The sequence below is a fragment of the Enterobacter sp. E14S genome (assembly GCF_055666685.1).
Genome location: NZ_JBVODQ010000011.1, coordinates 1 through 113938, shown reverse-complemented (window position 1 = coordinate 113938; position 113938 = coordinate 1). Strand labels below are relative to the sequence as shown.

Here is a 113938-nt window from a genome sequence, read left to right as displayed (position 1 = left end):
GCGGTCATGATCAGCTGATGCGGGTGGAAGCCCTGCTGCAGGCCTTTCTCCCATAATGCCAGACGCTGATGTACGCCGAAGCGGTGCTGCTCGTCGATAATCACCAGCGCAAGACCGTTAAACTGCACCTGCTCCTGGAAGATGGCGTGCGTGCCGACAATCATCTGCACCTGCCCGCTGGCAATAGCCTCCTGTTGCGCAAGGCGCGCTTTGCCTTTTTGCTTCCCGGCAAGCCAGCCCACTTCAATTCCGAGTGGCGCAAACCAGGCGCGGAAATTGTTGGCGTGCTGTTCAGCCAGCAGCTCGGTCGGCGCCATCAGCGCCACCTGTTTACCGTTAGCAATCGCGCGCAGGGCCGCCAGGGCGGCAACCAGCGTTTTACCGGAGCCCACGTCGCCCTGAACCAGGCGCATCATCGGCACGTCGAGCGCCATATCGCGTTCAATCTCGGCGGTGACGCGCGCCTGCGCGCCAGTGGGCTTAAACGGCAGCGAGGCCAGCAGCTTATCTTTGAGCGCATCATTCTGGCTTAACGGCTGAGCGTGGAAACGCTGCGCGCCCGCGCGAAGCGCCAGCATGCTCAGGTTATGGGCCAGCAATTCCTCAAGGATAAGACGCTGTTGGGCGGGGTGTTTGCCGCTTTCTAAATCGCTGAGCTGCAGCGTTGGCGGCGGTCGATGCAGGGTGCGCAGCGCCTCGGGTAGGCTCATCATGCCCTGCGCCAGTTCGGGCGGCAGCAGCTCGGTAATGGCGCAGGTATCCAGCAGCTCCAGCGCCTGATCGGTGAGCTTGCGCAGCGTCGCCTGCTTGATGCCTTCGGTCGTCGGGTAAACCGGAGTGAGCGTCTCCTGTATTTCCGGCGTGCTGAGATCGCCCTGCACGCGGTACTCCGGGTGGATCATCTCTGCGCCGTATTTCCCGCGTTTGGCTTCACCATAGGCCAGCACCCTGCGGCCCGTCGCCAGACTGTTTTTCATCGCCGCGCTGAAGTTGAAAAAACGCATGGTGAGAATGCCGGTGCCGTCGCTGATCTGACAGGTCATCATCCGGCGTCCGCCGAAGGTGATGTTGCAGTTCAGGACTTCGCCTTCAACGGTGGCGTAAATGGCGGGAAGAAGATCGCCAATCTTGTAGAGCTGGGTGCGGTCTTCGTAACGCAGGGGGAGGTGAAGCAGGAGATCCTGCACGGTGTGCAGGCCAATTTTTGCCAGCTTATTGCTTTGCGCCGCGCCCACGCCCGTCAGGCTGTTAAGCGGGATAGCATCCAGCAGGCGGCCTTTCATCGCTTACCCAGCGTACTGCATGGTGGCCCACCACTCGGCATCGGCTTCAATTTCGCCCTGCGCGTTGACGTGGGGGTAAGGCAATTTTTTCTGCTTCGCAACGCGAGCCAGCACCGGATAACCACCTTCAAACAGCAGGCGCTGCTGTTCCTCTTCCGGCAGCATGCTGTTGCTGCGCTCGTACATCCCGGCGTTCTGACGCTGGCGCTGCGCTTCATACAGAATGAGCGCGGACGCCACGGAGACGTTGAGAGACTGGACCATGCCGATCATCGGAATGATGATGTCCCGATCCGCCAGATCCAGCGCTTCCCGGGTGATCCCGGTTTTCTCCTGACCCATCAAAATGCAGGTCGGGCGGGTGTAGTCGATCTCGCGAAAATCTACGGCTTTAGCGGACAGGTTAGTGGCCAGGATCTGCATCCCGCGCCCTTTCAGGTGCGATACGGCTTCGCCAATGGTGTGATGGTTTTTGACAGACACCCAGCTGTTGCTGCCTGCCGCCGCCGAGACCGTATTGCGCATACGGCCGTCCGGCCAGACGGCGTGCACTTCATGCACACCGACGGCATCTGCGGTACGGACGATAGCAGAGACGTTATGAGGTTTATGCACCTGCTCCATGCAGACCGTCAGGTCAGGCTGACGCCTGGCGAGCATTTCGCAGATACGTGCATAACGTTGTGAATTCATAAACCTAGTTTCGGTTTCGGGTGACTTTAATCACGTCCGGCATGACGCGGATCTTGCGCATAATATTCGCCAGATGCACGCGGTCGCGGGCGGTCAGACGAATAAAGGCGCTATACACGCGGCCATCTTTTTCTTCCGTATTCAGGCTCTGAATGTTGGAAGAAGCCGTGTTGATCGCTGCCGTCAGATTCGCCAGGGCACCCTGGTGGTTGAACATATCCACCTTAATTTCGGTGATAAATTCCTGCGCGGTCTCTTTATCCCACTCAACCGCCATAAATTTCTCGGCTTCTTTCTGGTAGCCGCGAATGTTACGACAGGATTCGTGGTGAATAACCAGCCCTTTACCCGGGCTGACGTGCGCAATAATCGGGTCGCCAGGAATTGGACGACAGCATTTTGCGAAGGTGATCAGTACCCCGTCTGCGCCTTTAATCGGCAGGTGTCCGTGGCTTTGTGTGGTTGCAGGCACCGCTGTCGTGTCGCCTTGCTGCAGGTTCTTCGCCACCACCACGCTCATGGCGTTGCCAAGGCCAATCTCTGCCAGCAGGTCGTCAAGCGACGCAAGCTTCATGCGCTCCAGCTCACGCTGGACGTTCTCCTGCGGAATTTCAGCCAGCTTACGGCTACCGCCCAACGCGTGGTTGAGTAGACGACGCCCCAGGCTGACAGAATCATCACGCTTGAGGTTTTTCAGCAGCTGGCGAATTTTGGCGCGCGCCTTCGAGCTCACGACAAAATTCAGCCAGGCCGCGTTCGGACGTGCGCCCGGTGCGGTAATAATTTCTACCGTCTGGCCGCTGGAGAGCGGCTGAGACAGCGGATAAGGCTGTCTGTCGACACGCGCGCCGACGCAGGCATGCCCGATATCGGTATGCACGGCGTAAGCGAAGTCGACCGGCGTTGCGCCCGCAGGCAGTTCGACAATGCGACCTTCTGGTGTGAAAACGTAAATCTCATCCGGGAAGAGATCGGATTTAACGCTCTCGATAAATTCAAACGAGCTACCCGCACTCTGCTGAAGCTCCAGCAGGCTCTGCATCCAGCGCTGGGCGCGGATTTGTGCGGTCGTGCTGCTTTCGCCACCGTGCTCTTTATACGCCCAGTGTGCGGCAACACCCATCTCTGCCATCTGGTCCATGTCTTCGGTGCGGATCTGCACCTCAACAGGCACGCCGTGTGGCCCGATCATCGAGGTGTGCAAAGATTGATAGCCGTTCGCTTTTGGAATGGCGATGTAGTCTTTCATACGCCCCGGGCGCGGTTTGTAGAGGCTGTGCATCTGCCCCAGCACGCGATAGCAGGTGTCCGAGTCGTGGACAATTACGCGGAAGGCGTAGATATCCATGATCGAGTGAAAACGCTGCTCTTTGAGCACCATTTTGCAATAGATGGAGTACAAATGTTTTTCACGACCGCTGACGCGGCACGGGATTCCCGCTTCCTGTAAGCGCCCTTCAATTTCCGAGAGGATTTTTTGAATCATCTCTTTACGGTTACCGCGTGCGGCTTTCACTACCTCTTTAATCACGCGATAGCGGTTCGGGTACAACGCTTCAAAACCCAGCTCTTCCAGCTCGGTTTTAATGTGGTGAATACCTAAACGGTGCGCCAGCGGACTGTAGATTTCGAGGGTTTCACGGGCAATGCGGCGACGTTTATCCGGGCGAAGTGAGCCCAGCGTGCGCATGTTGTGGGTACGGTCAGCGAGTTTGATGAGAATGACGCGGATATCCTGCACCATCGCCATAATCATCTTGCGGAAGTTTTCGGCTTGCGCCTCTTTCTTGTCGCGGAAATTCAGCTTATCAAGCTTAGAGACCCCTTCCACCAGTTCGGCAACGCTTTTGCCAAACAGCTGTTCCATGTCCTGGTAAGTGGCAGGGGTATCTTCGATCACGTCATGCAGCAGAGCGGCCATCAGCGTTTCGTAGTCGAGTTTCATCTCGGCCAGAATACAGGCCACCGCTACCGGGTGCGTGATATAGGGTTCACCGCTTGAACGTGTCTGGCCCTCGTGAGCGTCACGTGCAACGAGATACGCCTGCTGAAGACGCTTAATCTGGTCTTCAGGCAGGTAGGTTTGAATCAGTTGATTCAGGCTTTCAAACAGATACAAGGGCGACCCGCAGGTTTAATTAACGACGACCTTCAGCAATAGCGGTTACGGCCTGCAGTTCTGCGGCTTCCTGCTCTTGCTGCTCCTGGCGCTCACGCACGTCGAGGATCTGGTTGTTGATCAGACCTTCTTCGATTTCGCGAAGTGCAATAACGGTGGTTTTATCGTTTTCTTCCGGTACCAGCGGATCTTTACCGCCTACCTGCATCTGACGAGCGCGACGCGCGGCGACCAGCACCAGGTCAAAACGGTTACCAATTTTCTCTACAGCGTCCTGAACAGTTACGCGTGCCATACTTAAAATGCTCCACAGGTGAAGAAATGACTGGGCATGATACTGAAAGTGGGTTCAGTCTGCCAACAGTTTGGTGATTAATGCGTCATGTCGCTGCTTCTGGCGGCTCATACGCAGACGTTCTGCACGAAGAATGGTTTTGAGATCGCTCAGTGCGGCATCAAAATCATCATTCACAATAAGGTAATCATATTCCGCGTAATGGCTCATTTCTGCAACCGCCTGTTCCATACGCTTTGCGATCACTTCTTCGCTGTCCTGACCGCGGCCACGCAGGCGGCGATCCAGCTCATCTTTCGATGGCGGTAAAATAAAGATACTGCGCGAATCAGGCATTTTCTTACGAATTTGCTGTGCGCCCTGCCAGTCGATATCCAGGAACACATTCACGCCCGTGGCCAGAACCTGCTCAATGGTTTCACGCGAGGTACCGTAGTAATTACCGAATACTTCAGCGTGTTCAAGAAACGCGTCTCTGCCGATCATCGCTCTGAATTCGTCGTGATCCACAAAGAAATAGTGTTCACCGTGCACTTCACCCGGACGCGGCGCTCGCGTGGTGTGAGAAACAGAAACCTGTGTGTCGTACAACGGTTGGGTTTTTAACAGTGCCTGAATAAGGCTGGATTTACCCGCGCCACTAGGGGCAGAAACAATATAAAGCGTGCCTTGAGCCATGAGAGTCTTTTGTATGTGTTAACGAAGAAGTCCTACATACGGGCTTATTATACACGTCACCGCCGTGTGACGTAGCCTTTGTCACACTTTTTCCCGTGGATTATTGAATTTTGCGTGCCGTTTTCAGGTTTTATCTGTGGTTTTCAGCAACCAAAAGAAACACCGGATAGCGTCTCGCATTGTGAAACGTTGCCGTTAGCGTTGTTTCAGGCATCCGGGTATACCTCCTGCAATGAAAAGGAGGGGTAGCGATGTGGCGATGGATAAGCGGGTTAATGCTGTTGTGGTGTGGCTATGGCGCGGCGGTCTGTCCGGTGTGGTCGCAGGCAAAAGCAGAGAAAGAGATGGCGTCGTTAAGCGCGCAAATCAAACGCTGGGATGAGGCCTACTGGAAGCAGGGCGTGAGTGAGATCAGCGACGAGGTTTACGACCAGCTTCACGGGCGGTTAACGCAGTGGCAGCGCTGTTTTGACAGTGAGCCTTCAGAAGAGAAACTCCCCGCGCTGGCGGGAAGCGTAAAACATCCTGTTGCCCATACGGGCGTACATAAAGTGGCCAGCAAAGAGGAGTTGAGACAGTGGATGCGTGTCCGACAGCATCTGTGGCTGCAGCCAAAAGTTGACGGTGTGGCGGTAACGCTGGTCTATCGCAACGGAAAGTTAACCCAGGCCATCAGTCGCGGGGATGGCCTCAAAGGGGAAGACTGGACCGGGAAGGTACGTTTAATCCCGTCTGTTCCGCAAAATCTCACCGGCGCGCTGGCGAATAGCGTCTTGCAGGGCGAGCTTTACTGGTTATGCGACAACCACATTCAGAGCCAGTTGGGCGGAATGAACGCTCGCGCAAAGGTAGCGGGGGCGATGATGCGGCAAAAGGATAACTCGCTATTGAGCAAGATCGGCGTATTCATCTGGGCCTGGCCGGACGGATCGAAAGATATGCGTGCCTCTTTAGCTGAACTGTCTCAGGCCGGTTTTCCGCTGTCGGCACGGTACACGCTACCCGCCGATTCTGTCGATGCCGTCGAGAAGCAGCGCGCGGCCTGGCACGTGACTGCATTACCTTTTGCCACGGATGGCATTGTGGTGCGTTCGGAGGATGAACCTGCGGGCGAAGAGTGGTTACCGGGAGAAGGCCACTGGGTTGTCGCGTGGAAATATCCTCCCGCAGCCCAGGTCGCTGAGGTGAGCGATATTCATTTTTCCGTGGGGCGCACGGGCAAAATTTCCGTTGTAGCAGCGCTGGAACCCGTACAACTGGATGATAAACAGGTGCAGCGGGTGAGTCTGGGCTCGGTTGGGCGCTGGCAGAATCTGGATATTGCTCCGGGGGATCAGATACAGATCAGCCTGGCCGGGCAGGGTATCCCCCGGTTTGATAAGGTGCTCTGGCGCGGAACGGACAGACGTAAACCAGAGCCTCCGGCCTCGCGCTATCATGCTCTTAGCTGTTTCTATGCTTCGCCGGAGTGTATGGAACAGTTCTTTGCCCGGCTGACCTGGCTCAGTTCAAAGCAGGTATTCGATATTGAAGGAGTAGGCGAGTCAGGCTGGCGGACCCTCTGGCAGGCGCATCATTTTGAACATCTCTTTTCATGGCTGTTATTAACGCAGGCGCAGCTACAGGCTACACCGGGTTTTTCCTCAGCACGCGGGCTGGCGCTCTGGCACCGATTTAATCTGGTGCGCGAGAAGCCCTTTATCCGCTGGCTCATGGCAATGGGTGTGCCATTGACCCAGGCTTCGCTGAAGGCGATGGGAGACATATCGTGGCAGAAGATGAGCGGGCGCAACGCAAAGGACTGGCAGACCCTGCCGGGAACAGGAGAGGAGAAAGCACGACAAATCGTTAACTGGATTCACGCGCCTCAGATTAATGTGCTGGCGAAATGGCTCGCTGAACAGCACATCAACGGGTTCTGAAGCTAGTGGGCGCTGTGTTTGTAATGAAAAACGGGCAGCCCGAGCTTCAGACGCAGCGCCAGCATGCGGGCCGTAAAGCCAAACAGCAGCGTCGAGATGACCACCACATCATGGTTTGAAACGTAATGCTGCAGGGCGATATAGAGCACCGCTGCCGCAAAGGAGATGCCGGCATACAGCTCTTTTTGAAAGACCAGGGGGATGCGTTTGCAGAACATATCGCGCAGCACACCGCCGAATACGCCCGTGACCACGGCGGCGATGGTGGCGATAACCGGTCCTTCGCCCATATCGAGCGCGATTTGCGCACCGATGATCGAAAAGACAATCAGCCCCAGCGCATCAAGCACCAGGAACAGGCGGCGAAGATGGGGCATAACGGGCGCCACTATGGTGGTTAATACGGCGGCCGTTGCCACGATAATCACGTATTCAGGGTGTTTAACCCAGCCGAGCGGGTAATGGCCAAGCAGAATATCGCGCACGGAACCGCCACCCAGCGCGGTCGCCGTAGCAATAATGATCACGCCGAAGGTGTCCATACGGCGACGTCCGGCGGCAAGTGCGCCGGTCATGGCTTCTGCGGTGATGCCAATGAGATAAAGGATGTGAAGCAGCATATACCCTCCGGTGTGAACGCGGGGGAGGTTAGCGATTTGTGCACAAGATCACGATTGAGATTTTCTAAGGCGAGTCAGTTTGCCCTATAAATTTTTATCAAGTTATATTGAGCAGGCTTGATGAAAGGCGGTAAATCGACAAAATTGGCGTTGAGATGGATTAGAAATAGTAATGGGTGGTGCATTCGACACCACCCGAAAGGCATTACTCGATGTTCTGGATCTGCTCGCGCATCTGTTCAATCAGCACTTTCAGCTCAATCGCTGAATTGGTCACTTCTGCATTGATCGACTTAGACGCCAGGGTGTTCGACTCGCGGTTGAACTCCTGCATCATAAAGTCCAGACGGCGGCCCACAGCTTCTTTTTTCTTCAGAATGTTGTAGGTTTCTTTAACGTGCGCTTCCAGACGGTCCAGCTCTTCAGCGACATCGATACGCTGCGCCATCAGCACCAGCTCTTGTTCCAGACGGGTGTTTTCCAGCTGAACTTCCGCTTCTTCCAGTTTGGCGACAAGGCGCTCGCGCTGCCATTGCAGCACTTCTGGCATATGGGTGCGGACTTTCGCTACTTCGGTGCTCACGCCTTCAAGACGCTGCTCAATCATCGCTTTCAGCGCCTGGCCTTCGGTTTCGCGGGCAACGATAAAGTCGTCCAGCGTGCCGTCGAGAGCTGCCAGGATTTCAGCGGCAATGGCGTCCAGATCCTGCTCACCGGCGGCCATGACGCCAGGCCAGCGCAGAATATCAACCGGGTTGATTTCGCCTTCATCGCTCTGCATTTTGACCCAGTTCGCCGCATTCACGAGCTGTTTTGCCAGTTTTTCGTTGAGGATGAGCTCGCCCTGTGCGCTCGCATCAGGCTCAAAGCGCAGGTTACATTCAACTTTTCCGCGCGTCAGACGCGTACGGATACGTTCACGTACGACAGGCTCAAGGCTGCGGAACTGCTCCGGCATACGGAAATACGTTTCCAGGTAACGCTGGTTTACCGAGCGCATTTCCCATGTGGCGCTACCCCAGCTACCCTTGATTTCACGCCGGGCGTAGGCGGTCATACTGCGGATCATAGACATTCCCGTTTTTAAAGGAGAGATGGGGGGATTATAGCTTTCGGGGGCTTCTCAGGATAGGAATAAGCGTCCTTTATCCGTATAATGCGCAGCCACATTCGTTTCAAGCCGGAGAATCCATCATGCGTCCATCAGGCCGTAGCGCCAATCAGGTGCGTCCCGTCACCCTGACCCGTAACTATACAAAACACGCTGAAGGCTCCGTGCTGGTTGAGTTTGGTGACACTAAAGTGCTGTGCACCGCCTCCATCGAAGAAGGCGTTCCGCGCTTCCTGAAAGGTCAGGGCCAGGGTTGGATCACCGCAGAATACGGCATGCTGCCGCGTGCGACCCATACCCGTAATGCCCGTGAAGCGGCAAAGGGTAAGCAGGGCGGCCGTACCATGGAGATTCAGCGTCTGATCGCGCGTGCGCTGCGCGCCGCCGTTGACCTGAAAATCCTCGGCGAATTCACCATCACTCTCGATTGCGACGTCATTCAGGCAGACGGCGGTACGCGTACCGCGTCGATTACCGGCGCCTGCGTGGCGCTGGCGGATGCCCTGAACAAGCTGGTTGCGGCCGGTAAGCTGAAAACCAACCCAATGAAAGGCATGGTTGCGGCGGTTTCAGTTGGTATCGTTAACGGCGAAGCGCTTTGCGATCTGGAATACGTTGAAGATTCCGCAGCCGAAACCGACATGAACGTGGTGATGACCGAAGATGGTCGCATCATTGAGGTGCAGGGCACGGCGGAAGGCGAGCCGTTCACCCACGAAGAGCTTCTCTCCCTGCTGGCGTTGGCCCGAGGGGGAATCGAATCCATTGTAACGACGCAGAAAGCGGCGTTAGAAAATTGATTTTAAAGGCGACCAATGAGTCGCCTTTTTTTTGCCTGTAAGACAGAAAAACCAAAGGAGCAAATCCATGAAATCGTATCAGCGCCAGTTTATTGAGTTTGCGCTTAACAAGCAGGTACTTAAGTTTGGCGAATTTACGCTGAAATCCGGGCGTAAAAGTCCCTATTTCTTCAACGCCGGGCTGTTTAATACCGGGCGCGATCTGGCACTGTTAGGCCGTTTCTATGCCGAAGCGCTGGTGGATTCCGGGATTGATTTTGATCTGCTGTTTGGCCCGGCCTATAAAGGCATTCCGATTGCGACCACCACCGCGGTGGCGCTGGCGGAACACCATGACCGCGACGTGCCGTACTGCTTTAACCGCAAAGAGGCCAAAACCCATGGCGAAGGCGGGAATTTGGTCGGCAGCGCGCTGCAGGGCCGCGTCATGCTGGTCGATGACGTGATTACCGCGGGTACGGCGATCCGCGAATCGATGGAGATTATTCAGGCCAACGGTGCGACGCTTGCTGGCGTGCTGATTTCTCTGGATCGTCAGGAGCGTGGTCGCGGTGAAATTTCCGCTATTCAGGAAGTCGAGCGCGATTACAGCTGCAAAGTGACGTCGATTATCACCCTGAAAGACCTGATTGCGTATCTGGAAGAGAAGCCTGAGATGGCGGACCATCTGGCGGCGGTACGTACGTACCGGGAAGAGTTCGGGGTGTAATTAAATTGCCCGGTGGCGCTACGCTTACCGGGCTTACGGATTACTGCAACTGAGCAGCCACTAACGGCCAGCGGGCGTCAAAATCGTCCGTTGGACGGTATTTGAATTCGCTACGCACAAAGCGGGAGAGCATCCCTTCACAAAACGCCAGGATCTGGCTTGCCAGCAGCGTCTCATCGATGGTGTAACCTTCGCCTTCACGCATTTTCTTTTCGCGCAGTACCTGGCGCAGCTGCGCTTCAATACGTTCGAAAAGCTGGTTAATGCGGCCCTGCAGTCTGTCCTGTTCAAACATCAGCGCGTGGCCGGTGAGAATACGGGTTAAGCCCGGATTGCGTTCACCGAAGCCCAGGATTAGCAGCACAATCAGACGCAGACGCGCGGTGGTGTCTTTTTCGTCTTTCAGAATCAGGTTGATGCGCGTAATCAGGCTGTCTTCAATAAACTCGATCAGACTGTCGAACATCCGGGTCTTGCTCGGGAAATGACGGTACAGCGCCGCCTCAGACACGCCTACAGAGGCGGCCAGTTTAGCGGTGGTGATGCGTTGACTGCCATCGCTGGATTCAAGCATCAGAGCCAGAGATTGAAGTATTTCTTCGCGACGATTCCTTTTCGCGGTTTGTTTTTCTGCCATGTTACAAAATACCCCTGAAAATAAGCACTTGCCAGGCTGGCATCCACACAGCGACCGCAAACGGGCGTTTGCGGTTTGTTATTGCATTATGACGCTGTGAGATACGTGTCTTTCGGGCCGTTATTTGCGCCCGGAATGGCCGAAGCCGCCTTCGCCACGGTCGGTGGCGTCAAAGTCTGCCACCAGGTTAAATTCTGCCTGTACCACCGGTACAAAGACCATCTGGGCGATACGCTCGCCCGGTTCAATGGTGAAGCTGTCCTGACCGCGGTTCCAGACGGAGACCATCAGCTGACCCTGGTAGTCGGAGTCGATCAGACCGACCAGGTTACCCAGCACAACGCCGTGCTTATGGCCCAGGCCAGAACGCGGCAGGATCACCGCTGCCAGAGACGGGTCAGCAATGTGAATCGCCAGGCCAGTTGGAACCAGGGTAGTGGCACCCGGAGCCAGTTCTACGGCGTCATCGAGACAGGCGCGCAGGTCAAGACCGGCAGAGCCGGAGGTGGCATAGGTTGGCAGCGGGAATTGCTCGCCAACACGCGGGTCCAGAATCTTAACGTCGATTTTTTTCATCATAACGGGTAACGATCTCGTCCAGTAATTGTTGGCCCAGGAGTTCCTTGCGCTCAAGCGGTAAGACTTTATCTCCATCCTGCCAGAAAAGGTGCAGTGCGTTGCTGTCGCTGTTAAATCCTTGTGTGGCCAGCGATACGTCGTTCGCGCAAATCAAATCGAGGTTTTTGCGGGTACGTTTTTGCCGGGCATATTCTTCCACATTATTCGTTTCTGCGGCAAACCCAACAACGTATGGACGATGGCTTTTTAGTGCGGCGACACCGGCGACAATGTCCGGGTTTTTCACCATTTTTAGTGTTAATTCATCGCCTTGCTTTTTAATTTTAGCCTCGGCGATCGTCTCGGCACGATAGTCTGCGACGGCCGCACAGCCGATAAAAATTTGCTGGCTTTGCGCATGTGCCTGCACGGCGGCTTCCATCTCCAGCGCGGTGGTGACGTCAATTCGCTTCACAAACGCAGGGGTAGGCAGCGATACCGGGCCGCTCACCAGCGTGACGTTCGCGCCACGCCTTGCGGCGGCGGCGGCAATCGCAAAGCCCATTTTGCCGGAGCTGTGGTTGGTGATGTAGCGCACCGGATCCAGCGGCTCGCGCGTGGGGCCCGCGGTAATCATGATGTTGAGATGTTGCAGATCGTTGACAGGCGAAAAATGGGCTGCTGCCATATCAACAATCGTCAGCGGATCAAGCATGCGACCCGGGCCAACGTCGCCGCAGGCCTGGCTGCCGCTGTCCGGACCCCAGATAAGCAGGCCGCGTGAGACCAGCGTCTCAAGATTATGCTGGGTGGCCGCGTTACGGTACATCTGCTGGTTCATGGCAGGAACGACGGCAACAGGCGCAGGGGTGGCCAGACAAATAGTGGAGACCAGATCGTTTGCCATACCGGCCGCAACCCGAGCGATTAAATCAGCCGTGGCGGGAGCGAGGATAACCAGGTCTGCCCATTTTCCCAGCTCAATATGGCCCATCGCGGCTTCGGCGGCCGGATCGAGCAGGCTGTCAGATACCGGGTATCCTGAAACGGCCTGCAGGCTCAGGGGAGTGATAAAGGCTTTACCGCCTTCGGTTATCGCGACCCGCACGTCAGCTCCGCGCTCGCGCAGACGACGCACCAGCTCCGGCGCTTTATAAGCAGCAATGCCGCCGCTCACGCCAAGAACGATTTTTTTACCGGCCAGGCTCATCATGATTCTTTCCTGTTGGGTTTCACCAGAGAGCGGGCATTTTATCACAATCCCCAAAGCGGAGTGATTTTGTCCTTCGTCCACTTTGCGAGGCGCTACGCAAGAACGCAATGTGGCCGTCGAGCGACGGATTGGCCTGTGGCAGCATGAGGTTAAAAAGGGGAGAAAGAGCATGGAAGAAGAGGATGAGGAGCTGCTGCCGCGCGAAAAACTGTTGCGCTATGGCGTCACCCTGTTAAAAGACGATGAACTGCTGGCGCTCTTTTTACGTACCGGAACGCCCGGAAAAACGGTATTTACGCTGGCAAAAGAGCTGATCGCACATTTCGGTTCGCTGTACGGTTTATTGACCGCCGATCTGGCGCAGTTTAAGCACGTTGAGGGAATTGGCGTGGCGAAATATGCCCAGCTGAGGGGCATTGCTGAACTTGCCCGCCGTTTTTACAATGTCCGCATGGAGAAGGAAGATCCGATCCTGACGCCCGCGATGACGCGTGAATTCCTGCAAAGCCAGTTAACTGATATTGAACGCGAGATCTTTATGGTGATCTTTGTCGATAACAGAAATCGGGTGCTGAAACATAGCTGTCTCTTTGCGGGCACGTTGAGCCACGTTGAGGTGCATCCGCGTGAAATTGTGCGGGAAGCGATAAAAGTGAATGCAGCGGGCGTGATCCTCGCGCATAATCACCCCTCTGGCTGTGCAGAACCGAGCAGAGCGGACAAAGAAATCACCGAACGCATTATCAAATGCTGTCAATTCATGGACATTCGTGTGCTGGACCATTTGATAATTGGCCGCGGTGAGTACATTTCTTTCGCAGAACATGGCTGGATTTAGGCTATTTCTCGCGATCCATCGGGATCTTTGTCTGTTCGGGACTTGAGCACACCGCCGAGTCAGCGTATACTACGCCACCTTTGAGAATCTCGGGTTTGGCATTTGGGCCTGGCAATCGAGAGTTCACTTAGAACTATGCGATGACCGGGCTGTAAAGCCTGACGAGGCGCCGATACCCCATACGAAGCTCGAGCTAATTTGATTTTTGGAGAATAGACATGTCCCGAGTCTGCCAAGTTACTGGCAAGCGTCCGGTGACCGGTAACAACCGTTCCCACGCACTGAACGCGACTAAACGCCGTTTCCTGCCGAACCTGCACTCTCACCGTTTCTGGGTTGAGAGCGAGAAGCGTTTTGTCACCCTGCGCGTATCTGCTAAAGGTATGCGTGTAATCGATAAGAAAGGCATCGATACAGTTCTGTCCGAACTGCGTGCCCGTGGCGAAAAGTACTAAGTACTTAAAGAGGAAATAAATCATGGCTAAAGGTATTCGCGAGAAAATCAAGCTGGTTTCTTCTGCTGGTACAGGTCACTTCTACACCACCACGAAGAACAAACGTACTAAGCCGGAAAAACTGGAACTGAAAAAATTCGATCCAGTTGTACGCCAGCACGTACTGTACAAAGAAGCTAAAATCAAATAATTTTAGTCTCCTTGTATCGAAAAACCCCGCAATTGCGGGGTTTTTTGCATTCTGTATCTCAACGGAGGAACCATGCCTGAATTACCTGAGGTAGAAACCAGCCGTCGCGGCATTGAGCCCCATCTGGTCGGCGCAACGATTCTTCACGCGGTGGTCCGCAATGGACGTCTGCGCTGGCCGGTGTCCGATGAGATCCATGCCCTGAGCGATAAACCCGTCCTTAGCGTACAGCGTCGCGCGAAATACCTGCTGCTAGAGCTGCCCGACGGCTGGATTATTATCCACCTGGGAATGTCCGGGAGCCTGCGCATTCTTACCGAAGAACTGCCTGCGGAAAAGCATGACCATGTCGATCTGGTGATGAGCAACGGCAAAGTGCTCCGTTACACCGACCCACGGCGCTTTGGCGCGTGGCTGTGGACGAAGGAGCTGGAAGGGCATAACGTGCTGGCGCATCTGGGCCCGGAGCCGCTCTCAGACGCGTTTAACGCGGAATACCTCAAGGCGAAGTGTGCGAAGAAGAAAAGCCCGATTAAGCCCTGGCTGATGGATAACAAGCTGGTGGTCGGCGTGGGGAATATCTACGCCAGCGAATCGCTGTTTGCGGCCGGGATCCATCCCGATCGGCTGGCCTCTTCGCTGTCTGCGCAGGAGTGCGAGCTGCTGGCCCGGGTGATTAAAGCTGTATTACTTCGCTCGATTGAGCAGGGCGGGACAACGTTGAAGGACTTCCTGCAAAGTGACGGCAAGCCGGGCTATTTTGCCCAGGAGCTGCAGGTATATGGCCGTAAAGGCGAACCGTGCAGAGTCTGCGGCACGCCCGTTATTGCTACGAAGCACGCCCAGCGCGCCACGTTCTACTGCCGTCAGTGCCAGAAATAGGGCTACTTTAGCTTTTCCATCAATGCCTGATGGACGTTAGTCGGCAGGAAATGGGTGACGTCGCCGTGATGACGCGCCACCTCTTTTACCAGCGTGGAAGAGATAAACGACCACTCTTTGGAGGGCATCAGGAACACGCTCTCCAGCTCCGGCATCAGGTGGCGGTTCATGTGCGCCAGCTGCATCTCATACTCGAAGTCTGCCACCGCGCGTAAACCACGGATAAGAATGTTTGCCTGCTGAGCGCGGGCGAAGTTAGCCATCAGGTCGCTAAACCCGACCACCTCAACATTCGGCAGGTGCGAAATGGCATCGGTGGCGAGCTGTACCCGCTCGTTGAGGTCAAACATCGGCTTTTTGCTGGGGCTGGCGGCAATGGCCAGGATCACCTTGTCGAACATGCACGCCGCACGGGTGATGATATCAAGATGACCGTTGGTGATCGGATCGAAGGTACCCGGATAAATCGCTTTTGTGCTCATGGCTCACGTTTTCTCTGAGTAGCCGCGGCAGAGCGCCCACAGCTCGGTGTATTTGTTGAAAGTATACTGGGCATTCACTACCGCGAGTAACCAGCCCTGCTTACCGTCCAGCACGCCACCACGCAGCAGCAGCGTTTTCAGAAACGCGCCCAGCGTGTGGGTGAAGATTCCCGTCAGCGAGGCCTTCTTGCCGCGCTGGTGACGCTCCTGCGCCCATGCGGTGGCATAGTTGAGCTGTTTACGCTGGAAGCTCGCGAAATCACGGCAGGTCAGGTGCAGCAAATCGCCCGTCAGGGGGATGACCTGAGCGCTATCGCAGCTCAGGGATTCATGCACCAGATTGTCGTTGTACTGATACCGCTCGCGCTCGTAGAGGCGCATCACGCGGTCAGGATACCAGCCGCTGTGGCGCATAAAACGGCCAAGGAAGTAGTTGCGGCGGGCAATGCTGTATACGGCGCCAGGCTGGGGCGAGGAAATCACCGCCTGAATGGCCTGCTGAAGCTCAGGCGTGATGCGTTCGTCGGTGTCGAGCATCAGGACATAATCACCTGTGGCATACCCCTGCGCGCGCTGGCGCTGGATGCCGTAGCCTTGCCAGTCAGCGTCGACAAAGACTTTTGCGCCCGCTGCCCGGGCAACGTCCACCGTGTTGTCCGTACTTCCGGAGTCAAGAATGACTATCTCGTCAGCCCAGGCAACCGACGCCAGGCAGTCCGGAAGCAGGTCGGCGGCGTTTTTGGCGATCATGACGACCGACAGACGCGTTGACATCAGTGGCTCCGCTGAGGCAGATAAGGTTGCAGAAGCTGCAGCAGTCGGGTCAGTGCGCCCTGGTTCTGGTGCAGCACTTCGACGGCATGACGCCCGTACCACAGGCGATAATCTTCGTCAGTCAGAAGGGTCGATACCTCTTTAACCACCGAATCCGCATCGGTCACGGTAATTAAACCATCGGCCTGCTGTAATTTCGCGCAGATATCTTTGAAGTTAAACGTGTGCGGCCCCATCAGTACCGGAATGGCGTGGGCTGCCGGCTCCAGCGGGTTATGACCGCCGCGCTCGACCAGGCTGCCACCGACAAACGCGAGATCAGCAATGCCGTACAGCAGCATCAGTTCGCCCATCGTATCGCCAATCACCACCTGGGTGCTGCCGGAAGGGATTTCACCGCTGCTGCGCAGCGTGAAGCTGAAGCCGCCTTTCTGGACCATTTCACGGGCATCCTTAAAACGCTCCGGATGGCGAGGCACGAGGATCAGCAGTAAATCAGGGAATTTTTCCAGCAGCTTGCGGTGAGCCTGCAGGATGATCTCTTCTTCGCCATCATGGGTACTGGTGGCAATCCAGACCTGACGACGCGGGGCCCACTGGCGACGCAGCGTGATCGCACGGGCGGCGAGCTCAGGGGTAACGGAAATATCAAATTTCAGGCTGCCCGTTACCGCAAGCTGGTTGCGTTTCAGGCCCAGCGCGATAAAGCGTGCCGCATCCTCTTCGTTCTGCGCGGCAATCAGCGTAATTTTGCTCAGCAGGCGGCGCATAAACTTACCCAGCTTGCCGTAACCTTTCGCCGAGCGCTCTGACAGGCGCGCGTTGGCAATGACCAGCGGGATTTTACGGGCATGCAGGGCGGAAATCATATTCGGCCACAGTTCGGTTTCCATCACGATCACCAGCTTCGGGCGAACGGTATTCAGGAAACGATTCATGGCGCAGGGCAGATCGTAAGGCAGATAGACGTGCTGCACGTCTTTACCGAAAGCGGATAACGCGCGCTCCGAGCCGGTTGGCGTCATCGTCGTGACGGTGATTGGCAGCGAAGGGTAGCGGTGACGCAGGGCGCGAACCAGCGGGATCGCCGCCAGCGTTTCACCGACAGAAACGGAATGCAGCAAAATACCGTCCGGTACGACTTTATTGCGGCAGAAGCCATAGCGTTCAGCCCAGCGTTTACGATACGCAGGCGCTTTCCGGCTACGAAGCAACAGTCTCAGCCACACCAGTGGCTGAATGATGTAGAGCAGAGCGGTATACAACAATTCCAAGCGATTATCCGTTTTTTTAGTTTCGGCGGGCAAATTCTAAGCATTTAGGCCAGGTAAAGCTATCTCTTATGCCAGATACCGTTTCAAACGGAAATAACGTCGACCCAGCCGCCAGCGCAGACGCGGACTTTTTGCACTTTTCCAGATGAGTTTCCAGATGCCAGTTTCGAAGAACTCTTTAATAATCATTGATTTCTTCTTCTCATCCTTCATGTTGTCGAAGGTGTGAATAATGCCCAGGCCCTCTTTGGCAATTTGCCAGTGGCAGGCAGGGATCCCTTTCACTTTATCCGGGTAGCGCTGATTGATGGCGTCGAGCATCTGCAGGATTTTCATGTAGTGACGCGCGGAGCGAATCAGCGTGTCGTCATTGTCCGGCATATGGGACACCGATGCAGAGTGAATGTAGTAGTCGTAATAACGTTCACTGGTGTACTGAACCCGCTCTGCCGCAAGCAGCACTTCGGTGGTCCACGGGATATCCTGATGGCGCAGGCCGGGTTCGAAATGGAAATTGTGTTTACGGATAAAGTCGTGGCGATAGATATTCAGCCAGGTGACGTGAAGGAATTTACGAGAGTCCAGCGCCATTTTTAACCACGCAGGGCCAGCCATGACCCCAGTCGAAGACAGTTTGTCTTCAGGGAAGATCGGGCGCGAGGGTTTCTTGTTATTCTCCCAGACGTAGTTCCCGTTACAGGTGGCGACATCCAGATCCTGCGTGACGGCCATATCCAGCAGGCGCTGGTACATGCCGGGTTTAAAGACATCATCAATATCCGGGAAAGAGAGATATTGACCCGTCGCAACGGCCAGACCGGTGTTACGCGCGATGGATACGCCCTGGTTTTGCTGTTCTATGACCTGCAGCTGCGGCAGTTTTTCTCGCCAGTTTTCGACGATCTCCATCGAGCGGTCAGTAGAGCCGTCATTGACAATGATGACTTCCATGCTGTCGATGCGTTGATTGACAAGGCAGGTAAAGAACTGATCCAGGAAAGCTTCACCGTTATAAACGGCAACCACCACGCTTAACAATGGGGCTGAATTTTGCATAAGAAACCTGATTATTTTTGATTGTCGACCAGAGCAATATATTGCTGGCAAATGGCACTGATACCGAACGACGCGATGGTTGCATCGCCAACGACCGGCGGGGCGGTATAAATATCCGCCAGCGTTTTTGCCAGTGACTCGTCATTTAACTCTGCCAGCCCGCGCGCTAAAGCCCCGGTAAGGATTTCGGCAGGGCCTCCTGGGCAATTTGTACTGACCGGTGGCGTCTGGCAGATAATGGCTTCGACCAGCACATTACCAAAACCTTCGCAGTCAGAACTTAACACTAAAAGGCGTGCCCCTTTAATCCAGGGATAGGGATTGGACTCGAACGGGCGGAAAACCGTTTTGTTTTCAATACCCAGCTCGGCAGCAAGCTGCTTGAGTTTTTGAATTTGAGCGTCAGACCCATTGCCCATCATGACCAGCGTGGTGTCAATGTTACTCAGGGCGAACGCACGTAAAAGGCGGTCGTGGCGTTTGTGCTCATGGAAGCGGCCAACATGAATAATGTAATCCTTTCCCTGCATCTCGAAGGGCGCATCCGCCAGACGCTGAATTTCAGGAATATCGAAAGGATTATGGATAACCGCTTTGCGTCGAAGATTGAGCGCCAGCGTCTCGGAAAGGTCTGTCAACACGGCGCCTGAGACGGCGACAACGTTGCGGTTTTCGTAGGTATGACGGATTTTAAGATGTTTAAACCAGCGCGAAAGTCCGCTGCGATGGCGAAGATAGGAGAACGAGAACATGCCGTGCACGCAGAACCAGACTTTGTCACGTTCCAGCGCGCGGCAGTGCGCCACAATGCGGTCGGTTTTGTGCAGGTGAGAGAACACCACATCAAATTTGCCGCTGCGCTCAGCTCGCTCAATCGCCTGATCCAGCAGTTGGGCGCGGCGTGGGATCTCCGTCAGCTTTCGCCACGGTTTTTTACATGTGTCCTGAACAACCTGATAATCGATGCCGTCCGGGATGGCGTAGTCGCACACTTTCCGCAGAGAGAATAGAGAGACCTGATGTCCCATTTCTATTAATCCACGGGAGAGTGTAAGAACCGTTTTTTCAGCTCCTCCACCGGGTAAACCATCAATAATCATTAGGATGCGCATTTTTAATCCAGTAATTTTTGATAAAGCGTAATAAGCTGACTTGATAGTTTTTCGGGAGTAGCGTCTTTTACACGTTCACGTGCCGCTCGTCCCATATTGTTATTTTTTTCCAGTAAAGGAATAGCGGCTACCGCTTCCTTCAATGTACTGATATCAAGTGCGTCACAATAAAATCCGTTCTGGCCTTGTTGAATAAACTCTGCACCACCGCAACTCTCTGAAGTAATGACGGGCAAGCCGCAGGCCATCGCTTCAAGAATAACGTTAGGAAAGGGATCATACAGCGTTGGCAACAGTAAACCATCGGATAGCTGATAAAAAGGCAGAGTTTCTTTTTGCACCCCCAGGAAACGGATTTGCCCCTCGCAGCCTAACGAACGGGCGAGGTCGCGATAACGACGCTCTGCTTTATCTTGCCCAACCACAATCAGCCAGGCTGATGTTCCAGCGATAGCGCGTATGGCGCTGGCTAATCCTTTTCGTTCAAACCCTGAGCCAACAAAACAGAACACAACGGCATCGGCTGGCAAACCAACTTGCTGGCGCAGCATCGCACGCTGTGCCTCCTGGGCCGGAACGAAGCGGCTGGAATCAATAGAATTATAAATCACATGAATTTTATTTGCGTCAATATCAAAGTCTTCAACGATTTCGCGTTTGATCATCTCCGCATTGCAGATTACGGCTTTTAACTCAGGCGCCTGATACATTTCCCGTTCCGCACGCATCACGTAGCGGTGATAGCGGTCATACATCAGCATTTGCGCACGCCAGGCAGGTAAAATGCGCGCGCGCTGCAGCAGCCAGCGACGATGCACCCCATCACCCGCGCGATAGATATCACAACCCGGGATGCGCTCATGGCTTTGAACAATATCAAACTGCTGTTGCTGCCACAGCGCGCGCGCGGCCTGTGCAAATCCGCGCTCTCGACTGATCCGGCCCCATTTTTGAGGGTTGCAAATGTGGATATGCCAGTCGTCTTGCTTCTCTCCCTGCCACTCACGCGTGATGACGTTGAGCTCAAGGTTCTGATTGCTCAGCGCGGTGAGAGCGCGCGAAACGAAGCGTTCCGCTCCGCCATCAGGGCGATATTTTTGGCGAACAATGGCCAGACGATGGTGTTTCATGACAGATATCTCCTTGCGGCGGAGACGACAGCATCAACGGGAATGGCGTCGAGATAGCGTTCTTTCGTTTTGGTATCAATGGCATCCGGATCGGGTAGCGGGCCGTAATTGCCGGCCCAGATGACTTCGCCGTTGACTTGCCATGGAGACCAAAACGTGAGTTTAGAAGGACCAAACAGCGCCACGCAGGGCGTTTGCAGCGCGGCGGCCATATGCATTGGAACGGAGTCAACGCCGATAAAAAGACGCGCATGATCGATAAGTGAGGCCAACTGGCGCAACGTTAGCTGGCCCGCCAGCGAGACGACTCCCGTCTTTGGCGAGGCGGCGAGAATGCGATCGATCATCGCCAGCTCTTTTTTATCCGGCCCCGCGGTGAGCACAACCGTATGACCATCCTGCTGCAGTGCGGTAATGGTTTGCGCCATTTTGTCCTCGCTCCAGCATTTAAAGAACCAGCGGGACGTCGGCTGGATCACGATATAGCTGTCGCCCACAGCCGTCTGCATCAGCTTTTGGCGGGCATGATCCCAGTCTTCTGCGGTGTAAGCCATGGTGACGGCAGGCTGCGGCGCGACCGGTAATGGCGCCAGAATGGAAAGATTCTGTTCGACCGTATGCAGGGATTTGTGACCGTCGACAGAGACCAGATCGGTGTGACAAAAACGCCAGAATGCACTGTTGCGTTTGTTAAACGCGAATCCGAGGCGAACGGGTGCACCGGTGAAGCGGGTGACGATCGCGCTACGCCATTGATCGGCAAGGTTAATCACCAGATGATAATGCTGATTTCTTAACGCACTCAGCAACTGCCACTCTTTTTGAAGATGCTTCAGCGTGCCAAGCTGTTTCCATTTACGATCGATTCCATAAATTGTACCGATCGCCGGATGCGCGGCGAGCATATCGCGCGTTTCTTCATACAGCAGGACATCAATCTGCGCCTGCGGCCATTTTTGACGTAGCGAATCAATGACGGGAGTGGTCAGTAACATGTCGCCATGATGGCGGAGTTTGATAAGTAAAATGCGCAAATCAGGTGTGTCAGGTAAGTTATTCATCATCATCTTATCGGCGTTGTACTGATGGCAATTCTAATAGACCTGATAGCGACTTGCACTCTTTCTCCATAATCTCAGTAATTTCCCTGGAAGGGTTTACTCATGCTTTGGAGAGTGCGTAACATAGCGCTAACTTTCCTGTCTTGCGGACTCATTATGAACAAACCAGCGTTTATCATCACAATTGATACTGAGGGCGATAATCTCTGGCAAAATCACCGCGTCATTAAAACGGAAAATGCGCGTTATCTGGCGCGTTTCCAGGCGCTTTGTGAGCGTTTCGGCTTTAAGCCCGTGTGGCTGACCAATTACGAGATGGCGATCGAACCCGTTTTCATCGAATTCGCCAGGGACGCAATCGCCCGCGGTCAGGGTGAGGTGGGGATGCACCTTCACGCATGGAATAGCCCGCCCGAACACGATCTCACGGGAGATGACTGGCGCTGGCAGCCTTATCTGATTGAATTTTCCGATGAGGTGATGCGCGAGAAAGTGCTGTTTATGACCCGCCTGCTGGAAGAGACCTTCCAGACCAAAATGTTAAGCCACCGTGCCGGACGTTGGGCATTTGACAGTCGCTACGCAAAATTGCTTGTTGAACTGGGCTACCAGGTTGATTGCTCCGTGACGCCACGCGTGAACTGGTGCAATGCTAAAGGCGCCCCGCAGGGTAATGGCGGAACGGATTATCAGCATTTCCCCGACCACGCCTATTTCATGGATTTAGATAATATTTCCCGGGCAGGCAATAGCCCATTACTCGAAGTGCCGATGAGCATTCAGTATAAACACCCGGCGTGGTTGAACACGATCAAACAGGGTTACGACAGGCTTCGCGGTAAATACCGCTCCCCTTCTGTGAACTGGCTAAGACCGTCCGGTGGGAATGCGGCGCAAATGATTCAGGTCGCACAGCAATGCCTGTCGCAGGGCAGTGAGTACGTGGAGTTTATGCTTCATTCGTCGGAATTTATGCCTGGCGGAAGCCCAACGTTTAAAGATGAGGCGGCGATTGAAGGGTTGTATCAGGATTTAGAAACGCTCTTTAGCTGGTTGTCTGATAAGACGGTAGGAATGACGCTGGCGGAGTTTTATCAATACAAGAAAAAATAATGCCCGCGACGCGGGCATTATCATTAGCGTTGCCGGGTTTGCGAAAAAGGGGTACTCAGCGCAAACACGGTGACAAAGAAGATTAAGGCTTCTGAACTCAACAGTATGACGTCAGTCAGGCCATAGAGTAATAAAAGAAGCATGGTCGTTAGCAGCAGGCCATTTCTGTTTTTAAGGGCGTAAACGATCATCGATATATAGAAAAACACTAATATCGCCAGCCCTGGGATCCCCTGCAGAGAATATTTCTCAATAAACTCATTGTGCAGATGCACCCTGATAAACTCGAGGGCAGCCGCGAGGTGTGGGTGCCCATTTTTCACATATTGCTGTGTCCATATTTCGCGGTCTTCAACTGACTGCCCTAAAGGATGGGCAAGACCGTTTTGAATACCAACACTCCACATAGAGAAACGAGCGCCGAGCGAGGTTGCATCATTACCTTTTTGATAACTTTCAACTTCAGCTTGTGTTTGTTGTAGCTTGGGTAAGATTAATGGTTTGTAGCTAACGATAACAATACCCGCCACAATACATAAGAAAATCAGCGTAGATTTAAGGTGTATTCTTCTGAAGTGGTAAAGGGTGAGTACAATCGCCAGGATCAAATATAACCCCATTGCGGCACGGGTGCCCGTTAGAAGAATGACGAAATAAGATATTAAGATGATAAGTCCTGCGGCTACATACAGTTTGATATTTTTCTGTAGATAAAGGCTGTATACAAACGCCAGTGACAATACAGAATAAACATAGGCCGACACGGTCGCACGGTTTATGGCCATCTCGATACGCCCCATACCCTGTGAAGCCTGCCATAAGCCATAGCCAGTAGCGAGTATAAACCCTGCACCAGAGGCGTATAAAAAATATTTCTGGAAGGATGCTTTATCAATATAAGACTTAAACCTGTCAAGATAAAAAATGAGAATACTTGCCAGAATTAATTTTTTACTTGCACCGAAATAATCGCTATAAACGTTCAGGCCTTCGCTATGATATTCATACACCAGATACCAGCCAAGATTAAGCAGGCCAATCAATAAAATCGGCAATGCGATAGAAAAAGGACGCACTGTGATTTTTTTATATTCGCACGCTAAGCCGATAATGCTGGCATAAATCGCAATATAGAAAAACTCTCGCTGCTTACCTGAACTCAGCAGCGCCAGCATAAGCGAAATAAGGCTCAAAATCAGCGTCAGCTGATAAAGCCGCAGTTTTACTTTTTCCATAATGCCTCAATGACCCTTTTTTTGTAGCTGAAACGTACATCTCTGGAGAAGAAGAAAGAGAGAGAATAAAGTGCATTGACCCGCTGTTTTACCAGTTTGAGTTGCTGGTCAGTCAGATGCTGCCGGTGGTTTCTGTAGATATCAAACCAGTGACAATTCACAAGATGCTTAAAAGAACGAGGGAATGTTTCTTCCATTTGTAATGTGCAATTAACCAGCGTAGCGATTTTACTGGCGTCGAGACGGCTCGACAAACTGTCGTTACGTTTGATGTAATAATAGTGTCCCTGACGCTGATAGACTATTTTACTCGATTGCATCAGCATGCCGGGAAACACGGCGAAATCTTCATAACAAATCATCGAAGGAATCGGGTTATTTACATACAATTTCCGATGAATGAATTGCCCGATGAGATGTGCCTGAAAATCTTTGTGCTGCAGGAACCGCTTTATTGCCTCATGTTGTGACAAAGCAACAGGAGAGAACCCCTGCCAGTCGGCTGTCATTTTTTTGGTGTCGCGAATTTCCAGCAGGCGCGTCAGGAGCATATCAGGGCGCTCTGATTTGAGAAACGCCACAGCGTCCCTGATGCTGCCCGGTTTCATCCGGTCATCGCTATCCAGCATGGTAATGTATTCACCTGTGGCCAGCGAGAGGGCGCTGTTTCGAACATGGCCTACGTTACGGTACTCGACGTATCGGGATTGCGCATTCGGAAGCATTGGCAGCCACGCTTCAATAATATCCTGCGTTGAGTCATTGGAATTGTCGTTAAAGATAATGATCTCTACATCATCCCCCGCACCCTCAATCGCGTTTTGCAGGCTTTCTAGGGTAGTGTGAAGCGTATCTTTGGCGTTATGCGCGGCAATAATGATGCTTAGAAAAGCCATAATAATTAGTTTCCCTGAGCATCAAAGGAGTATGCGTCTGTATTAATTGTGGGTAACTCGCAAATGAAGTGTTTGAGTTCACGTAGCGCTTCGTCTGTTACAGCGAAGAGTTCTTCCCGGCTCTGTGAGAAGTAATATCGTGTTTCAAAAACATATGAGCAAATGTTGTCATCATTACCAATCAGCAATACGTTGCCCAGCGGACGCTGTTCATAGTGGCAACAAGGCCCGAACAGTAAGATTACCGGCACGCCTACCGCATCGGCAATGTAGACATTCCCCGAGTCAGACGCGATATAGCAATCCATTTTAGAAATGGCCCACGGCAGCTCTTCAAGCGAGATTTTGCCAATCAGGTTAATAAAGTTGGGCAGTTCACCGTAAGCGCGGGTGATATCATCCATCCACGATTGTTCATTCGGGGCGCCAAACACATAAAATTCGCAGGGCAGGTCGGCGAGACGATCGGCAATTTGCTTCCAGATGACCGGCGGAACGGTTTTCGCTTTATTCCCGGCGGCTACGCTGATGCCAATGCGGATCACGCCGGGTTTATCGAGGATTGCCGGATAGGTCGCAGGTTTGAAAAGTGGCTTTGTGGCGTGCTTTGGCGAGTCTTGCCAGGTTAAGGTGCGATCGGCCAGTTTGAGATAGTTCGTGACTGAAAGAGTCTTCTTACCGTGTTCAACAGTACCGTCTGCCGTTGCATAGAAAATACCGTGATACCATCTGCGCGTGTAAGTGCTTAAAAACTTTTTGTTTTTAGCGTTACACACGGAGGCGAAAAAGAGGTTCACGCTATTGGGTTGCAGGAGATAGACATTGTCATAGCGGTTCATGATCCGGCAGGCAAAGACCAGCTTTCGCCACAGGTTACGCTTATGCTGCTCGATAAAAAAAATCTCATCGATCGTCTCATCATGCTTCGCCAGCGCACCTACGCTACGACTGATGAGCACGTCGCTTTTTTGCAGGTATGCCAGAAGGGGCGTTGCATTAACAAAATCGCCGATTTTTGCTGTCTGAATGACCAGGTTTTTACCTGTCTCTTTGCGGAACAGCTTCCGGATAAGCTTCACCGGAAAGAGTAAAATCAGCAGAAATACGTAACTCATGCGTTAGATATCCCTGTTGGAAAGCCAACGGCTGCCCTGTAAAAATGAAAAAATAGCATCTGCGCTGATATCCTTCGTTTGCTGGGTCGGGCTGACCATCTGATGCTGGTTTTTGCCGTAACCCCCGATCAATCCAGGATCGGTCGGACCAAAAATCGTAATATTCGGACGATCCAGCGCTGCGGTTAAATGGCTTAAACCTGTATCAACGGAAACAACAGCATTCGCTCCCGCCAGCTGCGCGGCAACCTGCGCCAGCGTGAGTTTCGGCAATACCTCGACGTGTGAAAAACCTGCTGCCAGACGCTCTGCACGCTGCCGCTCATGTTCAGCGCCCCAGGGCAGTTTAATATGGATGCCGGTAGGTTGCATTAGTTCAATCAGGCTTCGCCAGTGCGTTTCCGGCCAGTGTTTATCGTCGCGCGTTGTGGCATGCAGGAAGACAAGATAAGGCTGAGCACAGGGATCTGTATTACGCAAAAAGTGCTGCGCAATGGCGTAGTCGCCCTGGGTTTCCGGTTTCGCATAGCCCAGGCTTTTTGCAAACAGCTCGCGGGTACGTTCTACCGCATGCTGTTGCTTTGCGATGTGGTGGCGACGGTTATAGAACAGGCTCGCCAGCGGTTCGCGGGCGGTATGCCAGTCCATGCCGTGCTTTACGCCATGTGCCAGACGCGTCACCAGCGCGGCGCTTTTCACCAGCCCCTGGGCGTCGATGATGGCGTCGTAATGCTGTGCCCGCACCGCCTCACGGAAGGCTTTGCGTTCGGCTTTAATCGGGGCGGAGAACCACGCTTTGCGCCAGCGGCGAATCGCCACCGGGATCACGCGGTCAACCGCTTCATGCCAGGTGGGGATCTGCGCGAAGCCTTCTTCCACCACCCAGTCAAAACGAATGTCGGGAATGGCCCGCATGGCGTCCGTCAGTGACGGGAGCGTATGCAGAACATCGCCCATCGAAGAAGTTTTAACGATCAGTACCCGCATTCGTTATCCTTCTTCGCTCAACAGCAGTTCGTTAAGCTCTTCGAGAACGCGCTCTGGCGTAATGTCGATCAGGCTCTGATGGTAGCCTTCTGCGGCATCGCCCTTGCGTACTTTGTGGTAGCCGGTGATCAGGCGGATGACGCGCGCTTTATGAGAAAGCGGGGGCGTGAAGTCCGGGCTACTTGGGCCATACAGCGCCACCAGCGGGCGGTTGAGCGCAGCGGCGACGTGCATCAGGCCCGAATCGTTGCTGACCACGGCCTCACAGGCGGCAATCAGGATAACAGCCTGTTCAAGCTGCGTTTCTCCCGCCAGGTTGCGGCACCAGGCCTGCTGTTCATTACTGAGCGTCGCGAGAATTTCGTTGCCTGCCTCGTGGTCCTTTGCCGAACCGAACAGGACAATCTGGTAGCCTTCGTCAATCAGCTGTTTCGCCAGCTCCGCATAGTGGTAGTGCGGCCAGCGTTTTGCCGGGCCGAATTCGGCGCCGGGGCAGAAGCCAATGATCGGGCGTTCAGACGATAGACCAAACGCGTTACAGGTCTGGGATTTTTCACCGTCGTTAACCTGAAGCTGTGGCCAGAGCAGCGGCTGCGGCAGGTCTTTCGCACTGCGCATCACGCCTTTGTCGTAGGCCAGCGCCACATAGCGCTCCACCATCAGCGGCCAGGCCTCTTTATCCAGCACCCGCGCGTCGTTCAGCAGGCCGTAGCGCATTTCACCGCGCCAGCCGGTGCGATGTGGGATGCCTGCAAAGAAAGGCACCAGAGCGGATTTAAAGGAGTTTGGCAGGACATACGCGCGATCGTAGCGCTTGTCGCGCAGGCTATGGCCGAGCTTGCGGCGTTCGCCGATTTCCAGCGCCCCGTGGCCAAGCGGCATCGGGATCGCCTCGTTCACTTCCGGCATACGCGACAACAGAGGACGGCACCACGCGGGTGCCATCACGTCGATTATCGCCTGGGGATAACGCGCCTTGAGCGTGCGATAGAGACTTTGCGACATCATCATGTCGCCCACCCATGACGGGCCGATCACCAGAATCTTCATACTTATGCGTCGCGGTTCAGCCAGGCCATATATTCCGTTACGCCTTCGGCAACGGTCTTGAACGGCTTGTCGTAGCCTGCGGCGCGCAGGTTGGTCAGGTCAGCCTGGGTGAACGCCTGATAACGGCCTTTCAGCTTGTCAGGGAATGGAATGTACTCGATGCTGCCTTTTTTGTGGTACGCCAGCGTTGCGTCAGCCACCGCCTGGAAGGACTCCGCGCGGCCGGTACCCAGGTTGAAGATGCCGGATACGCCGTTTTCCCAGAACCACAGGTTCACTGCGGCAACGTCGCCCACGTAAACGAAGTCGCGCTTAAAGCCGTCGCTGCCTTCGAACAGTTTCGGGCTTTCGCCGTTATTCAGCTGGGTGTTCAGGTGGAATGCCACGCTCGCCATGCTGCCTTTGTGACCTTCGCGCGGTCCGTACACGTTGAAGTAACGGAAGCCGACGATCTGCGAGTTCGCTTCAGGCAGCACCTGACGCACGTACTCGTCGAACAGGAATTTGGAGTAACCGTAGACGTTTAGCGGCTGCTCATACTCGCGGGATTCGATAAAGTCCGAGGTGCGGCCGCCGTAGGTTGCCGCGGAGGAGGCATACAGGAACGGAATTTCGCGCTCCAGGCAGTAGTGCAGGAGCTCTTTGGAGTACTGATAGTTATTGTCCATCATGTACTTACCGTCCCACTCGGTGGTGGAAGAACACGCACCTTCGTGGAAGATGGCTTCGATCTCGCCGAACTCTTCGCCTGCCATAATCTGGATAAGGAAGTCTTCTTTATCCATGTAGTCAGCGATGTTCAGATCCACCAGGTTGACGAACTTGGTGCCGTCTTTCAGGTTGTCAACCACCAGGATGTCGGTGATGCCTTTGTCATTGAGAGCCTTAACAATATTGCTGCCGATAAAGCCCGCGCCGCCGGTAACGATGATCATAACTGTAACCTTTGAAGTGTGGAGCCCGGGGACAATCCCGGACGCTAATGTCTCTATCATATCATTAGTATGGCTGCCCTTCAGCCATTCACCTTCACAGCGCAGGGGTACGCGTGATTTATGCTGCAAAAACGACAAGAGATGACGTGTCATCTCGTCATGAACTATAGGTTTGGGTAATATGTCCCGAAATTTGCCGAGTCTGGAGAATTGCAATGCGTGGTGATTTTTACAAACAGTTAAACAGCGACCTCGACACCGCACGTGTGGAAGGGTTGTTCAAGGAAGAGCGTATTATCACGTCTGCCCAGCAGGCGGACATCACCGTTGCCGACGGCAGCCATGTGATCAACTTTTGTGCGAACAACTACTTAGGTCTTGCGAATCACCCTGAGCTGATTGCCGCTGCAAAAAACGGCATGGACACCCACGGTTTCGGCATGGCCTCCGTACGCTTTATCTGCGGTACGCAGGACAGCCATAAGCAGCTTGAGCAAAAGCTGGCGAGCTTCCTCGGAATGGAAGACGCGATTCTGTACTCCTCCTGCTTTGACGCCAACGGCGGTCTGTTTGAGACCCTGCTTGGCGCAGAAGATGCGATTATCTCCGATGCCCTGAACCACGCCTCCATCATCGACGGCGTACGCCTGTGTAAAGCGAAGCGTTTCCGCTATGCCAACAACGACATGGTCGAGCTGGAAGCGCGCCTGAAAGAGGCGCGTGAAGCGGGCGCTCGCCACGTGCTGATCGCCACCGACGGCGTGTTCTCCATGGACGGCGTGATCGCCAACCTGAAGGGCGTGTGCGACCTGGCGGATAAATACGACGCGCTGGTGATGGTCGATGACTCTCACGCGGTTGGTTTTGTCGGCGAAAACGGCCGCGGTTCCCACGAATACTGTGACGTGATGGGCCGCGTGGACATCATCACCGGTACGCTGGGCAAAGCGCTCGGCGGCGCGTCCGGCGGCTATACCGCCGCGCGTAAAGAGGTGGTCGAGTGGCTGCGCCAGCGCTCTCGCCCGTATCTGTTCTCCAACTCCCTGGCGCCGGCCATTGTTGCCGCCTCCATCAAGGTACTGGAGATGGTGGAGTCCGGCGCTGAGCTGCGCGACCGCCTGTGGTCCAACGCCCGTCTGTTCCGTGAAAAAATGAGCGCCGCTGGCTTCACCCTGGCCGGTGCCGATCACGCGATTATTCCGGTGATGCTGGGCGATGCGGTCGTCGCGCAACAATTTGCCCGCGAGCTGCAGAAAGAAGGGATTTACGTCACCGGGTTCTTCTTCCCGGTGGTGCCAAAAGGTCAGGCGCGTATCCGCACCCAGATGTCTGCGGCGCATACGCCTGAACAAATTGAACGTGCGGTGGAAGCCTTTACCCGCATCGGCAAACAGCTGGGCGTAATTGCCTGAGGACGTGTGATGAAAGCGTTATCCAAACTGAAAGCGGAAGAAGGGATTTGGATGACCGACGTGCCGGAGCCGGAAGTCGGTCATAACGATCTGCTGATCAAAATTCGTAAAACCGCCATCTGCGGTACTGACGTTCACATCTACAACTGGGACCAGTGGTCGCAGAAAACCATTCCGGTACCGATGGTTGTCGGTCACGAATATGTCGGTGAAGTGGTGGGTATCGGCCAGGAAGTGAAAGGCTTCCAAATTGGCGACCGCGTCTCCGGTGAAGGCCATATTACCTGCGGCCACTGCCGTAACTGCCGCGGCGGGCGTACGCACCTGTGCCGTAATACCATTGGCGTGGGCGTAAACCGCCCGGGCTGCTTCGCGGAATACCTGGTGATCCCGGCGTTTAACGCGTTCAAAATCCCGGACAATATCTCTGACGACCTGGCCTCCATCTTCGACCCGTTCGGCAACGCGGTACATACGGCGCTCTCCTTCGACCTGGTCGGTGAAGACGTGCTGGTCTCCGGCGCGGGCCCAATCGGCATTATGGCCGCTGCGGTGGCCAAGCACGTGGGCGCGCGCAACGTTGTGATCACCGACGTGAACGAATACCGTCTGTCGCTGGCACGCAAAATGGGCGTCACCCGCGCGTGGATGTTTCGAAAGAGAGCCTGACCGACGTGATGGAAGAGCTGGGCATGACCGAAGGCTTTGACGTGGGTCTGGAGATGTCCGGTGCGCCACCGGCGTTCCGCACCATGCTCGACACCATGAACCACGGTGGCCGTATCGCGATGCTGGGTATTCCGCCGTCAGACATGTCTATCGACTGGAACAAAGTCATCTTCAAGGGGCTGTTCATCAAGGGCATCTATGGCCGCGAGATGTTCGAGACCTGGTACAAGATGGCGGCGCTGATCCAGTCCGGTCTGGATCTGTCCCCGATTATTACTCACCGTTTCTCCATCGATGAGTTCCAGCAGGGCTTCGACGCGATGCGTTCCGGCCAGTCAGGAAAAGTGATCCTGAGCTGGGATAAGTAATCAAAAAGGGGCCTCAGGCCCCTTATTTTATTGCTTCTTTTTCTCTTCGTCCGTCAGGTAACGCACCTTGCGGGTGTAGTCCTGACCTTTGAACAGCAGTTTGTTATCCGGCGATTCAAGGTACTTCTGCCATTCGGAGAGAGGGAAGCCGCCGTGCGCGCCAATCACCTCTTTCGGAACAACGGCTTCCTGACCGCCGATTTTTTTCGAGACCGGCCAGTTCATCCAGTCACCCAGGTTAACCGTTTTTAAATCCAGCATGTCCAGCAGTGCGGCGAGCGGCAGCTGATCGGTCGGCGGCTGCGTATCATCCATCAGCTCCCAGGTATCCTGGAACAGCGTCAGCCACAGCGGGCAGATACGGCGCCAGGTTTTTTTGGTTGCCGCAAGAAACGCGCCGTTAACGTGATCGACCAGATACGGGCGCACCGTCTCTTTGTAATACGCCGGCACTTTCTCCGCTGGCGCACCGTCCAGCTTGGCAATCATTTTGCCCTGACGGAAGCTGGAGTAAATGTGCATGTCGGCCATGTTGATCTCGGGCATCTTGAGCAGGTTGAGATCGGAATCGATCATCAATACCCCTTCACCGCGCGCCTGCAGCGGGGCGTTAAGCTTCACCAGACGGCTGAGGTAGATCTGCTTATAGCGGTAACTTTCCTCACGTACGGGAAGATTTAGCGTCACTACGCGGGTTTTCGGCGGCAGTACCCCAAAGGCGGATTCAGGCTGATCGCTGACGATGACGATTTCGCTCACCCCGGTGGCATAACGTTCCGCGAAGGTGGCAGAGAGTAATGCTTCTTCGACGAAATCTGCGCCGGTACACGGAATCACAATAGAATCCACCGCAGCAAGCGCGCCCGTCACGGGCAGAGAGCTGTAAGGAATGTTGTGTCGCCCGGTGATATGACGATAGCGAGCATTAAGAAATTTAAACATAGTTATCTCGTTTGGTTAGTGCGCGCCAAGCACGGCTTCGACACCGCTGACATAGTTTTCGATGGCATAGGTATGACAGACGTTCTGGTATGCAGCCGCAGCCAGTCGAGCCCGCAGGTCAGCGTCTGCCCAGATATTGTCCAGATGCTGTGCAAGCTGTGAAACATCGCTCCAGGGGAAGAGCAGCCCTGTCGAGTCATGGTCAATCAATTCCGCCGTGCCGGTCACCTGAGAGCCAATCACGGGGATATTGAGAAGCATCGCTTCCAGCACCACGCGCGGCAGCCCTTCACTTTTTGAGGCCAGAATAAAGGCGTCAAACGTAGCGAGGTAATCAAATGGGGTATTCTGAAAACCGGTGAAGATGACGTGGTTTTCAATTCCCAGCGTTCGGGCCTGTTCCGCTAAAGCGCGGCGTTCGGCACCTTCGCCGACCAGCACCATTTTCCATTTCGCCTCGGGATGCTTCTGGCTGAACTGTGCCAGCGCCTCCAGCGTGTGGTGGTTGGCTTTGCGAGGGATTAACGACCCAATACTGCCGAACACAAACGTGTCGTCATCAATGTTCAGGCGCTGGCGCATCGCGCGTCGGTCAGGTAAAGGCTGGTGGATGTCGATGGCATTATTGACCGTCGTACACAGTTCGGGCCGGACGCCATGCTGAAGCAACACGCGTTCAACGCCGTGCGAGACGGCGATGATTTTTGTGGCATGGGCATTAACCAGCTTTACCAGCGGCGGGGTTAAAACAGGCTCAATGCGGCAGTGCTGGATCAACCGCGCCTGCAGGTTCGCCGCCGCCAGATAGCCTTCCTCGTTTGAGCCCGGCTGGTTATTCATATAGAGCGTATCGAAACCGCCCTGCGTGAAAAGGGTTTCGATTTTGCTGACGTTAGGCCTGATGCGCCACATGATATCCACGTGACGCGTCAATGCCTTGCGGGCGCTGCGTGAGAAAAACAGCAGGCTACGTCCCGCTTCCTTCAACAATTTAGCCCAGACCGGCTGCGGACGTTGAGGGATCACGATGAGCGGGATGCCGATGCCGTTGAGCACCTGGCCAATCGTCTCACCTTCGGCACGACTATAATCACTGTAAAAACAACAGGTAATATCGAATTTATCGCGATTGATTCGCTTCAGGAGCTCAAGCATACTGTTGGTGCCTCCCCCCCATTCTTTACCCGTATCCAGGAGGAGAATTTTACTTTTGTGCGGCATGTCTGAATCCGTGTGCTACCCTTCATCTGACTGCATTATAAAGAATCTGTTGAAATAAAATAGATTTTTCTATTTTATTGCGTTTCAGGATTAGACAAAATTTCAAGCGTGCTTATTTTAAAAGTGTGAATCAGGACTTTAATCGTCTCTACTCATTTATATAGTATTAATAATATTAATTTAGGCTGCTATTGAGAGTGGGAAAATGTTTAAAATAACGGTCTGCTTATTAACGTTTAATTCTGAAAGATTATTGCACGATGTTATCCCGCCTCTTTTGAAAATAGCGGATGAAATTGTCGTGGTCGATTCTGGCAGTACGGACAAAACACGATATATTTGTGAAAGCTTTGGACTGCTACCCGTCTATAAAAAATTTGGCTGGCATGGCGAGCAGATGAACCATGCCATATCCTTAGCCAGCAATGACTGGGTCCTGTGCATCGACAGCGACGAAATTCTTGACCAGGAAACGGTTAATGCCGTTTTAACGTTAAAAGCAGGCGATGAGCCAGACCCCGGAATGGCATGGCGAATATGCCGCCACTGGTTTGTTCTGGGTGAAGAAGTCCGGACGATTTATCCAGTTTCATCCCCTGATTATCCTGTGCGTCTTTTTAACCGTAAACAGTCCCGGTTTAATAACAGGCCGGTAGACGATCAGGTCGAAGGTTTTCTCCGTTGTGAACGTATTCCGGGTTATGTAAAACATGATACGTTTCCCACACTGCATGAGCTTTTTAACAAATTAAATTGTTATACAACCCGCCTGGTTCAACATCAAAAAATACAGCCCTCAATTGGACGCGGCGTAATCAGCGCCATCGGGGCTTTTTTCAAATGGTATCTGTTTAGCGGCGCCTGGCGTAAGGGCAAAGTGGGGGTGGCGACGGGACTGTATGCCACAGCCTATAGCTTTTTGAAGTATTTCAAATCCTGGTATCAGCATCAGGAAAAAAAAGAGTCCGTTGCTAACGAGCAGACGGACTCTCAGATTGCGAAATAAGCGTCAGGCTTTCTTACCCCATCCCTGCCACTGCTGCTGGACGTATTTCACCAGGGTACTGTTACTGATGCTGTCTCCGATGACGGAGAAGAAGCGGGTCGCATAGACTGGTTCAGGCGGTTGCTTCGGTACACAGCGCTTCACGCCGCGGAACGGATTACGCGGTGCTGTCGGGACGGGCTGCGCAGAATTTGGTGTAGAGGTATCTACCTGTGGCTCGTTCAGCAGATCGCTCGGACGCACCAGCGTGATATCGGAAGGTAAGGTCGGCAGCATCTGCTGCAGGACGCGAACGGTAGACGGGTGCGGGTGACCGATGGCGATGGCTGAGCCATTGCGGCGGGCCAGCTGTACCGCGCGATTAAACTGCATGCGGATATCGGCTTCGTTCTGGGTATCATCCAGGAACACCTTGCGCTTAATCACCTTTACGCCGGTTCCCTGAGCGGCACGCATCGCCTGGCTGTTGCCGATGGTCATGCTGTCGAGGAAGTAGAGGTTGTAACGCTCCAGCGCCTGCATCACTTTGAGCATCCCGTACAGGCTTGATGTCATCGCGCTGCCCATATGGTTGTTCAGCCCTACGGCATACGGCACTTTGTTATAGGCGTCGCGGATGATGCGCTCGATCTCCTCGCTGCTCATGTCCGGGCGCAGGGTGTCTTTTTCCAGCGGCTGCTTGCTGAGCGGGGCCATCGGCAGGTGGATCAGCACCTGATGACCGCTGTTATGGGCTTTGGTCGCCATCTCACGCGCGTGGGGCGCATTTGGAAGGACGGCGACAGAGATGGCCGACGGCATCGCCAGCACCTGATTTTCATAGTGTGGACGATAACCGAAGTCATCAATCACGATAGCGAGTTTACCTGCGTATACTGGTGCAGCCAGCGCCAGCGCGCTGACGACGGAGAAAACCATTCGACGAAATTGAAGCAAAACTTATCTTCCCAACCACGGCTGTGGATTGACCGCCTGACCCTGGCGACGAATTTCGAAATAGAGTGACGGGCGGCCCTGACCGCCACTGCTGCCCACAAGGGCGATGGGTTGGCCTGCGCGCACCTGCGTGCCGACGCTGACCAGCGCGCTCTGGTTGTAGCCGTAAAGGCTCATGTCACCTTTACCGTGTTCGACCACCACCACCAGTCCGTAACCCTGCAGCCAGTCGGCCAGAATCACGCGGCCATCGGCAATGGCTTTTACTTCGCTACCTTCAGACGCACCGATAACGATCCCTTTCCAACGTAGCTCACCCTGCAGCTGTTCGCCATAGCGATGCAGAATTGAACCGCGAACGGGCCAGAAAGCCTGACCGCGAGGAGAGCCCAAACCGCCGGTACGCGACATCAGAGAACGTTCGCTCTCGCTTGGCTTGTAGGTAGTGCCTTTGCGGGATGCTTCCTGCTGCTTATCGCGAACGGCCTGCGCCTCGCGAGCCTCTTTTTCGGCGCGCGCTTTCGCCGCCGCTTCCGCACGGGCGATGCTGTTACGCAGTTTTGATTCGTTGGCGCGCATTTCACTCAGCTGGCTCTGACCTTCCTGAATGGAGGATTCAAGGCCGGAAAGGGTTTTCTTACGCTCGTTGCGCGCCTGCTCAAGCTTCGCCTGCTGCGCTTTTTGTTCGTAGAGCAACGTCTGTTGCTGGCTCTGCTTCTCTTCCAGCTCCGCTTTTTGGGTGGAGACCTCTTCGCGCGTCTGCTTCAGCTGCGCGATAGTCTCCTGACGCGCCTGGTTGAGATAGCCAAAGTAGGCCTGCAGGCGCTGGCCGCGCTGGCTCTCTTCGCCGCTGAGGATCAGCTGGAGTCCGGTATGTTCACCCTGGCGGAATGCGGCATCAAGCTGTGCCGCGAGGTTGCGCTCCTGCGCATCACGCTGGCGCTCGAGTTTGGCAATCGACGCGTTCATCTCGTCGATCTGTTTATTCAACTGGGCGAGGGTGTTTTGCGTTTCACGGAGTTTACGCGTGGCGGCGGAGATCGCCTCTTCCTGCTGCTTAAGCTGGGCGAGCAGGGCGGAGCGCTGCTGCTGCTGCTGGCGTACCGCACGCTCTTTGGCGGCGATATCGGCCTGAATGGATTTCAGCTGGTCGCGGTCATCCGCGTGGGCGGATGCGGCGCACAGCAATACGCCAGCGCTGAGTGCGCTGGCGTAAAACAGAGGTCTGACTGATAACCTAAGCGGCTTCACGACCCATGTGATTGAAAAAATCGCCTTTCCCCTCATGGGGAGCGATTATTCCACGATGAACAGCGGCTTACCAGTCATCTCTTCAGGGATCGGCATACCCATCAGCGACAGCATGGTTGGCGCGATGTCGGAAAGCTTGCCGCCTTCCACTGCTTTCAGTGACTTATCACCCACATAAATCAGCGGAACAGGCAGGTTGGTATGAGCCGTGTGCGCCTGGCCGGTCGCCGGGTCGCGCATCTGTTCAGCGTTACCGTGGTCAGCGGTGATCAGCAGCTGGCCGCCAACGGATTCAACCGCTTTCGCTACCTGCTCAACGCAGTGGTCCAGCGCTTCAACCGCTTTCACTGCCGCTTCCATCACCCCGGTATGACCCACCATGTCGCCGTTCGGGTAGTTACAGATGATGGTGTCGTACTTACCGCTCTTGATGGCCGCAACCAGTTTTTCCGTCAATTCTGCAGAGCTCATTTCTGGCTGCAGATCGTAGGTAGCGACTTTCGGGGAGTTGATCAGAATGCGGTCTTCACCTTTGAACGGCTCTTCAACGCCGCCGTTAAAGAAGAAGGTCACGTGCGCGTATTTTTCAGTTTCGGAAATACGCAGCTGCGTTTTGTCGTTCTTCGCCATCCACTCGCCAAAGGTATTTGCCAGAGATGCTGGCGGATACGCGCAAGGCGCTTTGATGTCTGCGGCGTATTCAGTCAGCTGGATGAAGTCCAGTTTTACCACTTTCTTACGGACAAAACCGTCGAAGTCGCTGTTGACGAACGCACGGGTGATTTCACGCGCGCGGTCAGCGCGGAAGTTCATGAAGATCAGCGCGTCGCCATCTTCCATGGCGGCATCAGCCTGGCCTTCAGCACGAATCACGGACGCTTTCACGAATTCGTCGTTTTCATCACGCGCATAGGCCGCTTCCAGCGCCTCAACGGCGGTCGCGAACTGGAACTCGCCTTTTGCCAGGGTCATCAGGTCATAGGCCTGTTCAACGCGATCCCAGCGGTTGTCGCGGTCCATGGCGTAGTAACGGCCAATGATGGACGCTACGCGGCCTTTGCCCAGCGCGGCGAACTTCTCCTCGAAGGCTTGCAGAGAGCCTTTTGCGCTGCGTGGTGGCGTATCGCGACCGTCCAGGAAGGCGTGCAGATAGATTTTTTCCGCACCGCGCTCGGCGGCCAGTTCAACCATCGCCATGATGTGATCTTCGTGGCTGTGAACGCCGCCAGCAGAGAGCAGGCCCATAATGTGTACGGCCTTGCCAGCGGCAACGGCTTTATCGACCGCGCCAGACAGCGTTGGGTTGGAGAAGAAGGTGCGTTCTTTAATTTCAACGTCCAGACGCGTCAGATCCTGATACACAATACGCCCGGCGCCCAGGTTTACGTGACCGACTTCGGAGTTGCCCATCTGGCGGTCCGGCAGACCCACTTCCAGGCCAGACGCGTCAATCAGCGTATGCGGACGTTTCGCCCACAGGGCATCCATGACCGGGGTTTTGGCGTTGAAAATAGCGTTATCCTGGCTATCTTCACGGTAGCCATAGCCATCCAGAATCACCAGTACCATAGGTTTTTTAGAAACCGACATTGCGACAACCTCATGCTCAAGAGTCAAAATTTGCGTAATTTTACTACAGCTGAATCGATCAAATAGCCGCAGAAGATCAAAGAAAGCGCAGGGGCAAGATGTTCACCAGACCATTTTGAGGCATTTTTTTAGGTGGCATGCCGCAGAAAATGGATTAGGTTATGGTCGCTGGCTGTATTTGCCAGAACGCACAGGTATACTCCTGTCCTGGTTTTTTTTATCACTTAGTCGGGAGTACTTACCCTCCATGCAAGAAATTATGCAATTCGTTAGCCGCCATCCGGTTCTGAGCATCGCGTGGATTGGCCTGCTGGCTGCTGTGCTGTTCACCACATTTAAGAGCCTGACGTCTAAAATTAAGGTTATCACCCGTGGTGAAGCGACGCGTCTGATCAACAAAGAAGATGCCGTCGTGGTCGATCTGCGTCAGCGTGACGATTTCCGTAAAGGTCACATTGCGGGCGCAATCAACCTGCTGCCAGCTGAAATCAAAGCGAACAACGTCGGTGAGCTTGAGAAACACAAAGCCCAGCCGATTATCGTTGTCGATGCGACCGGCATGCAGGCACAGGAATCTGCCAGCGCGCTTCATAAAGCAGGCTTCGAAAACGTAACGGTGCTGAAAGAAGGTATTTCCGGCTGGAGCGGGGAAAATCTTCCTTTGGTACGCGGTAAATAAGGAGTTCAGTCATGGCCAATATTGAGATCTATACCAAAGCGACGTGCCCGTTCTGTCATCGTGCGAAAGCGCTGCTGAACAGCAAAGGCGTCACGTTCCAGGAACTGCCGATCGACGGTGACGCGATTAAACGCGAAGAGATGATCAAACGTAGTGGTCGCACGACGGTTCCGCAGATTTTTATTGATGCGCAGCACATTGGCGGCTGTGATGACTTGTATGCGCTTGACGCCCGTGGTGGACTCGATCCGCTGCTGAGCTAAGAGACTTTAGGACAATTAAAAAGGGTATTTCCATGTCAGAACAAAATAACACCGAGATGACTTTCCAGATCCAGCGTATCTACACCAAGGACGTCTCTTTCGAAGCGCCAAATGCGCCACATGTTTTCCAGAAAGATTGGCAGCCAGAGGTTAAACTTGATCTGGATACCGCATCTACCCAACTGGCAGATGACGTGTATGAAGTCGTGCTGCGTGTGACCGTTACCGCATCTCTGGGTGAAGAAACTGCATTCCTGTGTGAAGTACAGCAGGGCGGCATCTTCTCTATCGGCGGTATCGAAGGCAACCAGATGGCGCATTGCCTGGGTGCGTACTGCCCGAACATTCTGTTCCCGTATGCGCGTGAATGCATCACCAGCCTGGTTTCTCGCGGTACATTCCCGCAACTGAACCTTGCGCCAGTTAACTTTGATGCGCTGTTCATGAACTATCTGCAGCAGCAAGCTGGCGAAGGTGCTGAACAACATCAGGATGCCTGATGAGCACTGTTAATGCGTCAATGACTGTGATCGGTGCCGGCTCATACGGCACCGCTCTTGCCATCACGCTGGCAAGAAATGGTCACGAAGTGGTTCTCTGGGGCCACGATCCAAAACATATCGCAACGCTGCAACGCGACCGTTGTAACGTGGCGTTTCTTCCGGACGTTCCCTTTCCCGACTCCCTGCACCTTGAAAGCGACCTTGCGACCGCGCTGGCGGCCAGCCGCAACATTCTGATTGTGGTTCCGAGCCATGTATTTGGCGACGTGCTCCGTCAGATTAAGCCGCTGATGCGCCCGGATGCACGCATTGTCTGGGCGACAAAAGGACTGGAAGCCGAAACCGGACGCCTGCTGCAGGACGTTGCCCGTGAAGCGCTGGGTGATGAGATCCCGCTGGCGGTCATCTCCGGCCCGACCTTTGCCAAAGAGCTGGCCGCTGGCCTGCCGACGGCGATTTCGCTGGCCTCCACCGATCAGGCCTTCTCCGACGATCTTCAACAGCTGCTGCACTGCGGCAAGAGCTTCCGCGTCTACAGCAACCCCGATTTTATCGGCGTGCAGCTGGGCGGTGCGGTGAAGAACGTGATTGCGATTGGTGCCGGAATGTCAGACGGCATTGGTTTTGGTGCCAATGCGCGTACGGCGCTGATCACCCGAGGACTGACCGAAATGTCCCGCCTGGGCGAAGCGCTGGGTGCCGATCCGGCCACCTTTATGGGTATGGCTGGCCTGGGCGACCTGGTGCTGACCTGTACCGACAACCAGTCTCGTAACCGTCGCTTTGGCATGATGCTCGGACAGGGCAGCGATGTTAAAGGCGCGCAGGAGAAGATTGGTCAGGTGGTTGAAGGCTACCGCAATACCAAAGAAGTCCGCGAGTTGGCGCACCGTTTCGGTGTCGAAATGCCAATAACCGAGGAAATTTATCAGGTATTGTATTGCGGAAAAAATGCGCGCGAGGCAGCATTGACCTTATTAGGTCGTGCGCGCAAGGACGAGCGCAGCAGTAACTAGTCGGAACCGTTGTCACCTGAATGACCCAGCCAGCGCAGAACTGGCTGGTCATTAACTATCGTCTGGAGTAAGCAATGCCGTGTGAAGAACTGGATATCGTCTGGAACAATATTAAAGCCGAAGCCCGGGCGCTGGCCGACTGCGAGCCTATGCTGGCCAGTTTCTACCACGCGACGCTACTCAAGCACGAAAATCTCGGCAGCGCGCTGAGCTATATGCTCGCCAACAAGCTGGCTTCCTCGATCATGCCAGCTATCGCCATTCGGGAAGTAGTGGAAGAGGCTTACGCTGCAGACCCGGAAATGATCGCCTCTGCCGCCTGCGATATTCAGGCCGTGCGCACGCGTGACCCGGCGGTCGATAAATATTCTACGCCGCTGCTGTACCTGAAAGGCTTCCACGCCCTGCAGGCTTACCGCATCGGCCACTGGCTCTGGAATGAAGGTCGCCGCGCGCTGGCGATCTTCCTGCAAAACCAGGTTTCCGTGACGTTCCAGGTCGATATTCACCCGGCGGCAAAGATTGGCCGCGGGATCATGCTCGACCACGCCACCGGGATTGTCGTCGGGGAAACGGCGGTCATTGAGGATGACGTCTCGATCCTGCAGTCGGTTACCCTGGGCGGTACCGGTAAAACCAGCGGCGATCGCCATCCGAAAATCCGTGAAGGGGTGATGATTGGCGCGGGTGCCAAAATCCTTGGCAATATCGAAGTCGGGCGCGGCGCGAAGATCGGCGCAGGCTCCGTGGTGCTCCAGCCCGTGCCGCCGCATACCACCGCCGCTGGCGTACCGGCGCGCATCGTCGGTAAACCAGACAGCGATAAGCCTTCCATGGACATGGATCAGCACTTCAACGGCATTCACCATACGTTCGAGTATGGTGACGGCATTTAACTTCTGAGAATGGCGCCCGGATACCCCAGCTGGCGCCATGCTTCATACACCACCACCGACACCGCGTTCGACAGGTTCATGCTGCGGCTGTCCGGCATCATCGGAATACGGATTTTCTGCTCAGCGGGCAGGGCATCCAGGATCGTGGCCGGCAGGCCGCGGGTTTCCGGGCCAAACATCAGATAGTCACCTGCCTGATAGCTCACGGCGCTATGGGCTGGCGTGCCTTTGGTGGTCAGGGCGAACATGCGCTGCGGCTTTTCGGCTTCCAGAAACGCGGCGTAATCGTGATGGCGAACGACGGCGGTAAATTCATGATAATCCAGCCCTGCGCGACGCAGACGTTTGTCGTCCCACGTAAAGCCCATCGGCTCAATGATATGCAGACGAAAACCGGTGTTGGCACACAGGCGGATAATATTGCCGGTATTTGGCGGAATTTCTGGTTCGAATAAAACGATGTTAAGCATGCTGCCCCCTTAATTGCGGGGGCAGAATAGCAGAAAAGAGAGGAACTACGCGACGCCGGGTTCCTGCGAGCGGCTGTAGAGCATTTTGTAGACGGTTGCCGCAGCGGCCACCAGAGCGGGAACGCTGAGGATCATTAAAATACTGTCTGCCTGCCACTGCATAGCGAGAAGCTGGGCGCTGGTCATGGTTCCCGCCACGCCGCCAAAGCGGCCGATCCCCTGCATCCAGGCGATGCCCGTCGCGCGGCACTCGGTAGGGTAAAAGGTGGCGGCCAGGGTTTGCATGCCCGATTGCGCGCCGTTCATCGCGATCCCCATCAGGAAAATCAGCCCACCAAACAGAGCGATATGGTTATGCTCAATACCCAGTAAAAGAATAAGGCCCATTGTCAGCACGAAACCACACGCGACAACTTTATGCGCTTCCCAGCGGTCCATCATCCAGCCCGCGAGCAGAATGCCTGCGGTGCCGCCGAAGGTGAACAGCGAGGTGAGCCAGGCGGATTCCACCAGAGCATAGCCCATCCCCTGCATCAGCGTCGGCATCCAGCTTAGCAGGACGTAGTAAATCACCAGCCCCATAAAATAGGTCACCCACAGCATCAGGGTGCCGGGCAGCCAGGGCATGGAAAAGAGCTGCGACACGCTCCCTTTTTTAGAGGCGACTTTCTCCTCCGCCAGGAAAAATCCCGTGACGCTATCCAGCGTGCTGCGGGCGAACCGGCTGGCAATACGGCGGACCTGCATGACGTCCTTCCCGCGCTGCACCAGAAACTTCACGGACTCCGGTAAAAACAGCGCCAGCAGCAGCGTTAAAATCAGCGGCGCAATCGCCCCGGTCAGCAGCACGCTTCGCCAGCCGTGATGGGGGATAAGCCAGGAAGAGATCGCGCCGCCGCCCGCTGCACCCAGAGGGAAGCCGCAGTACATGGTATTAATCGCCATGGCGCGACAGCGCTGGGGGGCAAACTCGGAGATCAGCGTGATGGCGTTAGGCATTGCGGCACCGAGGCCCAGGCCCGTCAGAAAGCGCCACAGCGTCAGGGTATTCAGACTTTGCGCCCAGGCCGTCCCCAGGCTCGCAAGGCCGAAGAACAGGCACGAAAAGACCAGCACGCGCTTGCGACCCATCCGGTCCGATACCGGACCAGCAATCAGCGCGCCCAGCGACAGCCCCAGCAGCGCAGCGCTCAGCACCGGCCCCAGATCCTGTTTGTGTATCCCCCATTCTGCCGACAGCGTAGGCGCGATGTAACCCATCGCTGCCGTATCAAAACCATCGATCGCCAGAACCAGAAAGCCCAGCACAATGAGCAGCCAGTGAAACCCTGAAAAGGGACTCTCATCGATCACCTGCTGAATATCCACCTTACCTGAATACGCCATACGCTCCCCCTCCGATCTGATGTTGTTTTTGTGTTCTTGTATTTGCTTGTCTATACAATTGCGGACGGCAGGGAGATGTCAAATTTTCTTATCTAATATGTTACCTGGATGTTATTTTTGGCGTAAAAAAGCGCCCGAGGGGAAAATCGGGCGCGAGAAAAAGGTGTATTAACGGAGGAGAATTTACGCCGCGTTTCCCTGAGCCAGGGGAGCCAGCGCCGCCGGTAATTTGCTTAACTCCTGCACCAGAGAATCCTTACTGATTTCGCTAATCGTTCTTGCACCTGTCAGCGTCATCGCCACCTTCATCTCTTTTTCGATCAGGTTGAGCAGATTCGCCACCCCTGCCTGGCCCGCCGTCGCCAGCGCATACAGATACGCGCGCCCCAGCAGCACGCTGTCGGCGCCCAGCGCAATCATGCGCACCACGTCCAGCCCGTTGCGGATGCCGCTGTCGGCCAGGATCGCAATATCGCCTTTCACCGCATCGGCGATGGCCGGCAGGGCGCGTGCGGAAGAGAGCACCCCGTCAAGCTGGCGTCCGCCGTGGTTAGAGACCACAATCCCGTCTGCGCCGAAGCGTACCGCGTCGCGGGCATCTTCCGGATCGAGGATCCCTTTGATCACCATCGGGCCGTCCCAGAACTCGCGGATCCACTCCAGGTCCTTCCACGAGATCGACGGATCGAAGTTGTTCGCCAGCCAGCCGATGTAATCTTCCAGTCCGGTCGGTTTACCGAGGTAAGCCGAGATATTACCGAGATCGTGCGGACGACCGTTCAGGCCGACATCCCACGCCCACTGCGGATGAGTAACCGCCTGCCAGTAGCGGCGGAGCGCGGCATTCGGGCCGCTCATGCCGGAGTGGGCATCACGATAGCGCGCCCCGGGCGTTGGCATATCGACGGTAAAGACCAGCGTGGAGCAGCCCGCCGCTTTGGCGCGCTCGAGCGCGTTGCGCATAAAGCCGCGATCGCGCAGGACGTACAGCTGGAACCACATCGGGCGTTTGATGGTCGGGGCGACCTCTTCAATCGGGCAGACGGACACGGTGGAAAGGGTAAACGGAATGCCTTTGGCATCCGCCGCAGCGGCAGCCTGCACTTCACCGCGGCGGGCATACATGCCGCATAAGCCTACAGGCGCGAGCGCCACGGGCATGGAGAGAGTTTCGTTGAACAGCTTTGTCTCAAGGCTCAGGTCAGACATATTCTTCAGCACGCGCTGGCGCAGGGCCACTTCCGACAGATCTTCCACGTTGCGGCGCAGGGTGTATTCGGCATACGCCCCGCCGTCAATGTAGTGGAACAGGAACGGGGGCAAAATGCGCTGCGCCGCGGCGCGATAGTCACTGGCTGCTGAAATAATCATGCTTTGTTCTCCCTGGAAATATCACTGTCGCCAGGCAGACGGGTAATACGCGCCTGTCGGGCCTGGTCTTCATCGAATCGTTTAATGGTGGTGTGCACGAAACCGAGATGCGCCATCATCGCTTTGCGTGCGGCCTCGGCATCACCGGCCAGAATGGCGTTGAGCACCGCCTCGTGCTGTTCGGTTAGCCGGGCAAACACTGGCGGAACCAGATACATGCGCTGGCGGCTCTGCTTCACGGAGGATTGCAGCAGGTCGAAGAACCCGCGCATGGTCTGAAGCAGCACCACGTTGTGCGACGCCTCGGCAATCGCCAGGTGAAAACGGACGTCCGCCTGGGAGGCGATGTCCGGGTCGCTGCTTTGCGTGGCCTCAAAGCAGGCGATGAGTTTCTCTTTGTCGGCGTCGGTTGCCCGCATGGCCGCGTGCCAGGCGGTACTGGTTTCGATGGCGTGACGCGCTTCAAGGATGTCGAAGCTGTAGTCCGGGTCGTTCTCCATCAGCGTCTTCAGGGGCTGCACGATGTTTTGCTCGGACCAGTCGTCATGCTGCCAGCGCACAAAGGTGCCGCCGCCGCGACGGCTCACCAGCACGCCTTCGCTGACCAGCGTCGCCAGCGCCTCGCGCAGTGAATTGCGCGACACGCCAAGCTGGGCGGCGAGCTGGCGTTCGGCGGGCAACTTCATGCCCGCTTCCAGCTGTTGTTCTTCAATCAGCGCCCGCACGCGAGAGGCAATCTCGTCGGACAGGCGTCTGGGCATCACTATCATGGGATCATCCAGGTTAAGACATAGGCCTGCAGGGTGGTGATCACCCCCACCATGCAGGTGAATATCAGGCTGTGTTTCACGGTAAAGCGGAACAGATCCGACTCTTTACCAACCAGTCCCACCGCCGCACAGGCAATGGCGATGGATTGTGGAGAGATCATTTTCCCGGTCACGCCGCCGGTGGTATTCGCCGCCACCAGCAGGACGTCCGACACGCCAATCTGCTGGGCTGCCGTTGCCTGCAGCGCGGCAAACAGGGCGTTAGACGAGGTATCGGAACCGGTCAGGAATACCCCCAGCCAGCCGAGGAACGGCGAGAAGAAGGTGAAAGCGTGGCTGGTATGGGCCAGCGCCAGCGCCAGCGTCGATGACAGGCCGGAGTAGTTCGAGATAAACGCGAACGCCAGCACCATGCCGATGGAGTAAATCGGCAGCATCAGCTCTTTAATGGTCGCGGCAAAGGTCTGCACCGCGGCCGCAGGCTTCATGCGCAGCCACACCACGGAAAGGATAGCGGCAAACAGGATGGCGGTACCGGTGGCGGAGAACCAGTCGAATTTATAGACAGCGGCATACGGCGTAGCGGCGTGCACCACCGGCGGCATACGGGCGACCATCTTGTCGAGGAACGGTACAGAGATGTTAATCACCATGTCGTACAGCGCGCCGCCCGGGGCGAACAGGGCTTTAAACGGCGGGATGCTCCACAGGGTCACCGTTGCGGTCAGGAACAGGAATGGCGACCAGGCGCGGATCACCTGTCCTGCCGTATAGCCCGTACGGGCCAGGGTTTGATCGACCTGCGAGGCGCCCATGTCGGCGAAGCGGAAAATACGCACCGGCTGCCAGCGCTTCAGGAACAGCGTCAGACAGACCAGCGACACCAGCGAGGAGATGATGTCCGGCAGCTCCGGGCCGAGGAAGTTCGAGCTGAGGTATTGAGCGATAGCGAACGAACCGCCCGCCACCATCACTGCAGGCCAGGTCTCCTTCACGCCGCGCCAGCCGTCCATAATCGCCATGATCCAGAACAGGACGATAATGGTCAGGAAGGGCAGCTGGCGGCCAACCATCTGGCCGATCTCGAAGCTGTCTAGCCCGGTGACCTGTCCGGCCACCAGAATCGGAATACCCATCGCGCCAAACGCAACCGGCGCGGTGTTCACAATCAGGCACAGGCCAGCGGCATAGAGCGGGTTAAAGCCCAGCCCGACCAGCAGCGCGGCGGTGATCGCCACCGGTGCGCCAAAGCCTGCCGCGCCTTCAAGAAATGCCCCGAAGGAGAAGCCGACAATCAGCATCTGCAGGCGCTGGTCCGGCGTGATGGAGAGAATCGACGAACGGATTATGTCGAACTGCCCGGTTTTCACCGAGATTTTATAGACAAACACCGCCGCGATGATGATCCACGCAATTGGCCACAGGCCGTAGAAGAAACCGTAGACGACGGAGGCCAGCGCGCGATCGACCGGCATTTTATAGAAGAACAGCGCCACCATCAGGGCGATAGCAACGGTATACGTCGCGGCGAGGTAGCCCTTCAGCTTGAGCTTAATCAGCGCAAAGAAGAAGAACAGGATCGGAAGCGATGCGATCAGGCTCGACAGCCAGATATTTCCGGCCGGGTCGTAGTTTTGTTGCCAGAGGCTCATGCAGGTCTCCTGGGGACCAGACAGCCTGCGCTGCGGGTGAGTCTCCGCTCAACTCTGCGTCACAGGTTGTGTAAAAGTGGTCCTGCCAATGTTGTGTTGTAGGGTTAATGACAATGAATGGTTAACCAAATGTTATGGTCAGGCAATGAGTTTGTGAGCGGAAATAATGGAATTGTGAACCGGGGAAGAAAGAAAAGGGGGATTGGTTGGGCCAATTTGAAGCAGGGTGGGGCCTGATGCCCTCACCCCGGCCCTCTCCCACAGGAAGAGGGGGAAGTATCAGAACGCGGTCTTACAAAAGCCCGTCATCTCTTTCAGGCCCATTTCGCGGCCAAGCTCGGTCATCGGGTGTACCACCACCAGACCACGGACGCTTTTCTTCAGCTTGCCCATGTCGGCCTGTTCTTTTTTGGTGATCGCACGGCGGTGCGGCATGTTCATCAGCTTCTGCGCTTCTTTGCTCAGCTTCTGGCCTTTCAATTCGCGCAGACGCTCGATTTCTGTTTCCAGCGTGGCGGCTTCTTTTTCCAGCTCGGCGTACTTCTCGGCGGAATCGACCAGTGACAGGCCAGCCATCTGGTGGCGGATCAGATCCAGGCGGTCGCTCAGGCGTTTAATTTCGTTCTTTTCGACTTCTTTCATGACAAATAACTCTGAAAACGGGGAATTTACAGGGAAGGATACACCAATGTGAGCAGGCTTACTTCTGAAACGCTTTTTTTAAGCTGATTCGAGAAATCAGCTCAGTCAGGGAGAGAACCATCGTGGAGCGGACAACCTGTTGATAACGCAGCTTTTGCATCGCGTATAGCTCAGGGTCGCTGTTATCAAAATGGGGAGCAGGGGGGAGCGCGCTGACGCAGTGCAGCTCGCCGAAGGGCCCCAGGATCTCATCATCGGTAAAGGTGTACTCGTTACCGTCATGATTGAGCTCTTCGCGCAGAGCCATTAACAGCTCCGCATCTTCATACTCTTGTCGGTTGAGCACGCCAAGACCATAAATCAGCTTCAGACGCACGGATAAATCGCCCAGCGGTCCGTCTCCGTCCAGTAACGGTTCTACAGCATACTTTACCGCGTAGTCGTCTTTGCGAAACACCTGAAGCACCAGGATATTCACCGCCTCGGTTAACAGCTCGACGGCGGCAATCAGGAAGCTTCGTACGGTTTTGCCAGCATTCAGACGCTCAAGCACACGATTTTCAAAGGCCTGGGTTTGTTCCATTATTGCCTGCATATCTGACAATCTATTATTTGGGCGCAGGTTAACCTGCGCCGCACTGTGCATCATTTGGTTGCGTTGTATGCGTTAACCGCCTCCACAACCACGTCGCTGTTGGCGTCCAGACCGGAAATCTGCGCCAGCGCAGCCTGCGCGCCTTTGTCATCAATCAGCTGAGCCAGTTCCTGCGCCTGTGGGTCCTGCTCGCTGCGGTAGTGCATCGCGGCGGCAATCCCTTTCACCAGGTTGGCGTGCGGCAGGCCGTATTCCAGCGTGCCCAGCAGCGGCTTAATCAGACGGTCGCCCGCGCTCAGTTTGCGCAGAGGCTGACGGCCCACGCGCTCAACGTCATCTTTCAGATACGGATTTTCAAAGCGACCGAGGATTTTCTGGATGTATGCTGCGTGTTTATCAGCATCAAAACCGTAGCGTTTGATCAGCACCGCGCCGCTCTCTTCCATTGCCCCTTTCACCACCGCGCGGATCTTCTCATCGAGGATCGCGTCACGAATGGTCTGATGACCGGCCAATTTTCCGAGGTACGCGGTTATAGCATGCCCGGTGTTCAGCGTGAAGAGTTTGCGTTCGACGAATGCCATCAGGTTATCGGTTAATTCCATTCCCGGAATGGTCGGCAGGGCGCCTTTAAACTGGGTTTTATCAACGATCCACTCGCTGAAGGTTTCCACGGTCACTTCCAGCGGGTCGTTGGTGGCGGATTCAGACGGCGGAACGATACGGTCCACGGCGGAATCCACAAACCCGACGTGCGCTTCAACCCAGGCTTTGTCTTCGTCCGCAACAGCGTTGAGCACGTGACCTTTCAGCTGCGTGGTGCCGCGCACCATGTTTTCACAGGCGATGATGTTCAGCGGAGTGTCGATGCCCTGCGCTTTACGTTTTACCAGGCCTTTCGCAACCGCAGGAGCGATGCGCTCAAGAACGACCGGACCCACGGCCGTGGTGACCAGATCGACGCTGGCGATCAGGTCGATAACGTCTTCACCGATGCTGCTGACCGCGTTGACGCCGGATACCGTCTCAACCTGCTCGTTTTCACCGACTACATGGACCTGATAGCTATGACGCGCATTCAGGGCATCCAGGACCACCTGATTCACATCGGCGAATGTCAGCGTAATGCCCGCGTCTGCCAGCAGTTTACCGATAAAACCACGACCGATGTTACCTGCGCCAAAATGTAATGCTTTCATAGTGTTAACCTTCATCAATGTTTTTACCCGAGAGGGCTGGGGTGAGGAACGCTTCCCCTCACCCTAGCCCTCTCCCCAGAGGGGAGAGGGAAGAGAACTTATTTGTTAAGAAGTGCCAGGACTTCTTCCACGCTGGTGGTGCTCGCCAGACGCGCAATGACAGACTCATCGTCCAGCGCGTTGGTCAGGCTGGTAATCACCTGAATGTGCTCATTGTTGCGAGCGGCGATACCAATCACCAGACGGGCGATGTCGTCTTCTTCTTCACCGAAGCGCACGCCCTGCGGATACTGACAGAATACGACGCCGGTTTTCAGGACGCGATCTTTCGCTTCAACCGTACCGTGCGGCACCGCGATGGATTCGCCCAGGTAGGTTGGCGTCAGTTTTTCGCGTTCCAGCATCGCGTCAACATATTCAGGCTGAACGTAGCCGCCTTTCACCAGCTGCTCGCCGGCAAAGCGAATCGCTTCTTCTTTGGTTGCCGCTGTGCGACCGAGGAAGATGTTTTCCGCACCCAGTTTGAACAGGTGGGCGTTGCTCTCGTCAAAGCTGTCCTGCAGGCTTGAGCGCACTTTCACTTCATTGTCTTCGTGACGCTGCGCCGCAACCAGACGTTCGGTCAGGCTGGTGTACAGACCGCTGTCGAGGAAGTTAGTCAGCGAGATGTGCTGTGCCTGCGGCACCTGACGCATGGCGCGTTCGGTCAGGTCGCGGTGCGTGATGACCAGGTCAACGTCCGGCGGCAGGCTGTTAATGGCGCTGTTGGTGACGGAGATGTTGGTCAGGCCCGCATCCTGCACTTTCTTACGCAGCACGCCTGCACCCATTGCGCTGGAACCCATACCGGCGTCACAGGCAACGATGATTTTACGCACGTGGCTCAGGTCGTTAGACACGTCGCCAGCCGCCAGCGGGGTCGCGCCTTTGGATTCGGCTTTCATGTCGTGCATACGACGGGTCGCCGCTTCAATATCGTCATCTTCTTTCACTTTGCTGGTTTTCAGCAGGATAGAAGAGACCACGAAGGAGACGGCCATGGCCGCACAGATGGCCGCGATGTTAGCGAAATACGCCCCTTTTGGGGTCATCGCCAGCACCGCCAGGATAGAACCCGGAGAAGCTGGAGACACCAGACCGCCGCCCAGCACGCTCAGGGTGAACACGCCGGTCATACCGCCAAGGATAACGGCCAGGATCAGACGTGGGTTCATCAGCACGTACGGGAAGTAAATTTCGTGGATACCGCCCAGGAAGTGAATGATTGCCGCGCCGCCAGCAGACTGCTTAGCGCTGCCGCGACCAAAGAACATGTACGCCAGCAGTACGCCCATACCCGGACCTGGGTTAGCTTCAATCAGGAAGAAGATAGACTTGCCGAGATCGTGAGACTGCTGAATACCCAGCGGCGAGAAGATACCGTGGTTGATGGCGTTGTTCAGGAACAGGATTTTCGCCGGTTCAACGAAGATAGACGCCAGCGGCAGCATGTCGTGCGCCACCATAAAGTTAACGCCTGCCGCCAGAATTTTGGACAGCACTTCAACCGCAGGGCCAATGCCGAGGAACGCCAGAATCGCGAGGATCATCCCGATGATGCCCGCAGAGAAGTTGTTCACCAGCATTTCGAAGCCGGATTTGATCTTACCATCAACCCAGACGTCGAATTTCTTAATCGCCCAGCCGCCCAGAGGACCGGCAATCATTGCACCGAGGAACATCGGCATATCCGCACCGACGATAACACCCATGGTCGTGATGGCACCTACTACGCCACCACGGTCACCGCCCACCAGACGACCACCGGTGAAACCGATGAGCAGCGGCAGGAGATAGGTAATCATTGGGCCAACAAGTTTCGCCAGCGTTTCGTTAGGCAACCACCCTGTCGGAATGAACAATGCAGTGATGATACCCCACGCGATAAACGCGCCGATATTTGGCATCACCATGTTGCTGAGGAAACGACCAAAGCTTTGAACTTTGATCTTGAAATCGGATGACATAAAACACCCCTTCTTCTGTTTACGCTTAGGCTTGCGGCCCGAGGTTTATTGTTAATGAGGCGGCAGAGGTAGCCGGGCCCTGTTCTGATGCTGTGAAATCTGGCACTGAATCGTTCAACTGTCCAGACAGCGAAAATTTGTGTGACGCACATCACGTAAAGGTAGGGGGTGTGGATGTCAATGAGGTGATCTTAGTCACAAAAAAGGTGGGCAAAAAAATACGACGGCGAGAAATGCGGCAAAAACCATCCTTTTATGTGATGGTTGTCACGATTTGGTTTTGTGGGTTTGTTTCTGGATTGTGACTGATTTCACAAAATATTTTTATGCAGATTTCTCCGGCTGCGATCGGCGGCAAACTCTGCTTAGCGATTCGGCGTCAGGATGGCATAGCGCGACACGTTAAGCTAAAAAACCACTTTTGAAGTGTGGTATGGCGAAAAGTTAAAACGTGGATTACGCTCATATTGTAAGGTTAAGTATATTATTATTCAGGATATATTTTGACACGCTTATAAACTTGCACGGAGATATTATAAAAAACGATACTCCCCGGCTCTGAAATAACCAGCATACCTTCTGTATTTCAAAATAAATTAATTAGGTTGCGTACTGTTTTATTAATTCAATGAGTTGACGTTGTTTAAGTGAGGAGAATATGTTTCTCAACTATTTTGCGCTGGGCGTATTGATTTTTGTATTTCTGGTTCTCTTTTATGGAATCATCGCCATCCATGACATTCCTTATAATATGGCCAAAAAGCGTAACCATCCGCATGCCGATGCGATTCACACGGCAGGCTGGATTAGCCTGTTTACGCTCCATGCCATCTGGCCGTTCCTGTGGATATGGGCCACGCTGTACCGTGAGGATCGCGGCTGGGGGATGCAAAACCACATCACCAAGCCTGATGAGGTTCCGGGCATGGATGCGCTGGCCAAACGCGTGGCCGAATTAGAACAAAAACTGGCCGCGGTACATCCCGCTGCTGATAAGAACACGCTGGAGCGCTAATCATGGATCTGTTAATTATTTTGACCTATGTGGCATTTGCCTGGGTGATTTTTAAAATATTCCGTATTCCGGTAAACCAGTGGACGCTTGCCACCGCGACATTAGGCGGGGTGTTTATTGTTGCCGGACTTATTCTGTTAATGAACTATAACCATCCGTACACCTTTACGGCGCAAAAGGCGGTTATTTCTATTCCAATTACGCCGCAGGTTACCGGGGTGGTCAGTGAAGTGACCGATAAAAATAACCAGCTAATTAAAAAAGGCGAAGTGTTATTTAAACTGGATCCGGGCCGCTACCAGGCGCGCGTCGACAGACTCCAGGCCGACCTGGTGACCGCAACGCACAATATCGACAATCTGAAAGCGCAGCTTTCGGAAGCGGTCGCCAATACCACCCGCGTGTCGGCTGAACGCGATCGTCTGTTTAAAGATTATCAGCGCTACCTGAAAGGCAGCCAGGCAAAGGTGAATCCGTTTTCTGAAAGCGATATCGACAACGCGCGCCAAAATTATCTCGCACAGGATGCGATGGTGAAAGGCTCCGTTGCCGAACAGACGCAGATTCAAAGCCAGCTGGACAGCATGGTGAACGGCGAGCAGTCGCAGATTGCCTCCTTACGCGCGCAGCTTGCTGAAGCCAAATACAACCTGGATCAGACCGTGGTCCGTGCGCCAAGCGATGGCTACATCACCCAGGTGCTGATCCGTCCGGGGACGTACGCCGCCGCGCTGCCGCTGCGTCCGGTGATGGTCTTTATTCCTGAACAGAAGCGTCAGATCGTGGCCCAGTTCCGTCAGAACTCGCTGCTGCGCCTGAAGCCGGGCGATGAAGCGGAGGTGGTGTTTAACGCGCTGCCGGGCCAGGTGTTTACCGGTAAACTCACCAGTATTCTGCCGGTGGTGCCGGGAGGCTCCTATCAGGCGCAGGGCGCGCTGCAGTCGCTGACGGTGGTGCCGGGAACGGACGGCGTGTTGGGTACTATCGAGCTGGATCCGAATGCGGAAGTCGATGCGCTGCCAGACGGTATCTATGCCCAGGTGGCGGTCTATTCGGACCATTTCGCCCACGTCTCGGTGATGCGTAAAGTATTGCTGCGCATGACCAGCTGGATGCACTACCTCTATCTCGATCACTAATCCTTCCAGGGCAGGAATGCGACACGCGTACCTGCCCTTTTTTCATCGCTTGATCCATACTGACTTTTTTCCGGCATCAAGGATCAGGCAATGAAACTCATCGGTAGCTACACCAGTCCCTTCGTGCGAAAAATCTCGATTCTCCTGCTGGAGAAAGGGATTGAATTTGAATTCATCAATGAACAGCCCTACAACGCTGAAAACGGCGTCGCGCAGTACAACCCGCTGGGGAAAGTCCCGGCGCTGGTGACGGACGAGGGCGAATACTGGTTCGATTCCCCGATTATTGCGGAGTATATCGAGCTGCTGGGCGTTGCCCCGGCAATGCTGCCGGCTGACCCAAAAGCGGCGCTGGCGCTGAAGCAAATTGAAGCCCTGGCCGATGGCATTATGGATGCGGCGTTAACCTCCGTGCGTGAGCAGGCCAGGCCCGCCGCCCAGCAGTCGGAAACGGAACTGTTACGCCAGCGGGAAAAAATCAGCCGCAGCCTGGACAGGTGCGAACAGCTTATCCGGGAGGGAAAGATTCAAACCGACAGCCTGAACCTGGCAACTATCGCTATCGCCTGCGCCATCGGCTATCTCAACTTCCGCCGGGTTTCCCCTGGCTGGTGCGTCGACCGTCCGCTGCTGGTGAAACTGGCAGACACGCTTTTTAGCCGCGAGAGCTTTGCCCGGACAGAACCGCCAAAGGCTTGACGCGGGTTATAACACTTCGGCGTCGGAGGCGGTACAATCCCTCCACATGTTAACTCCCTCTCCCGTCGGGAGGGGGGAAGATATTTACTCGCCAGGCGCTTTCATGACTACTCATCATTCGCTGTACAGCCAGATCCCCGCTACCGACCGTCTCCTTCGCGAGCCCCGCATTCATGCTGCCGTTGAGCGTTTTGGCCATACCGCGACGGTGGAGATGTTACGCCTGCTTCAGGACGAAGCCCGATGCGCTATTCAGGCAGAAAACGCCTTGCCCGACTGGTGCGCGGCGTGGGAGCAGGAAGTTGAGCACCGGCTGGATGAGAAAGCGCAAAGCGCATTACGCCCGGTGATTAACCTGACCGGTACCGTGCTCCATACCAACCTGGGCCGCGCGCAGCAGGCGGAAGAGGCGGTTGCGGCGGTTGTGCAGGCCATGCGTGCGCCCGTGACGCTGGAGTACGATCTGGACGGTGCCGGACGCGGGCATCGTGACCGGGCGCTGGCGGACCTGCTGTGCCAGCTGACCGGCGCGGAAGATGCCTGCATTGTGAATAACAACGCCGCAGCGGTACTGCTGATGCTGGCGGCGACCGCCAGCGGCAAAGAGGTGGTGGTTTCCCGCGGCGAGCTGGTGGAGATTGGCGGGGCGTTTCGTATTCCGGACGTGATGCGCCAGGCGGGCTGCGCGCTACATGAAGTGGGCACCACTAACCGTACCCATGCGAAAGATTATCGCGCGGCGGTGAATGAAAATACCGCCCTGCTGATGAAGGTCCACACCAGCAATTATCATATTGAAGGCTTCACCAAAACGGTTGAAGAGGCAGAGCTGGCGGCGATTGGCCGCGAACTGAATATTCCGGTGATTGCCGATCTCGGCAGCGGCTCGCTGGTGGATCTGAGCCTTTACGGGCTGCCGAAAGAGCCGATGCCGCAAGAGATGATTGCCGCAGGCGTTAGCCTGGTCAGCTTTTCCGGCGACAAGCTGCTGGGCGGGCCGCAGGCCGGGATTATCGTCGGCAAGCGCGAGCTGATTGCGAAGCTGCAGCAGCATCCGCTCAAGCGCGCCCTGCGAGCCGATAAAATGACGCTTGCCGCGCTGGAGGCAACGCTGCGGCTCTATCTCCATCCGGAGAAACTGGCCGACCGCCTGCCCACGCTGCGTCTGTTAACCCGCGATGCCGCTTCGATTCGCGCCCAGGCCGAATTACTCCTGCCGCGCATTGCCCCGCACTACCCCGATTTTGACGTTCGCATTGAACCCTGCCAGTCGCAGATTGGCAGCGGTTCGCTGCCGGTGGACAGACTGCCGAGTGAAGCGCTCACGTTCACCCCGCGTGACGGGCGCGGCAGCCACCTTGAAGCTCTGTCGGCGCGCTGGCGTGGCCTTCCCGCGCCGGTTATCGGGCGGATTTACGATGGCCGAATGTGGCTGGATCTGCGCTGCCTTGAAGATGAAGAGCGATTTCTGGAGATGTTGTTGAAATGATTATTGCCACCGCCGGTCATGTCGACCACGGAAAAACCACGTTGCTGCAGGCGATTACCGGCATAAATGCCGACCGCCTGCCGGAAGAGAAAAAGCGCGGCATGACCATCGATCTGGGCTATGCCTACTGGCCCCAGCCTGACGGCCGCGTACTGGGTTTTATTGATGTTCCGGGGCATGAAAAGTTTCTGTCCAACATGCTGGCGGGCGTGGGGGGTATCGATCATGCCCTGCTGGTGGTGGCCTGCGATGATGGCGTCATGGCGCAAACTCGTGAGCATCTGGCGATCCTGCAGCTGACCGGTAACCCGCAGCTGACCGTGGCGCTGACCAAAGCCGACCGCGTGGATGACGCACGCGTCAGCGAGGTGCGCGAAGCGGTACAGGCGACCTTGCAGGAGTATGGTTTTGCCGATGCACCGCTTTTTGTCACCGTGGCGACAGAAGGGCGCGGTATCGATGAACTTCGCCACCACTTACAGCAGCTTTCGTCGCGTGACCACGCCAGCCATCACCGCTTCCGTCTGGCGATTGACCGGGCGTTTACCGTGAAAGGCGCGGGGCTGGTGGTGACCGGTACGGCGCTGAGCGGTGAAGTGAACGTAGGTGATACGCTCTGGCTGACGGGCGTTAACAAGGCGATGCGCGTGCGTGGCTTACATGCGCAAAACCAGCCCGCGGAGCGTGCTCATGCCGGGCAGCGGATCGCGCTGAACATTGCCGGGGATGCGGAAAAAGAGCAGCTTAACCGCGGGGACTGGCTGCTGGCCGATGCTACACCTGAACCGTCTGAACGCGTCATTGTCTCCCTGCAGACAAACGTGCCCCTGACCCAATGGCAGCCGCTGCATATTCACCATGCGGCCAGCCATATCACCGGGCGCGTGTCGCTGCTGGAAAACGACCTTGCCGAACTGGTATTCGATTCTCCGCTCTGGCTTGCAGACAACGATCGTCTGGTTCTGCGTGATATTTCCGCGCGGGAAACGCTGGCCGGGGCACGGGTGGTCGCGCTGAATCCACCGCGACGCGGCAAGCGTAAACCTGAATATCTGCAGTGGCTGGCTGCTCTGGCGCAGGCCAGCGATGATAACGCCGCGCTGCGGGTGCATCTTGAGCGCGGTGCGGTGAGCCTGCGTGATTTTGCATGGGCACGCCAGCTGAGCGAGAAAGGGTTACGCCTGCTGGCCCAGCAGCCGGGCTTTATTCAGGCTGGAAACAGTCTGCTAAACGCCCCGGTTGCGGCACGCTGGCAGCGTAAGATACTGAACACGCTGGCGACGTACCATGAACAGCATCAGGATGAGCCTGGCCCGGGCCGTGAGCGTCTGCGGCGCATGGCGTTGCCGATGGAAGACGATGCGCTGGTGCTGCTGCTGATTGAAAACATGCGCGAAAGCGGGGCGATCAAAAGCCACCACGGCTGGCTGCATCTGCCGGATCACAAGGCCGGTTTCACCGCAGAACAAGAGGCTATATGGCAAAAAGTGGCCTCGCTGTTTGGCGATGAGCCATGGTGGGTTCGCGATCTGGCCCGCGAAACGAATACCGACGAGCAGGTAATGCGTCAGGTATTGCGCCATGCGGCGCAGCAGGGGCTGATAGTCGCGATCGTGAAGGATCGTTATTACCGTAACGATCGCATTGTGGCGTTTGCGAACCTGATCCGCGAGCTGGATCAGGAGCGAGGCTCTACCTGCGCAGCCGATTTCCGCGACCGGCTGAACGTGGGCCGCAAGCTGGCGATTCAGATCCTGGAGTATTTCAACCGCATCGGCTTTACCCGCCGTCGCGGTAACGATCATTTATTACGCGATTCGTTATTATTTCCTGAAACTCCGTGACCCCCGTCGTAAAGCCGTTACCGGTTGGCGAGAAAATCGCCAGCCGGAACTACCCTTGATGTACACCAACAGCAAGGAGACGGTCATGACAAACAATCCTCCCTCATCGCGTATCCAGCCCGGCGAGTATGGTTTTCCCCTCAAGCTGAAGCCTCGTTATGACAACTTTATTGGCGGCGACTGGGTAGCTCCCGTCGACGGCGAATACTATTCCAACCTGACCCCCGTAACCGGCCAGCCGCTGTGCGAAATAGCCAGCTCCGGCAAGCGCGATATCGATCTGGCGCTGGATGCGGCGCACAAAGCGAAAGATAAATGGGGCCATACCTCCGTTCAGGACCGCGCGGCCATTTTGTTCAAAATCGCCGACCGGATGGAGCAGAATCTGGAGCTGCTGGCGACGGCGGAAACCTGGGATAACGGCAAGCCGATCCGGGAAACGATGGCGGCAGACGTGCCGCTTGCCATCGACCACTTCCGCTATTTTGCCTCCTGCATTCGCGCTCAGGAGGGGGGAATAAGCGAGGTAGACAGCGACACCGTGGCGTATCACTTCCACGAGCCGCTGGGCGTCGTCGGGCAAATCATTCCGTGGAACTTCCCGCTGCTGATGGCGAGCTGGAAAATGGCGCCCGCGCTGGCGGCCGGGAACTGCATTGTGCTGAAACCGGCGCGTCTGACCCCGCTCTCGGTGCTGCTGCTGATGGAAATCGTTGGCGATCTTCTGCCGCCGGGCGTGATTAACGTGGTCAACGGTGCGGGCGGTGAGATAGGGGAATATCTGGCTACCTCTAAACGGATTGCTAAAGTGGCGTTTACCGGGTCGACGGAAGTGGGCCAGCAGATTATGCAGTACGCCACGCAGAACATCATTCCGGTAACCCTGGAGCTGGGCGGGAAATCCCCGAACATCTTCTTCGCGGACGTGATGGAGGAAGAAGATGCCTTCTTCGACAAAGCCCTGGAAGGGTTTGCGCTGTTTGCGTTTAACCAGGGCGAAGTCTGCACCTGCCCAAGCCGCGCGCTGGTGCAGGAGTCCATCTATGAGCGCTTTATGGAGCGGGCCATTCGCCGCGTCGAGTCTATCCGCAGCGGTAACCCGCTCGATAACGTCACGCAGATGGGGGCGCAGGTCTCGCACGGACAGCTGGAAACCATCCTCAACTACATCGATATCGGCAAGAAAGAGGGGGCGGATATTCTGACCGGCGGTCGCCGTAAGGTGCTCGGCGGGGATCTGCAGGAAGGGTATTACCTTGAGCCAACGATCCTGTTCGGTCAGAACAACATGCGCGTCTTCCAGGAGGAAATTTTCGGACCGGTGCTGGCCGTAACCACCTTCAAAACGATGGAGGAGGCGCTGAAGATTGCCAACGACACGCCGTATGGCCTGGGAGCCGGCGTCTGGAGCCGCAACGGTAATCTGGCCTATAAAATGGGCAGAGGCATTCAGGCCGGGCGCGTCTGGACCAACTGCTACCACGCCTATCCGGCGCATGCGGCATTTGGCGGTTATAAGCAATCGGGCATTGGGCGTGAAACCCACAAGATGATGCTGGAACATTATCAGCAGACAAAATGTTTGCTGGTCAGCTACTCCGATAAACCGCTGGGGCTATTCTAATCGCCCAGCTCAGGCCGTCCATGGGCGGCCTGAGCAATTTGCTGGCGCAGGCAGTTCAGAACGCCATCCAGAACGTATTGCACACGCCAGGGCTGGTATTCGCGTTTGCGGAAGATGGCCGTCAGATCGAGCCACCACTCTTCCTGATGCGGGAAGCAGGGAACCAGCATCCCTTGCGTTAATTCTTTTTTCAGACTCTCTTTTGGCGCAAAAACAATCCCAAGATTATTTCTTGCCAGCTCCAGGGCCGTCTGCGTATTGTCGCAAATATAATTACCGGTCACCCGGTAGTCATGCACGCTATCACTGCCGTGCACGCGGAAACGCCAGATGTTTGCATCATCGATCAGCATGGAATCAATGAGAATACAGGAGTGATTAATTAAACCTTCAGGTCCCGTTAAGGGGTGTTTATTTAAATATTCTACGGTAGCGAATGCCGTAACAGAATATTTTGTTAACACGCTGGCAACCAGACTTTCGTCTTTCGGCGGCGCATAGGTAATTAAAATGTCGCAGTCATCCGGAAAAGAAACGCCTTCTGAAAATTCATTCCGATCCAGGTTATAGGTTTTCAGGGAGATGCGGATGTCACCGATATCTTCTATCTGATGGATCACGTGGCGCGCGAGATAGGTTACGATACCTGTAGGGGCATAGATCGTGACCTTTCCGCGCTTTTCATGCTTATAATCAGCAATAAAATTAACGAGTTGACTGTTCTTATCCAGCGTGGCATCAATGTACGGGAGTAACGCTTCCCCAAACTGGGTCAGAGCCAGCTGCCGCGTGGTGCGCTCAAAAACCTTGAGTCCAACCCGCGTTTCAAAATCAGACAGATATTTACTGACGTTGGCCTGCGCCATGCCCAGCAGGGCGGCGGCATCACCAATGCTGTGGGTGGCTGCGATGACGGATATAATTTTTAACTCGCGCGGCTTTAGCTGTAATTTATTCATCATGCACACCCATCTATATGATTTTGTATATAATATTATATAAACCGCAGCGTTGCATTGGCAAATTTGTAACCATTATTATGCGCCTCGCTTGTTTGGCATTTTAATGGATTACATGTAATGACTATTAAATACAATTTACTCATCGCTGCCACGTTATTTGCAACATCCTCAGCAATGGCCGGTGACTTTTCACTAGGAGCGGGGGCTGTATTTAATGAGTCTCCTTACAAAGGCTATAACGAAAATACTACCGCAGTACCGTTAATTAGCTACGAAGGCGATAGCTTTTATGTTCGCCAGACCACGGGCGGATGGATCCTGTGGAAAGACGCAAAAAATGAACTCAGCCTGACCGCATCGTGGATGCCGCTGCATTTCGATCCTGATGACAACGACGACCATCAGATGAAAAAGCTTGATGAGCGTAAAGCCTCTGCCTTCCTCGGTGGCGCGTACTACCGCCACGAAAGCTGGGGTTCGCTGAAAGTGGCGGTCTCGGGCGATGCCACGGATGAAAGCGGCGGTATGATCGGCGAGGTTTCTTACTTCCGTCCAATCAGGATGGAACGCCTGACCCTGACGCCCTCTGTCGGTATTTTCTATAGCGACAAAAGCTATAACGACTACTACTACGGCGTATCCGGCAGCGAGTCTCGCCGCTCAGGTCTGGATGAATACACCGCCGGTGACAGCTGGACGCCATACGTTGGCCTTGCGGCCAAATATCAGTTAACCCAGAAGCTGTATCTTAATGCCAGCGCGGTCTACACCGTATTGCCTGACGATGTGAAGAACAGCCCGATGATCGACCGCGACGACAGCTTCGCGCTGATGACCGGTCTGACCTGGCGTTTCTGATGCGCTAAAGCCGGGTGGCGGCTTCGCCTTACCCGGCCTACATGGACTGCCATCGCAGTTTTACGTAGGCCCGTGCAAGCAAAGCGCCGCCGGGCATATTTGAGAGTACCGATCTCCCGTTTTCCCTTCCCGTCATGACTTCCACATTAATATTCCTGATACGCTAATGCGATCTGCGCCATCAATAAAGATGTGCATCATGTGTATCATTGTTAAAGAAAATCAAACCGGGTACTCTCGTCCGGATTTGACGACGGGCGGGAATTAAGCACGGATATCAGGAGTCGCTATGTTTTATCCGGCTTACATTCATTCTGACTTCGACGGTAGTGCCAGCGGCTTTTTCCCTGACGTTCCAGGCTGAGGCAGCACGTCGCGTGCTGCCTGGGTAAAAAATTAATTATATAGAGCTGCTGTCGCTTTCAGGATATCAGCAAAGGAATAGATATCATCGACTGTCGTTATAGGATGACGCGTTTCGTTTTTTTCTATGTCGAAAAGTCCGATGTATTTTTGCGTACGATTAAAATGCAATCGGCAAAGGGGTTTGCGGTTGTTGTCATCTACAAGAATACCAAAGTAACTTTTGGTATCTCTGTGAGTTATACGGGGTGCCTCCAGTACTGCTCTGGTGATTGCTTTAACAATATGATATCCCTCGAGCTCCTCTAGCGTTGTAACCACATCACTTTCATCTTTATGTTCGTCTTCCTCAATCTGTGATGACTCATTTGGAGTATCGATGATCGCTGGGGTTATGCCCGTAATAGCTGACTTAAGTCGCTCATTAACCTGATCATTTATGTACTGGCTTGCAGCTTTTTTGGTCAAGTTAAAAAAAGACTCTCTGACTTTTTGAGTCAGAATCCCATCATAAACCCGGGATGCAAAAAATTTCACAAAGTCATCTTCAGGATTATTTAGCTGAGAATGCAGGATTTTTTTGATTTGGCTGACATATTTTAATTCACCAGCAGCATTGATAATTGATTCTAAATCAAACGAAGACTTAGTTAATTTTTTTAGCTCAGGTATTATATTTTCGTCAATATCAAGAAGATCTACTTCCAAAAATGGTTTTTCATCCATTTTATTGGGAGCATCCAGATCTGTAAAAAATTTATAATTTTGTCCATTGGTGAGGATTGAAATTCTGGCGTTTGTTACATGAAAATACCTGAATAACTGCGAAGCATGATTTATATTTAATGGTTCGCCAATTTTCTTACATTCAATAAGTATCTGAACGTCATTATTTTTCATTATAGCATAATCGATTTTTTCGCCCTTTTTTGTACCAACATCACAGACAAACTCAGGTGTTACCTCTGAAGGATCAAAAACATCATAACCCAGAACGTTATGAATGAATGGCATTACAAATGCAGTTTTTGTTGCTTCTTCAGTATTAATTACATCAAGTTGTTGTTTTATTTTATTTGATAAGGCATTTAATCTTTCTGTGAATTCCATGGGATGTCCTTATTTTTAGCTGTGTGTCTTTATGGAATAACACTAAAATGCATGTCAGACAATGGTATACCTGAGCTGAACTGCTGCAAAAAAACAATACCGAGGGTTAGATCACATTGTCTTTCAGTCGATGATTATCAGTGAACTCGGCATCACCGATGCTCGATAAAAATATTATATATTCATAAAGGTGGCATTATTCTTGTTTATGTTTATCCACCCAAATCCGCATCTCTGCTACTCCCCTATTTGCCCAACTGAACCGGGGTATAAAGGTTAGCGTGCAGTGCTGGCGCTGGAGATGATTTTATAGCAGGTGTCGCTCTCTTCAGGGAATGGAGACAGCGTGGATCAGGCCGGTGCGGCGATGGCGTGGAAGGCGAAGCAGCTTATTCGCACGCAGTTTCATTTACCGCTTTCGACGTCGCAGCTGGAAAAAGCGTTGCACTGCAATGCCGATTACCTGGGGCGCGTATTTCGCCGGACTTTCCATTTAACCCTGACGGAGGCGATACATCGCCAGCGCGTCAGGGCAGTGGAAAAGCTGTTGCTGGATGGCTCTGCGTCGCTTACCTAAGTAGCAAACCGCTTTGGTTTTAATGACGTGGGCTATTTTCGGCAAATATTTTCAAAGCATACGGGCTTAACACCTGCCGTCTGGAAACGGCGGTATTGTAAAGAGCATAATAATTCCGGCTGAGCGCCTCCTGTTTGACCCATCACACCTTCGCTGAATCGGGCATTATGTAAGATGTGTGCAGTACCGGCTTTTAACGTGCGCGAGGCGTAACACATGAACCGATTTATCATGGCGGATGCGGAAAAATGCATTGGGTGCCGCACCTGCGAAGTGGCCTGCGCGGTGTCGCATCAGGACGCCGTCTCCGCTCGTGCCTTTGCGCCCCGCCTTCGGGTAGTTAAGGGAAATTCATACACTACGGCAGTGGGTTGCCATCAGTGCGAGGACGCGCCGTGTGCCAACGTCTGTCCAACCCATGCCATCAGCCGTACGGCGGGAGCCTGGCTCGTTGAGCAGACGCGCTGCATTGGGTGCAAAAGCTGTGTGGTGGCGTGTCCGTTCGGGGCGATGCAGGTGCGCCTGGAGGGAAATAAGGCGCAGGCGCTGAAATGTGATTTATGCCTGCATCGCGAAGGCGGACCGGCCTGCGTGGAGGCCTGTCCAACCCACGCGTTGCGATGCGTTGATCCTGCCAGGATTCGGGCTGAAAAGCTTACTGCATTTTATTGAAATTCCACGTAAACGTCAGACTGTAGCGCCAGTCCCTGTTGCGACTGTCTGTCGGAACATCCCCGACGGGTCGTGCCGCCTCAACCGTGACGCTATAGTGGCGCGTATCGCCTATCATCACCCCGGTAGCCACTGACCCGAGCCGCTGATGAGGCAAACCGGACGTGTTAAACCAGGTTTGCGCGGTATCGGCCAGGATATAGGGCTGGATGGTGGCAAGCCAGGTGCTCTCTTTTCGCATCTTGATATAGCGCAGTTCTACCTGCCCGCCATAGCCGTAATCACCGCTTGCTTCACTGTCCTGATATCCACGGCCAAAGCGCTGGGCACCGAAGCTAACGCGTTCGGGCTCTGGCAATGTGTTATTTGACCAGTCTCCCTCCCAGGATGTTGATAGCCGCCATTTATCGGCAAACAGCCAGGCTGCGTCTAAATAGCTTTTTGTGAGCGTAAAATTAATATCGGGTTTAGGGACTGAGACGATATCGGCTCCCATCGCATCAATACCCTGTCGTACGTTGAGTCTGCCGCTGATGCTGGCGGTTGTGAATTGATGTGCACCATTGATACCCACTTCCAGCGCCGGATAACGCGCGTGTTGGTTGACGGAGTCCAGACTGTAGGTTTTGCCCTGCAGTCTGGCCTGCAGGGCATAGTCATCCTGGCGGTCGGTATAATCAAAACCGCTGGTCAGATTAATTTGTGATTTTTGCGTCAGCAGCAATGGATAGCCAAACGTGACGCCGCCGTTGTATTGCGTTGTTTTTTGCTTCGAATCGACCTGAATATTATTGGGCAAAGTGAGCAGGGGGGAAAAATCCCGTGGATTTTCACGGTAATAGCTGCCTTTGATCTGCATCGTCAGACCTTCATCGTTTAAAAACTGCTGCCAGTTCAGACCCACATAGTTTTTTCGCGTGTTGCTATCTAACGGTATAAGCGTAGCCACGCCAAGCTGATCGCCATAGCTTGTCAGGTTGCTGAGCGTCCCGTTCAGCATCATTAAATCTTGCCCTTTACGGGTGTCGATCGTGGAGGCGATATTCCAGCTCCGCTCCTGATTACCGGTTATCTGCATCGCCGCCGCGCCATAGATATTGGTTGGCAGCTGCGCGTTGGCCGTGACCGGAACGTTCGGGGTGCGGGTCATCAGCTGGCTATATCGATCGAACGTATCCTGAGACAGCGGTTTTTCCGCCATGATTTTTTCTGACAAGCGTTTTAGGCGCGCGGCGATATTGGGGTTGTTACTGGTTATGTCGCTGTGCGCCACGTACCCTTCGACCAGGACAATTTTAATATTTCCCTGCTGGAAATTATTATCGGGCAGCCAGGCATAGGAGAGCGGAAAACCGTCGGCCTTGTAGCGCGCCGTAATATCATTTACCAGCCCCGTAAGCGTTTTTAGCGGCACGGTTTTTCCGGCGTAAGGCCTGAAGGGGTTAAGTAATTCCTGCAAGGGATAACGCGTGCCGCCAATAAACTGAATGTGATGAATGGTAATGGGCGTTTCAGGCGTCAGCGTTGACTGCGGTTTTTCTATTTTGACTTTCGGCTGTGGGACGGTCTCAGTCTGTTCTGGGGCAACGTTACGAGAAACTTGCGCCGGGTTATCAGGGTTAATAATAGAGGGCAGTGTATCGGCGCGGGCCATGCTCAACACAACCAGCCCCGTCAGCGAAAAAAGGAAATGGTTTTTCATCGCGCTATCCCTGTTCATCATTCCCGGTTAGGGGGAGTGTCGCTGTACGAAGCGCCCCTGAAGCAGGGGCGCAGAAAGGCAATAACCGTTTTACTGTTTTGGCGTCAGTAGACCGGTGGTTAACGTGTTGTTGTGCTGGCCGTAACGCCCGACGTCAGGGTATTGAGGGTTGTATTGACCGTCGCACCCAGGCTGTTGTTCGTGGCCGCCACATTTGCATTAGCTGTGAGAGAGCCTGATCCTCCTCCGGTCGTCGAGGTGGCGGGTTTCACTAGCGTACCGGTATCTGTCACCGTCTGGCCGACGTTTTGAACGACCTGACCTACGCCGCTAAGCCCGCTATTACTGCTGCTAACGTTGGTACCTACGCCGCTCACGGTGTTTCCTACCTGCGTCAGCAGGCCGTTGACCGGAGTACCCAGACCTGTTGTGGTGCCCACGCTTTGCGTCACGCCTTGTACACCGCCCAGCGTCTTGTTCACCACAGTCGTGGTATCGGTCGTTACCTGAGCTACCGCAGGGCTACTGACCGTGTTGGTTAAACCTGTGCCGGTGTTACTGACTAACTGCCCGGTACTGTTTACCACGCTGCCCGTCAGGCCTGTTACGCCGCTAACCGGTGTTCCCGATGTCGAACTTGCCAGGCCCGTGCCTACCGTAGAGACGGTATTGCCCAATGAGGTGACCGACGTGGTCACGCCCTGAACCGTCGTACCAACACCGTTCGCGTTGCCCGGATCGCCAATGCCGGAGGTGACGCCTGTCCCCACGGTAGAAACGGCGCTGCCAACACCGCTGACGGTGGTTGACACGGTTGATGTGACAGGATTATTTGTCGGGATCTGGCTTCCCAGACTGTCCACCGTAGAGCCGACGCTGGTCACCGTTTTACCGGCATCACCCAGCACAGTATTCACCCCACCAGTGGTTGTGCCGCCACTGCCCGTTCCGGTTCCTCCGCTGCCGTTACCTCCGGTTCCCGTTCCTGAGCCTGAGCCCGAGCCTGTCCCTGAACCTGAACCTGAACCTGAACCTGAGCCTGAGCCAGATCCGTTACTGCCTGAACCACCATTATTAGCTGTTGTGCCACTTCCATCACCCGAGCCGGTATTACTTCCGGTTGCGGGGTTATTTTTGGCTGTTGAGTGAGATCCGCCACCGCTTCCACTGCAGGCAGAAAGAGAGAACGCGAGCAGTACCGCAGCAGCAATTACGCTGATGCGACTAGCATTATTAGGTAGCATAAAAATACTCCACGCAATAGAACGCCGAGCGGCGTATTAGTGAGTATATGCAGTATTTTAAAAATGCACACAGACTCGCTTCGAGGATATTTTTTTACCAGCGTTGTTTGTTTTAAATCTTATATAACAATGAGTTGATTAATTTATTATTTAACGTCTACTTAATTATTTTTGAATTACTATAGTTCCATTAAAACAACAGGAATTATCCTAAATAATCCCTTTAAATAATAGGGGAGTAAAGCTGAAGGATATATCCTTTATAAAATATATAGATCACGATAAAAAATAAGGCTCTTCATCCGAAGAGCCTTAATATTTAACAATTGCCTTCGCGCCAGGCTTTTTCAATTTCTTCGGCGAGAATTTTAACACCCGCTTCGATTTTTTCCGGATCGGGTACGTAGTTCATGCGCATGCACTGGTGCGTATGCGGCCACGGCTTATCCAGTCCCGGGAAGAAATAATCGCCCGGTACCATCAGAACGCCGCGCTTTTTCAGGCGCTGGTAGAGCAGTTCGGTGGTGACAGGCAAATCCTTAAACCACAGCCACAGGAAAATTGCTCCTTCAGGTTTGTGGATCAGGCAGCGTTCTTCCGGCAAATAGCGGCGAAGTATCGCAATCGTCTCCTGAACGCGCTGGTAATAGAATGGCTTGATCACGTCATTCGACAGACGCAGCAGGTCGTTGCGCTTAATCATTTCACACATCATCGCCGGGCCAATGCCGCCCGGTGAAAGGCTGATAATGCCGTTCATATTGGTAATGGCGGTGATGATTTTCTCGTTGGCGATGATGATGCCGCAGCGGCTGCCCGGCAGACCCAGCTTAGAGAGGCTCATGCACAGGACAATGTTCGGGTTCCACAGCGGACGTGCTTCGCTGAAGATAATGCCCGGGAACGGCACGCCGTAGGCGTTATCGATCACCAGCGGAATGCCGTGCTGATTCGCCAGCGCATCCAGCTTCATCAGTTCGTCGTCGGTGATCACGTTGCCCGTTGGGTTAGTCGGGCGCGATACGCAGATCATGCCCGTCTCTTCACCAATATGCAGGTGTTCAAAATCGACGTGATATTTGAACTGGCCTTCCGGCAGCAGCTCGATGTTCGGGCGCGCGGAGACGAACAGATCCTCTTCCAGGCCGGAATCAGCGTAGCCGATATACTCTGGTGCCAGCGGGAACAGCACTTTTTTGGTGGTGCCGTCGGCGCGACGCCCTGCGAACAGGTTAAACAAGTAGAAAAACGCGCTCTGACTGCCGTTTGTCAGTGCAATATTCTGTGGTTCGATATCCCAACCCAGCTCGTCACGCAGCATTTCGGCGAGGAGTGCCAGCAGTTCGGTTTTACCCTGCGGGCCGTCGTAATTGCAAAGCGCATCGGTTGCTTTGCCGCTTTCCAGCATCTGAGCGAGCAGCGTCTGGAAATAGGTATTCATCTCCGGGATTTGAGCCGGGTTTCCGCCGCCGAGCATGATTGCGCCCGGTGTGCGCAGCCCGTCGTTGAGATCCTCCATCAGGCGAGTAATGCCTGAATGGCGGGTAAATTTGTCGCCGAAAAGTGAAAACGTCATAGCAGGTGATCTGTCGAGCTTATTTTGAAAGTGGGTAACCATAACGCTAGCACCGTGCTGGTGCAAATCGGGTGATGTGGTCGGATTTGTTGTTTTATATGGCGGAAGTGTATTTGTGTAGTGAATAGTTCTGGTGGGTTTCCCCTCACCCCGACCCTCTCCCAAAAGGGAGAGGGGGAAAAGACGGCGCCGTGCGGTTCCCTCTCCCCTGCGGGGAGAGGGTTAGGGTGAGGGGGTGAATTATTGATTACCTGCCCATACCACCATTACCTTATCGCCATTATGCTCGCGCACGAATCCATACCCCTCGTTCAGCGACAGCGTGGTTTGTTTGCCTTCACCAATCGCCGGGTGGCGGGCGCGGAACTGGCCCAGCGTTTGCCAGTGGGCGACAGTTAGGGCCTGCTTGCCCGTGACGTCCTGCCAGTTCATATCTGACCGGGTGCCCTGTAATGGATCAGAACCCGTCGGACCGAACGGACGCTCGGATTCATCACCGTAATAGATTTGTACGCTGCCCGGAGCCAGCAGAAGCAGCTCCGCCGCGCGCTGACCCCCTTCGCGGAACAGACGCGTATCGTGTGATGAGAGATAGCTCAGCACGTTGAAGCTTTGCAGCTTTTCCGCCATCTGCTGCCAGGTGAGATCCATATCGGCCAGGCAATCCACCGCTTTTGCCGCCTGCTCCTGATAGTCAAAGTTGATCATCGCATCAAAACCGTGGCGGTAATAATCGCTTTGCATCACCCCGTGGCCCCAGGACTCCCCGGTCATCCAGAACGGTGCGTTGTCGAGCTTTTTGTCCGGGTTCGCCCCTTTCCAGGCGGCCAGCGCCTGGCTTGCCTGGTCTTTCAGCTGTTGCCAGGCCGCAAGCTCAACGTGTTTCGCCGTATCCACCCGGAAACCGTCGATGCCGTAGTCACGTACCCACTGGCTGAGCCAGTGGGTCAGATAATCGCGCGGGGTATATACGGGGATGGCCTTCGCGTGGGTGTCGGGCTTGTGTTGGTAAAAGTTAGGCAATCCGGAAGGCGTCGTGGATTCCGTTTTCAGATCCGGCAGAAATGCCAGCGACATGGTCAAATCGTCGAAGCCGGGGTTGTCGTAATCGCCGATGTCCGTGCGGATCCATTTTTTGCCCCACCATTTCTCCCATGCGGCTTTGTCGCTGAAGTTGATGTAGTCGTTAAAGCTGTGCCAGCTTTGGCCCGCGCCCGGCTTCCAGTCCGTCCAGCGTTCTCCCAGCGTCTTTTTCAGCTCATCACCCTGAAGGTACAGGGCACCAAACTGAAATTCCTGCATGTCTGCCAGCGTGGCATAGCCAACGTGGTTCATGACGATATCAAACAGAACGCGGATCCCGCGCTTGTGCGCTTCGTCGACAAGATGGCGTAAATCATCTTCGGTTCCCATGTTGGCGTCGAGCTTCGTCCAGTCCTGGGTGTAGTAGCCGTGATAGGCGTAATGCGGGAAATCTCCTTTTGTGCCACCGCCTACCCAGCCGTGGATCTGCTCAAGCGGAGAGCTTATCCAGAGCGCGTTCACCCCCAGCTGCTGTAAATAATCGAGCTTGCCGGCAAGTCCTTTGAGATCCCCGCCGTGGAAGGTGCCAATCTCCTGCATACCGTCTTTATGACGACCGTAGCTGTTGTCGTTGCCCGGGTCACCATTCACATAACGGTCGGTCAGCACAAAATAGACGGTGGCGTTTTGCCAGCTAAACGGCGCAGGCTTGTCGGTTTCGGCGCGCTCAAGCAGCAGCAGGCCGTTACCGTGGGCGGCTGGCTGCAGGGTGATTTTTCCATTCTGCACCGTCGCCGTCTGTTTACTGTAGTAGTCGCGCACGACGGAGCCTTCCGGGAAGGTATCGCCGACGTCCAGCGACAGCGGTTTACCGTCCCACTTCGGACACTGGCGGATGACGTTTGCAACCGGCTGTTCTGCGGCACTCTGAATCGTCAGCAGCAGGGTGGGCGTGCCGGAGCGGGTATCAATCCGCATCTGGTAGTCACCGTCGCGAAAAAGGCGCCACTGCGGCGGCGTGCCGTCACAGGGCTTGAGCGACAGCATCTCATTGAGTTTTATCGCGTCCGCAGGCTGCCAGCACGTCTTGTCAAAACTCAGCGTCAGAGGACGCGTACCCTTCGCAAGCTTTGCCTGGCTTGTGAAGACCCCGGTGCCTTCGGCGCTAAATGCGCTAAACCCAGGCGATGACCAGTCGGCATGCGCCAGTGCGGGTAACATCAGAAAGGCTAATGCGGTACGTTTCATTCCTTTTTCCTGTCGCGGCATTTTTGACCAGTGTGCCATCAGGCGAGGGGCAAAAACTCATCCCCTGTCGCTTTCTGCCGGGAGGAAGCGTGAGGATGAGTGATCTCGCGCAAAATTAGGCAGTTATCTGCGATAGCGCACACAGTTTTTGTGGGATGATGTTTTTATGAGCAAGTTTCAGGTGACATAGTTTCGGAATTGGACTATTTCTATACGTGCTCTTGAAGTCTATTTTTGATATGATTTGAGATTCCGCTCTCAAATTTGTGAAAAAAATAAGGTGTTGGGATGATTACATCCGACCAGGAGACCTAATGATATCGACTCCCATTCGACGATATGGGGCTGCGATACTCATGTTACTCACCACGGCATTTTCGGGTGAGGTGCTTGCGAAGACGCACACGGATACAACGAGTAAGAAAGCCCACGTAATAAAGACGACAAGTAGTAAGGTTAGCAGTAAACAAGAGTATTCTCGCAATAGTGCAAAGAGTAGTTCACTTCCTGATTTGCGAAAATACCCTTCCGGAACACCAAGGAAAAAAGCGTTTCTCCGGACGGTAATGCCTTACATCACGAGTCAAAATGCCGCGATTACTGCGGATCGTAACTGGCTAATTTCCAAGCAGTACGATAGCCGCTGGTCGCCGTCAGAGCGCGCGCGTCTGAAAGATATCACGAAGCGCTACAAGTTGAGCTGGAACGGTAACACGCGTCGTGTGCCGTGGAATGCTCTCCTTGAGCGTGTAGATATCATCCCGGGCAGCATGGTTGCGACCATGGCTGCTGCCGAAAGCGGCTGGGGTACTTCTAAGCTTGCGCGTAGCAACAACAACCTTTTCGGCATGAAATGTGTGAAAGGTCGTTGTAATAATGCCCCTGGCAAGGTGAAAGGCTATTCGCAGTTTGAATCTGTGAAAGATTCCGTCAGCGCCTATGTGGTGAATCTGAACACGCATCCGGCCTACTCATCGTTCCGTAAATCACGCGCTCAGCTGCGTAAAGCGGACCAGGAAGTGACGGCCAGTACGATGATCCACAAGCTGAAAGGTTATTCGACAAAGGGACAGAGCTATAACAACTATCTGTTCGCCATGTACCAGGATAACCAGCGCTTAATCGCCGCCCATATGTAATCTCGAAAAAACGCCTTCCACTGGAAGGCGTTTTCTTTTCTATATCAACACCTCGCTGTGGCGATCCCGATACTCCTTCGGCGTGGTGTCATACTCCTTGCGAAACACGGAATAGAAATATTGCAGAGACGGGTAACCGCACATCTGCGAGATTTCGTTGATCGACAGCGACGTGGAAATGAGCAGGCTGCGTGCTTTCTCCAGCTTTTCAGCATGGATGACGGCATGAATGGTTTCGCCCACCTCTTCTTTAAAACGCTTCTCCAGATTCGAACGCGAAATGCCCACCGAATCCAGCACCTGATCGACCTTTATCCCTTTGCAGGCGTGGTTGCGAATGTAGTGCATGGCCTGAATGACGGCCGGGTCGCTTAAGGAGCGATAATCGGTTGAGCGACGTTCCACGACGCGGACAGGAGGCACAAGCAAACGCTGAAGCGGCAGAGATTCTTTATCGAGCAGACGATGCAGCAGCTTCGCCGCCTGATAGCCCATCTGACGCGTGCCCTGTGCAACGGAGGAGAGCGCCACGCGAGACAGATAGCGGGTCAGTTCTTCGTTATCAATGCCAATCACGCACAGCTTTTCGGGCACAGGAATGTGTAAGTGTTCGCAGACCTGCAGCACGTGACGCGCGCGAGCGTCCGTCACGGCGATAATACCGGTTTGCGGCGGCAGCGTTTGCAGCCAGTCCGCCAGGCGGTTTTGCGCGTGCTGCCAGTTTTCTGGCGCTGTCTCCAGCCCCTGATAGACCACGCCACGGTATTTCTCCTGCGCGACCAGCTGGCAAAACGCGTGTTCTCGCTCAACGGCCCAGCGCTTGCCGCTGGTGGCCGGTAACCCATAAAACGCGAAGCGATGGACGCCTTTCTCTTTTAAATGGAGAAAGGCGGCCTCGACCAGGGCATGGTTATCGGTGGCAATATAGTGGACCGGCGGATAGTGTTCGGGCGCATGATAGGAGCCGCCGACGCCCACAATCGGGACGTCGACGTTGGTCAGCAGCTGTTCGATGACGGGATCGTCATAGTCGGCGATGACGCCATCGCCCAGCCAGTCTTTGATGTTCTCCAGACGGGTGCGAAAATCTTCTTCAATAAAAATATCCCATTCGGATTGCGACGCCTGCAAATATTCACCAACACCTTCCACCACCTGACGGTCGTAGGCCTTATTGGCATTGAATAACAACGTAATGCGGTGACGCTTTTCAAACATGGCTCACTTCCCAATTAAGTCACAATACGGTTATCAGGCCCGTCGCTTGGTGGCCGAGTCCATCCAGACTGCCAGTAAAAGAATGGCCCCCTTGACGATATACTGCCAAAACGTCGGGACGTCCATCATACTCATCCCGTTATCCAACGACGCCATGATAAATGCCCCCATGACCGCGCCCGCCACGCTCCCGATACCCCCTGCGAGGCTGGTGCCGCCAATGACGCAGGCGGCGATAGCATCCAGCTCGGCGATGTTACCGGCGGAGGGCGAGCCGGCGCCCAGACGCGAGCTGAGGATCAACCCGGCGATAGCGACCATCAGGCCGTTAATGGCGAAAACCGCCAGCTTGGTACGTTCGACATTGATACCCGAGAGGCGGGCAGCTTCAAGGTTGCCGCCAATGGCATAAATACGGCGGCCAAACGCGGTGCGCGTCGCCATAAACATACCGGCCAGCAGTAAAAGCGCCAGCAGCAGGACGGGGGTCGGGACTCCGCGATAGTCGTTTAAAAGCCAGATGGCGCCCAGCACAATGACCGCCGTGAGCGCCTGACGCCCCACCACCGACGTTGACGCTGGAGAAGCCAGCCCCAGCGCCTGACGACGCATGCGTCCACGCCACTGCCACGCGACAAACCCCAGCAACCCCACCACACCGAGGGTAAAGCCCACGCTATCTGAGAGGTAACTCTGGCCAATCTGCGACATGGCTGCACTGGTCGGGGAGACGGTGGTGCCGTTAGTGATGCCAATTAAGATCCCGCGAAAGGCCAGCATCCCCGCCAGGGTGACAATGAACGATGGCACCTTACGGTAGGCAACCCACCAGCCGTTCCAGGCTCCCAGTACCAGACCCAGCACCAGCGTGACCGCCACGGTCAGCGGCAGCGGCCAGCCGAGCCAGACGTCAAAAATCGCCGCCACGCCGCCGAGTAGGCCCATCATCGACCCGACCGACAGGTCGATCTCCGCGGAGATAATCACGAACACCATGCCCACGGCCAGAATACCGGTGATGGCGGTCTGGCGGAGCAGGTTAGAGACGTTACGCGCGCTTAAGTACGAGCCATCGGTCATCCAGGTAAAGAACAGCATGATGACGATAATGGCCGCGATCATCACGAAAACCTGCAGGTTAAGCGCTTTTAGGCCCGCGAATGCACCGGGCGTCGGAACAGCGACTTTGATATCAGACGGATTGCTTTTCGACATGACGTTCGCTCCTTAAAGCGGCTTCCATCACCTGCTCCTGCGTCAGGTTCTGGTTAATCAGGTTGGCTTTCAGTTTTCCCTCGTGCATGACCAGCACGCGGTCGCTCAGGCCGAGCACTTCGGGTAATTCAGACGAAATTACAATGACGGCAATCCCTTGCTGTACAAGCTGATTAATCAGTTTGTAGATTTCATATTTGGCACCGATATCAATCCCGCGCGTTGGCTCATCAAGGATTAATATGCGTGGATTGAGAAGCAGGCAGCGCGCCAGAATCGCCTTCTGCTGGTTTCCCCCGCTCAGGCGGCCTATCGCCAGCTCCGGCGAGGAGGTTTTGACCTTCAGCCGGGCAAGCGACTGGAGGATGCACTGCTGCTCGGCGGCATCGTCCAGGCTGCTCAGCGCGCCGGAGAACCGATCGAGTGCCGCAAGCGTAATGTTTTTACCCACCGCCATCACCGGTACGATGCCGTCTTTCTTACGATCTTCCGGCACCATGGCAATGCCGTGGGCAATCGCCTGCTGGCAGTTATCGATTTTCACCGGCTGGCCGTCGATATAAACCGTGCCCTCCCAGCGCCCCGGCCACACGCCAAACAGGCACTGTACGGCTTCGGTGCGTCCGGCACCGACGAGGCCGGCAATCCCAAGAATTTCACCGCTGTGAAGAGAAAACGAGACGTTATTGACGCGCTTGATGTGGCGGTTAACGGGGTGCCACGCGGTCAGGTTTTCCACGCGCAGCACTTCACCGCCCCTGGCGTGAGGCTCATTCGGGTAGAGCGCCGTCAGCTCGCGGCCCACCATCATGGTGATGATGTCATCTTCACTCATGCCTGCGGCTTCACGCGTGCCGATGTGCTGCCCGTCGCGGATCACGCAGATGGTGTCCGAAATGGCTTTGACCTCGTTCAGCTTGTGCGAAATGTAGATACAGGCGATGCCGTGGTTTTGCAGATCGCGGATGATGTTGAGCAGAACTGCGGTTTCCTGTTCGGTGAGCGAGGCCGTGGGCTCATCAAGGATCAGCAGCCTGACCTGTTTATTAAGCGCTTTCGCTATTTCGACCAGCTGCTGTTGCCCGAGGCCCAGATCCCCCACGCGGGTATCCGGTGAAATGTTGAGGCTCACCTGCGCCAGCAGCTTTTCGCAGCGGAGCGTCATGGTGTCGTAATCCAGCACGCCGCGGTGGGAAATTTCGGCCCCGAGGAAAATGTTCTCCAGCACGGTGAGATGCTTCACCAGCGCCAGCTCCTGGTGAATGATGGCGATGCCTTTGCGCTCGGTATCGCGGATGTGTGTCGCCTGGATCACTTCGCCGGCAAAGACGATTTCGCCTTCGTAGCTGCCGTGTGGGTAGATCCCGCACAGCACTTTCATCAGCGTCGACTTGCCCGAACCGTTCTCGCCGCACAGCGAAACCACTTCGCCGGGGTTCAACCGGAGGCTGACGTTGTCGACGGCTTTCACCGTGCCGAAGCGCTTGGTGATGCTTTTCATTTCAAGTAAATAGGGCATAACCGCTCCACATAACCCGAGGGAAGAACAGTACAACGTGATGCGCCCCCGCAGAGCAGGGGCCGCGCCGGATTACAGTTCGCTCTTCTTGTGGAAACCGTCTTTAACCACGGTGGCGTCAATGTTCTCTTTATTGACTTCAATCGGCGTGAGCAGGCGAGCCGGAACGTCTTTCAGGCCGTTATTCAGCGTTGCGTCTGCTTTAGGTTGTTTGCCATTGCCCAGCTCCACGGCGATTTCCGCCGCCGTATTGGCCAGCTGGGTAATCGGTTTGTAGACCGTCATGGTTTGGGTGCCTGCGATAATGCGTTTTACGCCAGCCAGATCGGCATCCTGTCCTGAAATGGCGACTTTTCCGGCCAGCCCCTGTGCGCTCAGGGCCTGGATAGCACCGCCTGCAGTGGCATCGTTGGAGGCCACAACCGCATCAATTTTGTTGTTGTTGGCCGTCAGCGCGTTTTCCATAATTTTCAGCGCGTTTTCTGGCAGCCAGCCGTCGGCCCACTGATCGCCAACCACTTTAATTTTCCCGTTGTCAATGTACGGCTTAAGGACTTTCATTTGCCCTTCGCGGAACAGTTTGGCGTTGTTATCTACCGGAGAGCCGCCCATCAGGAAATAATTGCCCTGAGGCACTTTGTCGATCAGGCTTTGCGCCTGTAATTCCCCGACTTTTTCATTGTCGAATGAAATATAATAATCAATATCCGCATTATTAATCATGCGGTCATAGGCCAGGACTTTTATGCCTTCCTGTTTGGCTTCTTTCACCACGTTACTTAATACCTGGCCGTTATAGGGGATAATGACCAGAACATCGACGCCACGGTTGATCATATTCTCGATCTGCGACATTTGTGTTTCTTCGTTGCCGTTAGCCGACTGAACAAACACGCTGGCGCCGAGGGATTCTGCTTTCTTCACAAAAATATCGCGATCTTTTTGCCAGCGCTCCAGGCGCAGGTCGTCAATTGCCATGCCAATTTTGACCTCTTTGGCATGTCCTGCAAAGCTTGCAAGGAGAAGCGTAGTGCAGAGCGTTAGAGTCAGGTTCTTTATCTTCATAATTATTAGGCCTTTTTGTAGGGGTATGTGTTGCTGAGATAAAAGAAACATTCACTGCTGAGACGCAGCAAATTTTTAACGCGGAAAGGCGGGCTGGCAATTACAGATTTTTATCTTCTCATTATGATATTTGGTTTATTTCTGAATTTATGACCGCGATCGGATTTTAAAATACGTAACGTCTTAATTACATTTGATTCTGGAATACGCGCCGAAAAATAGTTTGTCTGCGCATTATTTTGCGAGCCAGCGCACAGTTGTGCATTCTCTCAATAGCAGTGTGAAATAACGTAATTGAGCAACCCAAAATGTCTATTCACTATTACTCCTGTATCAACGACTCGCCGCATACCCTGATTATGGAGCTCAATATGCAAGCTTATTTCGACCAACTCGATCGTGTTCGTTACGAAGGCCCAAAAACGACCAATCCTTTAGCATTTCGTCACTACAACCCGGATGAGCTGGTGCTGGGTAAGCGCATGGAAGATCATCTGCGCTTTGCCGCCTGTTACTGGCATACCTTCTGCTGGAACGGCGCCGATATGTTCGGCGTGGGTTCCTTTGACCGCCCGTGGCAGCAGCCGGGTGAGGCCATTGAGCTGGCAAAGCGCAAAGCCGATGTGGCATTTGAGTTCTTCCACAAGCTAAACGTGCCGTACTACTGCTTCCATGACGTGGACGTGTCGCCGGAAGGGGCGTCGCTGAAAGAGTATCTGAACAATTTTGCGCAGATGGTGGATGTACTGGCGGCGAAACAGCAGCAAAGCGGCGTGAAGCTGCTCTGGGGCACGGCAAACTGCTTCACCAACCCACGCTACGGTGCGGGCGCGGCAACCAATCCGGATCCGGAAGTGTTTAGCTGGGCAGCCACGCAGGTGGTGACGGCAATGAACGCTACGCATCAGCTGGGTGGCGAGAACTATGTCCTGTGGGGTGGCCGTGAAGGTTATGAAACGCTGCTGAACACCGACCTGCGTCAGGAGCGCGAGCAGATTGGCCGCTTTATGCAGATGGTTGTCGACCATAAGCACAAAATCGGCTTCCGCGGCACGCTGCTGATCGAGCCGAAACCGCAGGAACCGACCAAGCATCAGTATGACTACGACGTGGCGACGGTGTATGGCTTCCTGAAGCAGTTCGGTCTGGAAAAAGAGATCAAAGTGAACATTGAGGCCAACCACGCCACGCTGGCGGGCCACTCTTTCCATCACGAGATCGCGTCTGCCATTGCGCTGGGCATTTTCGGCTCTGTCGATGCGAACCGTGGCGATGCACAGCTGGGCTGGGACACCGATCAGTTCCCGAACAGCGTGGAAGAGAATGCCCTGGTGATGTACGAGATCGTCAAAGCGGGCGGTTTCACCACCGGCGGCCTGAACTTTGACGCCAAGGTGCGTCGTCAGAGCACCGACAAATACGATCTGTTCTACGGCCACATTGGCGCGATGGACACCATGGCGCTGGCGCTGAAAGTGGCGGCTCGTATGATTGAAGACGGCGAGCTGGATAAACGCGTAGCGAAGCGTTACAGCGGCTGGAACAGTGAGCTGGGCCAGCAAATCTTGAAAGGTCAGTTATCGCTGGCGGAAATTGCGAAGTACGCTGAACAACAGCAGCTGGCGCCGCAGCACCAGAGCGGGCACCAGGAACTGCTGGAAAATCTCGTAAACCACTATCTGTTTGATAAGTGATTGAGCTGAAGATGCACGTAGGCCCGGTAAGCGTTAGCGCCACCGGGCATTTCTGTTAAAGGAGTCACCGTAATGTATATCGGGATCGATCTTGGCACATCGGGTGTGAAAGCTATCCTGTTGAGCGAGCAGGGCGACGTGTTAGCAACGCAGACGGAAACGCTGCAGGTTTCACGTCCGCATTCGCTGTGGTCGGAACAGGATCCGGAACAGTGGTGGCAGGCGACGGATCGCGCAATCAAAGCCTTAGGTGAGCAGCACAGCCTGCGCGATGTGAAAGCGCTGGGGATTGCCGGACAAATGCACGGCGCTACGCTGCTCGATAGCCAGCATCGTGTGTTGCGTCCTGCGATCCTCTGGAACGATGGCCGCTGTGCGGAAGAGTGTGCGCTTCTTGAGGAACGCGTACCCAAGTCCCGCGAGATTACCGGCAACCTGATGATGCCCGGCTTTACTGCGCCCAAATTGCTGTGGGTGCAGCGCCATGAACCGGAGATTTTCCGTCAGGTGGCGAAAGTCCTGCTGCCGAAAGACTATCTGCGTTTTCGCATGACGGGCGATTTCGCCAGCGACATGTCCGATGCCGCGGGCACCATGTGGCTCGACGTGGCGAAGCGCGACTGGAGCGAGGCGATGCTGGATGCCTGCCATCTGACCCGGGAACATATGCCCGCGCTGTACGAAGGCTGTGAGGTGACAGGCGCGCTGCTGCCAGCCGTTGCTGAACGCTGGAATATGCCTGCCGTACCGGTGGTGGCCGGGGGCGGCGATAACGCGGCGGGCGCTGTCGGTGTCGGGATGGTTGAGGCGGGCCAGGCAATGCTGTCGCTGGGAACGTCCGGCGTCTATTTTGCCGTCAGCGACGGATATCGCAGCAACCCTGAAAGCGCTGTGCACAGTTTCTGTCATGCCCTTCCGGAATGGCATTTGATGTCGGTGATGCTCAGCGCGGCATCCTGCCTGGACTGGGCGGCAAAACTTACCGGCATGGCCGACGTTCCGGCGCTCATTTCCGCAGCCCAGCAGGCGGATGACGCTGCGGGTACCGTCTGGTTTTTACCGTATCTTTCCGGCGAGCGTACGCCGCACAACAACCCGGAAGCGAAAGGGGTGTTCTTTGGCTTAACCCATCAACATGGCCCGGCAGAACTGGCGCGTGCGGTTCTGGAAGGCGTGGGCTATGCGCTGGCCGACGGGATGGATGTGGTGCACGACTGCGGCCTGAAACCGACGAGCGTCACCCTGATTGGCGGCGGTGCGCGAAGCCCTTACTGGCGACAGATGCTGTCGGATATCAGTGGATTGCAGCTGGATTTTCGCACCGGGGGGGATGTCGGCCCCGCGCTGGGTGCTGCACGACTGGCGCAGATCGCCATGAACCCGGAAAAACCGCTTTCACAGCTGTTGCCGCAGCTTACGCTTGAGCAGGCGTATTTCCCGGACGCTGTACGCCATGCGCGGTACACGGAAAGGCGCGACGTGTTCCGCAAAATCTATCAGCAGCTGCTGCCGCTTATGTCTTAAATACGCTTGTCCGGAAGAGGCACGAGGATGTCCTTTTTTGGTCTGTGCGTGCCTTCCATTCCTTGCCAGTATGGTGTTACACCCACTGGCAAGGAGATTTATCATGTCACGCATCGCATTAATCAACATTGACACTCAGCAGTCCTTCCATCAGCGCAATTACTGGCAGGAGGACGAAATTCCTGCCTTTCAGCAGGCGATGCTGGGGCTGATTGAAGGCTGCCAGGCGCGCAATATTCCGGTCGTTGATATTTTTCACGTTGATGAAGACGGTCCATTTACCCTGGAAAGCGGCTATGTCAAACCGATGGCCTTTTTGCGTCATCAGCCGGATGTGGTTTTCCAGAAACACGTTCATAATGCCTTCACGGATACCGGGCTTGACCGCTGGCTGCGCGAGCGTGATATCAACAGTGTGATTATCTGCGGCATTCGCACTGAACAATGCTGTGAAACCACCGCCCGTGTGGCATCCGATCTGGGGTATGCTGTGACCTTTGTGAGCGAGGCAACGCTGACGTTTCCCATGACCTACAAGGGCATTACCCTTAGCGCAGCGGAAATTCGCCACCGTACCGAAACGGTACTGTCCGGGCGTTTTGCCGAAATTAAAACGGTAGCGGAGACGCTGGAGTCACTGTAATGCCCATCGACGTCTGGTTCGTGATGTTGCCCGGGGTGCTGTCATTAGACATGACCGGCCCGGCAGAGACCTTTGTGCTGGCAGGCGACGCGTTTCGCCTGCATTACATTGGCCCGCAATCTGAGGTTCCGACGTCCATTGGCCTGACGATGAGCGGCATTCAGCCGCTGCCGGAGCGTCTGCCGGAAGGCAGCCTGCTGGTGCTGCCGGGGGTGAGCGACTCCCGCAGTCAGTTCTCAACGCCACAGGCGCAGCAGATGCAGCACTGGCTGATGCGTCTGCAGCCGCAGATCCAGCGCCAGGCAATCACCGTGATGTGCGTCTGTTCAGGGGCCTTACTGGCGGCGAAATCGGGCCTGCTGAACAACCGACAGTGCACGACCCATCATGACGTTATTAGTCGTTTACGCATCGCGGCCTCCACGGCGACGATTAAAGAAAACCGTATCTTTGTGCAGGATGAGAATATCTGGACCAGCGCGGGGATCACGTCAGGCATCGATCTGGCGCTGCACATGATTAACCGCCTGTGCGGCCCCGAAAAGGCGCTGACCGTAGCGCGTGAAATGGTGGTCTGGTTCCGCCGTTCCGGTGACGATCCCCAGCTATCTCCGTGGCTACGCTATCGCAATCATCTTCATCCGGCGATTCATCGGGCGCAGGATGCGCTTACCGCCGAGCCGCAAAAAACGTGGACCTTGCCTGACATTGCTGCACTGGCCCACGTCAGCCCGCGTCACCTCACCCGGCTTTTCCAGTCACATTTAGGGATTAGCGTTCGCGATTATCTTGAGCAGCTGCGTCTGGCGGTGGCGGAGCAGTGGCTATTGCAGGGGCGCGGCGTGGAGCAGGCTTCACTGGCGGCAGGATTTTCCTCCCCGCGCCAGTACCATCGCGCCCGGCAGCGAAGCATTAGCTGACGAAGCGGCGAACGTCTATTTTTTGCAGCAGCATCGACAGCAGCAGGCTGATCGCCAGCGTGGCGGCAAAAATCCAGACCATATCCAGCACCGGCCAGCTTTTTAGCTCAACGCCTCTCGTGCGCAGCGCGTGGATCACCAGCGCGTGAAAACCGTAAATCCCGAGAGAGTGCCGCGAGATAAGGCTCAGCACGGGAAGGGCGCGCGCGTTCAGGGTATTTTTGGCAAGCGTGAGCAGCGAAACGGCACAGATAAAGACCATCGGCCCGCAATACAGATACCAGGTATCGGCAAAATTGCCGCGCCACTGCAGCTCGTGCAGCGTCCCGCGTGAAATCACCGCCACGCCAGCGATAAACAGCGCCCCGCAGAGCCAGTTCAGACCGCGTTTTTGCGTGTCCATCATCCCGATGGCGCGCCCCAGCATGCCGTAAAGCACGTAGTAGAAAGTATCGCCGTTGATATAGAGATTGACCGGCAGCCACTCAAATCCGTCGATTTTCTGTGAGAGAGTATTTGGGTTGGCGACAATGCCAATAACCACCATCAGGGCCAGAAGCATTTTACCGCTGACGTTTTTTACCTGGATGAGCGGGGAGACCAGATAGATAACGATAATGGCGAAGAAGAACCACAGGTGGTAGAACACCGGTTTTTGCAGCACGTATTTCAGCGAAAGCCCGGCGTTAATGGAGGTGAACAGCGTGATATAGAGCAGGGCAACTGCGCTGTAGAACCCCAGGCAGGCCGCGATACGGATGAAGTGGCGCGGCTGCGCGCTACGCTCGCCAAAAAAGAGAAAGCCGGAAATCATAAAGAACAGCGGCACGCTGACGCGTGACGCAGAGTTGAGAATATTGGCGATATCCCAGTTAACGGGGCTGATGCTGTGGGCATTCGTGACGTACCAGGTCGTCGTGTGGATCATGACCACCATCAGACACGCTATTCCTCGCAGGTTATCAATCCAGTTAATTTTTGACTGCATCAGTTCCTCGTATTCCCTGTAAATTGAGTGTGACTGCCATTGTCCAAAAGTCTTCGCTTGGAAAATTCTGAGTTTTATTCAGCATGCTTGTAGGGAGGCCGCGAGATTCGCAGAATGCCGGACCTTAATCTATAAAAGCTTTGATACTAAAAATAACAGCCACTGACCAGGGCGGTAATAAAAATGATGATGAAGCGTGTGGCGTCACTCTTTCTGCTGGTGATCCTGGCGGGATGCAGCGCGCCGCAAGAAGCACCTGTGCAAAAAGCGCAGCAGGGTAAAATGAGCCCGGAACGTTCACTGGATATGGAAGCGCTCTGTAAAGATCGGGCCGCTCGCCGCTATAACTCGGACGTGCAGAAAATTGATGTCACCGGGTTTGAGCGTTTTCAGGGAAGCTATGAGCTGCGGGGGCATACGTCGCGCAAAGAGGGCTTTGTCTGCTCGTTTGATGCGGACGGTCAGTTTTTACACCTCTCCATGCGCTAGCCTGCTCGTATAATCAGCAGCCAGACGCCGTCAGCGTTCTGGCCGGAAGGCTTATTTCCCCAATTTTCCCTAAACAACCCCGTTTCGTACTGTATATCTTGCAGCCAGCGGGTATACTGGTCCCTTCCATTTAAAACCACACGTATCCAGCACGAAATACTATGCAAAAGTTTGATACCAAGACCTTCCAGGGCCTGATTCTGACCTTACAGGATTACTGGGCTCGTCAGGGCTGTACCATTGTTCAACCTTTGGACATGGAAGTCGGCGCCGGCACTTCACACCCGATGACCAGCCTGCGCGCGTTGGGGCCAGAGCCAATGGCGACCGCGTATGTGCAGCCTTCCCGTCGTCCGACCGATGGTCGTTACGGTGAGAACCCGAACCGTCTGCAGCATTACTATCAGTTCCAGGTGGTGATTAAGCCATCACCAGACAACATTCAGGAACTGTACCTCGGGTCGCTGAAAGAGCTGGGTATGGATCCAACCATCCACGACATCCGTTTCGTGGAAGATAACTGGGAAAACCCAACGCTGGGTGCCTGGGGTCTGGGTTGGGAAGTGTGGCTGAACGGCATGGAAGTGACCCAGTTCACTTACTTCCAGCAGGTGGGTGGTCTGGAATGTAAGCCGATCACCGGTGAAATCACCTACGGTCTGGAACGTCTGGCGATGTACATTCAGGGCGTAGACAGCGTTTACGACCTGGTCTGGAGCGACGGCCCGCTGGGTAAAACCACCTACGGCGACGTGTTCCATCAGAACGAAGTGGAGCAATCCACCTATAACTTCGAATACGCGGACGTGGACTTCCTGTTCACCTGCTTCGAGCAGTACGAGAAAGAAGCGCAGCAGCTGCTGGCGCTGGAGACTCCGCTGCCTCTGCCTGCCTACGAGCGTATTCTGAAGGCCGCCCACAGCTTCAACCTGCTGGACGCCCGCAAAGCCATCTCCGTGACTGAACGTCAGCGCTACATTCTGCGTATTCGTACCCTGACCAAAGCCGTTGCAGAAGCTTACTATGCGTCCCGTGAAGCCCTTGGCTTCCCGATGTGCAACCGAACTAAATAAGAGGCGGCCATGTCTGAGAAAACTTTCCTGGTGGAAATCGGCACCGAAGAGCTGCCACCAAAAGCCCTGCGCAGCCTGGCTGAATCTTTCGCTGCGAACGTGACCGCCGAGCTGGATAACGCTGGCCTGGCACACGGTAAAATTGAGTGGTTTGCCGCACCTCGGCGTCTGGCGCTGAAAGTGGCGAATCTGGCGGCGTCACAGCCGGATCGCGAAGTCGAAAAACGTGGCCCGGCGATTGCCCAGGCGTTTGACGCGGAAGGCAAGCCGAGCAAAGCGGCTGAAGGCTGGGCGCGCGGCTGCGGCATCACCGTCGATCAGGCCGAGCGTCTGACCACGGATAAAGGCGAGTGGCTGCTGTACCGTGCGCACGTGAAAGGCGAAAGCGCGGAAGCGCTGCTGCCGGACATGATTGCCACGTCTCTGGCAAAGCTGCCGATTCCTAAGCTGATGCGCTGGGGCGCGTCCGACGTGCACTTCGTGCGTCCGGTTCACACCGTGACCCTGTTGCTGGGCGATACCGTTATCCCGGCTACCATTCTGGGCGTGGCGTCCGATCGCGTGATCCGCGGCCACCGCTTTATGGGCGAGCCTGAGTTCACCATCGACAATGCCGACCAGTATCCGCAGATCCTGCTGGAGCGCGGTAAGGTCATTGCCGACTACGAGCAGCGTAAAGCCAAAATTAAAGCGGACGCTGAAGAAGCGGCGCGCCAGATTGGCGGTAACGCCGACCTGAGCGAAAGCCTGCTGGAAGAAGTGACCTCTCTGGTTGAATGGCCGGTTGTGCTGACCGCGAAGTTCGAAGAGAAATTCCTGGCCGTTCCGGCTGAAGCGCTGGTGTACACCATGAAGGGTGACCAGAAGTACTTCCCGGTCTATGCCAACGACGGCAAGCTGCTGCCAAACTTCATCTTCGTGGCAAACATCGAATCGAAAGATCCGATCCAGATTATCTCCGGTAACGAGAAAGTCGTTCGTCCGCGTCTGGCGGATGCAGAGTTCTTCTTCAACACCGACCGTAAAAAGCGTCTGGAAGATAACCTGCCGCGCCTGCAGACCGTGCTGTTCCAGCAGCAGCTGGGCACGCTGCGCGACAAGACCGACCGCATTGCGGAGCTGTCCGGCTGGATTGCCCGTGAAATCGGTGCAGATGTGAACCACGCGACGCGTGCAGGCCTGCTGTCCAAGTGCGACCTGATGACCAACATGGTGTTCGAATTCACCGACACCCAGGGCGTGATGGGCATGCACTACGCGCGTCACGATGGCGAAGCGGAAGACGTAGCCGTTGCCCTGAACGAGCAGTATCAGCCGCGCTTTGCGGGTGACGAACTGCCGTCCAACCCGGTTGCATGTGCCGTCGCAATTGCCGATAAGATGGACACCCTGGCGGGTATCTTCGGTATCGGCCAGCATCCGAAAGGCGATAAAGACCCGTTTGCGCTGCGTCGTGCTGCGCTGGGCGTGCTGCGTATCATCGTTGAGAAGAACCTGAACCTCGATCTGCAGACCCTGACCGAAGAAGCGGTGCGTCTGTACGGCGACAAGCTGACCAACGCGAACGTTGTGGATGATGTGATCGACTTTATGCTCGGTCGTTTCCGCGCGTGGTATCAGGACGAAGGTTACACCGTTGACACCATTCAGGCGGTGCTGGCGCGTCGTCCGACCCGTCCGGCTGATTTCGATGCGCGTATGAAGGCGGTTTCCCACTTCCGTACGCTGGAAGCGGCATCTGCCCTGCGCGGCCAACAAGCGTGTATCCAACATTCTGGCGAAATCCGACGAGACGCTGAACGAGCGCGTGAACGCCGCAACCCTGAAAGAGCCGGAAGAGATCGCTCTGGCGATGCAGGTTGTGGTGCTGCGCGACAAGCTCGAGCCTTACTTCGCGGAAGGTCGCTACCAGGAAGCTCTGGTGGAGCTGGCTGAGCTGCGTGACGTGATCGACGCCTTCTTCGAGAAAGTGATGGTGAACGTAGAAGATAAAGAACTGCGTATTAACCGTCTCTCTATGCTCGAGAAACTTCGCGAGCTGTTCCTGCGCGTAGCGGATATTTCGCTGCTGCAGTGATGTGCCGTTGTTACAAATGCTAAAAACCCGCTTCGGCGGGTTTTTTTATGGGGCTTTTCTGAGCAGGGTAAGCGGAGCGTCATCCGGCAGGTTTAGCCGATCGCGATTGTGCCTTCGTCCGTCTGCAGCCAGCGCGGTGCCTTCAGCTTATCGGCAAAGTAGCTGACCAGTTCGCACAGCAAATCTTCCATCACGATTTCAGATTGTCGCGGCAGTGAGCCGTTCATCAGCATCTGCGTTATCTCCTGACAGTAGCGCCCCAGCTGATCGCATTCGGGTTCGAAAGCCGGAACGCATGACGGGAGTTCCTTCACGGTCAGGCTGGCTTTTAAAGCGTCCGGAACAGGATCCAGAAGCGTGGGTTGCAGAAGATTCAGACAGGCATAAAGTCTGCCGTAAAGGGCCATTTTTGGGGCGGGTTCTTCGCAATCGACCAGTGCGTCGGTAAAACGTTCGCAGTTATCCGCCAGTTCGGTGAAGTCGGTGGCGTGGTTGAAGGGCAGGGTGATTAAAGAGTTAATCAATGACATAAAATAACCTCAGTGAGTGGTATATCTTCCGCCACGGGAGGTTCCAGGCTCGCTGGTGGCGGAACCGAACAAGGTTGGAACGACTGGCCTCACTGACACCAGCGCGCTTTGCAGCGCCCCTGTCCGGCCCGCCATTGAGATGCAACAGGCCGTACGACACAGAGCCTGTGTCGCCAGTGAAGTGATTCAGGGTTCCAATCCCGGCACCTGATTTTGCAGGTGCGAAGAGAACTTACTGCTCATCAAAACAGGCGGCAACAGTTTTGAGCTATGTCGCTGAGGATATTACCATTTCTGGAAAGAGGCTCGCAAAATTACCGTAATGAGAAGCATACTGCGGGTAGAGGTTTTACAGCGACGCCATGGCGGTGGCGATTGAGCCGCCCTGGCACGTTCACAGGCCATGTCGTTACAGAGTAGCAAGGAACAACCCCCACAGCCGTATGTTCCCCCTCACCCCAGCCCTCTCCTTCAAGGGAGAGGGGGCCGTCTGTGCAGACAATATTTGGTGGGGATCCCTCAGCCCAAAGGGGGAGGGAGTATAAGTCGATCAAAATTTAACCTTGAAACCTTCAACACATTACCGCTATCCTTATCCCGTTAACTTTCTCGCGCTGGAGTACCCCCCAAAAATGAACAAACACGACTGATGAATTTCGATCCTTGCTAAACGCCACCGCGTCGGCAGGGGATGTTTTGATTTCATTCAGGAGTGCTTATGGCTCATTTTGCGCAGTCCCCTTCTTTTATTTTGCATCAGGTCACCTGTCAGTTTCCGACGGGCGATACCCTTTTTGGTCCGCTAAATCTCACGCTTGAACCCTCCCTGTGCGCGCTGGTTGGCCGCAACGGCAGCGGGAAAACGCGTCTGCTGCGTCTGCTGGCGGGGCTGGACGAACCGGCTTCCGGTCATATTGAACGCTTTGGCTCGCATGCCTGGGTGGCGCAGCAGCACCTCATTTCGCCGCAGACGACGCTTGCTGAACTGCTCGGGTATGACGCGATTTTTACGGCGCGTAAGCGCATCGACAGCGGCGATTACCAGCCTGACGATCTGGAGCTGCTTGACGGCCACTGGGATGTTGCCGAGCGCCTGAGCGAGGCGTTTATCAATGCGCAGCTCCCACCGTTTGATCCGGATAAACCCGCCGGCGAACTCAGCGGCGGCGAGCGCATTCGCGCCCTGCTGTGCGGGGCGTTTACGGCTGAGGCGGATTTCATGCTGCTGGACGAGCCCACTAACCATCTGGACCGACAGGGCCGGGCGTGGTTCTACGACCAGCTCCACCGTTTTCAGGGCGGCGTGCTGGTAGCCTCCCATGACCGCGAACTTCTGGAGCAGGTGCCGCGTATTCTTGAGCTGAGCGCCTCGGGCCTGCGCAGCTACGGCGGGAATTATGCGGATTATCAAACCCAGCGCGATGCCGAACAGCAGGCGGCCCGCGCGGCGCTGGAACATGCTGCAACCGAGCGCAAACGCACTCGGGCACGCATGCAAAAAGAGCATGATGACAGCCAGCGGCGTTCGGCAAAGACATTGCGCACCGTTGATACCCTGAATATCGCGTCGTTCGAGCGGGTCAAATATAAAGGCGCGGCAAAGGAGCGGATTGGCTCCTGGAAAAAACAGCACAGTGAGCAAAATGAAGCCCTGAACGCCGCGGTAAACAAGGCGCGTGAACGCGTTGAAGAAGATAACCCGGTGATGTTAACCCTGCCGGGGAGTCAGATCCCGGAGGGGAAGCAGGTGCTGGTGCTGGAGGATCTGGAGCTGCCGTATGTGCCTGTTCCTCCGCTCAACTTGCGGATGGACGGACCGATGCGCGTGGCGTTAAAGGGACCGAACGGCTGCGGAAAATCGACGCTGTTAAAAACCATCCTCGGCGAGATTGCCCCCCGTTCGGGTACCTGTAAGGTTTTCGTCAGCTGCGCTTATCTCGACCAGCATCTTTCCCGGCTCGATCTTTCGCAGTCGGTCATGACGCATCTCAATCTGAGTCATACGCCTCTGGAAGAGGGGGGATTGCGAACCCGTCTGGCGCAGCTTCAACTGGGTGCCGACAAAGTGACGCTCCCGCTTGCGGAGCTTAGCGGCGGCGAGCGTCTTAAGGCCGCTCTGGCCTGCGTGCTGTGGCGCGCGGAGGCCACGCAGCTTCTGCTGCTGGATGAACCGACCAACCATCTGGATTTGGCCTCGGTCGAGGCCATTGAAGCGGCGCTGGCCAGTTTCCCCGGGGCTCTGCTGGTGGTATCACACGATGAGGCTTTTCTAAGAGGCTTAACGTTAACGCATGAATGGGTGTGGGAAGAGGCGGGCTGGCGTTGCGAGAGCCTTTAAAACACAAGCCCCCGCAGAGGCGGGGGCATTCAATCTTCACTACGCTATCTGTTTGCTGAGTGCAGGGTTGGCCTGAATCAGGCGCATCAGCCTTAACTCGGTTGGGGTGGGTTTCTCACGTTTTGACTCCCACTCCTGCACCATAGCCACGCTGACACCCATCGCTCTGGCGAATTCTTCCGTTTTCAGTCCTGTCCCTTTGCGCAATTGCTCATATTCTGTAAAGGGATTGGATTTTTGTTGCAGGGTAATCGCCTGCGGTACGTCTTTAAAAATGATCTGTTCCAGACTGCTCAGCAGTTCAAACTCAGGATCTTTATATTCCATTGAGGACTCCTCTTAAATCTCACATCGTGATCAAGAACATCAGAGAGCCAGTTAAGAATAGTCCCTAATACGAACCCAGGATCGTCACGGGTGTGATTAATCGTGCGATAACGATCGCTTTACCCGATTCAGCGATATGGATAGTTATGCTAATTACCTGATTAGTCATATGTCGGCTTCGGCAGGTATTTTTTTGTAAATGGTAAGAAATAAATCGGCAATAGCCGTTTTGCATGAAAAGAGTATCTTGCAAGGCTGACCTGGACTATCCTTGTCAGCGTCGGGCACGCGTGTGCCGGTGTGCGCTTTTTTGGGTGAAAGGAGTAATAAAATGGCGACAGGAAAGTCCTGCTCTCGCTGGTTTGCGCCTATTGCGGCGTTGTTGATGGTTGTTAGCCTGAGTGGGTGTTTTGATAAAGAAGGCGATCAGCGCAAAGCGTTTATCGATTTTCTGCAGAATACAGTGATGCGCAGCGGCGAGCGGTTGCCGACGCTGACTGCGGATCAGAAAAAACAGTTTGGCCCCTTCGTGTCCGATTACGCCATTCTTTATGGTTATTCACAGCAGGTGAGCCAGGCGATGGATTCCGGTATCCGCCCGGTAGTGGATAGCGTGAACGCCATTCGCGTTCCGCAGGATTATATGACGCAGCGTGAACCGCTTCGCCAGTCCAACGGTGCGCTTGGCGTACTGAGCCAGCAGTTGCAGAATGCGAAAATGCAGGCTGACGCTTCACGTTCTGCGCTGAAGCAGGGCGACGATCTCAAACCTGTCTTCGACAAAGTGTATGAGAAAGTGGTGACGAAACCGTCTGAAGCGCTGCAACCGCTGATTCCGGCCGCGCAAATCTTCACGCAGCAGCTGGTTCAGGTGGGCGACTTTATTGCCCAGCAGGATACTCAGGTGAGCTTTGTTGCCAACGGCATTCAGTTCCCGACCTCGCAGCAGGCAAGCCAGTACAATACGCTGATTGGGCCGCTGGCCTCCCAGCATCAGCCTTTAGCCAGGCCTGGAGTGCCGCCGTCACGGCCACAGAATAAACCGAAAAACCCGCGCCTGGCGGGGTTTTTTTTATGCTTATCGAAAATAACGCTTGTCATTCTTCTACCACATCGGTATAACTATCCCCGTCGGTTTGTTACACAGACCTAAAGCAGTTTAGTAAAGCAGTCCAGATTGTTATCCATAGATACCCTTCGTTGTGACCCTTCCTTCATCGCTTAAAAATCTGTAACGCAATCCATCAAGCCGGAAGGCTCAATATATTTGTTAATAAGGTAATTTCTATGTCTGCTAAAATGACTGGTCTGGTAAAATGGTTCAACGCTGATAAAGGTTTCGGCTTCATCACTCCTGACGATGGCTCTAAAGACGTGTTCGTACACTTCTCTGCTATCCAGAACGATGGCTACAAATCTCTGGATGAAGGTCAGAAAGTTTCCTTCACCATCGAAAGCGGCGCTAAAGGCCCAGCAGCTGGTAACGTTGTAAGCCTGTAAGCTTCCAACCCAGTAGCACAAAATTCAAAAACCCGCCTTCTGGCGGGTTTTTTCGTTTCTATCGTTGCACCTGCGGGTTCACGCAGTTTATCTCCACCTTTCCGCTTAGGGCGGCGATAAGGTTATCGACCGCAGTGGCCGCCATGTTGTAGCGCGTCTCATGGGTGGCTGAGCCGATGTGGGGCAGGGCGACGACGTTTGGCATTGCCAGCAGCGGGGAATCAACCGGCAGCGGCTCCTGTTCAAACACGTCCAGACCTGCGGCATGGATCTCACCGTTCTGCAGAGCTTCAATCAGCGCCTTCTCATCCACCACCGGGCCGCGACCCGCGTTGATGAAAATGGCGGATTTCTTCATTTTTTCAAATGCGGATTTGCCAATCAGATGACGCGTTTCGTCCGTCAGCGGCAGAACCAGACAAACAAAGTCGGCTTCCTCCAGCAGGGTATCCAGCTCGCAGTAACGGGCGTTGAAGCGTTCTTCGGCTTCACTGTGATGGCGACGCGCGTTATACAGAATCGGCATGTTAAAACCAAAATGCGCGCGCTGCGCCAGTGCCAGCCCGATACGCCCCATGCCAACAATGCCCAGTGTTTTGCCGTTAACGTCCACGCCGAACCAGTCCGGTCCAATGCTTTTTGTCCATTCGCCCGCTTTGACGCGCTCGGCTACTTCCACCACGCGACGTGCCGTGGTGAGTACCAGCGCCATCAGCGTATCGGCCACGGTTTCCGTCAGGGCATGTGGCGTATGCATCAGCAGGATCTTGCGGGCGTTAAGGGCATCCACATCGAAATTGTCGTAACCCACGGAAACGGTAGAGGTAGCACGAAGCTTCGGCATTTTCTCCAGCAGGGCGACATCCACTTTCTCGCTTGAACCCAGCAGGCCTTCGGCGCTGGCGAACGCTTCGGCGTGCTGCGCCACGGTTTCCGGGCTCAGGTTCCTCACCTGCGTGACGGTGAAGTGTTCTTCAAGGCGTTTCTGCAGATCTTCCGGCAGTGCTTTGTATAAAATGACGGACGGCTTCATGCTAATCTCCGTTGATTTTTAAGGATTCAGGCGTGGCGTGCGCCGACAGGGTGTTGTTGATTATTAGCAGGCTTAACAATCAGAGTAAGCCACACGGAGGCGAAAAGCGCCACCCCCATAAAGATGTACGATGCGGACGGGCTGCCGGTGGCACCGTTCAGGTAGCCGACGAACCATGAGCCGCAGAACGACCCCAGCGCACCCATGCTGTTAATCAGCGCCATCGCGCCACCCGCCACGTTACGCGGCAGCATTTCCGGGATGATGGCAAAGAATGGACCATACGGGGCATACATGGCTGCACCGGCGACCACCAGCAGGGTATAAGAGGCCCAGAAGTGATTTGCACCCACTGCCCACGAGCCGATAAAGGCAAAAGCAGCGATCAGCAGCAGCGGCCAGACAAACAATTTTCGGTTCTGCAGCTTGTCCGACGCCCAGGAGACGACGATCATGGCGATGGTCGCGGCCAGGTACGGTACGGAAGAGAGCCAGCCCACTTCTACCATGCCGAGGTTCTCGCCGCCGCTGCGGATAATCGACGGCAGCCACAGCACAAAGCCGTACACGCCAATGCTCCAGGTAAAGTACTGCGCGCAGAGCAGGATCACGTTACGCGAGCGGAAGGCTTCACCGTAGTTGCGTACCGCCTTCAGACCTTGCTGTTCTTTATCCAGCTGCGCCTGCAGCGCCGCTTTTTCGTCTTCGGAAAGCCATTTCGCCTGGGCAGGTTTATCTTTTACCAGCACCCACCAGCAGAATGCCCAGATCACTGCCGGCACCCCTTCGATAATAAACATCTCGCGCCAGCCGAAGGACTGGATCAGGTAGCCAGACACCACCGACATCCACAGTACCGTGACCGGGTTACCGAGGATCAGGAAGGTATTCGCGCGCGAGCGTTCAGATTTGGTAAACCAGTTGCTGATGTAGATCAGCATCGCCGGCATGACCGCCGCCTCAACGACGCCGAGGATAAAGCGAATGGCGGCCAGGGCAGGAATATTGTTCACCACGCCGGTCAGTGACGCGCAGGCGCCCCACAGGATCAGGCAGACGAAAATAAGCTTACGCACGCTGCGGCGTTCCGCATAAATCGCGCCAGGGATCTGGAAGAAGAAGTAGCCCAGGAAGAAAAGGGCACCCAGCAGGGAGGAGATACCTTTGGTGATGCCAAGGTCCTCTGTGATCCCCGCCGCGGACGCGAAGCTGAAGTTGGCACGGTCAAGGTACGCCAGGCTGTACGTGATAAACACGATTGGCATGATGTACCACCAGCGTTTTACTGCATTGGTCGAACTGTTCATAGGCTTGCCTCTGTTGTTGAGGTTGTTACCGCCGTTGTCTGTAGGGTACACGGTGGCTTAATTATTTGGGCCCTCTCCCTGTGGGAGAGGGTATTTAAACGCCGAGCTCTGCTCGCGTGGGTAATCCTTCGCTGTCGCCCTGCACCTGAATGGCCAGCGAGCCAATCTTGTTGCCCCGCGCGACGGCCTGCTGCAGCGTTTTGCCTTCCAGCAGGGCGCTAATCACGCCCACGGCAAAACCGTCGCCCGCGCCGACGGTGTCGACCACGTTCTCAACCTTGACCGCCGCGACCGCGCCCTGTTGGCCGTCGGCCGTCTTAAACCATGCGCCATCGGCGCCGGTCTTCAGCACCACCGCTTTTACCCCTTTATTCAGGTAGAAATCGGCAATGCCTTCCGGCGTATTTTCACCCGTCAGGATCATCCCTTCTTTCAGGCCCGGCAGAACCCAGTCCGCTCTGAACGCAAGACGGTTGAGCTTCTCGACCATTTCCGCTTCGCTTTTCCACAGCACCGGGCGCAGGTTCGGATCGAAAGAGATCGTTTTTCCCTGGGCTTTGAGAGTGGCTGCTGCATGATCCAGGAGTTCATACGAGCTGGCAGACAGCGCTGCCGCCACGCCGCTCAGGTGAAGGTGGCGCGCGGAGGCGAAATAGTCGGCGTGGAAATCCGCGACAGAGAGGTGGCTGGCGGCCGATCCCTTACGGAAATACTCCACGATGGGATCGGTTCCATTTTCGACCTTAGATTTAAGCTGAAAGCCGGTAGGGAAGCGTCCATCAAGGGTAACGCCTGCGGCATCAATACCCTCTTTTTTCAGCGAGTCGAGGACGAAATGGCCAAAGCTGTCGTCCCCCACGCGGCTGACCCAGCCGACGTTCAGGCCAAGGCGCGCCAGGCCGGTCGCGACGTTCAGCTCTGCGCCTGCCACGCGTTTGATAAAGTGCTCTACCGCGCTCAGTTCGCCCGTTTCAGTGGCGACAAACATCGCCATGGCTTCGCCGATCGTGATGACATCCAGCGTCTTGTGCATGATTTACTCCTCGCGCAGCAGGTTGACGTAATGGCGGGTAACGGCGGTTAAATCCGTCCCTTCCAGCGGGAACTCGATACCGCGCGGGGCATCGGCAGGCAGCTGGCCGAGCAGATCCAGCCAGCGCGCATCGGCGTGGTCCGGTGCTACTGCGCGGAAGTTGTCTTTATGCGGCACGGCGGCTTTAACGTGGATATAGCTCACCGCAGGGGCCAGATGACGCGCGGCCTCTTCGGGCGAATCGCCAACCCACAGCCAGTTGCCCATGTCGAAGGTCAGCGTGACGGGGAGCGCCATTTCCCGACAGACGGCCTGGAAGCGCTGCATGGGCGCGAGCTGACCGCAGTCGGTCTGATCGTTCTCCACGACCAGCGCCATGCCGCTTGCGTTCAGCAGGGTACGCAGGCCGTCGAGAGGCTGCGCGTTGCGGAAATGGCCCAGGGAAACCTTCAGCCACAGGGCGTTCAGGGTGCTGGCCTCAGAGAGATAGCGTGTCAGGTCCGGGTTGAGGGTGCCGTCGGGCATAAACAGGGCGGCGGGGGCGGAGTAGCACGCCAGCAGGCCGAGCAGCTCAATGGATTCTCCCAGCGCAGGCAGCGCCAGCAGCTCTTCGCTGCTGAACAGTTCCCGGCGGATCTCCACGCCGTCTGCCCCTGCGCCTGCAATCACGGGCAGCATCGCCCGCTGGCCGCCCGCCTGTCGCACCTGTTCCGCACCGTACGCGGCGGTGACCACCATAATTTTCCTGCCCATCTTCGGACTCCATCGCAACATATCAATACTATTACGCTATATGGAACCGGTTCCAAAGAAAAGGTCAGGATGTCGAATTTATGATCGGTATCACAAGGGAAAATTAACGCGCGGTGGAGCCGCGAACGATCAGCTCGCCGGAGAAGACCTGCTCGCGAACGGCATCGCTGGTGCCTTCAATGCGACGAACCACTTGTTCAACAGCAGCATAGCCAATCTGCCAGGTGGGCTGTTTGAGTGTCGTAATGCCGACGCCCGCCAGCTCCGCCCACTCCAGTTCATCAAACCCCAGCAGACCGATATCGCTGCCCCAGTGCAGGCCAATGCGCTTGAGCGAGCGGGCGACCTGAAGCGTCAGCGCCCCGTTGGCGGAGATAACGGCTTTGCGCATCCCGCGATGGCGCGTGTGGAACTGGCGCAGGGTGTTGTCGAGCTGGTCGGCTTCGTGAAGCGGCGTTTCGGCATTTTCGGCGATCACGCCGGGATATCGCTCCAGCGTGGTGCGAAATGCGCTCAGGCGCTCGCGACGGGTATTGACCATCCCTAACGGTTCACTCAGAAACAGAATGGCCTCGAAGCCCTGTTCGATCAGATGTTCGGTGGCTGTAGTGGCTGCCTGGGTGTTATCCAGACCGACCACATCGCAGGCAAATTCCGGGATTTTACGGTCGATGAGAACCATGGGCAGGGAGGACTGCTGCAGGCGGTTTAAACCCTCTTCCCGCATGCCCACCGCGTTCACCACAATCCCTTCGACCTGATAGCTGCGCAGCAGATCGAGGTAATGCAGCTCCTGGTCGACTTCGTTGTTGGTATTACAGACCAGCGGCGTGAACCCCTTCTCGCGACAGGCGGCTTCAATACCGCTGAGGACGTTAACGGAATAGGGGTTGGTGATATCGGCGATGATAAGCCCTATAAGGCGGGTGCGGCCGCGTTTGAGCCCGCGCGCCATGAGGCTGGGACGGTAGTCGAGATCGGCAATGGCCTGTTCAATACGCGCCAGCAATGCGTCGGACAGCAGGTGTTTCTCGCCGTTAAGGTAGCGCGAAATGCTGGTTTTACCGGTTTTAGCGGCTTTCGCCACGTCGCTGATGGTGGCTCGGGCTGGTTTGCTCATCGCTGATTTCCCTGAATTTAGTGAGAATACCTTAGCGGGAAAATCAGACGAATCAAGTAATTTGCCCGGTGGCGCTGCGCTTACCGGAGGGTGCGGTCTGGTGCCCTCATTCCACCCCTCTCCCACGGGAGAGGGTGCAACCACTAAAACGGCAACGAGCGTTGCCGTTTTGCTTTTACCTACTGAATTGGGCTTAACGTAATCTCAACGCGGCGGTTCTGCGCTTTGCCTTCCGCCGTGCTGTTGCTGGCGATAGGGTTGGCAGGGCCCATGCCGCTGGTGCGGATGCGGTTGGCTTCAACGCCCTGGGTAATCAGCGAGCTGGCCACGGAATCGGCGCGCTGCTGAGACAGTCGCATGTTCAGATCCTGGCTGCCGGTACTGTCGGTATAGCCAATCACGTTAACGGCGGTCTTGTTGTACTCTTTCAGCACCATCGCCACGCCAGTCAGGGTGTTTGCGCCTGCTGGTTTCAGCGTTGCGCTGCTGCTGTCGAAGGTCACGTTGTTCGGCATATTCAGGATGATGTTATCGCCGCTGCGCGTCACGCTCACGCCGGTTCCCTTCATTTTGTCGCGCAGCTTCGCTTCCTGCACGTCCATGTAATAACCGACGCCGCCACCCAGTGCCGCGCCCGCCGCTGCGCCAATCAGCGCGCCTTTACCGCGGTCTTTCTTGGAGGAGGAGAGCGCCCCAACGCCTGCGCCGACCAGCGAGCCGATACCCGCGCCAATGCCGGATTTACCCGCTTCACGCTCACCGGTGTAAGGGTTAGTTGTGCAGCCAGAAACAGCCAGTGCACCGCTCACCAGAGCGGCAATAACGAGTACGCGTTTTTTCATCTTCTTTCCTTAATCCTTTTTATTCTTTGCCACGGCGAGCGTGGCAGTTGATTATGACGTCCAGATACGGAGAAAATTCCGGGTATAACTCTGAAATTTGTGACAAACCATAAACTGCCTCAGAAAGAAGGCCGTAAACCTGCACGCAACCAGGAGCGCACGCTTGAGCACCTCAACGAAAACCATTCTGACCGCCGCCCACTGGGGGCCGATGCTGGTCGAAACCGATGGCGAAAATGTTCTGTCGTCCCGCGGGGCACTGCCAACCCAACATCCCAACTCGTTACAGACCGTCGTTCGCGATCAGGTGCACAGCAAAACGCGCGTGCGCTGGCCGATGGTGCGTAAAGGTTTTCTGGCCTCGCCGGACAAGCCTCAGGGTATTCGCGGTCAGGATGAGTTTGTCCGCGTGAGCTGGGATGACGCGCTGGCGCTGATCCACGCCCAGCATAAGCGCATTCGCGACAGTTACGGTCCGTCGTCCATTTTCGCCGGGTCGTACGGCTGGCGTTCTAACGGCGTGCTGCACAAGGCCTCGACGCTGCTGCAGCGCTATATGAGCCTGGCGGGAGGCTATACCGGTCATCTGGGGGATTACTCCACCGGCGCGGCGCAGGCGATCATGCCCTACGTCGTGGGCGGGAACGAAGTGTACCAGCAGCAGACCAGCTGGCCGCTGGTGCTGGCGCATACCGACGTGGTGGTGCTCTGGAGCGCCAACCCGCTCAATACGCTGAAAATTGCCTGGAATGCCAGCGACGAGCAGGGGATTGGGTATTTCGACGCGCTGCGCAAAAGCGGCAAGCGCATCATCTGCATTGACCCGATGCGCTCTGAAACCATGGATTTCTTCGGCGAAAGCGCCGAGTGGATTGCCCCGCATATGGGCACCGACGTGGCGATGATGCTGGGGATCGCCCATACGCTGGTTGAAAACGGCTGGCACGATGTTGAATTCCTGACGCGCTGTACCACCGGCTTCGATAAATTCGCCGACTACCTGACGGGTCAATCCGATGGGGTGGCGAAAACGGCAGAGTGGGCGGCAGAAATTTGCGGCGTACCTGCGGAAAAAATCCGCGAACTGGCGGCGTTGTTCCATAAAAATACCACCATGTTAATGTCCGGCTGGGGAATGCAGCGCCAGCAGTTTGGTGAGCAAAAACACTGGATGCTGGTCACCCTTGCCGCAATGCTTGGGCAGATCGGCACGCCGGGCGGGGGTTTTGGTCTCTCCTATCACTTTGCAAACGGCGGTAACCCGACGCGTAAAGCGGCGGTGCTGGCGTCACTGCAAGGCTCGGTGCAGGGTGGCGTGGATGCCGTGGATAAGATCCCGGTGGCGCGGATCGTTGAAGCTCTGGAAAACCCCGGCGGTTTTTATCAGCACAACGGTCTGGACCGCCACTTCCCGGACATTAAATTTGTCTGGTGGGCGGGCGGGTCGAACTTCACGCACCATCAGGATACCAACCGCCTGATCCGCGCCTGGCAAAAGCCGGAGCTGGTGGTGATTTCCGAGTGCTTCTGGACCGGCTCGGCTAAGCATGCAGATATTGTGCTGCCTGCGACCACCTCGTTTGAGCGTAACGATCTCACTATGACCGGCGACTACAGCAACCAGCATATGGTCCCGATGAAGCGCGTAGTGGCCCCGCGAGACGAAGCGCGTGATGATTTTGACGTGTTTGCTGAACTGAGCGAGCTGTGGGAAACGGGCGGTCGCGAGCGTTTTACCGAGGGGAAAAGCGATCTGCAATGGCTGGAAACCTTCTACCAGATTGCCGGCCAGCGCGGCGAGGCGCAGGGCGTGACGCTTCCGCCATTTGCCGAATTCTGGGAAGCGAACCAGATCGTCGAGATGCCGGAGAGCGAACAGAACGCGAAGTTTGTCCGTTTTGCCGATTTCCGCCGCGACCCCGAGAACCACCCGCTGAAAACCGAGAGCGGAAAGATCGTGATCTATAGTGAGCGCATCGCCAGCTTTGGCTATGCTGACTGCCCGCCACACCCTATGTGGCTCGAGCCGGACGAGTGGCACGGCAACGCCCAGCCGGAACAGCTGCAGGTGTTGTCTGCGCATCCCGCGCACCGTCTGCACAGCCAGCTTAACTATACGTCTCTGCGCGAGCAGTATGCGGTCGCCGGGCGAGAGCCGGTCACGCTGAATTCCCTTGATGCGAAAGCCCGGGGGATTGCGGACGGCGACGTGGTGCGCGTCTGGAACTCGCGCGGGCAGGTGCTGGCAGGGGCAGTGGTGAGCGACGGGATTAAACCGGGCGTGATCTGCATTCATCAGGGCGCATGGCCCGACCTTGAGCCTTCCGAGGGAGGGATCTGTAAAAACGGGGCGGTTAACGTGCTGACCAAAGATCTCCCCAGCTCGAAGCTGGGGAATGGCTGCGCAGGGAACACGGCGCTGGCCTGGGTAGAAAAATATCAGGGACCCGAGCTTACCTTAACGGCGTTTGATCCGCCTGCCAGCTCATGATCCACGTCGGGTGCTGAGTGTCATCCTGCCAGGCGCTGTCCTCAATGCGAAAGCCCTGAGCATGGTAGAAATTCACCGCCCGCACATTTTTCTGATATACCTCCAGCGTTAAATGCGGGAAGCGCTGTTGAACATGGTTCAGCAGCGCGCGCCCGATGCCTTTCCCGATGCATGACGGTGCGACAAACAGCGCGCCGACAAACTGAGACTGCATCACGCTGATAAATCCGTATGGCTCGCCATCCTGTTCCCAGACCCAGGTTTCCGCCGACGGCAGGTAAACGTCCCGCACCATGGCCTCGTTCTCTTTCCAGTAACCCGGTTCAATAAACGGATGCGCTTCGTGGTGCTTTCAAGCCACAGGCTCAAAAGCGGCGCGGTATTCTCACTTTGCCATTTGCGGATCATGATGGCCTCCCGGATGACAGAAGCAGCCGGTAACGTGGTCGTTGACCAGGCCGCAGGCCTGCATAAAGGCGTAGCAGATGGTGGAGCCGACAAACTTAAAGCCGCGTTTTTTCAGGGCTTTCGAGAGCGCATCCGAGGCCGGGGTGGAGGCCGGGATTTCCGCGAGCGAGGCGGCCTGTGTGACCTGCGGATCGTTGTTCACAAACGTCCAGACAAAATCTGAAAATGATTCGCCGTTTTGTTCCATCGCCAGGTAAGCGCGTGCGTTACCGATGATGGCCTGGATCTTACCGCGATGACGGATGATACCGGCGTCCTGCACCAGTCGTTCCACATCTTCATCGGTCATCGCGGCGACGGCGACAGGATCGAACTGATGGAAGGCGTTGCGGTAGTTTTCGCGTTTCTTCAGTACCGTAATCCATGACAACCCCGCCTGCTGGCCCTCCAGGCAGATCATCTCAAAGAGTTTGTTGCCATCCGTTTCCGGCACGCCCCATTCCCGATCGTGATAGTCGATATAAAGCTGATCCTGGCTCACCCAACCGCAACGTTCCATCCGTCATCTCCCTTATTGATACTGATTTCGCAAAATTTCATTCTGACTGGCTTGACGTGTTTACTATAAAGACAATAGTTAATACAAGGGTTATAAGCTCTTCCTGAATAACGACAAATATCGCCGAATTCGGCTCTCTCTGGGGTCGCGTTGATGATGATAAAAAAAATCAGTGGTCGCCATGCTGCTTCTGGCCTGGTGGGGATTTCGGCCTGCCTGTTTTTTTGTAATACAGCGTCTGCCTGGCAACAGGAATATATCGTTTCAGACGCCCAAAATAATACGGCGGAACGCTATACATGGGACGCGGATCACCAACCGCGTTATGAGGATATTCTGGCTGAGCGTATTCAGTCTTCGCAAAACGCGCCGGGTCTTGCCCTGAATGTACCGTCTGGCAGCATGATGGAGGGGGCAATGAGCGTGGGCTGGAATTTTCCGGTTTCAACGCGTATCACCACCGGCCCGGTGGTGGCGTGGCGATACGACGGCACGGCTCCCATGATGATCAACGAGTTTGGTGATAGCGCGTCGACGCAGGCAATCACCGACCCGCTCTGGCATGCCAGCGTCAGCACGCTGGGGTGGCGCGTGAATACCCAGTACGGCGATCTTCGTCCCTGGGCGCAGATTAGCTATAATCAGCAGTTTGGTGAAAACCAGTGGAAATCGCAGTTTGGCATGCCGCAAACGCCAGCCCCTGCCCAAAACGGTAGCTGGATGGACGTCACCGTGGGAACGGATATTCCTTTTAATACGCACGTCGCGGCCTATGCGTCGCTGGCTCAGGGGGAGCACACCACCACCGGTGAGGAGTTTTTATACACCCTCGGCGTTAGCGCAAATTTCTAGAGTTGTTACTTTTTTAAACGTTACGATAACATCTAGAATACAATAACCACGGGCTTTACAGCGATAGCGAATACTAACACGCTGTCGCTTTATTCCCGGGCCAGGCCATTCATTCCCGATTCCAGGCATTTCATTCCGTTCCGCCTGCATTTCATGCCGTTTTACCCCAGGCGTATTAAGGTTTTGTTTATCGTTGTCCTCAGCGAACTTCCTTAATTTCTCTTGCAGGACAACTGCCATGAACACATCAACTTATAACCGCACGCGCTGGCTCACGCTTTTTGGCACCATCGTCACCCAGTTTGCGCTGGGGTCGGTCTATACCTGGAGCCTGTTTAACAGCGCGCTTTCCGACAAACTCGGCGCACCGGTCAGCCAGGTTGCGTTCTCCTTTGGTCTGCTGAGCCTGGGGCTGGCGATTTCGTCTTCCGTCGCGGGCAAGCTGCAGGAGCGTTTTGGCGTGAAGCGTGTGACCATGGCGTCCGGCATTCTGCTGGGTTTGGGCTTTTTCCTGACGGCGCATTCCAGCAACCTGATGATGCTGTGGCTGAGCGCCGGCGTGCTGGTGGGTCTGGCCGATGGCGCAGGTTACCTGCTGACCCTGTCGAACTGCGTGAAGTGGTTCCCGGAGCGTAAAGGCTTAATCTCCGCGTTCGCCATCGGCTCTTATGGCCTGGGCAGCCTCGGGTTCAAATTTATCGACTCCCATCTGCTGGCGTCCGTTGGCCTCGAAAACACCTTTATGATCTGGGGCGCAATCGTGCTGGTGATGATTCTGTTCGGCGCCACGCTGATGACCGATGCGCCGCAGCAGGAGGTCAAATCCGTTAACGGCGTGGTGGAGAACGACTTCACCCTCGCGCAGTCCATGCGTAAACCGCAGTACTGGATGCTGGCGGTGATGTTCCTGACGGCCTGCATGAGCGGACTGTATGTCATCGGCGTGGCGAAGGATATCGCACAGGGGATGGTGAAGCTGGATGCGGCCACGGCGGCGAATGCGGTGACGGTCATCTCCATTGCCAACCTCTCCGGTCGTCTGGTGCTCGGTATTCTGTCTGACAAAATTGCCCGCATCCGTGTGATTACGATTGGGCAGGTGGTTTCGCTGGTCGGTATGGCGGCGCTGCTGTTCGCTCCGCTGAATGAAGCCACCTTCTTTGCGGCGATTGCCTGCGTGGCCTTTAACTTCGGCGGCACTATTACCGTCTTCCCGTCACTGGTGAGCGAGTTCTTTGGCCTGAACAATCTGGCGAAAAACTACGGCGTTATCTATCTGGGCTTCGGGATCGGCAGCATCTGCGGCTCGCTGATTGCCTCTCTGTTCGGCGGGTTCTACGTGACCTTCTGCGTCATATTTGCCTTGCTGATTATCTCGCTGGCGCTCTCGACCACGATTCGCCAGCCGCAGCGTGAAGTATTCAAAGAAGCGCACGCGTAAGCTGTATGAAAGAGGCCTCTGTGGCCTCTTTTTTCTTTGTGCGAGACGCTTCCCGTCTCGATATTTTGTAAAAATTTATACCGATCACACTCTCTGCTGCCACTTTTCTCTCCCGCTGTGGTCTACTTATCGCGCTTGTAGACGTTTCTAATAACGCTTCCTTACGCATTTACTTACTCTGTCCGCTTTCTCTTTGAGATTCGTCGGGTTTTTATACCCCTTCCCCCAGGGTTGTTTGCATGAAATACATTAGGTCTCTTACCCAGCAAAGATTGTGTCTGATGCTGGCTGTCTATATCGGATTATTTCTGAATGGCGCGGTACTGTTCAGAAGAGTGGAAGGTTATTTTGAACACCTTACCGTGAGTAATGGTATTTTTGCCGCCATTGAAGTGTTCGGCTCCGTCCTCGCTACCTTCTTCCTCTTACGCCTGCTGTCCCTTTTTGGCCGACGTACCTGGCAAATTTTGGCCTCGCTGGTGGTGATTATTTCCGCCGCCGCAAGCTATTACATGACCTTTATGAACGTGGTCATTGGGTACGGTATCGTGGCCTCGGTGATGACCACGGATATCGATCTCTCGAAAGAGGTGGTAGGGAAAGGCTTTATCGTCTGGACAGTTTTAACCTGTCTGATACCGCTGTTCTTTATCTGGAACAATACGTGCCGCTATACGCTGCTACGCCAGCTGCGCACCCGTGGACAGCGGATCCGCAATATCGTCGTTGTCCTGCTGGCCGGACTGCTGGTATGGGCGCCAATCCGCCTGATGGAAACGCAGCAAAAACGCGTCGAAAAAGCGACGGGCGTGGATATGCCAAGCTATGGCGGCGTGGTGGCAAACTCGTATTTGCCGTCTAACTGGCTGTCAGCGTTAGGTTTGTATGCCTGGGCGCAGGCGGACGAATCCAGTGATGTGAAATCGCTGATCAATCCAACGAAAAAATTCACCTACCAGCCGCCAGCCGACGGGATTGATGATACGTACGTCGTCTTCGTCATCGGCGAAACGACGCGCTGGGATCATATGGGTATTCTCGGCTATAACCGGGATACCACGCCAAAGCTGGCGCAGGAGAAAAACCTGGTGGCTTACCGTGGCTACTCCTGCGATACCGCAACGAAGCTTTCGCTGCGCTGTATGTTTGTGCGTGAAGGCGGTGCAAGCGATAATCCGCAACGCACGCTGAAAGAGCAGAACGTGTTTGCCGTGCTGAAGCAGCTTGGATTTAGCTCAGACCTGTTCGCTATGCAAAGTGAGATGTGGTTCTACACCAATACCCTTGCAGATAACATCGCGTACCGTGAGCAGATTGGCGCCGAGCCGCGTAACCGCGGTAAAAACGTCGACGACATGCTGCTGCTGGAAGAGATGTCGCAATCCCTCAAGAACCATCCGCAGGGCAAGCATCTGGTTATTCTGCATACAAAAGGGTCGCATTACAGCTACTACCAGCGCTACACCCGTGATTTTGCGAAGTGGCAGCCCGAGTGCGTGGGCATTAATAAAGACTGCAGCAAGCAGGAGCTGATCAACGCCTACGACAACTCGGTGCTGTACGTGGATACCTTCCTGAGCCGAGTGATCGACCAGCTGCGCGATAAAAAAGCGATTGTGATTTACGCGGCAGACCACGGAGAATCCATCAACGAGAAAGAGCACCTGCACGGTACGCCGCGCAAGCTGGCACCGCCGGAGCAGTTCCGCGTGCCGATGATCATGTGGATGTCGGATAAGTATCTTGAAAATCCGGAGAAGGCGAAGATGTTTGCTCAGCTGAAAAAAGAGGCGGAGATGAAGGTGCCGCGTCGTCACGTTGAGCTGTACGACACCATTATGGGTTGTCTCGGCTATACCTCACCGAACGGTGGGATTAACGAAAACAACAACTGGTGTAAACTCCCTGATAACAGCGTAAAAGCCGCGCAGTAGCTGCCCTGGCGAGAATATCGCCAGTTGAATGGCTTTTTGAAAATAAGGGATTGACGGGGGCGCACCTCAGCAGTAAGATGCGCTCCGCATTCGGCGAGTAGCGCAGCTTGGTAGCGCAACTGGTTTGGGACCAGTGGGTCGGAGGTTCGAATCCTCTCTCGCCGACCACATTCTGAAAAGGGCTAACCGCAAGGTTAGCCCTTTTTGCATTATGATCTTATCCCGTCAGAGTATCCAAAACGCCCCTTAGGCCTGCTTCTCCCTGCCTGTTAACGATTTTGTGACATAATCCATTGTATTTTTTTATATATAGATTGATCTTTTTTCGCGTTGCTTATGGATAACCTCAGCATTTTTCGCTGTGCGTTTTAACGTTCGCGGTATTTAGTGCTCAGATAATCACCATTCTGCAAGAAAATTTACCCATTCTGAATAAAAGTTAATCACTGATTGTTGCGAAATATGAAGAGACTTGTGCTGCAAGATAGCGAGTAGCATAAATTTCCCTGCTGAAAACTGGCATGCATAGTTTTTTTAATCTTTGTTTGCGGTTTCTCACACTCAGCGTAAATCCCCGTCACCTGTATTGACGTTTTCACATTCTGTTGACAGATTGTAGGGCATGAGGGGCATTTCAGGGACGATCTGCGCTGCAACTCAAACGCTCTTCTGAAAGGATTCTCCATCCCTTTAAAGCCTTCGGGCATCACCGACCGGACCGGGTAAAAAATAAATAAAGGTCTGGCGGCGTAACACAACAAAGCAAAACATCACATTGGAGCAGAATAATGAGTATTTCCTTGAAGAAGTCAGGGATGCTGAAGCTTGGTCTGAGCCTGGTGGCTATGACCGTGGCAGCAAGCGTACAGGCAAAAACCCTGGTTTACTGTTCTGAAGGCTCGCCGGAAGGCTTTAACCCACAGCTCTTTACCTCTGGTACGACTTACGACGCAAGCTCTGTACCGATCTATAACCGTCTGGTTGAATTCAAAACCGGTACCACGGAAGTGATTCCGGGTCTGGCCGAGAAGTGGGACGTCAGCGAAGACGGTAAAACCTATACCTTCCACCTTCGCCAGGGCGTGAAGTGGCAGGACAGCAAAGAATTCAAACCAACGCGCGACTTTAACGCCGACGACGTTGTGTTCTCCTTTGACCGTCAGAAAAACGCTCAGAACCCGTACCACAAAGTGTCTGGCGGCAGCTATGAATACTTCGAAGGGATGGGTCTGCCTGACCTGATTGCTGAAGTGAAAAAAGTGGACGATAAAACGGTTCAGTTCGTGCTGACGCGTCCGGAAGCGCCATTCCTGGCTGACCTGGCCATGGACTTCGCCTCAATTCTGTCCAAAGAGTACGCGGACAACATGCTGAAAGCCGGTACGCCGGAGAAAGTTGACCTGAACCCAATCGGTACCGGTCCATTCCAGCTGCTGCAGTACCAGAAAGACTCCCGCATTCTGTATAAAGCGTTCGAAGGCTATTGGGGCACCAAGCCGCAGATCGACCGTCTGGTCTTCTCCATCACGCCTGATGCGTCAGTGCGTTATGCAAAACTGCAGAAAAACGAATGCCAGGTGATGCCGTACCCGAACCCGGCTGATATCGCCCGCATGAAGCAGGACAAGAACATCAACCTGCTGGAGCAGGCTGGCCTGAACGTGGGCTATCTCTCCTTCAACACCGAGAAGAAACCGTTTGATGACGTGAAAGTGCGTCAGGCGCTGACCTACGCGGTGAACAAAGAAGCGATTATCAAGGCGGTTTACCAGGGCGCTGGCGTTGCTGCCAAAAACCTGATCCCACCAACCATGTGGGGCTATAACGACGACGTTAAAGACTACACCTACGATCCTGAGAAAGCGAAAGCGCTGCTGAAAGAAGCGGGCCAGGATAAAGGCTTTACCGTTGAGCTGTGGGCGATGCCGGTACAGCGTCCTTACAACCCGAACGCACGCCGTATGGCGGAAATGGTTCAGGCTGACTGGGCTAAGGTTGGCGTTCAGGCCAAGATTGTGACCTACGAGTGGGGCGAGTACCTGAAGCGCGCCAAAGCGGGTGAGCACCAGGCGGTAATGATGGGCTGGACCGGTGACAACGGGGATCCGGACAACTTCTTCGCCACCCTGTTCAGCTGCGCGGCGGCGAAAGACGGTTCTAACTACTCTCGCTGGTGCTACAAGCCGTTTGAAGACCTGATCCAGCCGGCGCGTGCGACCGACGATCACAACAAACGTATTGAGCTGTACAAGCAGGCTCAGGTTGTTATGCACGATCAGGCTCCGGCGCTGATTGTTGCTCACTCCACCGTGTACGAGCCAGTGCGTAAAGAAGTGAAAGGCTACGTGGTAGATCCACTGGGTAAACACCACTTCGAAAACGTATCTGTTGAATAATAAGTAGGGTGTTCTCCCTCTCCCTATGGAGAGGGCAGGGGTGAGGGGCGTGCATGCATCCCCTCACCCTAACTCTCTCCCGCTGGGAGAGGGAATTTACATTTGTGAGCAATACAGACGTCACGCCACTGGTCGTGCGTCATCAGAGAGAATCCGGGTTATGTTGCAGTTCATCCTCCGACGTCTGGGACTTGTTATCCCCACGTTTATCGGTATCACCCTTCTCACTTTTGCCTTCGTCCATATGATCCCCGGCGACCCGGTAATGATTATGGCGGGCGAGCGTGGTATTTCCCCTGAGCGCCATGCACAGCTGCTGGCGGAACTCGGTCTCGATAAGCCGATGTGGCAGCAGTACCTCCACTATATCTGGGGCGTATTGCACGGTGATTTAGGGATTTCGCTGAAAAGCCGCCTTCCGGTGTGGGACGAGTTCGTGCCGCGTTTTAAAGCGACGCTGGAGCTTGGCGTCTGCGCCATGATTTTCGCCACTGCGGTGGGTATTCCTGTCGGGGTACTGGCTGCCGTCAAGCGTGGCTCTATTTTTGACCATACCGCCGTGGGCCTGGCGCTGACCGGCTACTCCATGCCTATCTTCTGGTGGGGCATGATGCTGATCATGCTGGTATCGGTGCAGCTTAACCTGACGCCGGTCTCCGGGCGCGTCAGTGATATGGTCTTCCTGGATGACTCCAACCCGCTCACCGGCTTTATGCTGATTGATACGGCTATCTGGGGCGAAGAGGGCAACTTCATTGATGCCGTGGCGCACATGATCCTGCCTGCCATGGTGCTGGGTACCATTCCTCTGGCGGTGATCGTGCGAATGACCCGTTCATCGATGCTGGAAGTGCTGGGTGAGGATTATATCCGCACCGCGCGCGCAAAGGGCCTGACGCGTATGCGCGTCATCATCGTTCATGCGCTGCGTAATGCCATGCTGCCGGTGGTGACCGTTATCGGCCTCCAGGTGGGGACGTTGCTGGCGGGGGCGATCCTGACCGAAACCATCTTCTCCTGGCCGGGCCTTGGACGCTGGCTGATTGACGCGCTGCAACGCCGTGACTATCCGGTTGTGCAGGGCGGTGTACTGCTGGTCGCGACGATGATTATCCTCGTCAACCTGCTGGTCGATTTGCTGTACGGCGTGGTGAACCCGCGTATTCGTCATAAGAAGTAAGGGACCATCATGTCACAAGTCACTCAAAATAAAGTGGTCGCTGCACCGGTTCCTATGACGCCGCTGCAGGAATTCTGGCACTACTTCAAGCGCAATAAAGGCGCGGTGGTAGGGCTGGTGTATGTCGTAATCATGATCCTGATTGCGGTATTTGCGAACTTCCTCGCACCGTATAACCCGGCGGACCAGTTCCGCGATGCGCTGCTCGCGCCGCCTGCGTGGCAGGACGGCGGCAGCCTGGCGCACCTGCTGGGTACCGATGACGTGGGCCGCGACGTGCTGTCGCGTCTGATGTACGGCGCGCGCCTGTCGCTGCTGGTCGGCTGTCTTGTTGTTGTGCTGTCGCTGATCATGGGCGTTGTACTTGGCCTGGTTGCCGGTTACTTCGGCGGTATCGTTGATAACATCATCATGCGTATCGTCGATATCATGCTGGCGCTGCCAAGCCTGCTGCTGGCGCTGGTGCTGGTGGCGATCTTCGGCCCGTCGATTGGTAACGCCGCGCTGGCGTTGACCTTCGTGGCGCTCCCTCACTACGTGCGTTTAACCCGTGCGGCGGTGCTGGTGGAAGTGAACCGCGATTACGTCACGGCCTCTCGCGTGGCGGGTGCCGGTGCGATGCGCCAGATGTTCGTGAATATCTTCCCTAACTGCCTTGCGCCGCTGATTGTTCAGGCGTCGCTCGGTTTCTCTAACGCCATTCTTGATATGGCCGCTCTTGGCTTCCTGGGCATGGGTGCGCAGCCGCCAACACCGGAGTGGGGCACCATGCTCTCCGACGTGTTGCAGTTCGCACAAAGCGCCTGGTGGGTTGTCACCTTCCCGGGTCTGGCAATCCTGCTGACGGTGCTGGCATTTAACCTGATGGGTGATGGTCTGCGTGATGCGCTTGATCCCAAACTGAAGCAGTAAGAGGCACGAGATGGCGTTATTAAATGTAGATAAATTATCGGTGCACTTCGGCGACGAAGGCACCCCGTTTCGCGCCGTGGACCGCATCAGCTACAGCGTAAATCAGGGCGAAGTGGTTGGCATTGTCGGGGAGTCCGGTTCCGGTAAGTCAGTGAGCTCACTGGCGATCATGGGGCTGATTGATTACCCGGGCCGCGTGATGGCGGAAAACCTGCAGTTCAACGGTCAGGATCTGAAGCGCATTTCTGAAAAACAGCGCCGCCAGCTGGTGGGCGCCGAAGTGGCGATGATTTTCCAGGATCCCATGACCAGCCTAAACCCTTGCTACACCGTTGGTTTCCAGATTATGGAAGCGATTAAGGTGCATCAGGGCGGGAATAAGAAAACCCGTCGTCAGCGCGCGATCGACCTGCTGAACCAGGTGGGTATTCCTGACCCGGCATCACGTCTGGACGTTTACCCGCACCAGCTCTCCGGTGGGATGAGCCAGCGCGTGATGATCGCGATGGCGATTGCCTGTCGACCAAAACTGCTGATTGCGGATGAACCGACGACGGCGCTGGATGTGACCATTCAGGCGCAAATCATCGAGCTGCTGCTGGAGCTGCAGCAGAAAGAGAATATGGCGCTGGTGCTGATTACGCACGATTTGGCGCTGGTGGCCGAAGCCGCGCACAAAATCATCGTGATGTACGCCGGCCAGGTGGTCGAGACCGGGAATTCACACGATATATTCCGCGCGCCGCGTCATCCGTATACCCAGGCGCTTTTACGCGCGCTGCCGGAGTTTGCTCAGGACAAAGCGCGTCTGGCATCGCTGCCGGGTGTGGTACCCGGTAAATATGACCGTCCGCAGGGCTGTCTGCTCAATCCGCGCTGCCCGTATGCAACGGACAAATGCCGGGCAGAAGAGCCTGAGTTGAACCAGCTTGCTGACGGCCGTCAGTCGAAATGCCACTACCCACTCGATGATGCCGGGAGGCCAACACTATGAGTACGCAACAGGCCACCACGCAACAACCGCTGTTGCAGGCCATCGATCTGAAAAAATACTACCCGGTGAAGAAGGGGCTGTTTGCCCCTGAACGCCTGGTGAAAGCGCTGGACGGCGTTTCCTTTAACCTCGAGCGCGGTAAAACGCTGGCGGTGGTGGGAGAGTCAGGCTGCGGCAAATCCACGCTGGGCCGTCTGCTGACGATGATTGAAGTGCCGACCGGCGGGGAGCTCTATTATCAGGGGCAGGATCTGCTCAAGCACGATCCGCAGGCGCAGAAGCTGCGTCGCCAGAAAATCCAGATTGTGTTCCAGAACCCGTATGGTTCTTTGAACCCGCGTAAAAAAGTCGGGCAGATTCTGGAAGAGCCGCTGCTGATCAACAGTAATCTGAGCAAGGAGCAGCGCCGTGAAAAAGCGCTGGCGATGATGGCGAAAGTCGGCCTCAAAACCGAGCATTACGATCGCTATCCGCACATGTTCTCCGGCGGCCAGCGTCAGCGTATCGCTATCGCCCGCGGGCTGATGCTCGATCCGGACGTGGTGATTGCCGATGAGCCGGTCTCCGCGCTCGACGTATCCGTGCGTGCGCAGGTGCTGAACCTGATGATGGATCTCCAGCAGGAGCTGGGGCTCTCTTACGTGTTCATCTCCCACGACCTGTCGGTGGTGGAGCATATTGCCGATGAAGTGATGGTGATGTACCTGGGGCGCTGCGTGGAGAAGGGGACCAAAGACCAGATCTTTAATAACCCTCGTCACCCGTATACCCAGGCGCTGCTGTCTGCGACGCCGCGTCTGAACCCGGACGATCGTCGTGAGCGTATTAAGCTGACGGGTGAACTGCCAAGCCCGCTGAATCCGCCTCCGGGATGTGCATTCAACGCCCGCTGCAGTCGCCGCTTCGGTCCGTGCACCCAGCTCCAGCCGCAGCTGAAGGATTATGGCGGCCAGCTCGTTGCCTGCTTCGCGGTCGATCAGGATGAAAATGGCGAGAAGCCACAGGTATAACGAAAAAACCGGCGCTGAGCCGGTTTTTTTTATGTCTGCTTGATTATTTCCGCAGGCGAATCTGGTCGACGGCGTGCTTCTCGCTCTTGGTGAGGATCAGGCTCGCACGCTCGCGCGTCGGCAGGATGTTCTCTTTGAGGTTCACGTAGTTGATCTCATTCCACAGCCCCGTCGCCACGCCGATCGCTTCTTCTTCAGAAAGCTGAGCATAGTGGTGGAAATAGGAATCCGGATCAGTGAACGCCCCCTCGCGGAACTTCAGGAAGCGGTTGATGTACCAGTTTTGCAGCAGGTCTTCCGGCGCATCGACATAAATAGAGAAATCAACGAAATCCGAGACGAATACGTGATGCGGGTCGTGAGGATAGTCCATCCCGCTTTGCAGCACGTTCAGACCTTCCAGAATCAGGATGTCCGGCTGGACCACGGTTTTATCCCCACCCGGAATGCGATCGTAGATCAGGTGCGAATAGACTGGCGCGGTGACGTGCGGCACGCCGGATTTCAGGTCAGAGACAAATTTCACCAGACGGTGCATATCGTAAGAAAGCGGGAAGCCCTTCTTCTTCATCAGCCCGCGTTCTTTTAACACCTCGTTCGGGTGCAGGAAGCCGTCGGTGGTGATCAGCTCCACGCTGCGGTGTTCCGGCCAGCGGCTCAACAGCGCCTGCAGGACGCGCGCGGTGGTACTTTTACCCACGGCCACGCTGCCTGCGATACTAATGATATAAGGAATGCGTTGACCGTTCGTCCCGAGAAACTGCTCCAGCACGGCCTGACGACGCAGGTTCGAGCTGATATAGAAGTTAAGCAAGCGAGAGAGGGGGAGATAAATTTCTGCCACCTCTTCCAGGGACAGATCTTCGTTTATCCCTTTTAACCGTGCGATTTCACCTTCCGTCAGCGTCATAGGGACGGAATCACGCAGGGCAGCCCACTGGCTGCGGTTAAAGTGAAGATAAGGCGTCATTAACGTTTGCTCTTTTTTGCTCATAAGCATGCTTCAGTGAGCCAGCATCACACTGCCGGATTATGGCTCATCACACAGTTAATTTTGGACAATGGGCAGGAGGTTAACACCAGATGACGGGAATAATAAGAAAAAAGATGGAAAGCGCTGCGTTACGCGGAAGCCGTCACGCTACGGTGAATACGGTGCAAATCACGATGATATGTTGAATATTTGACCTCAAATGACTACTTTTACAGCGTCCGACACGCTCTTCGCATAAAATGTGAGCGAAAGAACGTTTTATGCAAATTTTTAGTTGCATGACCGCGCAGGTATCCATAGAATGCGCGCTACTTGATGCCGACTTAGCTCAGTAGGTAGAGCAACTGACTTGTAATCAGTAGGTCACCAGTTCGATTCCGGTAGTCGGCACCATCAAGTCCGGTGGGGTTCCCGAGCGGCCAAAGGGAGCAGACTGTAAATCTGCCGTCACAGACTTCGAAGGTTCGAATCCTTCCCCCACCACCACTTTCTGGCAGCGTAAATGCCGCCGGAGCTGGTTGGAAAAATTAGCCAGCTCAAACTGAAAAAGAGAGAAATCTCTTTTTTTGTTACAGAAAGAACTGGGTAGCCGAGTTTCAGGATGCGGGCATCGTATAATGGCTATTACCTCAGCCTTCCAAGCTGATGATGCGGGTTCGATTCCCGCTGCCCGCTCCAATACGTGCTGATATGGCTCAGTTGGTAGAGCGCACCCTTGGTAAGGGTGAGGTCCCCAGTTCGACTCTGGGTATCAGCACCACTTCACTTCTCCTTCCCGTTTCTCTCTGTTTCAATTTTACTGTATTCAACAATTCAGGCATTTCGCTTGGTTGATGTGGTGATATCACCGATTTATCCGTGTCTTAGAGGGACAATCGATGTCTAAAGAAAAGTTTGAACGTACAAAACCGCACGTTAACGTCGGTACTATCGGCCACGTTGACCATGGTAAAACAACGCTGACCGCTGCAATCACTACCGTTCTGGCAAAAACCTACGGTGGTTCTGCTCGTGCATTCGACCAGATCGATAACGCACCAGAAGAAAAAGCTCGTGGTATCACCATCAACACCTCTCACGTTGAGTACGACACCCCGACTCGCCACTACGCACACGTAGACTGCCCAGGCCACGCCGACTATGTTAAAAACATGATCACCGGTGCTGCGCAGATGGACGGCGCGATCCTGGTTGTTGCTGCGACTGACG

101 protein-coding genes, 5 tRNA genes and 7 pseudogenes (1 of these 113 cut by a window edge) are annotated in these 113938 nt (G+C 55.2%); 52 read left to right on the top strand and 61 right to left on the bottom strand.

The window, feature by feature from the left end:
* The 5 genes in view from recG to gmk are tightly spaced (at most 54 nt apart) and all read right to left on the bottom strand, a layout consistent with a single transcriptional unit that may run on beyond the window.
* On the bottom strand, positions 1 to 1283 hold the 5' portion of the coding sequence (gene recG, locus ACZ6J2_RS18895; RefSeq protein ID WP_471726424.1) for an ATP-dependent DNA helicase RecG. The gene continues 799 nt to the left of window position 1, outside the view; 1283 of the gene's 2082 nt are visible here — the first part of the coding sequence; the start codon lies at positions 1281 to 1283; its stop codon lies beyond the left edge, outside the window.
* Positions 1284 to 1286: 3 nt separating this feature from the next.
* Positions 1287 to 1976 carry a tRNA (guanosine(18)-2'-O)-methyltransferase TrmH gene (gene trmH, locus ACZ6J2_RS18890; protein ID WP_159515238.1) on the bottom strand — a complete coding sequence of 230 codons (690 nt, stop codon included), beginning with the start codon at positions 1974 to 1976 and terminating at the stop codon, positions 1287 to 1289.
* 4 nt (positions 1977 to 1980) lie between these two features.
* The gene (gene spoT, locus ACZ6J2_RS18885; protein ID WP_023309883.1) at positions 1981 to 4095 is read right to left on the bottom strand and encodes a bifunctional GTP diphosphokinase/guanosine-3',5'-bis pyrophosphate 3'-pyrophosphohydrolase; all 2115 of its coding nucleotides are present in this window, start codon (positions 4093 to 4095) and stop codon (positions 1981 to 1983) included.
* A 19-nt stretch (positions 4096 to 4114) separates the two neighbouring features.
* The gene (gene rpoZ, locus ACZ6J2_RS18880) at positions 4115 to 4390 is read right to left on the bottom strand and encodes a DNA-directed RNA polymerase subunit omega (protein WP_000135058.1); all 276 of its coding nucleotides are present in this window, start codon (positions 4388 to 4390) and stop codon (positions 4115 to 4117) included.
* Between the two features lie 54 nt (positions 4391 to 4444).
* On the bottom strand, positions 4445 to 5068 hold the full coding sequence (gene gmk / locus ACZ6J2_RS18875; RefSeq protein ID WP_010426438.1) for a guanylate kinase: 624 nt from the start codon (positions 5066 to 5068) through the stop codon (positions 4445 to 4447).
* A 251-nt stretch (positions 5069 to 5319) separates the two neighbouring features.
* On the opposite strand from gmk, the gene ligB reads away from it, so the two are divergent.
* Positions 5320 to 6990, top strand: a complete 1671-nt coding sequence (gene ligB / locus ACZ6J2_RS18870) for an NAD-dependent DNA ligase LigB (RefSeq protein ID WP_471726423.1) — start codon at positions 5320 to 5322, stop codon at positions 6988 to 6990.
* 2 nt (positions 6991 to 6992) lie between these two features.
* On the opposite strand, the gene ACZ6J2_RS18865 is transcribed toward ligB, so the two are convergent.
* Complete coding sequence (locus ACZ6J2_RS18865; RefSeq protein ID WP_023334014.1) at positions 6993 to 7610, bottom strand: trimeric intracellular cation channel family protein; 618 nt, start codon at positions 7608 to 7610, stop codon at positions 6993 to 6995.
* Positions 7611 to 7815: 205 nt separating this feature from the next.
* Positions 7816 to 8679, bottom strand: a complete 864-nt coding sequence (locus ACZ6J2_RS18860; RefSeq protein WP_023309886.1) for a YicC/YloC family endoribonuclease — start codon at positions 8677 to 8679, stop codon at positions 7816 to 7818.
* A gap of 125 nt (positions 8680 to 8804) precedes the next feature.
* Between ACZ6J2_RS18860 and rph the strand changes: the two genes are divergently transcribed.
* Together rph and pyrE are read left to right on the top strand one after the other, a co-directional pair.
* A complete protein-coding gene (gene rph, locus ACZ6J2_RS18855) occupies positions 8805 to 9521 on the top strand; it encodes a ribonuclease PH (protein WP_010426431.1) in 717 nt (238 codons plus the stop codon).
* A 67-nt stretch (positions 9522 to 9588) separates the two neighbouring features.
* Positions 9589 to 10230, top strand: coding sequence for an orotate phosphoribosyltransferase (gene pyrE, locus ACZ6J2_RS18850; RefSeq protein WP_471726422.1), 642 nt, complete (start codon positions 9589 to 9591; stop codon positions 10228 to 10230).
* A 40-nt stretch (positions 10231 to 10270) separates the two neighbouring features.
* Here the strand turns inward: pyrE and slmA are convergent, their stop codons facing one another.
* The 3 genes from slmA to coaBC all read right to left on the bottom strand — a co-directional run bounded on the left by slmA (position 10271) and on the right by coaBC (position 12635).
* Entirely contained in the window at positions 10271 to 10867 is a 597-nt protein-coding gene (slmA, locus tag ACZ6J2_RS18845) for a nucleoid occlusion factor SlmA (RefSeq protein WP_010426428.1), read from the bottom strand.
* A 120-nt stretch (positions 10868 to 10987) separates the two neighbouring features.
* Complete coding sequence (gene dut, locus ACZ6J2_RS18840) at positions 10988 to 11446, bottom strand: dUTP diphosphatase (RefSeq protein WP_008502691.1); 459 nt, start codon at positions 11444 to 11446, stop codon at positions 10988 to 10990.
* Positions 11424 to 12635: a bifunctional phosphopantothenoylcysteine decarboxylase/phosphopantothenate--cysteine ligase CoaBC gene (gene coaBC, locus ACZ6J2_RS18835; RefSeq protein ID WP_471726438.1), complete on the bottom strand. Its 1212-nt coding sequence runs from the start codon at positions 12633 to 12635 to the stop codon at positions 11424 to 11426. Before coaBC ends, dut begins: the two co-directional genes overlap by 23 nt.
* 172 nt (positions 12636 to 12807) lie before the next feature.
* Between coaBC and radC the strand changes: the two genes are divergently transcribed.
* From radC to mutM, 4 genes are all read left to right on the top strand, one after another.
* Positions 12808 to 13476, top strand: coding sequence for a RadC family protein (radC, locus tag ACZ6J2_RS18830; RefSeq protein ID WP_033147044.1), 669 nt, complete (start codon positions 12808 to 12810; stop codon positions 13474 to 13476).
* 218 nt (positions 13477 to 13694) lie between these two features.
* Positions 13695 to 13931 (top strand): 50S ribosomal protein L28, encoded by a 237-nt coding sequence (rpmB, locus tag ACZ6J2_RS18825; protein ID WP_002436699.1) that lies wholly within the window; start codon positions 13695 to 13697, stop codon positions 13929 to 13931.
* Positions 13932 to 13953: 22 nt separating this feature from the next.
* Positions 13954 to 14121 carry a 50S ribosomal protein L33 gene (gene rpmG / locus ACZ6J2_RS18820; RefSeq protein ID WP_003024094.1) on the top strand — a complete coding sequence of 56 codons (168 nt, stop codon included), beginning with the start codon at positions 13954 to 13956 and terminating at the stop codon, positions 14119 to 14121.
* 72 nt (positions 14122 to 14193) lie between these two features.
* Positions 14194 to 15003 carry a bifunctional DNA-formamidopyrimidine glycosylase/DNA-(apurinic or apyrimidinic site) lyase gene (mutM, locus tag ACZ6J2_RS18815; protein WP_339275854.1) on the top strand — a complete coding sequence of 270 codons (810 nt, stop codon included), beginning with the start codon at positions 14194 to 14196 and terminating at the stop codon, positions 15001 to 15003.
* Positions 15004 to 15005: 2 nt separating this feature from the next.
* Here the strand turns inward: mutM and coaD are convergent, their stop codons facing one another.
* The 7 genes from coaD to rfaQ form a co-directional block, all read right to left on the bottom strand.
* The gene (gene coaD / locus ACZ6J2_RS18810) at positions 15006 to 15485 is read right to left on the bottom strand and encodes a pantetheine-phosphate adenylyltransferase (RefSeq protein WP_023334018.1); all 480 of its coding nucleotides are present in this window, start codon (positions 15483 to 15485) and stop codon (positions 15006 to 15008) included.
* A gap of 3 nt (positions 15486 to 15488) precedes the next feature.
* On the bottom strand, positions 15489 to 16259 hold the full coding sequence (locus tag ACZ6J2_RS18805; protein WP_045887674.1) for a glycosyltransferase family 2 protein: 771 nt from the start codon (positions 16257 to 16259) through the stop codon (positions 15489 to 15491).
* Complete coding sequence (gene waaA, locus ACZ6J2_RS18800) at positions 16259 to 17533, bottom strand: lipid IV(A) 3-deoxy-D-manno-octulosonic acid transferase (RefSeq protein WP_032661923.1); 1275 nt, start codon at positions 17531 to 17533, stop codon at positions 16259 to 16261. The genes ACZ6J2_RS18805 and waaA overlap by 1 nt, the downstream gene beginning before the upstream one ends.
* 66 nt (positions 17534 to 17599) lie before the next feature.
* Positions 17600 to 18589, bottom strand: coding sequence for a glycosyltransferase (locus ACZ6J2_RS18795; protein ID WP_471726421.1), 990 nt, complete (start codon positions 18587 to 18589; stop codon positions 17600 to 17602).
* A gap of 11 nt (positions 18590 to 18600) precedes the next feature.
* A complete protein-coding gene (locus ACZ6J2_RS18790; RefSeq protein WP_471726420.1) occupies positions 18601 to 19701 on the bottom strand; it encodes a glycosyltransferase in 1101 nt (366 codons plus the stop codon).
* Between the two features lie 2 nt (positions 19702 to 19703).
* The gene (locus ACZ6J2_RS18785; RefSeq protein WP_471726419.1) at positions 19704 to 20831 is read right to left on the bottom strand and encodes a glycosyltransferase family 4 protein; all 1128 of its coding nucleotides are present in this window, start codon (positions 20829 to 20831) and stop codon (positions 19704 to 19706) included.
* The gene (rfaQ, locus tag ACZ6J2_RS18780) at positions 20828 to 21898 is read right to left on the bottom strand and encodes a putative lipopolysaccharide heptosyltransferase III (RefSeq protein ID WP_471726418.1); all 1071 of its coding nucleotides are present in this window, start codon (positions 21896 to 21898) and stop codon (positions 20828 to 20830) included. Before rfaQ ends, ACZ6J2_RS18785 begins: the two co-directional genes overlap by 4 nt.
* Positions 21899 to 22048: 150 nt before the next feature.
* On the opposite strand from rfaQ, the gene ACZ6J2_RS18775 reads away from it, so the two are divergent.
* Positions 22049 to 23005, top strand: a complete 957-nt coding sequence (locus ACZ6J2_RS18775; protein ID WP_471726417.1) for a polysaccharide deacetylase family protein — start codon at positions 22049 to 22051, stop codon at positions 23003 to 23005.
* 23 nt (positions 23006 to 23028) lie between these two features.
* Here the strand turns inward: ACZ6J2_RS18775 and ACZ6J2_RS18770 are convergent, their stop codons facing one another.
* The 6 genes from ACZ6J2_RS18770 to rfaD are packed head-to-tail and all read right to left on the bottom strand — an operon-like array spanning position 23029 to position 29223.
* On the bottom strand, positions 23029 to 24240 hold the full coding sequence (locus ACZ6J2_RS18770) for an O-antigen ligase family protein (RefSeq protein WP_471726416.1): 1212 nt from the start codon (positions 24238 to 24240) through the stop codon (positions 23029 to 23031).
* Positions 24228 to 25136 carry a glycosyltransferase family 2 protein gene (locus ACZ6J2_RS18765; RefSeq protein ID WP_471726415.1) on the bottom strand — a complete coding sequence of 303 codons (909 nt, stop codon included), beginning with the start codon at positions 25134 to 25136 and terminating at the stop codon, positions 24228 to 24230. Before ACZ6J2_RS18765 ends, ACZ6J2_RS18770 begins: the two co-directional genes overlap by 13 nt.
* A 5-nt stretch (positions 25137 to 25141) precedes the next feature.
* A complete protein-coding gene (locus ACZ6J2_RS18760; RefSeq protein ID WP_471726414.1) occupies positions 25142 to 26251 on the bottom strand; it encodes a glycosyltransferase family 9 protein in 1110 nt (369 codons plus the stop codon).
* 3 nt (positions 26252 to 26254) lie between these two features.
* On the bottom strand, positions 26255 to 27238 hold the full coding sequence (rfaC, locus tag ACZ6J2_RS18755; protein WP_193138768.1) for a lipopolysaccharide heptosyltransferase RfaC: 984 nt from the start codon (positions 27236 to 27238) through the stop codon (positions 26255 to 26257).
* Between the two features lie 3 nt (positions 27239 to 27241).
* Positions 27242 to 28288 (bottom strand): ADP-heptose--LPS heptosyltransferase RfaF, encoded by a 1047-nt coding sequence (gene rfaF, locus ACZ6J2_RS18750; RefSeq protein WP_069303476.1) that lies wholly within the window; start codon positions 28286 to 28288, stop codon positions 27242 to 27244.
* A 2-nt stretch (positions 28289 to 28290) separates the two neighbouring features.
* Positions 28291 to 29223: an ADP-glyceromanno-heptose 6-epimerase gene (rfaD, locus tag ACZ6J2_RS18745; RefSeq protein ID WP_013094908.1), complete on the bottom strand. Its 933-nt coding sequence runs from the start codon at positions 29221 to 29223 to the stop codon at positions 28291 to 28293.
* A gap of 215 nt (positions 29224 to 29438) precedes the next feature.
* Between rfaD and kbl the strand changes: the two genes are divergently transcribed.
* Together kbl and tdh are read left to right on the top strand one after the other, a co-directional pair.
* Positions 29439 to 30635 (top strand): glycine C-acetyltransferase, encoded by a 1197-nt coding sequence (gene kbl / locus ACZ6J2_RS18740; RefSeq protein ID WP_471726413.1) that lies wholly within the window; start codon positions 29439 to 29441, stop codon positions 30633 to 30635.
* A 9-nt stretch (positions 30636 to 30644) separates the two neighbouring features.
* Positions 30645 to 31672, top strand: a pseudogene (tdh, locus tag ACZ6J2_RS18735) (L-threonine 3-dehydrogenase).
* A gap of 27 nt (positions 31673 to 31699) precedes the next feature.
* On the opposite strand, the gene ACZ6J2_RS18730 reads toward tdh, so the two are convergent.
* A complete protein-coding gene (locus tag ACZ6J2_RS18730; RefSeq protein WP_217072009.1) occupies positions 31700 to 32614 on the bottom strand; it encodes a hypothetical protein in 915 nt (304 codons plus the stop codon).
* Positions 32615 to 32629: 15 nt separating this feature from the next.
* On the bottom strand, positions 32630 to 33835 hold the full coding sequence (locus ACZ6J2_RS18725) for a glycosyltransferase (RefSeq protein WP_048975598.1): 1206 nt from the start codon (positions 33833 to 33835) through the stop codon (positions 32630 to 32632).
* Positions 33836 to 34040: 205 nt separating this feature from the next.
* Here ACZ6J2_RS18725 and ACZ6J2_RS18720 point away from each other — a divergent pair, with 205 nt between their 5' ends.
* Positions 34041 to 34841 (top strand): glycosyltransferase family 2 protein, encoded by an 801-nt coding sequence (locus ACZ6J2_RS18720; protein ID WP_471726412.1) that lies wholly within the window; start codon positions 34041 to 34043, stop codon positions 34839 to 34841.
* Positions 34842 to 34844: 3 nt separating this feature from the next.
* On the opposite strand, the gene ACZ6J2_RS18715 is transcribed toward ACZ6J2_RS18720, so the two are convergent.
* Genes ACZ6J2_RS18715 through gpmM form a run of 3 tightly spaced genes read right to left on the bottom strand, consistent with a single transcriptional unit; the run spans position 34845 to position 38618 of the window.
* Entirely contained in the window at positions 34845 to 35777 is a 933-nt protein-coding gene (locus tag ACZ6J2_RS18715) for a divergent polysaccharide deacetylase family protein (RefSeq protein ID WP_471726411.1), read from the bottom strand.
* A gap of 3 nt (positions 35778 to 35780) precedes the next feature.
* Positions 35781 to 37040: a murein hydrolase activator EnvC gene (gene envC / locus ACZ6J2_RS18710; RefSeq protein WP_471726437.1), complete on the bottom strand. Its 1260-nt coding sequence runs from the start codon at positions 37038 to 37040 to the stop codon at positions 35781 to 35783.
* Positions 37041 to 37073: 33 nt separating this feature from the next.
* On the bottom strand, positions 37074 to 38618 hold the full coding sequence (gpmM, locus tag ACZ6J2_RS18705) for a 2,3-bisphosphoglycerate-independent phosphoglycerate mutase (protein WP_471726410.1): 1545 nt from the start codon (positions 38616 to 38618) through the stop codon (positions 37074 to 37076).
* A gap of 247 nt (positions 38619 to 38865) precedes the next feature.
* Between gpmM and ACZ6J2_RS18700 the strand changes: the two genes are divergently transcribed.
* The 5 genes from ACZ6J2_RS18700 to cysE all read left to right on the top strand — a co-directional run bounded on the left by ACZ6J2_RS18700 (position 38866) and on the right by cysE (position 41975).
* Entirely contained in the window at positions 38866 to 39297 is a 432-nt protein-coding gene (locus tag ACZ6J2_RS18700; protein ID WP_023309913.1) for a rhodanese-like domain-containing protein, read from the top strand.
* An 11-nt stretch (positions 39298 to 39308) separates the two neighbouring features.
* Positions 39309 to 39560 (top strand): glutaredoxin 3, encoded by a 252-nt coding sequence (gene grxC / locus ACZ6J2_RS18695; protein WP_023309914.1) that lies wholly within the window; start codon positions 39309 to 39311, stop codon positions 39558 to 39560.
* A gap of 32 nt (positions 39561 to 39592) precedes the next feature.
* Positions 39593 to 40060 carry a protein-export chaperone SecB gene (gene secB, locus ACZ6J2_RS18690; RefSeq protein WP_003860835.1) on the top strand — a complete coding sequence of 156 codons (468 nt, stop codon included), beginning with the start codon at positions 39593 to 39595 and terminating at the stop codon, positions 40058 to 40060.
* Complete coding sequence (gpsA, locus tag ACZ6J2_RS18685) at positions 40060 to 41079, top strand: NAD(P)H-dependent glycerol-3-phosphate dehydrogenase (protein WP_023309915.1); 1020 nt, start codon at positions 40060 to 40062, stop codon at positions 41077 to 41079. The genes secB and gpsA overlap by 1 nt, the downstream gene beginning before the upstream one ends.
* Positions 41080 to 41153: 74 nt before the next feature.
* Positions 41154 to 41975 carry a serine O-acetyltransferase gene (gene cysE, locus ACZ6J2_RS18680; protein ID WP_008502718.1) on the top strand — a complete coding sequence of 274 codons (822 nt, stop codon included), beginning with the start codon at positions 41154 to 41156 and terminating at the stop codon, positions 41973 to 41975.
* Here cysE and trmL read toward each other — a convergent pair.
* From trmL to ACZ6J2_RS18635, 9 genes are all read right to left on the bottom strand, one after another.
* The gene (gene trmL / locus ACZ6J2_RS18675; RefSeq protein ID WP_033147028.1) at positions 41972 to 42445 is read right to left on the bottom strand and encodes a tRNA (uridine(34)/cytosine(34)/5-carboxymethylaminomethyluridine(34)-2'-O)-methyltransferase TrmL; all 474 of its coding nucleotides are present in this window, start codon (positions 42443 to 42445) and stop codon (positions 41972 to 41974) included. The genes cysE and trmL overlap by 4 nt on opposite strands.
* A 45-nt stretch (positions 42446 to 42490) precedes the next feature.
* Positions 42491 to 43831 carry an MFS transporter gene (locus ACZ6J2_RS18670; protein WP_087823703.1) on the bottom strand — a complete coding sequence of 447 codons (1341 nt, stop codon included), beginning with the start codon at positions 43829 to 43831 and terminating at the stop codon, positions 42491 to 42493.
* A gap of 183 nt (positions 43832 to 44014) precedes the next feature.
* Positions 44015 to 45202: a quinone-dependent L-lactate dehydrogenase gene (gene lldD / locus ACZ6J2_RS18665; protein ID WP_029740822.1), complete on the bottom strand. Its 1188-nt coding sequence runs from the start codon at positions 45200 to 45202 to the stop codon at positions 44015 to 44017.
* Entirely contained in the window at positions 45199 to 45972 is a 774-nt protein-coding gene (lldR, locus tag ACZ6J2_RS18660; RefSeq protein WP_045400284.1) for a transcriptional regulator LldR, read from the bottom strand. Before lldR ends, lldD begins: the two co-directional genes overlap by 4 nt.
* The gene (lldP, locus tag ACZ6J2_RS18655; protein WP_032650757.1) at positions 45969 to 47624 is read right to left on the bottom strand and encodes an L-lactate permease; all 1656 of its coding nucleotides are present in this window, start codon (positions 47622 to 47624) and stop codon (positions 45969 to 45971) included. The genes lldR and lldP overlap by 4 nt, the downstream gene beginning before the upstream one ends.
* Before the next feature lie 279 nt (positions 47625 to 47903).
* The gene (locus ACZ6J2_RS18650) at positions 47904 to 48266 is read right to left on the bottom strand and encodes a YibL family ribosome-associated protein (RefSeq protein ID WP_471726409.1); all 363 of its coding nucleotides are present in this window, start codon (positions 48264 to 48266) and stop codon (positions 47904 to 47906) included.
* Positions 48267 to 48324: 58 nt separating this feature from the next.
* Positions 48325 to 48915, bottom strand: a complete 591-nt coding sequence (gene mtlR / locus ACZ6J2_RS18645; protein ID WP_126330467.1) for a mannitol operon repressor MtlR — start codon at positions 48913 to 48915, stop codon at positions 48325 to 48327.
* On the bottom strand, positions 48912 to 50060 hold the full coding sequence (mtlD, locus tag ACZ6J2_RS18640; protein WP_471726408.1) for a mannitol-1-phosphate 5-dehydrogenase: 1149 nt from the start codon (positions 50058 to 50060) through the stop codon (positions 48912 to 48914). The genes mtlR and mtlD overlap by 4 nt, the downstream gene beginning before the upstream one ends.
* A gap of 98 nt (positions 50061 to 50158) precedes the next feature.
* Positions 50159 to 52066: a PTS mannitol transporter subunit IICBA gene (locus tag ACZ6J2_RS18635; protein ID WP_023309922.1), complete on the bottom strand. Its 1908-nt coding sequence runs from the start codon at positions 52064 to 52066 to the stop codon at positions 50159 to 50161.
* A 658-nt stretch (positions 52067 to 52724) separates the two neighbouring features.
* Between ACZ6J2_RS18635 and ACZ6J2_RS18630 the strand changes: the two genes are divergently transcribed.
* The 6 genes from ACZ6J2_RS18630 to aldB all read left to right on the top strand — a co-directional run bounded on the left by ACZ6J2_RS18630 (position 52725) and on the right by aldB (position 59876).
* On the top strand, positions 52725 to 53081 hold the full coding sequence (locus tag ACZ6J2_RS18630) for a DUF3302 domain-containing protein (protein ID WP_054830338.1): 357 nt from the start codon (positions 52725 to 52727) through the stop codon (positions 53079 to 53081).
* A 2-nt stretch (positions 53082 to 53083) separates the two neighbouring features.
* Positions 53084 to 54220: an HlyD family secretion protein gene (locus ACZ6J2_RS18625; RefSeq protein ID WP_033147023.1), complete on the top strand. Its 1137-nt coding sequence runs from the start codon at positions 53084 to 53086 to the stop codon at positions 54218 to 54220.
* Between the two features lie 90 nt (positions 54221 to 54310).
* Positions 54311 to 54919 carry a glutathione S-transferase gene (locus tag ACZ6J2_RS18620; RefSeq protein WP_047059729.1) on the top strand — a complete coding sequence of 203 codons (609 nt, stop codon included), beginning with the start codon at positions 54311 to 54313 and terminating at the stop codon, positions 54917 to 54919.
* A gap of 103 nt (positions 54920 to 55022) precedes the next feature.
* The gene (gene selA, locus ACZ6J2_RS18615) at positions 55023 to 56408 is read left to right on the top strand and encodes an L-seryl-tRNA(Sec) selenium transferase (protein ID WP_471726407.1); all 1386 of its coding nucleotides are present in this window, start codon (positions 55023 to 55025) and stop codon (positions 56406 to 56408) included.
* A complete protein-coding gene (selB, locus tag ACZ6J2_RS18610) occupies positions 56405 to 58252 on the top strand; it encodes a selenocysteine-specific translation elongation factor (RefSeq protein WP_471726406.1) in 1848 nt (615 codons plus the stop codon). Before selA ends, selB begins: the two co-directional genes overlap by 4 nt.
* Positions 58253 to 58337: 85 nt before the next feature.
* Entirely contained in the window at positions 58338 to 59876 is a 1539-nt protein-coding gene (aldB, locus tag ACZ6J2_RS18605; protein ID WP_471726405.1) for an aldehyde dehydrogenase AldB, read from the top strand.
* Here aldB and ACZ6J2_RS18600 read toward each other — a convergent pair.
* Positions 59873 to 60838, bottom strand: a complete 966-nt coding sequence (locus tag ACZ6J2_RS18600) for a LysR family transcriptional regulator (protein ID WP_065120817.1) — start codon at positions 60836 to 60838, stop codon at positions 59873 to 59875. The genes aldB and ACZ6J2_RS18600 overlap by 4 nt on opposite strands.
* A 117-nt stretch (positions 60839 to 60955) precedes the next feature.
* Here ACZ6J2_RS18600 and ACZ6J2_RS18595 point away from each other — a divergent pair, with 117 nt between their 5' ends.
* Entirely contained in the window at positions 60956 to 61696 is a 741-nt protein-coding gene (locus ACZ6J2_RS18595) for a MipA/OmpV family protein (RefSeq protein WP_471726404.1), read from the top strand.
* A 289-nt stretch (positions 61697 to 61985) separates the two neighbouring features.
* Positions 61986 to 62057, top strand: a pseudogene (locus ACZ6J2_RS18590) (type II toxin-antitoxin system HicB family antitoxin); the annotation flags it as partial.
* A 35-nt stretch (positions 62058 to 62092) separates the two neighbouring features.
* Here the strand turns inward: ACZ6J2_RS18590 and ACZ6J2_RS18585 are convergent.
* Together ACZ6J2_RS18585 and ACZ6J2_RS18580 are read right to left on the bottom strand one after the other, a co-directional pair.
* Positions 62093 to 63169 carry a type I restriction endonuclease gene (locus ACZ6J2_RS18585; protein WP_033147017.1) on the bottom strand — a complete coding sequence of 359 codons (1077 nt, stop codon included), beginning with the start codon at positions 63167 to 63169 and terminating at the stop codon, positions 62093 to 62095.
* Positions 63170 to 63365: 196 nt separating this feature from the next.
* Positions 63366 to 63467: pseudogene (locus ACZ6J2_RS18580) on the bottom strand (hypothetical protein); the annotation flags it as partial.
* A 48-nt stretch (positions 63468 to 63515) separates the two neighbouring features.
* On the opposite strand from ACZ6J2_RS18580, the pseudogene ACZ6J2_RS18575 reads away from it, so the two are divergent.
* Positions 63516 to 63869 (top strand): annotated as a pseudogene (locus ACZ6J2_RS18575) (helix-turn-helix domain-containing protein); the annotation flags it as partial.
* 93 nt (positions 63870 to 63962) lie between these two features.
* Positions 63963 to 64418 carry a 4Fe-4S dicluster domain-containing protein gene (locus ACZ6J2_RS18570; protein ID WP_471726403.1) on the top strand — a complete coding sequence of 152 codons (456 nt, stop codon included), beginning with the start codon at positions 63963 to 63965 and terminating at the stop codon, positions 64416 to 64418.
* Here the strand turns inward: ACZ6J2_RS18570 and ACZ6J2_RS18565 are convergent.
* From ACZ6J2_RS18565 to ACZ6J2_RS18545, 5 genes are all read right to left on the bottom strand, one after another.
* Complete coding sequence (locus ACZ6J2_RS18565) at positions 64402 to 66120, bottom strand: ShlB/FhaC/HecB family hemolysin secretion/activation protein (protein ID WP_471726402.1); 1719 nt, start codon at positions 66118 to 66120, stop codon at positions 64402 to 64404. The genes ACZ6J2_RS18570 and ACZ6J2_RS18565 overlap by 17 nt on opposite strands.
* Positions 66121 to 66239: 119 nt before the next feature.
* The gene (locus ACZ6J2_RS18560) at positions 66240 to 67037 is read right to left on the bottom strand and encodes a collagen-like triple helix repeat-containing protein (protein WP_223862643.1); all 798 of its coding nucleotides are present in this window, start codon (positions 67035 to 67037) and stop codon (positions 66240 to 66242) included.
* Positions 67034 to 67210, bottom strand: a complete 177-nt coding sequence (locus ACZ6J2_RS18555; RefSeq protein WP_471726401.1) for a hypothetical protein — start codon at positions 67208 to 67210, stop codon at positions 67034 to 67036. Before ACZ6J2_RS18555 ends, ACZ6J2_RS18560 begins: the two co-directional genes overlap by 4 nt.
* A gap of 473 nt (positions 67211 to 67683) precedes the next feature.
* A complete protein-coding gene (gene avtA, locus ACZ6J2_RS18550; protein ID WP_033147014.1) occupies positions 67684 to 68940 on the bottom strand; it encodes a valine--pyruvate transaminase in 1257 nt (418 codons plus the stop codon).
* A 240-nt stretch (positions 68941 to 69180) separates the two neighbouring features.
* Entirely contained in the window at positions 69181 to 71211 is a 2031-nt protein-coding gene (locus ACZ6J2_RS18545; RefSeq protein WP_069303492.1) for an alpha-amylase, read from the bottom strand.
* Between the two features lie 314 nt (positions 71212 to 71525).
* On the opposite strand from ACZ6J2_RS18545, the gene ACZ6J2_RS18540 reads away from it, so the two are divergent.
* The gene (locus ACZ6J2_RS18540; RefSeq protein WP_032661838.1) at positions 71526 to 72350 is read left to right on the top strand and encodes a protein bax; all 825 of its coding nucleotides are present in this window, start codon (positions 71526 to 71528) and stop codon (positions 72348 to 72350) included.
* A 39-nt stretch (positions 72351 to 72389) separates the two neighbouring features.
* On the opposite strand, the gene xylR is transcribed toward ACZ6J2_RS18540, so the two are convergent.
* The 4 genes from xylR to xylF form a co-directional block, all read right to left on the bottom strand.
* Positions 72390 to 73568: a D-xylose utilization transcriptional activator XylR gene (xylR, locus tag ACZ6J2_RS18535; protein ID WP_471726400.1), complete on the bottom strand. Its 1179-nt coding sequence runs from the start codon at positions 73566 to 73568 to the stop codon at positions 72390 to 72392.
* Positions 73569 to 73601: 33 nt separating this feature from the next.
* Positions 73602 to 74783, bottom strand: a complete 1182-nt coding sequence (gene xylH / locus ACZ6J2_RS18530; RefSeq protein WP_039261156.1) for a xylose ABC transporter permease XylH — start codon at positions 74781 to 74783, stop codon at positions 73602 to 73604.
* Positions 74761 to 76302 (bottom strand): xylose ABC transporter ATP-binding protein, encoded by a 1542-nt coding sequence (locus ACZ6J2_RS18525; RefSeq protein ID WP_471726399.1) that lies wholly within the window; start codon positions 76300 to 76302, stop codon positions 74761 to 74763. Before ACZ6J2_RS18525 ends, xylH begins: the two co-directional genes overlap by 23 nt.
* A 72-nt stretch (positions 76303 to 76374) precedes the next feature.
* Positions 76375 to 77367 (bottom strand): D-xylose ABC transporter substrate-binding protein, encoded by a 993-nt coding sequence (gene xylF / locus ACZ6J2_RS18520; RefSeq protein ID WP_032650791.1) that lies wholly within the window; start codon positions 77365 to 77367, stop codon positions 76375 to 76377.
* A gap of 371 nt (positions 77368 to 77738) precedes the next feature.
* Here xylF and xylA point away from each other — a divergent pair, with 371 nt between their 5' ends.
* The 4 genes from xylA (at position 77739) to ACZ6J2_RS18500 (ending at position 82148) form a co-directional block, all read left to right on the top strand.
* Positions 77739 to 79061 (top strand): xylose isomerase, encoded by a 1323-nt coding sequence (gene xylA / locus ACZ6J2_RS18515; RefSeq protein WP_087823749.1) that lies wholly within the window; start codon positions 77739 to 77741, stop codon positions 79059 to 79061.
* 72 nt (positions 79062 to 79133) lie between these two features.
* Positions 79134 to 80585: a xylulokinase gene (gene xylB / locus ACZ6J2_RS18510; RefSeq protein ID WP_471726398.1), complete on the top strand. Its 1452-nt coding sequence runs from the start codon at positions 79134 to 79136 to the stop codon at positions 80583 to 80585.
* Between the two features lie 103 nt (positions 80586 to 80688).
* The gene (locus ACZ6J2_RS18505) at positions 80689 to 81228 is read left to right on the top strand and encodes an isochorismatase family protein (protein WP_116343054.1); all 540 of its coding nucleotides are present in this window, start codon (positions 80689 to 80691) and stop codon (positions 81226 to 81228) included.
* Entirely contained in the window at positions 81228 to 82148 is a 921-nt protein-coding gene (locus tag ACZ6J2_RS18500; RefSeq protein ID WP_471726397.1) for a GlxA family transcriptional regulator, read from the top strand. Before ACZ6J2_RS18505 ends, ACZ6J2_RS18500 begins: the two co-directional genes overlap by 1 nt.
* Here ACZ6J2_RS18500 and ACZ6J2_RS18495 read toward each other — a convergent pair.
* Positions 82141 to 83136: an acyltransferase gene (locus ACZ6J2_RS18495; RefSeq protein WP_447783275.1), complete on the bottom strand. Its 996-nt coding sequence runs from the start codon at positions 83134 to 83136 to the stop codon at positions 82141 to 82143. The genes ACZ6J2_RS18500 and ACZ6J2_RS18495 overlap by 8 nt on opposite strands.
* Before the next feature lie 183 nt (positions 83137 to 83319).
* Here ACZ6J2_RS18495 and ACZ6J2_RS18490 point away from each other — a divergent pair, with 183 nt between their 5' ends.
* The 3 genes and pseudogenes from ACZ6J2_RS18490 to glyS all read left to right on the top strand — a co-directional run bounded on the left by ACZ6J2_RS18490 (position 83320) and on the right by glyS (position 86775).
* Complete coding sequence (locus ACZ6J2_RS18490) at positions 83320 to 83625, top strand: YsaB family lipoprotein (RefSeq protein WP_029740978.1); 306 nt, start codon at positions 83320 to 83322, stop codon at positions 83623 to 83625.
* A 161-nt stretch (positions 83626 to 83786) separates the two neighbouring features.
* Positions 83787 to 84698, top strand: a complete 912-nt coding sequence (glyQ, locus tag ACZ6J2_RS18485) for a glycine--tRNA ligase subunit alpha (RefSeq protein ID WP_471726396.1) — start codon at positions 83787 to 83789, stop codon at positions 84696 to 84698.
* 9 nt (positions 84699 to 84707) lie between these two features.
* Positions 84708 to 86775, top strand: a pseudogene (gene glyS, locus ACZ6J2_RS18480) (glycine--tRNA ligase subunit beta).
* Positions 86776 to 86867: 92 nt separating this feature from the next.
* Here the strand turns inward: glyS and ACZ6J2_RS18475 are convergent.
* Entirely contained in the window at positions 86868 to 87305 is a 438-nt protein-coding gene (locus ACZ6J2_RS18475) for a hypothetical protein (RefSeq protein WP_087823727.1), read from the bottom strand.
* Positions 87306 to 88023: 718 nt separating this feature from the next.
* Between ACZ6J2_RS18475 and ACZ6J2_RS18470 the strand changes: the two genes are divergently transcribed.
* Positions 88024 to 89643, top strand: a complete 1620-nt coding sequence (locus tag ACZ6J2_RS18470; protein WP_471726395.1) for an ABC-F family ATP-binding cassette domain-containing protein — start codon at positions 88024 to 88026, stop codon at positions 89641 to 89643.
* Between the two features lie 39 nt (positions 89644 to 89682).
* Here ACZ6J2_RS18470 and ACZ6J2_RS18465 read toward each other — a convergent pair whose 3' ends face one another.
* The gene (locus ACZ6J2_RS18465) at positions 89683 to 89970 is read right to left on the bottom strand and encodes an HTH-type transcriptional regulator (RefSeq protein WP_029740975.1); all 288 of its coding nucleotides are present in this window, start codon (positions 89968 to 89970) and stop codon (positions 89683 to 89685) included.
* A gap of 331 nt (positions 89971 to 90301) precedes the next feature.
* On the opposite strand from ACZ6J2_RS18465, the pseudogene ACZ6J2_RS18460 reads away from it, so the two are divergent.
* A pseudogene (locus ACZ6J2_RS18460) lies at positions 90302 to 91011 on the top strand (DUF3053 domain-containing protein).
* 246 nt (positions 91012 to 91257) lie between these two features.
* Positions 91258 to 91470: a transcription antiterminator/RNA stability regulator CspE gene (cspE, locus tag ACZ6J2_RS18455; RefSeq protein ID WP_003860775.1), complete on the top strand. Its 213-nt coding sequence runs from the start codon at positions 91258 to 91260 to the stop codon at positions 91468 to 91470.
* A gap of 58 nt (positions 91471 to 91528) precedes the next feature.
* Here cspE and ghrB read toward each other — a convergent pair whose 3' ends face one another.
* The 6 genes from ghrB to ACZ6J2_RS18425 all read right to left on the bottom strand — a co-directional run bounded on the left by ghrB (position 91529) and on the right by ACZ6J2_RS18425 (position 97558).
* Complete coding sequence (ghrB, locus tag ACZ6J2_RS18450; RefSeq protein ID WP_063439009.1) at positions 91529 to 92503, bottom strand: glyoxylate/hydroxypyruvate reductase GhrB; 975 nt, start codon at positions 92501 to 92503, stop codon at positions 91529 to 91531.
* Between the two features lie 26 nt (positions 92504 to 92529).
* Complete coding sequence (locus ACZ6J2_RS18445; RefSeq protein WP_023309951.1) at positions 92530 to 93810, bottom strand: MFS transporter; 1281 nt, start codon at positions 93808 to 93810, stop codon at positions 92530 to 92532.
* Between the two features lie 94 nt (positions 93811 to 93904).
* Positions 93905 to 94843 carry a sugar kinase gene (locus tag ACZ6J2_RS18440; RefSeq protein ID WP_471726394.1) on the bottom strand — a complete coding sequence of 313 codons (939 nt, stop codon included), beginning with the start codon at positions 94841 to 94843 and terminating at the stop codon, positions 93905 to 93907.
* Between the two features lie 3 nt (positions 94844 to 94846).
* The gene (locus tag ACZ6J2_RS18435; protein ID WP_471726393.1) at positions 94847 to 95596 is read right to left on the bottom strand and encodes a sugar phosphate isomerase/epimerase family protein; all 750 of its coding nucleotides are present in this window, start codon (positions 95594 to 95596) and stop codon (positions 94847 to 94849) included.
* 103 nt (positions 95597 to 95699) lie between these two features.
* Positions 95700 to 96716: a LacI family DNA-binding transcriptional regulator gene (locus ACZ6J2_RS18430; RefSeq protein WP_023309954.1), complete on the bottom strand. Its 1017-nt coding sequence runs from the start codon at positions 96714 to 96716 to the stop codon at positions 95700 to 95702.
* 179 nt (positions 96717 to 96895) lie between these two features.
* A complete protein-coding gene (locus ACZ6J2_RS18425; RefSeq protein WP_008502762.1) occupies positions 96896 to 97558 on the bottom strand; it encodes an OmpA family lipoprotein in 663 nt (220 codons plus the stop codon).
* A gap of 211 nt (positions 97559 to 97769) precedes the next feature.
* On the opposite strand from ACZ6J2_RS18425, the gene ACZ6J2_RS18420 reads away from it, so the two are divergent.
* Entirely contained in the window at positions 97770 to 100049 is a 2280-nt protein-coding gene (locus tag ACZ6J2_RS18420) for a molybdopterin guanine dinucleotide-containing S/N-oxide reductase (protein WP_471726436.1), read from the top strand.
* Here ACZ6J2_RS18420 and ACZ6J2_RS18415 read toward each other — a convergent pair.
* Together ACZ6J2_RS18415 and tag are read right to left on the bottom strand one after the other, a co-directional pair.
* Positions 100012 to 100457: pseudogene (locus ACZ6J2_RS18415) on the bottom strand (N-acetyltransferase). The gene ACZ6J2_RS18420 and the pseudogene ACZ6J2_RS18415 sit on opposite strands and share 38 nt — an antisense overlap.
* Positions 100435 to 101016 (bottom strand): DNA-3-methyladenine glycosylase I, encoded by a 582-nt coding sequence (gene tag / locus ACZ6J2_RS18410; RefSeq protein ID WP_471726392.1) that lies wholly within the window; start codon positions 101014 to 101016, stop codon positions 100435 to 100437. The pseudogene ACZ6J2_RS18415 and the gene tag overlap by 23 nt, the downstream one beginning before the upstream one ends.
* A 153-nt stretch (positions 101017 to 101169) precedes the next feature.
* Between tag and ACZ6J2_RS18405 the strand changes: the two genes are divergently transcribed.
* From ACZ6J2_RS18405 to dppF, 9 genes are all read left to right on the top strand, one after another.
* Positions 101170 to 101868 (top strand): autotransporter domain-containing protein, encoded by a 699-nt coding sequence (locus ACZ6J2_RS18405; protein ID WP_471726391.1) that lies wholly within the window; start codon positions 101170 to 101172, stop codon positions 101866 to 101868.
* Positions 101869 to 102106: 238 nt separating this feature from the next.
* On the top strand, positions 102107 to 103309 hold the full coding sequence (locus ACZ6J2_RS18400; RefSeq protein ID WP_033146995.1) for an L-lactate MFS transporter: 1203 nt from the start codon (positions 102107 to 102109) through the stop codon (positions 103307 to 103309).
* Positions 103310 to 103548: 239 nt separating this feature from the next.
* The gene (gene eptB / locus ACZ6J2_RS18395) at positions 103549 to 105243 is read left to right on the top strand and encodes a kdo(2)-lipid A phosphoethanolamine 7''-transferase (RefSeq protein ID WP_039261186.1); all 1695 of its coding nucleotides are present in this window, start codon (positions 103549 to 103551) and stop codon (positions 105241 to 105243) included.
* 91 nt (positions 105244 to 105334) lie between these two features.
* Positions 105335 to 105411, top strand: a tRNA-Pro gene (locus ACZ6J2_RS18390).
* 620 nt (positions 105412 to 106031) lie between these two features.
* Positions 106032 to 107639: a dipeptide ABC transporter periplasmic-binding protein DppA gene (dppA, locus tag ACZ6J2_RS18385; protein WP_033146993.1), complete on the top strand. Its 1608-nt coding sequence runs from the start codon at positions 106032 to 106034 to the stop codon at positions 107637 to 107639.
* 160 nt (positions 107640 to 107799) lie between these two features.
* Positions 107800 to 108819 (top strand): dipeptide ABC transporter permease DppB, encoded by a 1020-nt coding sequence (gene dppB / locus ACZ6J2_RS18380; RefSeq protein ID WP_023334097.1) that lies wholly within the window; start codon positions 107800 to 107802, stop codon positions 108817 to 108819.
* Between the two features lie 9 nt (positions 108820 to 108828).
* Complete coding sequence (dppC, locus tag ACZ6J2_RS18375; RefSeq protein WP_023309963.1) at positions 108829 to 109731, top strand: dipeptide ABC transporter permease DppC; 903 nt, start codon at positions 108829 to 108831, stop codon at positions 109729 to 109731.
* Between the two features lie 10 nt (positions 109732 to 109741).
* A complete protein-coding gene (gene dppD, locus ACZ6J2_RS18370; protein WP_008502772.1) occupies positions 109742 to 110725 on the top strand; it encodes a dipeptide ABC transporter ATP-binding protein in 984 nt (327 codons plus the stop codon).
* Positions 110722 to 111735: a dipeptide ABC transporter ATP-binding subunit DppF gene (dppF, locus tag ACZ6J2_RS18365; protein ID WP_471726390.1), complete on the top strand. Its 1014-nt coding sequence runs from the start codon at positions 110722 to 110724 to the stop codon at positions 111733 to 111735. The genes dppD and dppF overlap by 4 nt, the downstream gene beginning before the upstream one ends.
* Positions 111736 to 111778: 43 nt before the next feature.
* Here the strand turns inward: dppF and coaA are convergent, their stop codons facing one another.
* On the bottom strand, positions 111779 to 112729 hold the full coding sequence (gene coaA / locus ACZ6J2_RS18360) for a type I pantothenate kinase (RefSeq protein WP_032668002.1): 951 nt from the start codon (positions 112727 to 112729) through the stop codon (positions 111779 to 111781).
* A gap of 317 nt (positions 112730 to 113046) precedes the next feature.
* Here coaA and ACZ6J2_RS18355 point away from each other — a divergent pair.
* From ACZ6J2_RS18355 to ACZ6J2_RS18335, 5 genes are all read left to right on the top strand, one after another.
* Positions 113047 to 113122: transfer RNA gene (locus tag ACZ6J2_RS18355), tRNA-Thr, on the top strand.
* Positions 113123 to 113130: 8 nt separating this feature from the next.
* Positions 113131 to 113215 (top strand) — tRNA-Tyr (locus ACZ6J2_RS18350).
* A gap of 117 nt (positions 113216 to 113332) precedes the next feature.
* A tRNA-Gly gene (locus ACZ6J2_RS18345) sits at positions 113333 to 113407 on the top strand.
* Positions 113408 to 113413: 6 nt separating this feature from the next.
* Positions 113414 to 113489, top strand: a tRNA-Thr gene (locus ACZ6J2_RS18340).
* 118 nt (positions 113490 to 113607) lie between these two features.
* On the top strand, positions 113608 to 113938 hold a 331-nt coding region (locus ACZ6J2_RS18335), incomplete at its 3' end, for a GTP-binding protein (protein WP_227647507.1).

What these genes read in the sequence shown, in the direction of transcription:
- trmH (WP_159515238.1), bottom strand. Translation starts at nt 1,976, where the DNA reads ATGAATTCACAACGTTATGCACGTATCTGCGAAATGCTCGCCAGGCGT.
- rpoZ (WP_000135058.1), bottom strand. Translation starts at nt 4,390, where the DNA reads ATGGCACGCGTAACTGTTCAGGACGCTGTAGAGAAAATTGGTAACCGT.
- gmk (WP_010426438.1), bottom strand. Translation starts at nt 5,068, where the DNA reads ATGGCTCAAGGCACGCTTTATATTGTTTCTGCCCCTAGTGGCGCGGGT.
- ligB (WP_471726423.1), top strand. Translation starts at nt 5,320, where the DNA reads ATGTGGCGATGGATAAGCGGGTTAATGCTGTTGTGGTGTGGCTATGGC.
- ACZ6J2_RS18865 (WP_023334014.1), bottom strand. Translation starts at nt 7,610, where the DNA reads ATGCTGCTTCACATCCTTTATCTCATTGGCATCACCGCAGAAGCCATG.
- ACZ6J2_RS18860 (WP_023309886.1), bottom strand. Translation starts at nt 8,679, where the DNA reads ATGATCCGCAGTATGACCGCCTACGCCCGGCGTGAAATCAAGGGTAGC.
- rph (WP_010426431.1), top strand. Translation starts at nt 8,805, where the DNA reads ATGCGTCCATCAGGCCGTAGCGCCAATCAGGTGCGTCCCGTCACCCTG.
- pyrE (WP_471726422.1), top strand. Translation starts at nt 9,589, where the DNA reads ATGAAATCGTATCAGCGCCAGTTTATTGAGTTTGCGCTTAACAAGCAG.
- slmA (WP_010426428.1), bottom strand. Translation starts at nt 10,867, where the DNA reads ATGGCAGAAAAACAAACCGCGAAAAGGAATCGTCGCGAAGAAATACTT.
- dut (WP_008502691.1), bottom strand. Translation starts at nt 11,446, where the DNA reads ATGATGAAAAAAATCGACGTTAAGATTCTGGACCCGCGTGTTGGCGAG.
- coaBC (WP_471726438.1), bottom strand. Translation starts at nt 12,635, where the DNA reads ATGAGCCTGGCCGGTAAAAAAATCGTTCTTGGCGTGAGCGGCGGCATT.
- radC (WP_033147044.1), top strand. Translation starts at nt 12,808, where the DNA reads ATGGAAGAAGAGGATGAGGAGCTGCTGCCGCGCGAAAAACTGTTGCGC.
- rpmB (WP_002436699.1), top strand. Translation starts at nt 13,695, where the DNA reads ATGTCCCGAGTCTGCCAAGTTACTGGCAAGCGTCCGGTGACCGGTAAC.
- rpmG (WP_003024094.1), top strand. Translation starts at nt 13,954, where the DNA reads ATGGCTAAAGGTATTCGCGAGAAAATCAAGCTGGTTTCTTCTGCTGGT.
- mutM (WP_339275854.1), top strand. Translation starts at nt 14,194, where the DNA reads ATGCCTGAATTACCTGAGGTAGAAACCAGCCGTCGCGGCATTGAGCCC.
- coaD (WP_023334018.1), bottom strand. Translation starts at nt 15,485, where the DNA reads ATGAGCACAAAAGCGATTTATCCGGGTACCTTCGATCCGATCACCAAC.
- ACZ6J2_RS18805 (WP_045887674.1), bottom strand. Translation starts at nt 16,259, where the DNA reads ATGTCAACGCGTCTGTCGGTCGTCATGATCGCCAAAAACGCCGCCGAC.
- ACZ6J2_RS18795 (WP_471726421.1), bottom strand. Translation starts at nt 18,589, where the DNA reads ATGCAAAATTCAGCCCCATTGTTAAGCGTGGTGGTTGCCGTTTATAAC.
- ACZ6J2_RS18790 (WP_471726420.1), bottom strand. Translation starts at nt 19,701, where the DNA reads ATGCGCATCCTAATGATTATTGATGGTTTACCCGGTGGAGGAGCTGAA.
- ACZ6J2_RS18785 (WP_471726419.1), bottom strand. Translation starts at nt 20,831, where the DNA reads ATGAAACACCATCGTCTGGCCATTGTTCGCCAAAAATATCGCCCTGAT.
- rfaQ (WP_471726418.1), bottom strand. Translation starts at nt 21,898, where the DNA reads ATGATGATGAATAACTTACCTGACACACCTGATTTGCGCATTTTACTT.
- ACZ6J2_RS18775 (WP_471726417.1), top strand. Translation starts at nt 22,049, where the DNA reads ATGAACAAACCAGCGTTTATCATCACAATTGATACTGAGGGCGATAAT.
- ACZ6J2_RS18770 (WP_471726416.1), bottom strand. Translation starts at nt 24,240, where the DNA reads ATGGAAAAAGTAAAACTGCGGCTTTATCAGCTGACGCTGATTTTGAGC.
- ACZ6J2_RS18765 (WP_471726415.1), bottom strand. Translation starts at nt 25,136, where the DNA reads ATGGCTTTTCTAAGCATCATTATTGCCGCGCATAACGCCAAAGATACG.
- ACZ6J2_RS18760 (WP_471726414.1), bottom strand. Translation starts at nt 26,251, where the DNA reads ATGAGTTACGTATTTCTGCTGATTTTACTCTTTCCGGTGAAGCTTATC.
- rfaC (WP_193138768.1), bottom strand. Translation starts at nt 27,238, where the DNA reads ATGCGGGTACTGATCGTTAAAACTTCTTCGATGGGCGATGTTCTGCAT.
- rfaF (WP_069303476.1), bottom strand. Translation starts at nt 28,288, where the DNA reads ATGAAGATTCTGGTGATCGGCCCGTCATGGGTGGGCGACATGATGATG.
- rfaD (WP_013094908.1), bottom strand. Translation starts at nt 29,223, where the DNA reads ATGATCATCGTTACCGGCGGCGCGGGCTTTATCGGCAGCAATATTGTT.
- kbl (WP_471726413.1), top strand. Translation starts at nt 29,439, where the DNA reads ATGCGTGGTGATTTTTACAAACAGTTAAACAGCGACCTCGACACCGCA.
- ACZ6J2_RS18730 (WP_217072009.1), bottom strand. Translation starts at nt 32,614, where the DNA reads ATGTTTAAATTTCTTAATGCTCGCTATCGTCATATCACCGGGCGACAC.
- ACZ6J2_RS18725 (WP_048975598.1), bottom strand. Translation starts at nt 33,835, where the DNA reads ATGCCGCACAAAAGTAAAATTCTCCTCCTGGATACGGGTAAAGAATGG.
- ACZ6J2_RS18720 (WP_471726412.1), top strand. Translation starts at nt 34,041, where the DNA reads ATGTTTAAAATAACGGTCTGCTTATTAACGTTTAATTCTGAAAGATTA.
- gpmM (WP_471726410.1), bottom strand. Translation starts at nt 38,618, where the DNA reads ATGTCGGTTTCTAAAAAACCTATGGTACTGGTGATTCTGGATGGCTAT.
- ACZ6J2_RS18700 (WP_023309913.1), top strand. Translation starts at nt 38,866, where the DNA reads ATGCAAGAAATTATGCAATTCGTTAGCCGCCATCCGGTTCTGAGCATC.
- grxC (WP_023309914.1), top strand. Translation starts at nt 39,309, where the DNA reads ATGGCCAATATTGAGATCTATACCAAAGCGACGTGCCCGTTCTGTCAT.
- secB (WP_003860835.1), top strand. Translation starts at nt 39,593, where the DNA reads ATGTCAGAACAAAATAACACCGAGATGACTTTCCAGATCCAGCGTATC.
- gpsA (WP_023309915.1), top strand. Translation starts at nt 40,060, where the DNA reads ATGAGCACTGTTAATGCGTCAATGACTGTGATCGGTGCCGGCTCATAC.
- cysE (WP_008502718.1), top strand. Translation starts at nt 41,154, where the DNA reads ATGCCGTGTGAAGAACTGGATATCGTCTGGAACAATATTAAAGCCGAA.
- trmL (WP_033147028.1), bottom strand. Translation starts at nt 42,445, where the DNA reads ATGCTTAACATCGTTTTATTCGAACCAGAAATTCCGCCAAATACCGGC.
- ACZ6J2_RS18670 (WP_087823703.1), bottom strand. Translation starts at nt 43,831, where the DNA reads ATGGCGTATTCAGGTAAGGTGGATATTCAGCAGGTGATCGATGAGAGT.
- lldD (WP_029740822.1), bottom strand. Translation starts at nt 45,202, where the DNA reads ATGATTATTTCAGCAGCCAGTGACTATCGCGCCGCGGCGCAGCGCATT.
- lldR (WP_045400284.1), bottom strand. Translation starts at nt 45,972, where the DNA reads ATGATAGTGATGCCCAGACGCCTGTCCGACGAGATTGCCTCTCGCGTG.
- lldP (WP_032650757.1), bottom strand. Translation starts at nt 47,624, where the DNA reads ATGAGCCTCTGGCAACAAAACTACGACCCGGCCGGAAATATCTGGCTG.
- ACZ6J2_RS18650 (WP_471726409.1), bottom strand. Translation starts at nt 48,266, where the DNA reads ATGAAAGAAGTCGAAAAGAACGAAATTAAACGCCTGAGCGACCGCCTG.
- mtlR (WP_126330467.1), bottom strand. Translation starts at nt 48,915, where the DNA reads ATGATGCACAGTGCGGCGCAGGTTAACCTGCGCCCAAATAATAGATTG.
- mtlD (WP_471726408.1), bottom strand. Translation starts at nt 50,060, where the DNA reads ATGAAAGCATTACATTTTGGCGCAGGTAACATCGGTCGTGGTTTTATC.
- ACZ6J2_RS18635 (WP_023309922.1), bottom strand. Translation starts at nt 52,066, where the DNA reads ATGTCATCCGATTTCAAGATCAAAGTTCAAAGCTTTGGTCGTTTCCTC.
- ACZ6J2_RS18630 (WP_054830338.1), top strand. Translation starts at nt 52,725, where the DNA reads ATGTTTCTCAACTATTTTGCGCTGGGCGTATTGATTTTTGTATTTCTG.
- ACZ6J2_RS18625 (WP_033147023.1), top strand. Translation starts at nt 53,084, where the DNA reads ATGGATCTGTTAATTATTTTGACCTATGTGGCATTTGCCTGGGTGATT.
- ACZ6J2_RS18620 (WP_047059729.1), top strand. Translation starts at nt 54,311, where the DNA reads ATGAAACTCATCGGTAGCTACACCAGTCCCTTCGTGCGAAAAATCTCG.
- selA (WP_471726407.1), top strand. Translation starts at nt 55,023, where the DNA reads ATGACTACTCATCATTCGCTGTACAGCCAGATCCCCGCTACCGACCGT.
- selB (WP_471726406.1), top strand. Translation starts at nt 56,405, where the DNA reads ATGATTATTGCCACCGCCGGTCATGTCGACCACGGAAAAACCACGTTG.
- aldB (WP_471726405.1), top strand. Translation starts at nt 58,338, where the DNA reads ATGACAAACAATCCTCCCTCATCGCGTATCCAGCCCGGCGAGTATGGT.
- ACZ6J2_RS18600 (WP_065120817.1), bottom strand. Translation starts at nt 60,838, where the DNA reads ATGATGAATAAATTACAGCTAAAGCCGCGCGAGTTAAAAATTATATCC.
- ACZ6J2_RS18595 (WP_471726404.1), top strand. Translation starts at nt 60,956, where the DNA reads ATGACTATTAAATACAATTTACTCATCGCTGCCACGTTATTTGCAACA.
- ACZ6J2_RS18585 (WP_033147017.1), bottom strand. Translation starts at nt 63,169, where the DNA reads ATGGAATTCACAGAAAGATTAAATGCCTTATCAAATAAAATAAAACAA.
- ACZ6J2_RS18570 (WP_471726403.1), top strand. Translation starts at nt 63,963, where the DNA reads ATGAACCGATTTATCATGGCGGATGCGGAAAAATGCATTGGGTGCCGC.
- ACZ6J2_RS18565 (WP_471726402.1), bottom strand. Translation starts at nt 66,120, where the DNA reads ATGAAAAACCATTTCCTTTTTTCGCTGACGGGGCTGGTTGTGTTGAGC.
- avtA (WP_033147014.1), bottom strand. Translation starts at nt 68,940, where the DNA reads ATGACGTTTTCACTTTTCGGCGACAAATTTACCCGCCATTCAGGCATT.
- ACZ6J2_RS18545 (WP_069303492.1), bottom strand. Translation starts at nt 71,211, where the DNA reads ATGAAACGTACCGCATTAGCCTTTCTGATGTTACCCGCACTGGCGCAT.
- ACZ6J2_RS18540 (WP_032661838.1), top strand. Translation starts at nt 71,526, where the DNA reads ATGATATCGACTCCCATTCGACGATATGGGGCTGCGATACTCATGTTA.
- xylR (WP_471726400.1), bottom strand. Translation starts at nt 73,568, where the DNA reads ATGTTTGAAAAGCGTCACCGCATTACGTTGTTATTCAATGCCAATAAG.
- xylH (WP_039261156.1), bottom strand. Translation starts at nt 74,783, where the DNA reads ATGTCGAAAAGCAATCCGTCTGATATCAAAGTCGCTGTTCCGACGCCC.
- ACZ6J2_RS18525 (WP_471726399.1), bottom strand. Translation starts at nt 76,302, where the DNA reads ATGCCCTATTTACTTGAAATGAAAAGCATCACCAAGCGCTTCGGCACG.
- xylF (WP_032650791.1), bottom strand. Translation starts at nt 77,367, where the DNA reads ATGAAGATAAAGAACCTGACTCTAACGCTCTGCACTACGCTTCTCCTT.
- xylA (WP_087823749.1), top strand. Translation starts at nt 77,739, where the DNA reads ATGCAAGCTTATTTCGACCAACTCGATCGTGTTCGTTACGAAGGCCCA.
- xylB (WP_471726398.1), top strand. Translation starts at nt 79,134, where the DNA reads ATGTATATCGGGATCGATCTTGGCACATCGGGTGTGAAAGCTATCCTG.
- ACZ6J2_RS18505 (WP_116343054.1), top strand. Translation starts at nt 80,689, where the DNA reads ATGTCACGCATCGCATTAATCAACATTGACACTCAGCAGTCCTTCCAT.
- ACZ6J2_RS18500 (WP_471726397.1), top strand. Translation starts at nt 81,228, where the DNA reads ATGCCCATCGACGTCTGGTTCGTGATGTTGCCCGGGGTGCTGTCATTA.
- ACZ6J2_RS18495 (WP_447783275.1), bottom strand. Translation starts at nt 83,136, where the DNA reads ATGCAGTCAAAAATTAACTGGATTGATAACCTGCGAGGAATAGCGTGT.
- ACZ6J2_RS18490 (WP_029740978.1), top strand. Translation starts at nt 83,320, where the DNA reads ATGATGATGAAGCGTGTGGCGTCACTCTTTCTGCTGGTGATCCTGGCG.
- glyQ (WP_471726396.1), top strand. Translation starts at nt 83,787, where the DNA reads ATGCAAAAGTTTGATACCAAGACCTTCCAGGGCCTGATTCTGACCTTA.
- ACZ6J2_RS18475 (WP_087823727.1), bottom strand. Translation starts at nt 87,305, where the DNA reads ATGTCATTGATTAACTCTTTAATCACCCTGCCCTTCAACCACGCCACC.
- ACZ6J2_RS18470 (WP_471726395.1), top strand. Translation starts at nt 88,024, where the DNA reads ATGGCTCATTTTGCGCAGTCCCCTTCTTTTATTTTGCATCAGGTCACC.
- ACZ6J2_RS18465 (WP_029740975.1), bottom strand. Translation starts at nt 89,970, where the DNA reads ATGGAATATAAAGATCCTGAGTTTGAACTGCTGAGCAGTCTGGAACAG.
- cspE (WP_003860775.1), top strand. Translation starts at nt 91,258, where the DNA reads ATGTCTGCTAAAATGACTGGTCTGGTAAAATGGTTCAACGCTGATAAA.
- ghrB (WP_063439009.1), bottom strand. Translation starts at nt 92,503, where the DNA reads ATGAAGCCGTCCGTCATTTTATACAAAGCACTGCCGGAAGATCTGCAG.
- ACZ6J2_RS18445 (WP_023309951.1), bottom strand. Translation starts at nt 93,810, where the DNA reads ATGAACAGTTCGACCAATGCAGTAAAACGCTGGTGGTACATCATGCCA.
- ACZ6J2_RS18440 (WP_471726394.1), bottom strand. Translation starts at nt 94,843, where the DNA reads ATGCACAAGACGCTGGATGTCATCACGATCGGCGAAGCCATGGCGATG.
- ACZ6J2_RS18435 (WP_471726393.1), bottom strand. Translation starts at nt 95,596, where the DNA reads ATGGGCAGGAAAATTATGGTGGTCACCGCCGCGTACGGTGCGGAACAG.
- ACZ6J2_RS18430 (WP_023309954.1), bottom strand. Translation starts at nt 96,716, where the DNA reads ATGAGCAAACCAGCCCGAGCCACCATCAGCGACGTGGCGAAAGCCGCT.
- ACZ6J2_RS18425 (WP_008502762.1), bottom strand. Translation starts at nt 97,558, where the DNA reads ATGAAAAAACGCGTACTCGTTATTGCCGCTCTGGTGAGCGGTGCACTG.
- ACZ6J2_RS18420 (WP_471726436.1), top strand. Translation starts at nt 97,770, where the DNA reads ATGCTGGTCGAAACCGATGGCGAAAATGTTCTGTCGTCCCGCGGGGCA.
- tag (WP_471726392.1), bottom strand. Translation starts at nt 101,016, where the DNA reads ATGGAACGTTGCGGTTGGGTGAGCCAGGATCAGCTTTATATCGACTAT.
- ACZ6J2_RS18405 (WP_471726391.1), top strand. Translation starts at nt 101,170, where the DNA reads ATGATGATAAAAAAAATCAGTGGTCGCCATGCTGCTTCTGGCCTGGTG.
- ACZ6J2_RS18400 (WP_033146995.1), top strand. Translation starts at nt 102,107, where the DNA reads ATGAACACATCAACTTATAACCGCACGCGCTGGCTCACGCTTTTTGGC.
- eptB (WP_039261186.1), top strand. Translation starts at nt 103,549, where the DNA reads ATGAAATACATTAGGTCTCTTACCCAGCAAAGATTGTGTCTGATGCTG.
- dppA (WP_033146993.1), top strand. Translation starts at nt 106,032, where the DNA reads ATGAGTATTTCCTTGAAGAAGTCAGGGATGCTGAAGCTTGGTCTGAGC.
- dppB (WP_023334097.1), top strand. Translation starts at nt 107,800, where the DNA reads ATGTTGCAGTTCATCCTCCGACGTCTGGGACTTGTTATCCCCACGTTT.
- dppC (WP_023309963.1), top strand. Translation starts at nt 108,829, where the DNA reads ATGTCACAAGTCACTCAAAATAAAGTGGTCGCTGCACCGGTTCCTATG.
- dppD (WP_008502772.1), top strand. Translation starts at nt 109,742, where the DNA reads ATGGCGTTATTAAATGTAGATAAATTATCGGTGCACTTCGGCGACGAA.
- dppF (WP_471726390.1), top strand. Translation starts at nt 110,722, where the DNA reads ATGAGTACGCAACAGGCCACCACGCAACAACCGCTGTTGCAGGCCATC.
- coaA (WP_032668002.1), bottom strand. Translation starts at nt 112,729, where the DNA reads ATGAGCAAAAAAGAGCAAACGTTAATGACGCCTTATCTTCACTTTAAC.